Annotated in this window: 111 protein-coding genes and 1 pseudogene (2 of these 112 cut by a window edge); 41 read left to right on the forward strand and 71 right to left on the reverse strand. The window is 69.8% G+C overall.

The window, feature by feature from the left end; genetic code table 11:
• Together OIU81_RS40390 and OIU81_RS40395 are read right to left on the reverse strand one after the other, a co-directional pair.
• Positions 1-214, reverse strand: partial view of an MAB_1171c family putative transporter gene (locus OIU81_RS40390; RefSeq protein ID WP_329155861.1) — the 5' portion only. 1064 nt of this gene lie to the left of the window's left edge; the window shows 214 of its 1278 coding nt (coding positions 1-214); its start codon is at positions 212-214; its stop codon lies off the left edge, out of view.
• Complete coding sequence (locus OIU81_RS40395; protein ID WP_329155863.1) at positions 207-845, reverse strand: hypothetical protein; 639 nt, start codon at positions 843-845, stop codon at positions 207-209. Before OIU81_RS40395 ends, OIU81_RS40390 begins: the two co-directional genes overlap by 8 nt.
• Before the next feature lie 457 nt (positions 846-1302).
• Between OIU81_RS40395 and OIU81_RS40400 the strand changes: the two genes are divergently transcribed.
• Both OIU81_RS40400 and OIU81_RS40405 read left to right on the forward strand, forming a co-directional pair.
• Entirely contained in the window at positions 1303-2262 is a 960-nt protein-coding gene (locus OIU81_RS40400) for a quinone oxidoreductase family protein (RefSeq protein ID WP_329156300.1), read from the forward strand.
• Positions 2263-2363: 101 nt separating this feature from the next.
• On the forward strand, positions 2364-3203 hold the full coding sequence (locus OIU81_RS40405; RefSeq protein ID WP_329155864.1) for an IclR family transcriptional regulator domain-containing protein: 840 nt from the start codon (positions 2364-2366) through the stop codon (positions 3201-3203).
• A gap of 227 nt (positions 3204-3430) precedes the next feature.
• On the opposite strand, the gene OIU81_RS40410 is transcribed toward OIU81_RS40405, so the two are convergent.
• Positions 3431-4027 carry a hypothetical protein gene (locus OIU81_RS40410; protein WP_329155865.1) on the reverse strand — a complete coding sequence of 199 codons (597 nt, stop codon included), beginning with the start codon at positions 4025-4027 and terminating at the stop codon, positions 3431-3433.
• 667 nt (positions 4028-4694) lie between these two features.
• Here OIU81_RS40410 and OIU81_RS40415 point away from each other — a divergent pair.
• From OIU81_RS40415 to OIU81_RS40475, 13 genes are all read left to right on the forward strand, one after another.
• Positions 4695-6188 (forward strand): serine/threonine-protein kinase, encoded by a 1494-nt coding sequence (locus OIU81_RS40415; protein ID WP_329155866.1) that lies wholly within the window; start codon positions 4695-4697, stop codon positions 6186-6188.
• 3041 nt (positions 6189-9229) lie between these two features.
• On the forward strand, positions 9230-10141 hold the full coding sequence (locus OIU81_RS40420; RefSeq protein WP_329155867.1) for a ParA family protein: 912 nt from the start codon (positions 9230-9232) through the stop codon (positions 10139-10141).
• On the forward strand, positions 10138-10767 hold the full coding sequence (locus OIU81_RS40425; RefSeq protein WP_329155868.1) for a hypothetical protein: 630 nt from the start codon (positions 10138-10140) through the stop codon (positions 10765-10767). Before OIU81_RS40420 ends, OIU81_RS40425 begins: the two co-directional genes overlap by 4 nt.
• A gap of 811 nt (positions 10768-11578) precedes the next feature.
• On the forward strand, positions 11579-11767 hold the full coding sequence (locus OIU81_RS40430; protein WP_329332096.1) for an HTH domain-containing protein: 189 nt from the start codon (positions 11579-11581) through the stop codon (positions 11765-11767).
• A gap of 6 nt (positions 11768-11773) precedes the next feature.
• Positions 11774-12223: a hypothetical protein gene (locus OIU81_RS40435; protein WP_329332098.1), complete on the forward strand. Its 450-nt coding sequence runs from the start codon at positions 11774-11776 to the stop codon at positions 12221-12223.
• Between the two features lie 1076 nt (positions 12224-13299).
• A complete protein-coding gene (locus OIU81_RS40440) occupies positions 13300-14262 on the forward strand; it encodes a transcriptional regulator (RefSeq protein ID WP_329155872.1) in 963 nt (320 codons plus the stop codon).
• Positions 14263-14339: 77 nt separating this feature from the next.
• Positions 14340-15377 carry an XRE family transcriptional regulator gene (locus OIU81_RS40445; RefSeq protein WP_329155874.1) on the forward strand — a complete coding sequence of 346 codons (1038 nt, stop codon included), beginning with the start codon at positions 14340-14342 and terminating at the stop codon, positions 15375-15377.
• Entirely contained in the window at positions 15374-16180 is an 807-nt protein-coding gene (locus OIU81_RS40450) for an SGNH/GDSL hydrolase family protein (RefSeq protein ID WP_329155875.1), read from the forward strand. Before OIU81_RS40445 ends, OIU81_RS40450 begins: the two co-directional genes overlap by 4 nt.
• Positions 16177-17025: a phosphotransferase gene (locus tag OIU81_RS40455; protein WP_329155876.1), complete on the forward strand. Its 849-nt coding sequence runs from the start codon at positions 16177-16179 to the stop codon at positions 17023-17025. The genes OIU81_RS40450 and OIU81_RS40455 overlap by 4 nt, the downstream gene beginning before the upstream one ends.
• 129 nt (positions 17026-17154) lie before the next feature.
• A complete protein-coding gene (locus tag OIU81_RS40460) occupies positions 17155-17586 on the forward strand; it encodes a hypothetical protein (protein WP_329155877.1) in 432 nt (143 codons plus the stop codon).
• 549 nt (positions 17587-18135) lie between these two features.
• Positions 18136-18693, forward strand: coding sequence for a PH domain-containing protein (locus tag OIU81_RS40465; protein ID WP_329155878.1), 558 nt, complete (start codon positions 18136-18138; stop codon positions 18691-18693).
• On the forward strand, positions 18690-19949 hold the full coding sequence (locus OIU81_RS40470) for a PH domain-containing protein (RefSeq protein ID WP_329155879.1): 1260 nt from the start codon (positions 18690-18692) through the stop codon (positions 19947-19949). The genes OIU81_RS40465 and OIU81_RS40470 overlap by 4 nt, the downstream gene beginning before the upstream one ends.
• 218 nt (positions 19950-20167) lie before the next feature.
• Positions 20168-20737: a GNAT family N-acetyltransferase gene (locus tag OIU81_RS40475; protein ID WP_329155881.1), complete on the forward strand. Its 570-nt coding sequence runs from the start codon at positions 20168-20170 to the stop codon at positions 20735-20737.
• Between the two features lie 104 nt (positions 20738-20841).
• Here OIU81_RS40475 and OIU81_RS40480 read toward each other — a convergent pair whose 3' ends face one another.
• The 4 genes from OIU81_RS40480 to amcA all read right to left on the reverse strand — a co-directional run bounded on the left by OIU81_RS40480 (position 20842) and on the right by amcA (position 24806).
• Positions 20842-21705: a hypothetical protein gene (locus tag OIU81_RS40480; protein ID WP_329155883.1), complete on the reverse strand. Its 864-nt coding sequence runs from the start codon at positions 21703-21705 to the stop codon at positions 20842-20844.
• 95 nt (positions 21706-21800) lie between these two features.
• A complete protein-coding gene (locus OIU81_RS40485; RefSeq protein ID WP_329155885.1) occupies positions 21801-22964 on the reverse strand; it encodes an NUDIX hydrolase in 1164 nt (387 codons plus the stop codon).
• A 902-nt stretch (positions 22965-23866) separates the two neighbouring features.
• Positions 23867-24553, reverse strand: coding sequence for a pentapeptide repeat-containing protein (locus tag OIU81_RS40490; RefSeq protein ID WP_329155886.1), 687 nt, complete (start codon positions 24551-24553; stop codon positions 23867-23869).
• Positions 24554-24626: 73 nt separating this feature from the next.
• Positions 24627-24806: a multiple cyclophane-containing RiPP AmcA gene (amcA, locus tag OIU81_RS40495; RefSeq protein ID WP_329155887.1), complete on the reverse strand. Its 180-nt coding sequence runs from the start codon at positions 24804-24806 to the stop codon at positions 24627-24629.
• A gap of 100 nt (positions 24807-24906) precedes the next feature.
• Here amcA and OIU81_RS40500 point away from each other — a divergent pair, with 100 nt between their 5' ends.
• From OIU81_RS40500 to OIU81_RS40515, 4 genes and pseudogenes are all read left to right on the forward strand, one after another.
• Positions 24907-25536, forward strand: coding sequence for a 2'-5' RNA ligase family protein (locus OIU81_RS40500; protein ID WP_329155889.1), 630 nt, complete (start codon positions 24907-24909; stop codon positions 25534-25536).
• Between the two features lie 73 nt (positions 25537-25609).
• Positions 25610-25795: pseudogene (locus tag OIU81_RS40505) on the forward strand (hypothetical protein); the annotation flags it as partial.
• Between the two features lie 171 nt (positions 25796-25966).
• Positions 25967-27010 carry a serine hydrolase domain-containing protein gene (locus OIU81_RS40510; RefSeq protein WP_329155890.1) on the forward strand — a complete coding sequence of 348 codons (1044 nt, stop codon included), beginning with the start codon at positions 25967-25969 and terminating at the stop codon, positions 27008-27010.
• Between the two features lie 296 nt (positions 27011-27306).
• A complete protein-coding gene (locus OIU81_RS40515) occupies positions 27307-27804 on the forward strand; it encodes a hypothetical protein (protein WP_329155891.1) in 498 nt (165 codons plus the stop codon).
• A 19-nt stretch (positions 27805-27823) separates the two neighbouring features.
• On the opposite strand, the gene OIU81_RS40520 is transcribed toward OIU81_RS40515, so the two are convergent.
• From OIU81_RS40520 to OIU81_RS40535, 4 genes are all read right to left on the reverse strand, one after another.
• A complete protein-coding gene (locus tag OIU81_RS40520; protein ID WP_329155893.1) occupies positions 27824-28660 on the reverse strand; it encodes a hypothetical protein in 837 nt (278 codons plus the stop codon).
• A gap of 241 nt (positions 28661-28901) precedes the next feature.
• Entirely contained in the window at positions 28902-29231 is a 330-nt protein-coding gene (locus tag OIU81_RS40525) for a hypothetical protein (RefSeq protein WP_329155894.1), read from the reverse strand.
• A 101-nt stretch (positions 29232-29332) separates the two neighbouring features.
• A complete protein-coding gene (locus OIU81_RS40530) occupies positions 29333-30031 on the reverse strand; it encodes a restriction endonuclease (protein ID WP_329155895.1) in 699 nt (232 codons plus the stop codon).
• Between the two features lie 356 nt (positions 30032-30387).
• A complete protein-coding gene (locus OIU81_RS40535) occupies positions 30388-30792 on the reverse strand; it encodes a hypothetical protein (protein WP_329155897.1) in 405 nt (134 codons plus the stop codon).
• A gap of 263 nt (positions 30793-31055) precedes the next feature.
• On the opposite strand from OIU81_RS40535, the gene OIU81_RS40540 reads away from it, so the two are divergent.
• The 9 genes from OIU81_RS40540 to OIU81_RS40580 all read left to right on the forward strand — a co-directional run bounded on the left by OIU81_RS40540 (position 31056) and on the right by OIU81_RS40580 (position 38655).
• On the forward strand, positions 31056-32309 hold the full coding sequence (locus OIU81_RS40540; RefSeq protein ID WP_329155899.1) for a helix-turn-helix domain-containing protein: 1254 nt from the start codon (positions 31056-31058) through the stop codon (positions 32307-32309).
• Between the two features lie 39 nt (positions 32310-32348).
• The gene (locus tag OIU81_RS40545) at positions 32349-32660 is read left to right on the forward strand and encodes a hypothetical protein (RefSeq protein ID WP_329155901.1); all 312 of its coding nucleotides are present in this window, start codon (positions 32349-32351) and stop codon (positions 32658-32660) included.
• Positions 32657-32869: a hypothetical protein gene (locus OIU81_RS40550; RefSeq protein WP_329155902.1), complete on the forward strand. Its 213-nt coding sequence runs from the start codon at positions 32657-32659 to the stop codon at positions 32867-32869. The genes OIU81_RS40545 and OIU81_RS40550 overlap by 4 nt, the downstream gene beginning before the upstream one ends.
• Before the next feature lie 179 nt (positions 32870-33048).
• A complete protein-coding gene (locus OIU81_RS40555) occupies positions 33049-33273 on the forward strand; it encodes a hypothetical protein (RefSeq protein ID WP_329155904.1) in 225 nt (74 codons plus the stop codon).
• Complete coding sequence (locus tag OIU81_RS40560) at positions 33270-34439, forward strand: phosphotransferase (protein ID WP_329155906.1); 1170 nt, start codon at positions 33270-33272, stop codon at positions 34437-34439. Before OIU81_RS40555 ends, OIU81_RS40560 begins: the two co-directional genes overlap by 4 nt.
• Positions 34436-35338: a lactate/malate family dehydrogenase gene (locus OIU81_RS40565; protein WP_329155907.1), complete on the forward strand. Its 903-nt coding sequence runs from the start codon at positions 34436-34438 to the stop codon at positions 35336-35338. Before OIU81_RS40560 ends, OIU81_RS40565 begins: the two co-directional genes overlap by 4 nt.
• On the forward strand, positions 35332-36468 hold the full coding sequence (locus OIU81_RS40570) for a hypothetical protein (protein WP_329155909.1): 1137 nt from the start codon (positions 35332-35334) through the stop codon (positions 36466-36468). Before OIU81_RS40565 ends, OIU81_RS40570 begins: the two co-directional genes overlap by 7 nt.
• An 80-nt stretch (positions 36469-36548) precedes the next feature.
• On the forward strand, positions 36549-37442 hold the full coding sequence (locus OIU81_RS40575) for a radical SAM protein (RefSeq protein ID WP_329155911.1): 894 nt from the start codon (positions 36549-36551) through the stop codon (positions 37440-37442).
• A gap of 13 nt (positions 37443-37455) precedes the next feature.
• Positions 37456-38655 carry a methyltransferase domain-containing protein gene (locus OIU81_RS40580; protein ID WP_329155913.1) on the forward strand — a complete coding sequence of 400 codons (1200 nt, stop codon included), beginning with the start codon at positions 37456-37458 and terminating at the stop codon, positions 38653-38655.
• 69 nt (positions 38656-38724) lie between these two features.
• On the opposite strand, the gene OIU81_RS40585 is transcribed toward OIU81_RS40580, so the two are convergent.
• Positions 38725-39024 carry a hypothetical protein gene (locus tag OIU81_RS40585; protein WP_329155916.1) on the reverse strand — a complete coding sequence of 100 codons (300 nt, stop codon included), beginning with the start codon at positions 39022-39024 and terminating at the stop codon, positions 38725-38727.
• Positions 39025-39044: 20 nt separating this feature from the next.
• Here OIU81_RS40585 and OIU81_RS40590 point away from each other — a divergent pair, with 20 nt between their 5' ends.
• Both OIU81_RS40590 and OIU81_RS42640 read left to right on the forward strand, forming a co-directional pair.
• Positions 39045-39785 (forward strand): coenzyme F420-0:L-glutamate ligase, encoded by a 741-nt coding sequence (locus tag OIU81_RS40590; RefSeq protein ID WP_329155918.1) that lies wholly within the window; start codon positions 39045-39047, stop codon positions 39783-39785.
• On the forward strand, positions 39703-40206 hold the full coding sequence (locus OIU81_RS42640) for a hypothetical protein (RefSeq protein ID WP_443074189.1): 504 nt from the start codon (positions 39703-39705) through the stop codon (positions 40204-40206). The genes OIU81_RS40590 and OIU81_RS42640 overlap by 83 nt, the downstream gene beginning before the upstream one ends.
• On the opposite strand, the gene OIU81_RS40595 is transcribed toward OIU81_RS42640, so the two are convergent.
• From OIU81_RS40595 to OIU81_RS40605, 3 genes are read right to left on the reverse strand one after another with little or no spacing between them, the layout of a single operon-like run.
• Complete coding sequence (locus tag OIU81_RS40595) at positions 40140-41285, reverse strand: hypothetical protein (RefSeq protein ID WP_329155920.1); 1146 nt, start codon at positions 41283-41285, stop codon at positions 40140-40142. The two genes, OIU81_RS42640 and OIU81_RS40595, sit on opposite strands and share 67 nt — an antisense overlap.
• 35 nt (positions 41286-41320) lie before the next feature.
• On the reverse strand, positions 41321-42046 hold the full coding sequence (locus tag OIU81_RS40600) for a hypothetical protein (protein ID WP_329155922.1): 726 nt from the start codon (positions 42044-42046) through the stop codon (positions 41321-41323).
• Positions 42047-42062: 16 nt separating this feature from the next.
• Positions 42063-42971, reverse strand: a complete 909-nt coding sequence (locus tag OIU81_RS40605; RefSeq protein ID WP_329155923.1) for a PhzF family phenazine biosynthesis protein — start codon at positions 42969-42971, stop codon at positions 42063-42065.
• A gap of 391 nt (positions 42972-43362) precedes the next feature.
• On the opposite strand from OIU81_RS40605, the gene OIU81_RS40610 reads away from it, so the two are divergent.
• Together OIU81_RS40610 and OIU81_RS40615 are read left to right on the forward strand one after the other, a co-directional pair.
• Complete coding sequence (locus OIU81_RS40610; protein WP_329155925.1) at positions 43363-45069, forward strand: hypothetical protein; 1707 nt, start codon at positions 43363-43365, stop codon at positions 45067-45069.
• A gap of 95 nt (positions 45070-45164) precedes the next feature.
• Positions 45165-45452, forward strand: a complete 288-nt coding sequence (locus OIU81_RS40615; RefSeq protein ID WP_329156301.1) for a hypothetical protein — start codon at positions 45165-45167, stop codon at positions 45450-45452.
• 597 nt (positions 45453-46049) lie between these two features.
• Here OIU81_RS40615 and OIU81_RS40620 read toward each other — a convergent pair.
• Entirely contained in the window at positions 46050-46238 is a 189-nt protein-coding gene (locus OIU81_RS40620) for a hypothetical protein (RefSeq protein ID WP_329155927.1), read from the reverse strand.
• 60 nt (positions 46239-46298) lie between these two features.
• Here OIU81_RS40620 and OIU81_RS40625 point away from each other — a divergent pair, with 60 nt between their 5' ends.
• The gene (locus OIU81_RS40625) at positions 46299-47108 is read left to right on the forward strand and encodes a methyltransferase domain-containing protein (RefSeq protein WP_329155928.1); all 810 of its coding nucleotides are present in this window, start codon (positions 46299-46301) and stop codon (positions 47106-47108) included.
• Positions 47109-47544: 436 nt separating this feature from the next.
• Here OIU81_RS40625 and OIU81_RS40630 read toward each other — a convergent pair whose 3' ends face one another.
• The 35 genes from OIU81_RS40630 to OIU81_RS40800 all read right to left on the reverse strand — a co-directional run bounded on the left by OIU81_RS40630 (position 47545) and on the right by OIU81_RS40800 (position 86392).
• Positions 47545-48708, reverse strand: a complete 1164-nt coding sequence (locus OIU81_RS40630; RefSeq protein ID WP_329155930.1) for a glycosyltransferase family 4 protein — start codon at positions 48706-48708, stop codon at positions 47545-47547.
• Positions 48709-48800: 92 nt separating this feature from the next.
• The gene (locus tag OIU81_RS40635; protein WP_329155932.1) at positions 48801-49277 is read right to left on the reverse strand and encodes a hypothetical protein; all 477 of its coding nucleotides are present in this window, start codon (positions 49275-49277) and stop codon (positions 48801-48803) included.
• Between the two features lie 520 nt (positions 49278-49797).
• Positions 49798-50307 (reverse strand): NUDIX hydrolase, encoded by a 510-nt coding sequence (locus tag OIU81_RS40640; protein WP_329155934.1) that lies wholly within the window; start codon positions 50305-50307, stop codon positions 49798-49800.
• Positions 50304-50729, reverse strand: a complete 426-nt coding sequence (locus OIU81_RS40645) for a phosphotransferase family protein (RefSeq protein WP_329156302.1) — start codon at positions 50727-50729, stop codon at positions 50304-50306. The genes OIU81_RS40640 and OIU81_RS40645 overlap by 4 nt, the downstream gene beginning before the upstream one ends.
• Before the next feature lie 210 nt (positions 50730-50939).
• Entirely contained in the window at positions 50940-51686 is a 747-nt protein-coding gene (locus OIU81_RS40650) for a restriction endonuclease (protein ID WP_329155936.1), read from the reverse strand.
• A 41-nt stretch (positions 51687-51727) separates the two neighbouring features.
• Positions 51728-52405 (reverse strand): restriction endonuclease, encoded by a 678-nt coding sequence (locus OIU81_RS40655; RefSeq protein WP_329155938.1) that lies wholly within the window; start codon positions 52403-52405, stop codon positions 51728-51730.
• A gap of 1306 nt (positions 52406-53711) precedes the next feature.
• Entirely contained in the window at positions 53712-54731 is a 1020-nt protein-coding gene (locus OIU81_RS40660; RefSeq protein ID WP_329155940.1) for a hypothetical protein, read from the reverse strand.
• Positions 54728-55018: a helix-turn-helix domain-containing protein gene (locus OIU81_RS40665; protein WP_329155942.1), complete on the reverse strand. Its 291-nt coding sequence runs from the start codon at positions 55016-55018 to the stop codon at positions 54728-54730. Before OIU81_RS40665 ends, OIU81_RS40660 begins: the two co-directional genes overlap by 4 nt.
• 151 nt (positions 55019-55169) lie before the next feature.
• On the reverse strand, positions 55170-57176 hold the full coding sequence (locus tag OIU81_RS40670) for a protein kinase domain-containing protein (protein ID WP_329155944.1): 2007 nt from the start codon (positions 57174-57176) through the stop codon (positions 55170-55172).
• A 431-nt stretch (positions 57177-57607) separates the two neighbouring features.
• On the reverse strand, positions 57608-58468 hold the full coding sequence (locus tag OIU81_RS40675) for a hypothetical protein (RefSeq protein WP_329332107.1): 861 nt from the start codon (positions 58466-58468) through the stop codon (positions 57608-57610).
• Between the two features lie 52 nt (positions 58469-58520).
• Positions 58521-59135 carry a 2'-5' RNA ligase family protein gene (locus tag OIU81_RS40680; protein WP_329155946.1) on the reverse strand — a complete coding sequence of 205 codons (615 nt, stop codon included), beginning with the start codon at positions 59133-59135 and terminating at the stop codon, positions 58521-58523.
• Positions 59135-60091, reverse strand: coding sequence for an endonuclease/exonuclease/phosphatase family protein (locus OIU81_RS40685; RefSeq protein WP_329155948.1), 957 nt, complete (start codon positions 60089-60091; stop codon positions 59135-59137). Before OIU81_RS40685 ends, OIU81_RS40680 begins: the two co-directional genes overlap by 1 nt.
• A gap of 109 nt (positions 60092-60200) precedes the next feature.
• Positions 60201-61316 carry an NUDIX hydrolase gene (locus OIU81_RS40690; protein WP_329155950.1) on the reverse strand — a complete coding sequence of 372 codons (1116 nt, stop codon included), beginning with the start codon at positions 61314-61316 and terminating at the stop codon, positions 60201-60203.
• Positions 61317-61476: 160 nt separating this feature from the next.
• Positions 61477-61998 carry a GFA family protein gene (locus OIU81_RS40695; protein WP_329155952.1) on the reverse strand — a complete coding sequence of 174 codons (522 nt, stop codon included), beginning with the start codon at positions 61996-61998 and terminating at the stop codon, positions 61477-61479.
• Positions 61999-62037: 39 nt separating this feature from the next.
• Positions 62038-63132 (reverse strand): NUDIX hydrolase, encoded by a 1095-nt coding sequence (locus OIU81_RS40700; protein WP_329155953.1) that lies wholly within the window; start codon positions 63130-63132, stop codon positions 62038-62040.
• Between the two features lie 60 nt (positions 63133-63192).
• The gene (locus OIU81_RS40705; protein WP_329155956.1) at positions 63193-63999 is read right to left on the reverse strand and encodes a PIG-L deacetylase family protein; all 807 of its coding nucleotides are present in this window, start codon (positions 63997-63999) and stop codon (positions 63193-63195) included.
• Positions 63978-66302 (reverse strand): methyltransferase, FxLD system, encoded by a 2325-nt coding sequence (gene fxlM, locus OIU81_RS40710; protein ID WP_329155958.1) that lies wholly within the window; start codon positions 66300-66302, stop codon positions 63978-63980. The genes OIU81_RS40705 and fxlM overlap by 22 nt, the downstream gene beginning before the upstream one ends.
• A 38-nt stretch (positions 66303-66340) precedes the next feature.
• Positions 66341-66997: a M15 family metallopeptidase gene (locus OIU81_RS40715; RefSeq protein ID WP_329155960.1), complete on the reverse strand. Its 657-nt coding sequence runs from the start codon at positions 66995-66997 to the stop codon at positions 66341-66343.
• Positions 66994-68034 (reverse strand): GNAT family N-acetyltransferase, encoded by a 1041-nt coding sequence (locus OIU81_RS40720; RefSeq protein ID WP_329155961.1) that lies wholly within the window; start codon positions 68032-68034, stop codon positions 66994-66996. Before OIU81_RS40720 ends, OIU81_RS40715 begins: the two co-directional genes overlap by 4 nt.
• Positions 68031-69476, reverse strand: a complete 1446-nt coding sequence (locus OIU81_RS40725; protein ID WP_329155963.1) for a phosphotransferase — start codon at positions 69474-69476, stop codon at positions 68031-68033. The genes OIU81_RS40720 and OIU81_RS40725 overlap by 4 nt, the downstream gene beginning before the upstream one ends.
• Entirely contained in the window at positions 69473-70342 is an 870-nt protein-coding gene (locus OIU81_RS40730; RefSeq protein ID WP_329155965.1) for a class I SAM-dependent methyltransferase, read from the reverse strand. Before OIU81_RS40730 ends, OIU81_RS40725 begins: the two co-directional genes overlap by 4 nt.
• Complete coding sequence (locus OIU81_RS40735; protein ID WP_329155967.1) at positions 70339-71631, reverse strand: protein-L-isoaspartate O-methyltransferase family protein; 1293 nt, start codon at positions 71629-71631, stop codon at positions 70339-70341. Before OIU81_RS40735 ends, OIU81_RS40730 begins: the two co-directional genes overlap by 4 nt.
• On the reverse strand, positions 71628-73229 hold the full coding sequence (locus OIU81_RS40740; RefSeq protein WP_329155968.1) for an NUDIX domain-containing protein: 1602 nt from the start codon (positions 73227-73229) through the stop codon (positions 71628-71630). The genes OIU81_RS40735 and OIU81_RS40740 overlap by 4 nt, the downstream gene beginning before the upstream one ends.
• The gene (locus tag OIU81_RS40745; RefSeq protein WP_329155970.1) at positions 73226-74611 is read right to left on the reverse strand and encodes an MFS transporter; all 1386 of its coding nucleotides are present in this window, start codon (positions 74609-74611) and stop codon (positions 73226-73228) included. Before OIU81_RS40745 ends, OIU81_RS40740 begins: the two co-directional genes overlap by 4 nt.
• The gene (locus OIU81_RS40750; RefSeq protein ID WP_329155971.1) at positions 74598-75629 is read right to left on the reverse strand and encodes a phosphotransferase enzyme family protein; all 1032 of its coding nucleotides are present in this window, start codon (positions 75627-75629) and stop codon (positions 74598-74600) included. The genes OIU81_RS40745 and OIU81_RS40750 overlap by 14 nt, the downstream gene beginning before the upstream one ends.
• A complete protein-coding gene (locus tag OIU81_RS40755) occupies positions 75626-76162 on the reverse strand; it encodes an HIT family protein (protein ID WP_329155972.1) in 537 nt (178 codons plus the stop codon). The genes OIU81_RS40750 and OIU81_RS40755 overlap by 4 nt, the downstream gene beginning before the upstream one ends.
• Complete coding sequence (locus OIU81_RS40760; protein ID WP_329155974.1) at positions 76159-78168, reverse strand: ABC transporter ATP-binding protein; 2010 nt, start codon at positions 78166-78168, stop codon at positions 76159-76161. The genes OIU81_RS40755 and OIU81_RS40760 overlap by 4 nt, the downstream gene beginning before the upstream one ends.
• Before the next feature lie 577 nt (positions 78169-78745).
• Positions 78746-79726 carry a DNA-3-methyladenine glycosylase family protein gene (locus OIU81_RS40765; RefSeq protein WP_329155975.1) on the reverse strand — a complete coding sequence of 327 codons (981 nt, stop codon included), beginning with the start codon at positions 79724-79726 and terminating at the stop codon, positions 78746-78748.
• Between the two features lies 1 nt (position 79727).
• A complete protein-coding gene (locus OIU81_RS40770; RefSeq protein WP_329155976.1) occupies positions 79728-80753 on the reverse strand; it encodes a helix-turn-helix transcriptional regulator in 1026 nt (341 codons plus the stop codon).
• Positions 80753-81484 (reverse strand): SDR family oxidoreductase, encoded by a 732-nt coding sequence (locus OIU81_RS40775; protein WP_329155977.1) that lies wholly within the window; start codon positions 81482-81484, stop codon positions 80753-80755. The genes OIU81_RS40770 and OIU81_RS40775 overlap by 1 nt, the downstream gene beginning before the upstream one ends.
• The gene (locus OIU81_RS40780; RefSeq protein ID WP_329155979.1) at positions 81481-81891 is read right to left on the reverse strand and encodes a hypothetical protein; all 411 of its coding nucleotides are present in this window, start codon (positions 81889-81891) and stop codon (positions 81481-81483) included. Before OIU81_RS40780 ends, OIU81_RS40775 begins: the two co-directional genes overlap by 4 nt.
• Positions 81892-81910: 19 nt before the next feature.
• Positions 81911-82915, reverse strand: a complete 1005-nt coding sequence (locus OIU81_RS40785; RefSeq protein ID WP_329155981.1) for an amino acid--tRNA ligase-related protein — start codon at positions 82913-82915, stop codon at positions 81911-81913.
• The gene (locus OIU81_RS40790; RefSeq protein WP_329155983.1) at positions 82912-83868 is read right to left on the reverse strand and encodes a S66 peptidase family protein; all 957 of its coding nucleotides are present in this window, start codon (positions 83866-83868) and stop codon (positions 82912-82914) included. The genes OIU81_RS40785 and OIU81_RS40790 overlap by 4 nt, the downstream gene beginning before the upstream one ends.
• Positions 83869-83957: 89 nt before the next feature.
• Entirely contained in the window at positions 83958-85364 is a 1407-nt protein-coding gene (locus OIU81_RS40795; protein WP_329155985.1) for a B12-binding domain-containing radical SAM protein, read from the reverse strand.
• Entirely contained in the window at positions 85361-86392 is a 1032-nt protein-coding gene (locus OIU81_RS40800; RefSeq protein ID WP_329155987.1) for a radical SAM protein, read from the reverse strand. The genes OIU81_RS40795 and OIU81_RS40800 overlap by 4 nt, the downstream gene beginning before the upstream one ends.
• Positions 86393-86679: 287 nt before the next feature.
• On the opposite strand from OIU81_RS40800, the gene OIU81_RS40805 reads away from it, so the two are divergent.
• From OIU81_RS40805 to OIU81_RS40820, 4 genes are all read left to right on the forward strand, one after another.
• A complete protein-coding gene (locus OIU81_RS40805; RefSeq protein ID WP_329155988.1) occupies positions 86680-87408 on the forward strand; it encodes an SDR family oxidoreductase in 729 nt (242 codons plus the stop codon).
• A 132-nt stretch (positions 87409-87540) separates the two neighbouring features.
• The gene (locus tag OIU81_RS40810; protein ID WP_329155990.1) at positions 87541-88632 is read left to right on the forward strand and encodes a polyprenyl synthetase family protein; all 1092 of its coding nucleotides are present in this window, start codon (positions 87541-87543) and stop codon (positions 88630-88632) included.
• Positions 88629-89324 carry a polyprenyl diphosphate synthase gene (gene uppS / locus OIU81_RS40815; RefSeq protein WP_329155992.1) on the forward strand — a complete coding sequence of 232 codons (696 nt, stop codon included), beginning with the start codon at positions 88629-88631 and terminating at the stop codon, positions 89322-89324. The genes OIU81_RS40810 and uppS overlap by 4 nt, the downstream gene beginning before the upstream one ends.
• Entirely contained in the window at positions 89321-90169 is an 849-nt protein-coding gene (locus OIU81_RS40820) for a hypothetical protein (protein WP_329155994.1), read from the forward strand. Before uppS ends, OIU81_RS40820 begins: the two co-directional genes overlap by 4 nt.
• 2 nt (positions 90170-90171) lie before the next feature.
• On the opposite strand, the gene OIU81_RS40825 is transcribed toward OIU81_RS40820, so the two are convergent.
• Positions 90172-90948 (reverse strand): isoprenyl transferase, encoded by a 777-nt coding sequence (locus tag OIU81_RS40825; protein ID WP_329155996.1) that lies wholly within the window; start codon positions 90946-90948, stop codon positions 90172-90174.
• An 82-nt stretch (positions 90949-91030) separates the two neighbouring features.
• On the opposite strand from OIU81_RS40825, the gene OIU81_RS40830 reads away from it, so the two are divergent.
• The 4 genes from OIU81_RS40830 to OIU81_RS40845 all read left to right on the forward strand — a co-directional run bounded on the left by OIU81_RS40830 (position 91031) and on the right by OIU81_RS40845 (position 93653).
• Positions 91031-91720, forward strand: a complete 690-nt coding sequence (locus OIU81_RS40830; protein ID WP_329155998.1) for a hypothetical protein — start codon at positions 91031-91033, stop codon at positions 91718-91720.
• Entirely contained in the window at positions 91717-92325 is a 609-nt protein-coding gene (locus OIU81_RS40835) for a hypothetical protein (RefSeq protein ID WP_329156000.1), read from the forward strand. Before OIU81_RS40830 ends, OIU81_RS40835 begins: the two co-directional genes overlap by 4 nt.
• Positions 92322-92990 (forward strand): hypothetical protein, encoded by a 669-nt coding sequence (locus OIU81_RS40840; RefSeq protein WP_329156002.1) that lies wholly within the window; start codon positions 92322-92324, stop codon positions 92988-92990. The genes OIU81_RS40835 and OIU81_RS40840 overlap by 4 nt, the downstream gene beginning before the upstream one ends.
• Positions 92991-93098: 108 nt before the next feature.
• On the forward strand, positions 93099-93653 hold the full coding sequence (locus OIU81_RS40845; protein WP_329156004.1) for an NUDIX hydrolase: 555 nt from the start codon (positions 93099-93101) through the stop codon (positions 93651-93653).
• Here the strand turns inward: OIU81_RS40845 and OIU81_RS40850 are convergent.
• The 19 genes from OIU81_RS40850 to OIU81_RS40940 form a co-directional block, all read right to left on the reverse strand.
• Entirely contained in the window at positions 93637-94977 is a 1341-nt protein-coding gene (locus OIU81_RS40850; RefSeq protein ID WP_329156005.1) for a hypothetical protein, read from the reverse strand. The genes OIU81_RS40845 and OIU81_RS40850 overlap by 17 nt on opposite strands.
• Before the next feature lie 22 nt (positions 94978-94999).
• Positions 95000-95812 carry an inositol monophosphatase family protein gene (locus OIU81_RS40855; RefSeq protein ID WP_329156006.1) on the reverse strand — a complete coding sequence of 271 codons (813 nt, stop codon included), beginning with the start codon at positions 95810-95812 and terminating at the stop codon, positions 95000-95002.
• Positions 95809-96846 (reverse strand): N-acetylglucosamine kinase, encoded by a 1038-nt coding sequence (locus OIU81_RS40860; RefSeq protein ID WP_329156008.1) that lies wholly within the window; start codon positions 96844-96846, stop codon positions 95809-95811. The genes OIU81_RS40855 and OIU81_RS40860 overlap by 4 nt, the downstream gene beginning before the upstream one ends.
• Positions 96843-97988, reverse strand: coding sequence for a 3-dehydroquinate synthase family protein (locus tag OIU81_RS40865; protein ID WP_329156009.1), 1146 nt, complete (start codon positions 97986-97988; stop codon positions 96843-96845). The genes OIU81_RS40860 and OIU81_RS40865 overlap by 4 nt, the downstream gene beginning before the upstream one ends.
• The gene (locus OIU81_RS40870; RefSeq protein WP_329156010.1) at positions 97985-99880 is read right to left on the reverse strand and encodes a thiamine pyrophosphate-dependent enzyme; all 1896 of its coding nucleotides are present in this window, start codon (positions 99878-99880) and stop codon (positions 97985-97987) included. The genes OIU81_RS40865 and OIU81_RS40870 overlap by 4 nt, the downstream gene beginning before the upstream one ends.
• A gap of 40 nt (positions 99881-99920) precedes the next feature.
• Complete coding sequence (locus OIU81_RS40875) at positions 99921-101456, reverse strand: amino acid adenylation domain-containing protein (RefSeq protein WP_329156012.1); 1536 nt, start codon at positions 101454-101456, stop codon at positions 99921-99923.
• Positions 101453-102475 (reverse strand): NDP-sugar synthase, encoded by a 1023-nt coding sequence (locus OIU81_RS40880; protein WP_329156013.1) that lies wholly within the window; start codon positions 102473-102475, stop codon positions 101453-101455. The genes OIU81_RS40875 and OIU81_RS40880 overlap by 4 nt, the downstream gene beginning before the upstream one ends.
• Before the next feature lie 56 nt (positions 102476-102531).
• Positions 102532-104079 carry a condensation domain-containing protein gene (locus OIU81_RS40885; protein WP_329156015.1) on the reverse strand — a complete coding sequence of 516 codons (1548 nt, stop codon included), beginning with the start codon at positions 104077-104079 and terminating at the stop codon, positions 102532-102534.
• Between the two features lie 171 nt (positions 104080-104250).
• Entirely contained in the window at positions 104251-105504 is a 1254-nt protein-coding gene (locus OIU81_RS40890; RefSeq protein WP_329156017.1) for a hypothetical protein, read from the reverse strand.
• Positions 105505-105701: 197 nt separating this feature from the next.
• Positions 105702-106487: a hypothetical protein gene (locus OIU81_RS40895; protein WP_329156018.1), complete on the reverse strand. Its 786-nt coding sequence runs from the start codon at positions 106485-106487 to the stop codon at positions 105702-105704.
• 98 nt (positions 106488-106585) lie between these two features.
• Positions 106586-107494 (reverse strand): endonuclease/exonuclease/phosphatase family protein, encoded by a 909-nt coding sequence (locus OIU81_RS40900; protein ID WP_329156020.1) that lies wholly within the window; start codon positions 107492-107494, stop codon positions 106586-106588.
• Positions 107491-108510 carry an endonuclease/exonuclease/phosphatase family protein gene (locus OIU81_RS40905; protein ID WP_329156022.1) on the reverse strand — a complete coding sequence of 340 codons (1020 nt, stop codon included), beginning with the start codon at positions 108508-108510 and terminating at the stop codon, positions 107491-107493. Before OIU81_RS40905 ends, OIU81_RS40900 begins: the two co-directional genes overlap by 4 nt.
• A 48-nt stretch (positions 108511-108558) precedes the next feature.
• Complete coding sequence (locus tag OIU81_RS40910; protein ID WP_329156024.1) at positions 108559-109479, reverse strand: endonuclease/exonuclease/phosphatase family protein; 921 nt, start codon at positions 109477-109479, stop codon at positions 108559-108561.
• Positions 109476-110087: a DUF6624 domain-containing protein gene (locus OIU81_RS40915; protein WP_329156026.1), complete on the reverse strand. Its 612-nt coding sequence runs from the start codon at positions 110085-110087 to the stop codon at positions 109476-109478. Before OIU81_RS40915 ends, OIU81_RS40910 begins: the two co-directional genes overlap by 4 nt.
• Positions 110084-110344 (reverse strand): helix-turn-helix domain-containing protein, encoded by a 261-nt coding sequence (locus OIU81_RS40920; protein ID WP_329156028.1) that lies wholly within the window; start codon positions 110342-110344, stop codon positions 110084-110086. The genes OIU81_RS40915 and OIU81_RS40920 overlap by 4 nt, the downstream gene beginning before the upstream one ends.
• A 26-nt stretch (positions 110345-110370) precedes the next feature.
• Complete coding sequence (locus tag OIU81_RS40925; protein WP_329156030.1) at positions 110371-110778, reverse strand: hypothetical protein; 408 nt, start codon at positions 110776-110778, stop codon at positions 110371-110373.
• Positions 110779-110980: 202 nt separating this feature from the next.
• Positions 110981-112789: a glycoside hydrolase family 15 protein gene (locus OIU81_RS40930; protein WP_329156032.1), complete on the reverse strand. Its 1809-nt coding sequence runs from the start codon at positions 112787-112789 to the stop codon at positions 110981-110983.
• Between the two features lie 119 nt (positions 112790-112908).
• Positions 112909-113322: an STAS domain-containing protein gene (locus OIU81_RS40935; RefSeq protein ID WP_329156033.1), complete on the reverse strand. Its 414-nt coding sequence runs from the start codon at positions 113320-113322 to the stop codon at positions 112909-112911.
• On the reverse strand, positions 113315-113934 hold the 3' portion of the coding sequence (locus tag OIU81_RS40940; protein ID WP_329156035.1) for a hypothetical protein. Its footprint extends 94 nt past the window's final position; the window shows 620 of its 714 coding nt (coding positions 95-714); the start codon falls outside the window, past its right edge; it ends in the stop codon at positions 113315-113317. The genes OIU81_RS40935 and OIU81_RS40940 overlap by 8 nt, the downstream gene beginning before the upstream one ends.

Below are 113934 nucleotides of genomic sequence, written 5' to 3' on the forward strand. Positions count from 1 at the left end.
TGGCTGCCCAGGGCTGGTTGAAGACGTCGCCGATGAAGCGGTAGCCAGCTGGTGATGCCATGGCGTAGACGAGGCCGCCGAGGAAGAAGGCGGCGGTCATCAGGGCGAGGGTGAGGCTGGGCTCGCGCAGGAAGGCGAGCCCTTTCCAGCCAGCGATCACCAGGAACACCGTCGCCATGAGCAGGTAGACGGCCGTGATGACCAGGTCAGACACCTGCCCTCCGGTGCGCGAAGGTTGACCTGAGGAAGTCCCCGGTGGAACCGCGCAAACTCAGGTGGCTCTCGAGCATGACGGTCGCGAAGATCTCGACGCGGCGCTCCTGCTGGTCGGCGTAGTGGGAGCGCATGAAGAACGCCGTGACCGCATCCGGCTTCAACCCGGGGAACAGCTCGCGGACGAGCTCCTCGGGCATGCGCTCGTGTGCTTCCCCGGGGCTCTGGATCCTTCGTTCTGGGTCATCCCAGAGAAGATGGCCGAGTTCATGCATCGTGGCGTGGAGCTGCGTCAGCTTGCTGGAATGCTCGTCCACAACGATGAAATCGAAGTCGCGGCTGGAGCCGCAGGCCGCACTGATCTGCGGGGGAAGCGGCTTGCTGAAGACACTGATGGGCTTCTGGCGGCGCTCGGACACAACCCTGACCAGGCCGTCGATGTCGCGGACCCCGGACAGACCCATGTCCCGGCGAATGGCCCGGCCGGTGCGCCGCCGCTCACGCTGGATCGCGAACTGCTCGAGCGTTCCGCTCCACCGGCTTCTCGGCTGCTGTCGTTCGTCGTGTCTGCCGCGCCGCGCCTCGCAGCCAGCAGCACCGTCGAATCGCGGCCCATCGATCCGCCCGCCCACCAGGTCCTCCTCGCCCCTCCTGCGGGTCTCACCCACAGACCCCATACAAGCATGCGTCCCATTTTTCCGTTGAGATTTTTTTCGCACCGCTGCTCCCGCTCCCCCGCGGTCCGACCCTCGAGCAGCAGAGGGTCAACCTTGCGCAATTTCATGATCACCTAGCGCCACGGACGGACTCACTATCTCCCTCGCTTTCGCGAAATAGCAACCAGTGGTGTCGACCAATGCGAACGTTCATCATTCAACCTTCTCGCCCCACGAGAATGACTCGGAGAATTTCAGGTGACGAGACAGATGTGGCCTTGACCTGCCCCGGTTCCGCAAATTCGGCCGAGATGAGTGTGAGAAAGATCCAAGGTCATACCTGCAGATGAGGGGCTCCTGGAGCCTGGCATAGCCTGTCGAGGCATCTCCCACCCCTTTGCACATGAAAGAGGCTCCCGTGCGCGCCATTACCATGAAGACTTTCGGCAGTCCGGACGTTCTGGAACTTACGGAAGAACCGGATCCAAAAGTCACCCCCGCGCGAACGCTGGTAAATGTCACCAGAGCAGGCGTGAACTATGCAGACATTCACGTCAGAAACGACACCTACCTCGCTCCCGTAGCAATGCCTTACATTCCAGGCAACGAAGTCGTCGGCGTGACCGAGGACGGACGCCGCATCGCCGGGCTCGTACAGGGCGGCGGCTACGCGCAGAAGGCAGCTGTCCGCAACAACCAGTGCTGGGAGATCCCCGACAGCATCGATGACGACCAGGCGATCGCCGTCGCCCTCCAAGGGAACACGGCCTACCATCTGCTCTTCTCCCAGCTGCAGATCCGGGCGAACGAGACCGTCCTGATCCCGGCCGCGGCCGGCGGCGTCGGCTCCCTCGCCGTGCAACTCGCCGCCGCGAACGGCACCAAGGTCGTCGCGATGGCGAGCACTGAAGAGAAGCGGCAACTCGCACTCGACCTAGGTGCCAAGGCCGTCGTCGACTCCTCCACCGAGGAGGACCTGGCCCAGCGCATCACCGCCGCTGCGCAGGAAGCCAACGGGAACCGCCGGGATGGCATCAACGCGGCCCTGGAGATGACCGGCGGCAGCACGTTCGCCACCACTCTCGACGTCATCCAGCGCAACGGACGTGTGGCCACGTTCGGCTACGCAAGCGGGGTTTGGCCGAGCCTGAAGACCGAGGACCTGCTGCAGACGCTGCTGAAGAAGTCGGTCACGCTCAGCGGCTTCTGGCTGCCGAACGTGGACGCCACCCATCAGGCGTTCTCCACGAAGTCGCTCTTCACCATGATCACGCAGGGCCAGCTGCAGATCATCAACGGAGGGACCTACGCCCTGAGCGACGCTGCCCAGGCGCACCGCGACCTGGCCGGCCGCACGGTGACCGGCAAACTCTCCCTCGACCCGTCCCAGTAGGATTCGACGGATCTTCATGTGCCGCGGAGTCGCGGCTCCGCAGCACATGACGCGCAAGGTGCTCCGGCGGGAGGAGCACCCCCACACAGGGAGCATGGTCAATGGCTGAACAGAGCAGCGTGGTGCGCGGAGTGACTGCTTCCGAGCGGGTCTTTCAGGTCCAACTCGCGTTCAAAGATCTCGGCCCGGGCGACCACGGCACAGGCGAGATAGCCCGGGCCGCAGGACTCAACGACGCTACCGTCAGCCGCATCCTCGCGGCCGGCGTGTACGAAGGCATCTTCCGCCGGGCGCAGGGCACGACGCGCGGCCGCTGGCAACTGGGGCAGGGCAGCGCGGCCATCGGCTTCAATGCCATTGACGACGCCTACAGCGCCCAGATGCCGACGGACAAGGTCAAAGCCGTCCTGACGAACCTGCATGACAAGACCGACAGCGGGCTGACGTTCCTCTACACCCGCGCCACGGGAGAGGTGCCCGGCCGCCAGTGCGTCGAGATGGGCGTCGGGGACTCCGACCTCGAAGAGCTCAACATGACCACAGCTGCGGTCCTTTCCGTCACCCGCTCCCTGCGCACAGGCGCCTCCGGGCGCACCATCTTGGCCTACCTCGGCGACAGCCTCGTGCAGCGTGTCATCGCGCAGGAGATCCCCCCGCATGTAGGCCCTGGCGTGATCAGGGACGACGCCGAGCTCATCGCCTCCCTGCAGACGATCCGGGATCGCGGATACGCGCTGGGCTACCAGGAATGCATGGCCGAGTGGCACAGCTGCGCAGCCCCTGTCTTCTGGGACGACACCATCACCGCGTCCGTGCTCCTGCTCAAGAAGGCCGAGCTCGGTGAGATCCCCGAGGCCTATGTCACCGCCACGGTGCGCGCCGCAGCCCAACTCAGCGGCCTGCGCGGCGGATGGCCCGGAGCCCTGCGCGACGAAGCCTGACATTCACGCGCCGACAGGGCCGAACGGATCGCTTCCGCTCGGCCCTTCGCTCTGCCGTCGACGGCAGCGAGCCCGCCCCTGCTGTAGAGGCGTGGTGAACTGCCCACCGAGCCGCCCGGTGTACGGGACGACGCACCCTTCGGACGCAATCGGCGGCCTGACTGACAGGCACGCGTACGGGCCCATCACGAGCGCGTGCCGCTCTACGGGCCCCATAGACCCCGTCGCTAGGCCACTCTCACCACATCCGCGGATTTGATCAGCTCGGGGACCCATGCCTTGGCCGAACTCAGCCGCAAATTGTGCCCCGCCACCTCCAGGGCCCGAAAGGCGCCGCCCTCGTCTCCGGCGTCACTGTGCTGCAGAAGGCCCTTGACCAGTCCAACAGGGGTCGTGTCTCCCTTGGCCGCCACCTCGAAGTGACCTGCCACCGCGGCCGGCTTCGCGTTCAAGCGGGCGAGCGCACCGGTGAACTGTGCACGAGCGCCGTAGCAGTTGGTGAGAATCAGGGCGGACACCGACCAGGAACGGGCGGGGAGGCCGTCGAGAAGGACGAAGGCGCCGTCGCTGCTGGGCCCGAGCCACGCCCCGTCGGTGTCGACGGCACCGTGCAGGTCCGCGATGACCAGTTCATCCTCCCCCAGCGCGGACAGTGCTGACACGAGGTCGGATGCCGTAGCGACCGGGACGTCCAGGCGCTCCCCGATCAGTCCGGCATCCCGGTAGTGGGCGAGCATGCCGTGCATCGCCCCCAGGTAGGGGCGCAAGCCACGGTCGGCAGTGCTGTAGATGTGGCGCACCGTCCACGGCGATTCGTACGACAAGGCACTCCCCAGTTTGTTTCGCACCGGCACGCGCCGGCGGGTGCGCGGCTCACCGGTCTGGTTCTCCGGCATCTTCCCCCGTCGGGCCGGGAGGAAGGGGCGGGTCGAGGTCCGACGCACGGTTCACGGCAGGCTCGCACAGGCTCATGGATCTTCGCGCGGAACTTCGTGCTGGGCCTCAAACGAAGGGCTGGCGATGTTCTCCTCGCATCAGGTCCTCCACTGGTTCGGGTAGATGAACCTGGCTCCGCACGGGCAGATCACATCAAGGTTCTCGCCTGGCTCGCCTTCAAGGGGCAGCCCCAGGTCCATGGTGCATGTCGGGCAGGCGACGTGCCGCAACTCCCACTGGTCATCACCAGTGGGACCTCGCAAAAGATGCAGCCCACCCCGTGCAGCCCGCGGTACGACCCGCCCCCAACACGGCCCTGCGATCGCACTTCCGGCCTCCGGAACACGGTTTACGGCGACGGCGTTGCCAGGGCTATTTCTGGCGATCTGGAACACTGACGCAGCGGAGACAGTCCGGCGCCGCCCGGGCGCCCGGAAGCACGGGCGATGGGACGGTGGCCGGGAGCTACCGCCGCCGCGCAGGCACCCCTTGCGGCGGCTCGTGTCACCGCGCCGGCCAGGCCGCGGGGCCGCTGTCGCCGGGAAGGTGAAGTTGATGGTTGGGGGCGAACGGCTTGTCGGTCGCTACGAGTTGCGCGAGGTCCTCGGCGCCGGCGGGATGGGTGTGGTCCACCGGGCCTTCGACAGGCGGCTGGGCCGCGAGGTCGCGGTCAAGGTCGTCGACCTGTCCTCCGCGTCCGAGGCGGAGCGGGTCCGGTTCGAACGAGAGGCCCTGGCGGTGGGGCGGCTGCGCAGCGAGCACGTGGTCACCGTGCACGACGTCGGCGAAGACGTCGTCAACGGTGTCCGCGTCGGGTTCCTGGTGATGGAACTGCTCGAGGGCGCGCCACTGAACTCCGTGCTGACGGCCGGGCTGCCGTCGGTGGAAGACGTGATCTCCTGGGGCCGGCAGATGGGCCGAGCCCTGCGTGACGCACACACCGCCGGAGTCGTCCACCGTGACGTGAAGCCGTCGAACGTGATCATCTCGCCGCAGGGCGCGGCCACGCTCGTCGACTTCGGCATCGCGCGCCTGAACACCGTCAGCTGCGAGACGCTCACCATGCCTGGCACCGTGGTGGGCACCCCCGCCTACATGGCGCCCGAGCGGCTCCGGGGAGAGGCGTCCGACGAGCGGTGCGATCTGTACGGGCTGGGCTGCGTGCTCTACGAACTACTCACCGGGCAGCCGCCGTTCGGCCGGGGAACGGTACGCGCCGAGGGGGCCGATCCGGTGCCGGTGCGCCGGATGCGTCCGGGTGTCCCGGTCGCCCTGGAGGACCTCGTGCTGGACCTGCTGCGGGCGGATCCGGCGAACCGCCCGGACGCGGTGGAGGCAGAACGGCGCCTGGCCGCGGTTCGCGCATCCCGCACCGCGGTGGCCGTTCGCACGGCACCGGTGACGGCGGTGTGGGATGCGCCGACCCGGACAGCGACCCGAGGCGCGGGAGGCGCCGTCGAGCCTGCAATGTCCTCTCCGTCCGTCACTCCCCCGGTGCCCGGCGCGACGCCCGAGGCGCGCGAATCGGTCGCGGGCCGGGCGGCGCTCGTCGGGGCGGCCGCACTGTGGGGGCAGCTCGTGCTGTTCACCGCGCTGCCCGGCTGGTGGGCAGCCGCGGTGGCCGCAGTGCTGGGAGGGGCCCTAGCGGTGTGCTGCGCGCCGCCGGCGCAGCCGCAGCTGCGGTCGGGCACAGTCCCCTTGGCGGCGATGTGTACGACGGGCGCCGTAAGCGTCTACCTGGTGGGATGGTCCCCGGTCCCGTGGTGGGGGGTGCTGACCGTGACCGTGCTGCTCTCCCCTGTCCTGGTAGAGGTAGGTGAGCTGGTCGGTATGGTCACGGCCCGTGTGACTGGCGATGGCGGGCTCCCGGAGGACGCCGGATCAGCGGCAGGGCTGGTGAACGCCGTGGCCGTGGTGATCATGCTTCTGCACGGGAGGCACCCTGTGGTCGTAGTTCTGGTCGGAGGAGTCGGCATATGGCTGGTGACTTCGCTCGCATCGGCAGTACCGCTGCGATCGGTGAGCAGGTGCACTGGCCGGCACCGCTAGGCGGCACGGCCCTCGTTGCGGCGGACCGCGTCGACCTCGACCTGGCAGAACCTGTAGCCCGCTAGGTGCCCACAACCATGCAGCTGACGTTCAATGCTCAACAAGTTCTGTCAGACGGCACGAGAGCGAGGTGCCGAGTCACCGAGAACGGCCCTCCAGATGGCCTGCAGACGCCACCGTCAGCTCCGGGCGGCCTCGGCCTCTTCCGGTCTCTCTCCGGCATCCAGCACGGGGTGGGACCGCCATGCCTCCTCCTGACGCATCGGCGACCCGAGGTAGCAGAACGGAGACCAGGTGCCGGCCAAGACCACTCCTGCCCCACCAACAGGCATGTTCACAGGAGTCCTTGACGCATCCGCATTGCCATACGTAACCCTCCGACGCCCCACGACTCGGGGGCTTCCCGGCGCATCCAGAACAGTCCGGCTCGACTCCTTCCGCTGCCATCGGGCCCCGGGTGTCGATCTCCCGTGATCCCTGAGCACTCGAGTCCCGCCGCCTGAAGAGAAGCGGACAAGCAACGTGCCTCCTGTGCCTGCGGGAGACGACAGCGCCCCGCCCGTCGCCGCTGGAAGGTTGTGCTGATGCTGTTCACGCTGAACGCCCGAAGTGACTGCGACGATCGCCAGGGGGACATCAGGCGTCGAGCTAGGCGGGACTGCCTAAAGGATCATGCACCCTGAACTTTGCCACCCGGGGGCTCCTGGGCGCTATTGAGGATGACGCCGATCACTAGCACGTCGAGCTCGTGGCGTAGGAGGAAGAGCCGCTCAAGGCCACCTGACACACGGACGACCGGATGCTCTGTTGCGCTCCATCACTGCGGCGAGATTCAGGAACTTCACGCCCGGTTGAAGCGTCCGAGATGAAGTGGATTGGCCCTTCAACGTTCAGCCAACTGATCAGCCTTCCATGGAGGAGATGGCCCCAACAGGTGAAAGCATCCGACTTCATTGTCCGCCGTTGGAACCCGATCTAGTCGCTTTGCTGGTGCCTCAGCCCCTCTCAACCGAGCATTCATACTCCCCAGTTGACTGAGGTCAGATCCATCAAAGTCCACACATTCGATCACGACCTGGAAATACATCTGCGCCGCCTTGATGCCTCAACTTGGACAGGCTAGGTCGGTCGCACCCTCTGCAACTGGGTCGCTCGTTAGCCAGATAGTCGCTCTCATAGCAGCGGGGGAATCGAGCGGTCTCACGGATCCATCTGACCGAGAGTGTGGGCGATGCGCGCTGTCATCTCCAGCTTGAGTATTAATCAAGGCGCGGAAGTCAGAGGACTCCTCGTCGACTGGCGAAACACCACACTGCATGTCTCGTCGGCTACTCCATGAACCTGAGTTGAGACCAGCAGCACTCGTTGAGGTTCATGGAGTCATCTAAGTGTCAGCCTGGTACCTACCTGATCCCGGATCACGAACGCAGCCCACTCCCCCGGCTCAGGACATTCTTCGGTCGACCAGCCTTGGCTGCAATCCACCCCTCTCCGCCCCTTTGGCGCCTAGCGGATCCCCAACCACCCGGCACACAGAGAGATCGATCCCATTGCCCGGGTTGGCGAGCTCTGCCCTGCTAGACTGGAACAAGAAAAGAGGCGCTGACCTGCACAAACAAACATCGCTCCAAACATGCCAGCAAGTGTGTGCGCACACCTCGACGAGTGCTTGAACAGCAGCAGATGCAGAGGGGTTGGTCACCACCTGTGGCCTACCGAGGATCCAAAGTTTGAGTAAGACGAGGAGCAGGGTGTGTATCACTACCGATCTGCGCACCTTAAGCACCGTAGGCTTCCAGATCAGTTTGCAAGCACGATAGGGGACTCGTCTAGGCACCTGACAGGTAGTCCATATCGGCACCTGCCCGGCAACCTAACCCCAGACCCGATTGCCTGCCAGCATGATGGCAGCAGGACAAATACGAGGCACCACCCAAGCCAAAGCCTGAGACGTAGCCAAAGTGCACACCCAGCCGATTGCCTGCATGGCAACACAAGCCACTATGCACACGCAGGCCCGCAGCCACACACGCCTTCAGGTCAGTGGCGGTGCTGGACACTGGACGCGACGGAGCACTCAACGATTTATGCCAGTGCCGACAAGCCCGCCTGCCGAACACCAAGTAGGAGCACGCATCTACATGTTGGCTTGCGTGGAAACTCTCCCGACGGTAGATGCGGCAACCTAACTGGCCGTCTACTCCGACACTCGCAGCAGTGCGCGCTCCGCAATACGCCGTCTGGCCTAACTGCTAGGTCGGGCGCATATCTGAATGAGTACTTGACGGAGTGCCAGCCCTCACGTGAGGTGTCAAATCCAAGCATCGACTTAAGAGACTGCCTAGTTGAGGGCCCAGATGCTAACTAACTCAAGTGCTAGCCGCGCAACCAAACGGCGAGTTCCGTCAGCCGCCCACCCCCAAGCCTGAACTAACACATGACATCCACCTCGACGCACTGCATGCACGTAGGTCAATGAGATTGCTAGGCCCTGTGCCCGACAGGAAGTCAGCCTCAAGGCTTAGGCGGAACTTTGACGTGGGGCCGAACTGCGGACCAGCCTCCAAGCGGAACGATTGGTGCCCCTGCCGACAGGCCGTGCTGCCGGTACAACGGTTTGAAGTTCGGCGTGCCCTTGCACCTGACCGCCGGTCTCCCTGCTAACCTAAGCGCCGACCCTGCCCCTTGCGTGCACCCAGGTGGAACGAACCATGGTTCAAAATGCACTGACACACACCCTGGTGCACGCACAGACTGCCGCTTGGCTTCAAGTCGTCAGCAACGCGACTGGACAACTCCCTAGCCAAACCTGGACCCTTACACGCTGCCAAACCGGAACCACGCGTCTGACGTGCCCGAAGGCGCTCCGGAACAGCGTTTTTGACGTCTTCAGGCCCTCCCTGGGGCTGTCCCGGCCTACTTCAGAGCGGAGAATCGTTCTGAGCGAAGCCCGGGCCGCAAAATGTGTGCGAATCGGACACCTCCCGCCCCATCGGCGGGCTTGAGATAGAGCGAGAGGACCCATGACTAGCCCCTTTGCTATGCCTGGCATCCAGGCGCAGCTACCAGCGATCCCTTGGGCATCGCTGAGTCACATCTTCATGATGGGCAACGGCAAAGGTGGCGTCGGGAAGACGTCAACCACGGCCAACGCCGGCGGCAAGGCCGCACGGAGCGGGTTGAAGACCCTCATCATCGACCTCAACGCGCAAGGGAATATCGCGCGAGAGCTCGGCTACAAGAAGGCTGAGTGGAACGACGGTGGCGCGGCGCTAAGCCAGGCTCTCAAGGATGGGACGCCTCTCATCCCTCGCGAGAACGTCCGCCCGAATCTCGACGTAGTCATCGGGGGACCGGAACTGGGCGACAAGTTCCTCATCCACTTCCACACCCTCATCGCCACCGAGGGGCCGCAGGTCTACCTGCGTCTGCTCATGTGTCTGCTACCCATCGTGCACCAGTACCAGATCGTGATCATCGACACTCCGCCAGAGAACCCTTCTCTCCAGCGCCTTGGTCTGTGTGCGTCTCGCTGGCTGGTGATTCCTGTCAAGAGCGATGGGGGAGCGGAGGACGGTCTGGCGCAGATCGGCAGCGAGTTCGCCTACGTTCGGTGGACGTCGAGCCTCAACCCCCATGTTGAGCTCCTAGGCGTTCTCCTGTTCGACACTGGCCGGAATTTCACGGGCATTCACAAGGACGTACGCAAGCAGGTTCAGCTCGTCCTCGGCGAGGACGCGCACATGTTCGCGAACATCGTCGGGCACACCGAGAAGGTCGCGCGCATCGTCCGCCAGCGAGGCCTGCTGATCTCCGAATTGAACGAGCGACGACAGGCTGGCGACAAGTCGATCCCTGAGGCCGTCGAGAGCGTGTACACCGATTACGAAGAGTTCACCGAGGAAATGTTCGGTCGGGCTCTTGAGCTTAGGAAGGAAGCAGAGCCGGCATGACGCCACCCAAGGAGAAGGAGAAAGAGAAGATCACCGATGGTGACGAAGCCGGGATGTCCGACGTAGGTGTCGGAGGACTGTTCAAGGGCCCCCAACAGGGCGGCGGCACCCCAGGTGCCCTCGCGGGATGGGCCCAACCTCAAGCCGCGGCGGCGCCCGTTCAGCAGGCGCACACACCAGCACCGGTACCTGCTCAGCCCTACGCCGTCGCCCAGCAGAGTGCACCCGAAGAACAGCTTCCCGAACTCAGCGACGCTGAGACGGCGAAGCCGGTTGGCTTCTATGTCTCCGCCACGGTTGCGAGCCGTCTCCGCAAGTTCCGTACTCAGCAGAACTTCAACAACACGGAGATCGTGCTGCTCGCGGCGGAGGCCGCTGCCGAGAAGGGGATCGCTGCCACCGTCACTGACGCCCGGCGTACCCCCAAGATCCAGTCGAAGCTGTTTCCTGTGGCACTTGACGATTCCGACCTGCGTGGCCTTGGTCCGGTGCAGCTTCAGTACAAGCCGACTCGAGCTCAGCGTCGGATCATCGACCAGCTCGTCGCCGAGTCCGGCCTTCCGGATCATACGAAGTTCGTCGCGATTGCCCTCGACCAGTACCTGCCGGGCAAGCGGGACAGCTGAAGGTGGTGAGCAGACGGGCGAGGCCGGCGGCGGCCTCGCCCGTCTGCTCACCTGGTAGCGCCGCCCACCGGATCCTGGGCGGCCAGATGGGGGAGTCGAGCCGCTGCTTGCAGCTTCTTGCCGCCTGTCTTGGATCCGCCGTGGCCTCGTCAGCAACAAGCTGTGTTCTGCCAGCGACGCGCCAGCCGTGGCACAAAGGTATCGACCTCCGGATCGTTCGCGCGAGCCGAACTTGACCCACGGCCTCGTTCCACTCGGCCTCTTGTTCGGCGACCACGTCGGCCAGCACTCGGCCGAAACGGGCGAGCATGCCCATGAAGATGCGATACAGACGGGCAGTCGCACTCTGATGGGCAATCAGGCAGTGGGCCCGATGCGATGAAGCGGACATATGACACGCCGAGACGTACGAGAAAGTTCGACGGCTCTAACCTGCGACGGTCCGACCAGGGGCGACACGCTTCACCTCATGCACGGAAATTCACCACGTGCAGCATCGTTCAGGAGTGTAGGGTGATCGCAAAACACGAACGGCCCCCAATGCTGGCCGGCAGGGGACCGTTCGTTTCTGGTTACTGACTTCGAGAGTAACGCGGAACGCAGGTCGCCACCCCGTGAACCAGGTCACTCTCGAAGGGGATAGGAGCATGGCGAACGGTGACGCAACAAGAACAAAAGGACGAAATGGTGGTCGAGTTGGGGCGAACGACTGACCGCTCAGGAGTCAGGTTCGCCGCGATCCCCGAATGGGTCCTCCGAGCATGCCGCAGTGAAGCCTGGCTCTACGGCTACATGACGCTGCTCGCGGACGATGCACGACACGGTCCACATCCCGCTGAAGCAGCTGGCGGCGGAGACCAACGTCTCAACCAGGACGCTCCAGAAGCACCTCAGCGCCCTCGGCGAGGCTGGAGCGCTGGAGATCCAGCCGCGGCACGACGCCACGGGTAATCGCCTGCCGAACCTGTACGTCCTGAACTGCTGCCCCGCCAACGGGTGAGGCCAAGTGAGCGAGCACGCAAAGCCCAAACGAGCCCCGAGGGATTTTTCAGGGGACTCCAGCTTCGAGCGAGGCCGTCGGCGCCGGTACCCCTTCTCTCAGCTCCCCGACTGGGTTCTGTTTGCCGACATCTCTCCTGGTGCCAAGACTCTCTACTGGGCCCTGTACGTCCACGTGAACCAGGAGCGCAAGGACGACACCGGCGATATGCGCGTCTGGCCTGGCCAGGACAAGCTTCTCTACATCTCCGGCATCAAATCCAAGACCACACTGCGCAAGTACCTGAAGGAGTTGCGCAAGATCGGTGCGGCGGACTGGCGAACGGGGCGTAACCCGTACAACCCGCTGCGCACCCAGACGGTCTATCGCGTCCACGAAGAACCCGAAGACCACTACACGGGTCCTGCCTCAATCACTGACGTCTACGACGCGTACAAGTCAGACGAGCAGGACTGATTCCCTCGGCAAGACCTGACCCCCGCGGCCGCTCCGGTCGCGGGGGTCTTTGCGTTGGTCGTCGGCGAGGAGAAGCATTCATGCAGGTCAGGTCCGAGTGTCATTTTTTGATCCTCCGGGGTGGACCCACTCCGGAGTGCCAGATTTTGATCCTCCGGAGTGCCAGATTCTGACCTTTGGGAAGGTCAATCCTTGGTACTCGGAGGGGCCAAAATCTGGTCCTCGCGGATGCCAGATTTTGGCCCCGAACAAGACGAAGTTCCAACTACACGAATACTCAACTCATACGAAGCTCAACCACACGAAGGTTGAACGATAGGAACTCGGTCCGCTACGCGGGCTCATCAACTGCTGGGGGCTAACGCCGCCCCCAGCCACCCCGCGCCAGCGCCTTGGATGCGCTGGACCATCCCCCGGTCATGGTTCTGCGCTTCGCGCACCACTCCAGGCCCTGGGGGCCTTCCGTTGAACCAAGCCCCCTGGATACCTGTGGTTGCTCACCGTCGTGGCTAAGGACCTACCTGAGGTAGTAACAGCAACCACAGTACGCGCGCGCGCACGTGCACGCGCGCGCGAGGACTCGCGGCTCCGAGCGATCCCCTACGCAGGGCGACCTTCGAAATGAGGCCTCGCAAGGCGCTGAGCTGCGCATAAGGAGTCGACGTGGGTGCTGCCATTGCCCTGGTAGATCAACGGTGGTGCATGACCAGGTTGCGGCCGACGTCGGGGGAGGCCAGGCCGACGGTAGGAGCGAAGATCCTGACGTGGATCGCGATGCCACCCACGTGATGCTGTCCTGGGCGACTCCCCAGATCCGCGGGCAGGACGATGCGCTGCTCGGTCGGTGCGACCTGGCAGGTGATGACGCCCGTCCACAGAAAGACCAGATACTCCGCCTCAGCTGTAAGCCTTCTCGAGAGCGCCGAGCAGCTAGCAACCGATCTGGACTGATCAGCCCTTACGCCGAGACCCTGGTCATCCCTCCGGGTGCTCTTGAGGCCGTTCTCCGCGTAGTCCCGCTGCGGAGCACTAAAGTTGCGTCCGCCCCGCGCCCGGTCTCACCCGAGGAGGATCCGATGAAACGCCGGTCACTCCTCGCCGCCGGTCTCGCTGTGCCGCTCACCGCACTCGACCGCTTCGACGACGCCCTGGCTCTGCTGCCCGCGCCCGCTGACGCGCCGACCCCGGCCAGGCTGAGGGGCCAGTACCGGGCGGCGCGCACCCTCTTCAACCGTGGCGCCCTCCCCGACCTTCTGGCAACCGCCGAGGCCTGTGCCACCGACGGGGTTGCTGCTGGCTACGCCCGCCTCGCCGCCTGCTACGACCTGGCCACCGAGACCCTGGCGAAAGTCGGCCGCTACAGCGCGAGCCGGATCACCGCCGACCGCTCCAACACCTACGCTCGCCTCTCCGGTGACGCACTCGCCGGTGCTGCCTCTGCCCGAGTCTTCAGCATCGTCCTGCGCCACCAGGACAGGGCAGCCACGGCGCAGCGCGTCACTCTCCACGCCGCAGCCCAGGTCGAGGCCACCGGCCTGACCACCCCCGCCCAAGCCGCAACGTTCGCGCAGATGCTGTGCACCGTCGCGTACGCCGCCGCCGAAGCCGGGGACCGCGACCGTGCCCTGGAGATGATCCGTGACGCCGAACGCGCCGCCGCCCTCCTGCCCGAACCTGCCGCCGGCCCGCAGCCCTTCGACGTCACCCCCCCGTCCGTCACCCTCTACAGGGTCGGAGTGCTGTGGTCGCTCGGCGATGCCGGAGCCGCCGTCCACGCCGGCCGGAACCTGCGCGCCGCCCAGTTCCCCACCGCCGAACGCCGCGGACGCCTCCATTCCGACCTCGCCCGCGCGTACTGGCGATGGGGCAAGCCTGAGCAGACCGCGCAGGCCCTGCTCGCCGCCCACCGCGCCGCGCCCTCCGAGGTCCGCGACCGGCCCAGCATCCGCGCCATCGTCACCGACCTCGCCCAGCGTCACCCCCACACCAGCGGCGTCCGCGAACTCGTCGCCACCGCCCGACTGCGCCCGGTGTCATGACAGCGACGGGCGATACCGCTCAGGCTCCGGCATCCGGACAGCCCATCACCCCGAGCCCGGACGTGCGCCGTCATCCGATGAACCGCCGGACGCTGCTGGCGGGCATGGCCGCCACCGCGGTATCTCCGTTCACGGCAAGCGGCACGTCGCAGCAGCACGGGACACCTGTCGGGGAGCTCTTGGTCACCGGGATCAGGGACGCGATGCTGAGCGGGGATCCTGGTATCGCGATGGTCTCATCGCTGGTCGACGGGCTGGACGCCGCCACTGCGCGTACGTTCACCGACTTCGACAACGGCCGCTATGCCGGCCTCGCCGTGCGGCTGCCCCGCCTCATCCGGGCCGGGCACGCGGCGACAGCCAGGAACGGCGATTCAGCCGACTACAACCGTCTGGCAGAGGCGTACTTGCTGGCTACCCGCATGCTGATCAAGGTCGGGGAGCAGGAGCTCGGCTGGATGGCTGCCGACCGTGCCCGCCGTCTCGCCCAGGCCGGGGGCGATGAACTCGCGGCCGCGGAATCGGCCCGCCAGCTTGCTGTACTCGTCCGTCGGGCGGGCCTGTACGACCAGGCCCTGACCATCGCCGTGACCGCCGCTGACACCTTGGCGCTCGGCCGGTCAGGACCCTCGCAGACTGCTGTGCGCGGCCTGCTCGTCCAGTCGGCCGCCTACACCGCCGCCAAGGCCGGCGACACTGCGGCGATGCGTGAACTGACGAGCGATGCCGAGGCCTTGGCCGCCGGACTCGGCGGCACCGCCCTCCGCGATCACAGCGGCGGCTTCAGCACGGCCACCGTCCGGCTCCACCTCATCTCCGCGGAGAACTCAGCGGGTGACCCCGCGGCGGCCCTCGCCGCAGCCAGGACCATCACGCCGCACCAACTGCCCAGTCCGGAGCGTCGCGCCCGCTACTACACCGACGTGGCCGCCGCCCTCGGCACAGGGAGGCGCCGCGCCGAATGCGTTCGCGCCCTTCTGGCTGCGGAACACCACGCCGGCGAGGACACCTACAGCCGTCCCGCGGTCCGTTCCCTCATTGCCAGCCTCCTTGTTTCGGGGCGCACCGCTTCCGACCTCCGCGGCCTGGCGGTCCGCGCCGGCGTCGCCGCGTGAACGCCGCCAACGACAGCTCTGCGCGCGGCGGACAGGCCGCGGCGGGTGACGGTGAGCGGCCGCCGGGGCTCACGGTCTGCTGGCTCGGCACGTCGATCATGGAACACCGGCAGGCCCATAGCCCGCGGTTGACCGATCCGGCGAACCTGCCCGAGGTGGGGGAGCGGGTCGTCGTCGAGGAGCACCTGTCCCGTGGATACGTCCACCGCGTCCACCTGGCCCTCCAACTCGCCCACCCGCACACCGCCATCGCCTGCGACAACCACGGCCAGGGGGGCGCCACCTCCCGTGACCTGGCGGCCGCGGCCCGGGCCCTTCCCGCGGCGTACGACCTGGCGGTGTTCGGCTGCGGCATCAACGACGTCTGGCGCTCCCACCAGGGAAGAACGACCGAGGCTGTGCCCATCGAGGAGTACGCCAGGAACTACACCACCACCCTGACGGCCCTCACCGATCGGGCGCGCCACGTCGTATGCGTCTCGGAGACCCCCTTCGGGCCAGTCGCCGGGCCGGAAGCCGTCGCCGCGATGAACCACGATCTCCACCACTACAACCAGGCCGCCGCCCACCGCGCGGCCGACGCCGGCGTGTCCTTCATCGACGTCTGGACCCCGTTCACCGAGACCGCCCGCGCGTTCTCCCACCACACGGGCGGGCAGGCGCCGACGCTGTGGCGCGACGGCGTCCACCTCTCCGACCTCGGCGCCACCCTCCTCGCGCAGCAGGTCGGGGCACATCTGCGCGAGCACCGCGTCATCGAGCAACTCCTCCCGGACACAGCCCACGGAAGGACGCGCGCGTGACCGACGGGGAGCCGACGGCCATGTACGCGCCGCCCGTCGACGAGAACGACCTGCGACGCCTCCTCTGCGCGCGGGACGAAGCTGCCCGCGCGCTGGGCGTAGCCGTCGCCGGTCCGCTGCGGTGGGGCTACCAGGGCCGCACCCTCGGACAGGCCGCCGAGCACCCGCTCCACCGCCGATGCTGGCTACGTGTCCAGTCCGCCCCCGCGGGCCGGGCCGGCGGGAAGCACTGGCTGGGCGCCGAGCAGTCGGCCTCGGCGTTCCCGACGGTCCGTCGCCCCGCCCTCCTCGCACTCCACGACCACACCACCGGCTCTGTCGCCTTCCGCGCCGAGCTCACCGAGTTCGTCACCGCTCCCGTGTGCTCGCCCGAGCCGGTACTCCGCGCCGAGCTCCGGCTTCCCGACGCCTGGTGGGCGAACCTGCGAACCGAGCTCACCACCATCGCGGCCACGCCGACCGGCCGGATCGCCGTCCGCCAGGAGTGGATCGACCGTGCGGTGCCCCAGTACACCGGCCGCCCCGCCCCCGCGATCACCCGCTGGACCACGGCTCACGGCGACCTCCACGCCGCCAACATCACCGGGGAGGGCCCGTGGCTGCTCGACTTCGAAGGATTCGGCCGCGCGCCCGCCGGCTACGACCCGGCCATGCTCTACGCCTACTCGCTCCTCGCCCCCGCGACCGCCGCCCGCATCCGCACCGAGTTCCCCGTGCTGGACAGCCCGACCGGGCAAACCGCCCTCGTAGTCGTCGCCGCGGAACTCCTGCAGTCCGCCTCCCGCGGGGACCACCCGGAACTTGCCCCCGCGCTCCAGGCCCTGGTCGCCTCCCTCGTCCTGTAGCTCACGGCCGGGAGAAGCAGGCTGGACTGACACGTCGCCCACGATGGCCCTGGACGGCTCTCGGAATCTGATTTTTCACAGCAGCCGGAAACGCCACGAGCATCCCAACCCCACTCCTACGGTGCACTCGTGACCCATTGCGATCCGGCGACGACCGCCGCACTCGACCAGCTTTCCGCCGCCCACCGCACGGTCAAGGACCTCGCCGTCCGCGCCATGGGACCCGGACACAGCGGCCCCCTGGCGGACCTCCCGGCCTGGTTCCAGAAAGCCCTGCTGGACGCCTACACGACGCCGGGCTTCACAGCGGGGCCGTGCACACACCTGGCCGCAGGCCGCGGGCCCCAGCCGGTGATGGTGTGGGCCGAGACACCGACCCGGGCCCGCTGCGCACCGTGCAACGAACGTGACCAGCACCGCCGGACCTGCGCCGAATGCGAACGCTCCGGCTCCGACAACTTCCGCGACTGGACCTTGCGCGGGGCGGAGATCGGCATCGGGATCCTGTTCACAGCACTGCGCTGCCCCGACTGCGCCGAAGGACGAGGAAGCACTCGGTAGCCCGACAGAAGCCAGTCCTCGTCGATGCGCGAGCAGTTCCCCAGTCAGTGCCCGCACCGACGGCCAAGCGGCCTCTCCCTGAGGTGCCTCCGCGCCGAGAGCACCGCGGCGCACGCAGGGCCTGGGGACAGGCAGAGCCGCCGGGGACGGGGGAGGGGAGCGGTGGGCGGGGCTCGATCCCGTCCGCTATCCACACGGTGACGGAGCCCGGCCGACAAGGCACGAGCCAACTCGCAGGACTTGGCGCCGGGGCGGGCCCTGTCGCCCGTCGGCGATCTCCGCAACCCCGCAGCGGCGATCTCGGCTGACGGCTTCGCCCGGACGAGAGGTCCGTCCATGCTCAGCATGTTGCGTAATTGGTTTTATCTCCGTAGAGTTATAGGGCGCTGAAGGGCCACTCATACCGCCCTCCCTGAACGACGCGTTCCCCGAACGGGCGGAGGCAGCAGCGCTGCGAGCTATCCGTGCTCGGGAGCTGCCAGATCCTCTGGAACGGCAGGCCTCGGGTTACGGCGATCTCGCCGAATGGCATCAACAAGAGGTTTTGAAATGGCTCGAATGATCACGCCGGCGCCACCCTTCACTCTGCAGAGCGCTGAGTTGACCCGGCACCCGGCCCGCACCGTTTTCGTCAACCGCATCGGGTCCGCCGTCGCTCTGCTCACCAGCAGCCTCGTTCTCGGGGGACTGGCCGCCGCGGTCACCACCATCGTCTACATGGTCATCTCCAAGACCGACGACTGGCACGACCTGTTGAACTGGTGGGACCCGAGGATGGCACTCGTCTGCCTGATCCCCGCCGCGATCTTCGCCTGGCGCTGGAACCGCATCAAGGTGGCCTGGCACTTTCGCGGCTACCACCTTGGCGACGAAGAACTCTACGTTCGGACCGGACTGCTGAACCGCAGCCTCACCGTCCTCGCCTACGCCCGCATCCAGGAGGTTGCCGTCCACTCCGGCCCCATCCAGCGCCACTACGAACTCGCAACCCTCACCGTGAGCAGCGCCAGCGGCAGCGAGCTCATCGAGGACCTCGATCCCCTGGTCGCACACGAACTGCGTGACAAGCTGACCGAGCTCGCCCGTGTGCGGAGGCTGCCGGTATGAGCCAGCCCATCGAAGGCCGCCTCCACCCGGTCACCCCGCTCCGGCGCAGCTGGGCCGTCCTCCTCGGGCTCGGCACCCTCGTTCACCAGCAGCACGACCTCTTCAGCGTCGGCACCACCGGTACCAAGGACAAGATCGACCTACCGCTGTGGGCGGCATGCGCCGGTGCAATCGCGGCCGTCGCGGCCGTCGTCGGCTGGTTCGCCGCCGCCTGGTGGCAGAGCCACTACAGCCTCGACGGTGATGTACTCGGCTACCGCAGCGGACTGGTGTTCAAGATCCGCCGCCAATGCGAACTCCACCATGTGCAGAGCGTCGACATCGTGCGCCCGTTCCTCGGAAGGCTCATCGGCGTCTGCACCCTGCGCGTCGTCATGTCGGGCACGACCATGACCCTCACGTACCTCACCCTCAACCAGGCGAGGTCCCTCAAGGCACGGATCCTGGCAGAGGACACGGCCGACGAACTCCTCTACCGGGTCAGCACACAGGACCTGGCCATCTCCCTCCTGCTCGACCTCGGCACCAACATCCGCTCACTCGTCCTGGCGATGTTCGGGCTCCTCCCGTTCATCCTCTCCGGCCAGCTCCTCGCCCTGTCGACGCTGATCGCCTTCGCCCCGAAGGTCTGGAGGCTCACCGGCAAGCGGCTCTTCGTCTACAGCGGCTGGTCCGTCACCCGCACCGCCGAAGGCTGCTACCGCACCGACTACGGGATGTTCGACACCCAGCAGTACACCTACCGATCACCTCGTGTCGCAGCCATCGAACTCCACCAGCCGCTCCTGTGGCGGCGATTCGACTGGGTCAAGATCAAGGTCGCCGTCGCCGGTTCCTCGGCCCCCGGCATCCTCATCCCCGTCTGCCCCAGGACCGTCGCCGAGAAGCTGGTGCTCCACCTCCTCGGCCCGGACGCCGTGACCCACTTGCAGGACCCGATCCCGGCACCCCGCGAGGCGAAATGGGCCACCCCCTTCCACAGGGCCCTCGGCTACCGCCTCGAACAGGGCTTCTTCACAACCTGGGACGGGCTCTTCCTCCGCAACCTCACCACGGTGTGCCCCACCGCGCGGATCCAGACCGTCTCCGTCGAACAGGGCCCCTGGCAACGCCGGCTCGGCCTGAACAGCGTCCACGCCCACATGGCAGGCGGTGAGAATGTAATCGCAGCACACCGCACCAACAGCGAGTCGGCGTGTCTCGCGCCCGACCTGTACGCCGCCTCACAACGGCACACCCAGGCCGCCCACCCCTGACGGGGAAGCCCCGTTCCCTCAACGGCCGACGACCGGGCACGCCCACCCCCTCGCACCCGCCCGTGTGGACATCAAGTCCCGCGGGCGGGTGCAGCTGTACGACGGGCCGGGCGCTCGGTCGAAACGACTCAGAGCGGCATGCGCGTCGGGAGCGCGACACGAACGTGATCTTGACCGTCTCCCCAACCTGGCCGTCCCGCTCCTGCCACCATTGGCCAGTGAGCCTCGTGACCGCCACCCTCGCCGACCACTGGCCTACGACCCTGCGCACCGAGCGACTCGTCCTACGGCCGGTGGACCGTAGGGACTTCCCCGTCGTGGAGGAGTTGCTTACTTCTCCGGCGGTCAGGCGACACCTGGGCGGCCCAGTCCCTGCTGAGCGCATTGCCGCACGCCAGCAGGGCTACGCCGCGATGACCGGATGCTTCGCCATCGCGCCAGCCGCCGGGGGCCAGGCAGCCGGCCTGGTCAGCATCGAGGCGGACAGCCGGCAGACAGGGCGGGCCGAGAACAGCTATCAACTACGCCCATCCGACTGGGGCCGCGGCCTGGGCCGGGAGGCGGTCGCCGCGGTGATCAGATGGTGGACCAGCGTCGCCCCGCAGACGACCGAAGTGATCGCGGTGACCCATGAGTCCAACACGGCCTCCAGGAAGCTGCTGGAGGCCGTGGGGATGGTCTTGGCTGACACCTTGGTCGAGTACGGCGCCCGCCAGAGCCTGTACACACTCGCGCGGCCCGGAACGACGGTCAATCGGCGGCCGCAGGAGCACCGTTCCGGGTCGTGAACCCACCCGCCACCGCGAGCCCGCATCGAAAATGCCCAGCACACGCGGCCAGCTCCGCCGCCTTGTTCGGCCGGGCGCCAGGCGGCGACGCGGGTTCGCGTGCGCTATCGCTTGCGCTTCGGCTTCCGCTTGGGCTGGACCCGCGTGCCCACGGGGCGAACCGAGGGCTTCGCCGCCTTCACCTGCGTGGCCGCGGCAGCCTGAAGTACCGTGAGGAGCTTCTTCTTGAGGCCCTGGCGCTGTTCAGGGGTGGTCGCGTCCGCCGGCGTCTCCAGGAGGTGGGTCTTGAGGACGGCGAGCATGTCCCACTCCCACGGACCACGCTGACGCGGGCCGGGGATGAGACGGACGTAGTCCTCGTCGTACAGCTCAGCGAGCAGCGCCAGGGCGTCGGCGTCGCTGATCTTGTTGACCTGTTCGCGGTCCGGGGCGCCGGTAGCGATGCTCTCCGCCTGACGGGCCTGTTGCAGCAGCATCAGCCGGATGTTCTCCAGCGTCGCCATGCGTCCGCCGGCCCCGCCGCACAGCCACGCCGCTGCTGCCGCTGCGATGACGAAGTCCACGGGGCCGCCGTCCTCACCACCGGAGAGGTCCATCGGCTCCGTGCCCGGGGGGAATTCGGCCAGCTTGGCCAGTGCCTCCGCGCGGTACTCCTCGGGCGTGAGCCGTTCGACGATGCCACGAGCACCTTCCGCCACCGCTTCGTTGGGCAGGGGCCCTCGCTCGTCGATGGCGGTGAAGGCGTCGTTGACGATCCGCAGGACCTCCTTGATGGCGAACTGGTAGCGGGGCATCGGGTATGGGGTGCGACCGGGATCGTCGTCCCAGGTGCCGATCCGCTCCACCAGGGCCGCGAATGTGTCCGGCGCCTCGTCGATCAGCGCGATGATGGCACGCATGGCCATGCCGCTCATGCGGCCCATCCGCTCCGCGATCGGTCGCGGAAGCTGGCCCATCAGATCGTTCACGTTTTCCGTCCCCTGTCGGCCTCGGCTGGCACGGGCCGACGCTATCAGCGGCCGGCCCGCTGCATCCCATGGATGACGGGATCGGTGATCTTGGGCTACTGCATGGGTTGTACGGCCTGGAGGATGACAGCGAGCGTTGTCCAGTCCACAACGTGGGGGCCGTCGGGGCGCAGGATGTCGGCGAGGCGGGCGACTTCGACGTGGGTGTGCTCGGTCTCGTCGGCGTTGCCGTGGCTGGTCGTGTCGGCCCGCAGTTGCTCGAGTTCGTGGGTGCTGAGTTCGACGGCATACGCGGTCTGGGTGTGGGCGGACAGGGTGCCGGCCGCCTGGCGGGTGCCGGCGAGGTGCAGTCGGGCCGGGGAGAGGGGCAGGCCGGTCTCCTCGGTGAACTCTGCCGCGGCCGTGTGCCGGGGGTCGCCGGGCTTGGCGCTGGATCCTCCGGGGACTTCGCGGATGTAGGCGTCCGGGGTGCGGGCGGGAGAGCGGAACTCGCGGACGAGCACGATCTCGGTGTCCTGCCAGCGGGGCGCGGGCCGGTAGGCCACGACGCTGGTCAGGTCGGGCCTACCCAGGACGACCTCGTTGTCCTTCACGCGGTCCTCGGCCGCGATGTGGATGCGGGCGGCATACGCCCACAGCAGGACGTGGGACCGGTGGGGGCCGACCCGGAAGGTCCAGGAGATCCGGCCGCCGAGAAGCGTGTTGCCGGCGTCCTCCTGGGCGGCGAGCCAGGCCCGGAAGGAAGGGGTTCGCCACAGTAGGAGCGGTACGTCGTGCTGTCCGGCGGTGCGAGGGGCGCCGGGGCCGATGCGTTCCAGGGCCAGGGCGATGGCCTGGGGCAGGGTCTCGGCGATGGGGACCTTGAGATCCTCTGCGATCCGGCGCAGACGTCGGCCGGCGGGGTCTGTGCCGTCGGGGCAGCCGAGGACGGATCGGCCGTCGTCCAGGTCGCCTTCGGGCCAGCCTTCGGCGGCCGGGCCGGACTGGGGGTGCCAGTGGATGATCTCGTCGGCGCGGGCGCGCTGGGTGCGGTCCCATTCCAGTCGGCTCGCGGCGTCCAGGTGCGGGGCGCCGCCGCGGGCGTGGGGGAGGAGCACGACGAGGGTGCCGGGCTGGCGCCACTGGAGGGTCGCTTCGTGGAGGGCCAGTCGGGACGACTCCGGATTGAGTGGGGCGCCGGTCAGGTAGAGGCTCGCGGTGTAGAACTCGGGCGGCTCTTCCCCGGCGTAGACGGGCTGCACGTCGCTGGGCGCGGTCACGGGCTCTCGATACTTCCTTCCGGTGCTCAGCGCCGCTCGCGAGCGGGATCGGCGCGGCCGGCGGTGGATCTGGTGACAGTGTTCCAGGGTGACCTCGCCGGTTGACGGTAGAGCTAGATATCGGATTTCCGGCTCATCCGTGCCTGCCGAGTGTCGGCAGCCCACCCGAGACCGTTCGAACACTGCGTCCGCGCCGGGTTGACCGCTTGGTCATTAGCAGTTGACGGGCCATTGCGCTCCACTGCCCTGCCTCGTCTTGGTCCCCTGCGGCTCTCCGCTCCCGGCCGGCCGCGAGCATGGCCGCCCGGGTCTTCCCGTACAGCGGGTCCGCTATCGAGGGCACCGCTCCGCTGATCCGGACCCCGCCTTCCACGCCCCGCCGGCAGAGCACCAGACGTCTGTCCGCTCCCTCCGCCAGGCGCACGGCGTACAGACCCGCACGGCTGTTGCCGAGCGAGATCTTCCCGAGTTGTATGAGGAGTTCCGGGTCGCACGGCAGCAAGACTTGATCGGCTTGGGTGTCGCGAGCGGGAGCTAGTGACACAAGGTCGAGCAGCTCACCATCCCGTCGAACCCACATGCCGAGGGTGGGCCATGCAACGGCGGGGTCGAGAGCGGGGTGGGGTGCCGTCGCGTCCATACGCTGTTCTCCTGGGTCTTGGGGTCTCGTGGATGACCGGTCACGGCGCATTCGGCGGTCGGCCGAGCCAGAAGGCGGCGACGGAGGGCTGGTCAATGCCAGTGGTGGAGCCGTCGTGGGGCAGGAATTCGGTCGGGGCGACGTACCCGTCGTCTGGTTCGAGGCGGATGCGCAGGCAGCGCAGCGGGTGTCCTGCGGCGACGTATTGGCGTACGTCGTCGGTGTGGGGGTAGCGCTGCTCCGGCTTGGGGCAGGTGCGGGGCTACTTGTCGTCGAGGTCTTCGCCGAAAGCGACGTCCAGCTCGGCGGTGAGAGCTTCGGCCAGCTGGAGTGTCTGGGCCTGGTCGATGACGATCTGTTGGAGCGAGGCGAGGCCGCGGATCTGGGAGAGGTCGTTGCCCCGAAGGTCCAGGCCGCGGTACTTCCCGCCGTCGAATTCGGTCAGCCGCAGGTCGCAGTCTTCGATCAGGGCGGCGCCCAGGTCGGTGGCGGCGAAGGTGGTCTCGCGCAGAGAGCACTTGGAGAAGATCACGGGCCCGGTGGCCCGGACGCGGGTGAGGGTGCTGTAGTCGAGCTTGCAGTTCTCGAACAGGACGTTGTCGAGCGTGACGTCTTCGAGCGTGGCGCCCATCAACTTGCAGTCGCGGAAGACAGCCCGGGATACCTTGCTGTCGGTCCACTGTAAGGAGGCCAGGTCACAGCCGGAGAGCTCCACAGAGTCGACGCGGAGGTTCTCCAGCCGGGTGCGCTGGGCCTTGAGGCCGGTGATCCGCCCGTCCAGCAGGTGAGTGTCGGCCAGGTCGAGGTCCCTGAGATCGGCGTCGGCATAGTGGAACTCCGCCAGCCGGCCACGGCCGCCCTCCAGCGAGGTGACGTTGGAGAGGTAGAGGCCCGGCTCGTCCAGGGCGGGGAGAGTGACGCTCGTGCGGCGGATCGTGCGGGTGTCCATCAACAGCCTCTCAGCGCGGTGACTCGGTCGCCGGCGCTGCCAGCACCCCTGGAGGGTTCTGGCAGCGGGACGGCTACGTCTTCTTGTACCAGTTGTCCCAGGTCGGGCGGTTGTCGAAGGAGGCCGGGTACTTCGCCCAGTTGTCCCACGTGGGCCGGTTGTCCCACGCTGCTTCAACGATCGCCGGGGTCAGGACGTCGTGCTCGCCCGCTCTCGCCTCGAATGCTCTGAGCCCCGCACGCACACTCTTCATGATCCGCCTCTGCCCCCGACCGCCGATGACCCGGTCGGACCGTACCCAACGCGCCTACCAGGAAGGCGCGTTCGTGTCCGAGCCGCTACGGTGCATGCCCATGAAGCCCTTCGAGTTCCAGCATGCCCAGGACGTGTGGCCCAAGGGCGAGACCCTGCTCCACGTGTACGTCACCCCAGGTGATCAAAACCTTGAGCTGGCCGCGCTCGTAACCCGGGCGCAATCGGTCTTGCAGGACTTTCCGATCACCTGCGTCGAGAGCCGCTGGCTTCACATCACCGTCGAACAGATCACCGACGCTGTCGGAGCGGACATCTCCCCGGCCGCACGCGACGCCCTCGTGGAGGAGCTGGGGAAACGACTCGCTGACGTCGAGCCGTTCGACATCATGATCGGATCGCTGGAGTCGTACGCGACCGGAGTGATCGCCGACATCCATCCGGACGGGCCCCTCAACGTTCTCCACAGCACCGTTCGCGCCGCGATCCAGGCCGTGCGCGGGCCCGACGCGACGGGCTACCCCACCAAGGTCCCTCATCTCACCATCGGATACGCAGCCGACGAATGCGACTCCGACCAGGTTCAGCGCAAGCTGCGCAACGACGTACGCCCGGGCCATGCCCCGATGCGGGTGGACGCCGTTCACCTCGTGGACGTCACTGCGGACACCCAGGCCAAGACGATCACATGGGATCACGTCGCGACGATCCCGCTCGGCGCCAGCCGCTGAGGTCGTCGGGGGGTTCAGTCCGGCCGCTCGGGTTCGCCCACCGGGTGGCGGGACCGGTGAGATTGTGGGCGTGGCAGTGGCCCGCGACCTCGACCGGCTGCGGACCACCCCCAGCCTGCTGTCGACCCTGCGGCAGGCGGGGGACGCGAACGCCGCCCGACGCCCCCTCTCAGTGACTGCGCCGGACCTCGCCGAGCTCGGCGCCAGCTCACCTGAACCCGCCCTCACCAGCCCAGCGAAGATGCTGCTATACCGCTAAACGCCTGGTCACAGCGTTGGACCTAGCACCCGGGGCGGCTAGGTCTAGCACCCCCGCTAGCGGCCGTGCCGCGGCACGAACGCCGTCGTACGCCGCGCCACTACACGGACCGCACCTCCCCTGTCACTACGCTGACCGGCGGGAGCCCGACGGCGAACAGGTATGGAGACCATGACGTACGCGATCGACCGCATCGAAGCCCTGCTCGACGAAGGGGTCCGCAACAAGGTCTACCCCGGCGCCGTGTGGTCCGTCGGCGACAGTGCCGCCATCCGCGCCACCGGCACCACAGGCGTCCTCGACCCCGACGAGCCCGGCGTGAAGATGCGGCCGGACACCATCTTTGACGCCGCCAGCCTCACAAAGATCCTCGCGGTCTGGTCGTCCATCGGCGCGCTCTGGGAGGACAGCGTCCTCGACCTCGACCTCCCGCTCGGCACCCTCTGGTCCGAGGTGGCAGGCCGGCCGCTCGGCGCGGTGACCGCCCGCCAGTTGCTCACCCACACCGCCGGCGTCCCGCTGCGCGCCCAGCTGAAGAACCTCTACGGCACGAGCGAGGACGCCATCCGCCGCGGCGTCCTGCACGAAGACCTGCACCGCCCGCCCGGCGAGGCCGTGGAGTACACCGACCGGGCCGCCCTGATCCTCGGCTTCCTCGCCGAATTTCTCTCGGGCCAGCCCCTGGACCAGCTGGCCGGTGCCCGCACCTGGAATCCGCTGGGCATGAGCTCCCCCCAGTTCGGACCACTGTCGACCGACCTCGTGGCCCGATGCGCACCGACCGAGCTCGACCAGGACACCGACACCCACCTCAAGGGCATCGCCCACGACTTCTCCGCCCGTCTGCTCGGCGGGGTGTGCGGCATCGCCGGCGTCTTCACGATCCTCGCCGACCTCACCGCGTTCCTGCGCTACATGCTCGACCCCGCCACGGCCGTCACACCAGCTGGCTTCGGCGCCGAGTGGACCGCCCATTCGCTGACGATCCAGACCGGCGAACTCGAGCTGGAGCGCGGCCTGTTCTGGCACCCAGCTCCCGGCGCTACCGACGAGCAGGATGTGTGGGTGCACTACGGGTTCACCGGCACCGGCATGTGGATCAGCCCCGACCAGGGTCGGTGGGCGGTGCTGCTGACCAACAAGCTCTACTACACGCGCGACCGCCAACCCCTCACCGACGTCCGCAATGCCTTCCGCCAACTCGCTTTTTCGTAGCGGCGGTCAGGGGCATGGTCGGCTGGTTCATCCTCCACCGCTTCGATCGACCCCGGACGCCGGGGGTTTTCGTCATGTGCGGTCTTCACCGGGCCGGCCGCCCAGTTACAACACGGCTGCGACAACGGCCAGCGCACCCACGGCGGCCCAGATGATGTTCTTCCGCATGGCGTGGAAGTCTGCCAGGTCCGTCGCGGATACCCGGCCGGAAGAGGTCGGTCCCCTGGTACGACACCGGCCGGGGTGGCAGAGTGGCCGTGGCGATCAACGAGGCGGCGACGGGGAGGGGCCCGCGGATGCGGTGGATTGTGAAGCGGCGCGGGACGAGGATGTACGAGGAGCAGGTCTGCGCCGCCGCGTGGCGGGTTCAGCTGACGCTCGCCACCCGCACCCCCTCCAAGGCGGGCGCTGACAAGGACAGTGCGATCGGCGCGACCGTCGAGCACAGCGTCCACATCGAGAAGGTCCTCACCGCACTGCTGAACGTCCTCGGCCCGAACCATCGGCTGACCTTCCCGGCTTTCGAGGTGAGCCGCGCCTGCCTGGATGTGTCCCTGCTCCACGAGAGCTGGACGACCTACTGCGCCGAGCAGGCGCGGCCGGGCGCCGACGACACCGTCCTCGCCATGGACCGCGAGTTCCCCGATCCGGCCCGCGTTCGGGCCTGGGCTGGCTACGAGACGGCCCGGCAGCGCGCCGGTGTGCTGGCCGAGCGGCTCGCCGCTCTGGGTCCGCAGTTGGCGGCCGTCACCGGGCGGGACCTCTCCGATCGTCTTCTGCCCGCCACGGCCTGACCTCCATCACGCCGGAGCATCAGGAACGTTCGACACCGACCGCAGGGTGCTCGCTTTCGTGCAGCACCAGGCGACGCAGTTCCGCAGCGGCGAACTCAACGGCGAGCAGCTCCCAGTGCCCGCCGCTGCGTCCAGAATCGGTACGCCGGAGAAGGACGTCGAGGCTCACCGGGATCTCCTCTGACACCGACGGTTCGTCCTGATCCGGCTGTCCAACGTCCGTCCGCCGGCCGGCGCCCCGCGCTCGCTCGTGAACGACGCGAATCCGCGCGGTCCGCAGAAGGGTCTCCATCGCCTCGTAGGTGGCGGCCACGGCCTCGCGGCCGTCCTGGGCGTGGTGCAGGAGCAGCCGCAGGTCGAAGATCACCTGGCGGGTCACGTCGTTGACCGTAACGCTGGGGTCCTGGACGAACTCGGCAGACGGCGGCTCCCCTTCAGCGTCGCCGGCGTGATCGGCCCAGGCCACCAGCTGGTACCACCGCCAGTGCTTCTGCTCGCTGGGCTCCACGCCGTAGGGCGCAGGCAGGTTCGGAAAGCGCGGCCCGGCGTGGGGGTTGACCCAGCCGCACCCGCATCCGGCCGTCAGGGCGCCGGTGCTGTCCCACCACACCGCGTGGGAGGCGGCGTCACCGTCAAGGACTTCCACCGCGCCGTCGGCGGCGGTGCGGTGGACCCGCAGCTCGTGCCCTTCTACGCCGACGACAGCGGGTTCCCCGGCCGGCGCATCGGAGGGCGAGGGGTTGTTTCGGTTCTTGGCCTGGAGCAGGAGACCGTGCGCCTCGGTGACCCGGACGCCGCGTTCCTTGGCGATGCGGCGTGCTTTGGCCTTGCGGTCGTTGCTCCCGCGCTTGGTCATGACCGGCTCCCAGCGGGCGGGATGCCCCACGCCGTCCCGCCCTGAAGTCCGCGTCTGGTCAGAGCGAAGCATCATGGGCCCGCGCCGGACACCGGTCCGGGTGCCGGACCGTATCCGGCGAGCCTTCGACCCTGTGCCGGGCGGTGCGGCGTGGGCGCGGCGCACGGCGGTCTCGGCGCGTGCATGGCCTGCGCCGCGCCCAACGTAGCGCACAGCAGTACGGCCGGGATGCCGGTCGGGGTCACGCCCCGGTGGTGCACCGCGCGATCAGGCCGGGAAGGTCGTCCTCGCTGAGGGCGAGGTGGTGAGTGGGTTCGGCATTGTGGAGGCGCCGGGTGACGACGACCTCGTACACGTCGGCTCGCTGGTCGTCCGCGTAGTGCTCGGTCAGCTGATACCAGTGGTGCAGGACCCGCCAGGTGAACCGCTGCGGGTCGGGGCTGGCCTGCCAGTCCAGCTCGAGATGGTGATGGCTGTGGGCGCTGGCGACCGCGCGGCGCAGCTGTTCCGGCACGACCTCGGGATTGCTGGCCCGGTCGAGGAGCTCCCGTCCCCCGGCCGCGTTCGCCACCGAACGGATCGGCGCCCGTGAGGTTGTGTTCCGAAAGAAGGACCGTCCCGTGGCGGCCACGGTCGACCCGGCCGACTACGCCCGCCCGGTGCTGGTTCCGCCTACGCGGCCACGCGCCGTCTGTCCGCGGGGTGGCGCAGCGGCGGCGGGACATGCTCCAGTAGCTCCCACAGCGGACGGCCGGAGGCCCACTGGGCGAGGAGGTCCCGGCCGACCACGTGGACGCCGAGCATCCGGGCCTGGGGGACGGCCTTGCTGGTGAACTTCCCGTTGGTCACGATCAGGGCGAACGTGGCCTTGTGGACATCACCGGCCGTGCCCTTCAGTTCCCGGACCACGCGGACATCGACGGCGTCGCCGCGGATGCCGTCGCGGCGGTGCTTGCACTGCACCGCCCAGATCCGGCGGTCGAGGTCGACGGCACGGACATCGCACGCGTCGTCGTTGGCCCCGCCAACGCGCTCCGCTTCCAGGCCGTCGCGCCGCAACAGGTCCCGTACGGCGAACTCGAACTCCTCGTGGCCCAGTCCGTCGAGGTCGTCGAGCGACGTCTCCAGCCGACGAGGGCTGTCCCTACGGGCTCCGTTCCACTTGTCGCGGTCGACACGCTGCTGCATCCACACGGCGTACGTGAGGAGGACGGGTACGCCGGCGAGGTCGACCGCCACCGAGTACGGGGAGGGCCACCAGCCGGTCCACCGGCCGGCGAGCAGACCGAGCACACACACCGTCAGCGAGACCAGGCACCACCCCGAGCCGCGGTACACCGCCCGCCACACCACCATCCGGACGTGCCGCACGCGATCGACCGTCCCGCGCTGCTTCACCGGGCCATGGCGAACCATGCGGGCCCGGCGCATGGAGCAGGCGCGGAGATCGCTGAGCCAGTCGCGCGGGTGACGAAGGGACGGCCACCGCCGCCCAAGGCGTCCGCCTGTTCCCGGTACTCCTGTGCGGCGCGGTGCCCGTTCCCGGGCTCGGTTGCGGACGCGTTGCTCCATGGGTGATCCCCCTCCCGTCGCGGACGCGGCATCCGCACGAGGTATGACAGCATGCGGCACTGACAGGACGTCATGAACGGGCATCCCCGACGGTCTGATTCGGCCAGCCGCTGACGCTCAGGACGGTGACGGCCCGAGCGTTTCGCGGCGGCCGGTCAGGTTGCTGGACGGCTTCCGGCCGGTGTGGCGACGGCCTGCGTCCGGGTGCGGCAGCCGTCGCACAGGCAGCGCATCCATGTGAAGGCGCCCTCGCCGCGGAAGCGGATGCGGCCCGGAGCGCCGCAGTCCTCGCAGGTGTGTTCAGAACCGATCGTGGCGACGTCGGTGAGCGCGGCGGTTCGGTCGGCGAACTCGCCGTCGAACTCACCGTCCACGAAGCGATCGGCAACGGTGATGCGGAGGCCGCCGAGCTTCGTGGTGAACTCTTCGATCCTGTAGTCGGGGTCGAGATCGGTCAGATCGTGGTGGAGCTGGTCGAGCAGGGCGGCCCAGCCGGGCCCGACGGTGGAGGCCCAGGCGGGTATCTGCCGCTCTGCGGTGCGGTCGGGTTCCGTCGTCATGCCCGTCATGGTCGCCTACGGCACTGACAATCGGGCCTGGCAGCCGGGACAGTGAAGTGAGGCGATCCTTGGGGAGCAGCATCCTTCGTCGGAACCGGAGGCGTGGCGCCCAGCCCGCGGCGCGCGCGTCCTGGCACTGAAAGCCCGCTCGGGCTGGCCCTGTCTGCGTCACAGCGTCCTGCTCGGGCATTGCCCCTCGTGGCAGGCCACGGCGCGGGTACCGTTCCAGTAGAGGCTGCGTTCCAGGAGGGTTGAGGTCGAGGATGCCGTACGAGATCGAGGAGCAGGAGGCGATCGGCCGCAGGATCAAGCGGCAGAGGCTCAATCTCGGCATGACGCAGGCCGATCTTGCTGCCGCGGTCGGCAAGACCCAGGGCTGGGTCTCCAAGGTCGAGGCAGGCAAGATCGAACTCGACAGCGCCGGCCTGATCAACCAGATCGCGGCCGCGCTGCACTGTCACCCGAATGTGCTGCTGGAGCGGCCGTACGTCGGAACGATCGGCGAGAACCAGTGGCAGGCCGCGGCAGCGTCCATCGTGCGCGAGCTGCGCCGCTACGACCTCACCCCGATCTTCGACGGCGACCCGCGCTCGTCCGCAGAGCTGTGGCAGGACATGACCCGGCTGCACCGCCTGCGCGATGCCGCGGCGAACATCGCGATCCTCAAGGCCCTGCCCGACCTGTTCCGCGAGACACGGGCCCTGTCCGAGGTCTCCTCAGGGCACGAGCGCGAGGAAGCGTTCGCCGTGTACGCGGTCTGCTGCAAGTTCGCCCACACCGCCGCCCACGCCCTCGGACATCCCGAACTCATCGCCATGGCCTGCGAGCGCGCGGCGTGGTCCGCGCAGATGTCCGGCGACCCGCTCATGCCCGCCGTGGCCGACTGGATGCGGGTGTGGGACATGTGGGCGACTGCCGACTGGCAGGACTCGATCGCCCTGTCCGACAAGGCGCTGCGCAGTGTGCAGCGCGAGTACGACCGCGGCGACCCGCTGGCACTGCGCGTGTGGGGCACGCTCCAACTGCGGGCCGCGGTCTCCTGCGCCCGAGGCGGCAACACGAGCGAGGCCGAGGACCGCCTGGCGCATGCTCGAGCGGCCAGCGACCGGATGGACGCAGCGGCCGGCCCGCCCGCCTACGACCGGCACTCGCTGACCTTCTCCACCGGCAACGTCCAGATCCACCGGGTCAGCGTCGCGCTCGAAGCGGGCGACCAGGCGAAGGCACTTGACCTCAACCGGCGTGCCGACCCAGGCCACTTGGCGCCGCTGCCCAAGTCCCGCCGCGGCCACCACCACATGGACCTGGCGCGGGCGTGGCTCTGGGACGGCAACCGGGACCAGGCGATTGCCGAGCTGGAGGAGGCGGAGCGCATCGCCCCGCAGCTCGTACGCAACCACCCCATCGCCCGCGCCACTCTCCGCAAGATCGTCTACGCCGAACGCGTCGCCACGCGCGAGAAGCTCCGGGGCATGTCCAACCGTTTTCACCTCGATGACCAGGCGGTATTCCCCTGATTCATATTCGCCGGTAACCGCACCCCTACCGTCAGTTGTATGACGGGAAGTCGCACACCCCAACTCGCGCTCCCCACAGCGGAGTTACCCGACAGTCGGCCGACGTGGACTCCCCTGCGCGGGGACCTCGCCCACGACTCCTCAGCGAGCCGCACCGGCGTCGTGGTGGCCCTGCCCGAGGACATCGGCGCCAACGTGTACCACCTGTGCCCGGAGGGTGGCGGGGACCCGTGGCCGGCCTTGCGGGACAACCTCACGCCGTCCTCGGATGGCGCCGAGGACGGGCTCTTCCTCGACGAGGCAGCGAGGCCGCCCGGCGGGTTCGCCCCGGACGGGGGCGGTACACCGTGAGCAGGCGTCCTGATCTGCCCGGCATGGCCGCCCGTCTGCGAGTGAAGGACCTCGGCGGGGACAGCGTCCTCACGGCTGTGTGGGTCGCGCTGCACGTGCCTGCCGCGCTGCTGCTCGGCCAGGTCCTGACCGATCACGCGACAGTTACCGCTGTGGTCCCGTCGCCGGGGGCCGCCGTGATGGCCGACGACACCGCGCCACCCGAATGAGCTCCGGCCCTGCTGCCGGTGAGGCGTCCGCCTGGCATCCCCCGAGGCCGACGGGCACCGACCGTCCCGGCGTCAGGGCCGGCACCAAAGTCCATGCCGTCCAGTGGGCGGCCGGAGACCTCGCCCACCCGGACGGGCGCGCTCAGCCCGGCGCCCGTCCGGCGACGACGGAGGGCATAGTGCTCACGCACACCAAGCCCCAGCAGAAGGACATCACGTACGACCCCAAGAAGCAGGAGTTCGTCTGGCCGATCACCGTGCACCGGCTCGACGGCACCACCGAGGACACCAGCCTCGTCATCACCCCTGACCAGTTCGCGGTCCTGGCCGTGCAGATCGACCGGGCGGAGGACCGGCGACGGGAACACCTGAGCGGCCCGAGCACCTTCCGGGAGGGCCTGTGACCACCATCGTGGACGCTACTGCCCTGGCCGACTTCTGCTCCGGTCAGATACAGGACGCAGGGTCCTCGCTGTGGCCGGGCGAGGAGATGGTCCTTGGGGCGCACGTGCCGAGCGTCACCGGGTACGTCCAGCAGACAGAGGTCGGCGGCCGGCCCTTGTTCGCCAAGCACAGCCTGCTCGGTGTCTCGCTGATGCGCGGCTCCTACGGCAGCTGGGAGAAGGTGGCGGCGGAGCAGGCCGCGTACGCCGCCTCGCCCGCCTCGCTGCTCCAGCGTGAAGCCGCCCAGCTCGATGCCCTGGCCGTGGGCGGCCTGGCCGTCGCGCGTGCGGCCGGATGCGGCGGCGGGGTGCTGTTCACCGAGCCGGTCACCGGGCCGACGCTGGCTGACCTGGTCTTCAAGTCGCCCAAGCAGACCGGCGAGTTACTGGGCCGAACGCTGAGCGCGCTGGAGGTTCTCCAGCGTCCCGTTGTGGCCGAGCAGGTAGACCGGGCTGCGATCAATGAGCGCGGCATCGACGCGACGTTCCGCCGCAAGTTCAACGGGATCTCCGGCCGGGCCTACCTCGATCATCTCGGCCAAGCCCGGCTGGGGGAGCGGACCGGGCACTGCGTCGCAATCGTCCTGCGTCAGGTCATCGCGAGGCTTCTCCGGCTTCGCCTCGCCCCGGCGCTCGGGCCCGCCCAGGTCTTGTACGGCGACCTCAAGCCTGAGCACGTGTTCTTCCCCGACGGCCCCGATGAGCTGCCCGTGTTGATCGACCCTGGCCTGCAGCGCGGTCCCGCGCACGCGGATGCCGCCAAGCTCGTCTCCCGCACGGTCCTCTCCCTGATCGCAGCGCCCCCGCCGGACGGGACGACGGCGATCCTCGACGGCATCGCCGCCTTCGTCCAGGAGCAACTGCGGCCGATGCGCCGTGCGACAGGCGGGCTGTACCTGCGGAAGCTGCTGGTGACGTGGCTGATGGATACCACCAACATCACCACCACCTACCTGTCCGCTCCTACGGGGCTGCCGCTGCCCGAGCACGCCGGGGCCGTCGTCGAACGAATCGAGGCGGTCTGCACGCTGCTGGACCAGGTCAGCGCCCTGCTGATGGCGGACGCCGAGCCTGCGGCCTCATGGCGCCTGGCCCTGAGCCACGCGGCGAAGGCGGCCAACCGATGAGCGGGTTCACCGTCGGGTTGATCGGAGCCGGCGCGGTCGGGCAGAGCGTGGCCGCACTCCTGGTCCAGGAACGCTGGTGCACCTGCCTCCTGATCGCCGCCCGCACCCTGGAGTCCGCGACCGGACTCGTCACCGATCTTGAGGACATGCGGGAGATCACCCTGTCCTCCGTACGAGCGGAGCTCTCCCCGGTCGCCGCGATGCGCGCGGCCGGCGCCATCGTCGCGTTCCCGCGCGCCAAGTTCACGAACAGCGCCACCAGAGACGTCCGGATGGCGGGCCTGGCCGCGAACGCCCCGCTGATCAGCTCCTTGGCCGAGGAGCTGGCCGGCTACCCCGGACACGTCATCGTGGTCACCAACCCGGTCGACGTCCTGACCCGGGTCTTCGCGACCGCCGTCGGTCGGGCCGCTCGGGTGTACGGCATCGGGTCCAGTACCGACTCGGCCCGCTACCGACTCGCCCTCGCCCTCCACCACCGAGTCCCGGCCGCCGCCGTACGCGGCTGGGTGATCGGCGAGCACGGCGACGGCGCGGTCATCTGCGCCTCGACCACCACGGTCAACGGCCGTGCTGCCGACGTGCCGTTGGAGTATGTCCGGGCCCAGATGTCCGCATGGCCGCGTCGGATCAACGCAGGGATCGGCCGCACCCGCTGCGGCCCGGCCGGCGCGATCCTGAGCGCGCTGCGCAAGACGCTCGGCATCAGCAACGGCACCGAGGTGCTCTCCGTCAACCACGACGGCGTGTGGCTCGGAATCCCGTTGCAGTTCTCTGCCAGCCGCCCCACCGTGGCCCTGCCCGACCTCGATCCTGATGAACAGCGGCAGTTCACCGCCGCCCGCACCAAGCTCGACTTCGCCTACCAGCAGACCCTTCAGGGAGTGACCGCGTGCTGAGCGCCACCCGAATCCACGCCGACACGGCGGCCGTCACGGTCGTCAGCGACACCAAGGACATCACCGAGTGGGCCCTGCGCTACTTCGGCGGCTGGTGGAACGCCACGGCCGTGGATGCTCCGGTCGCGCCCGGCGGCAGCATCGCCGAAGGCGGCGCCCTGCTCCTGGCCGACGTCGACAGCAAGCGCCTGGCGGACATCGAGACCCTGGTCGGCGACCACGACTACAACGAGGTCGACTACGCGAACGCCCGAACCCTGGTCGCCCGGCACGAGGACGGCGCGATCTACGCCATCCAGCCCGCCGAACGCCTCGCCTACCACTACGACCCGGCCACCAGCCGGCTCGTCATCGTCGGCACCCACACGCAGTCGGTCGCCGTCGCCGCCTCCCGCCTCGCCCGCGAACTCATCCGTGGCCAGCTGCTGCGCGCCGGATTCCACATCCTGCACGCCTCCTGCGTCGTCCGCGACGGCCGCGCGCTCCTCACCTTCGGGCCCAAGGGCGCAGGCAAGACCACCACCGCCCTCCTGCTCGCCCGCGAAGGGTACGACCTCCTCGCCAACGACCGGGTGTTCGCTCGCACCGAGGACCAGGGCCTGCGGATCCTGCCCTGGCCGTCGGCCGCCGCGATCGGCTTCGGCCTGCTCGAATCCGCCAGCCTGTATGAGCCGCTGCGCGCCCACGTCCTGGAGGGCGAGCAGATGCACCCCACCCAGGACCAGCGCGTCACCGACGCCCTGCACGCCGGCAGCACGAAGCCGATCTGGAACGCCAAGGGCAAGGAACTGAAGCCCCAGTTCTTCCCCGACCAGCTCTCCTCGATCCTGGGCATGACGCTCGCCACCCAGGCCCACGCCACCGCGCTCCTCTTCCCCCAGATCGACAGGGACGCCGAACCGCACGTGATCGACATGCCCCGAGCCCTGGGCGAGGAGGACTTCTTCACAGGTAAGACCGAGGACCGCTACCCCGACATCTTCCACCTCGCCCCCACGAAGGCCGCCCCGGCAACCGACCTCGCCGACCGGCTCGCGCAGCTGCCGCGCCGCGCCCTCGTCCTCAACCACGACAGCCGTACGTCCGCCGAACTCCTGGCCAGGACCGCCGAGGAACTCCTCGCCGAGTAGAAGCGCCGCAGATCTGGCCGGACTCCGCACCCCAGGAGTCCGGCTGGCCCACCATGGAACACAACCGAAGGGAACAGCTCGTGACCATCGCACCCGAAGCCCCGACAACTCCTCTCGTCCCCAGCCTTCTTGAGCTGGAGATCACCCAGCGGTGCCAGCTCACGTGCGCGTCGCACTGCTACGCCGCGGCGGGCCCGACCCAGGGGCACGGCGTCATGACCGGCAAGGACTGGAAGCGGGTCATCAGCGAAGCCGCGGCACTCGGCGTCAAGAAGATCCAGCTGATCGGAGGCGAACCCACGCTCCACCCCGACTTCGCCGAACTCGTGGAACACGCCCTCGCAGAAGGGCTCGGAGTTCACGTCTACTCCAACCTGTACCGCGTCCGCGCCGAGCACTGGGCGCTTTTCACCCGCCCCGGCATCTCCCTGGCGACGTCCTACTACGCCGACACCGACGAGGGACACGACCAGGTGACGGGCCGCACGGGCTCCCACGCCGCGACCCGCGCGAACCTCATCGAGGCACACCGCCGCGGTATCCCCGTGCGGGTGGGAATCGTCGACGTCCTCGACGGGCAGCGCGTCGAGGAGGCCCGCACGGAACTGGAAGACCTCGGCATCACCGAGGTGCACATCGACCGAGTCCGAGGCGTCGGCAACGCGGCCAAGGGCCCCGGCCTGCCGTCCACGTCCGAGCTGTGCGGCCGGTGCGCCACCGGCATCGCCGCGATCCTGTCGGACGGCACCGTCACCCCCTGCGTACTCGGCCGGTTCCTCCCGGCCGGGCAGATCAAGGACACGCCGCTGGAGCGGATCTTCAGCTCGCCGCAGTGGCAGCAGGTCGCCGCGAGCATCCCGGCCAGCCGCCACGACCCGTGCGGTCCTGACTGCGGTCCCAACGACGACAGCCAGGGCGGCGGCGGAACCTGTGGCCCCGCCGACGACGGGGTCATCCCGAGCACCGCAGGCTGAAAGGATGTCCCCGATGGACTGGGAAGCAGCAGCGCGACGGCTGGCCGCCGGCACCGTGATCCGACCCGAGTCACGCTGGTATCAGCCGCTGGCCACCACACCGCGGCACGTGTTCGTGCCACGGTGGTGGACCAAGGCCGCGGCCAGCGACAGCGAGGAGGTGTGGGAGCTGCGCGACGGCGCGAGTGACACCGAGTCGTGGCTGCGGGACGTCTATGCCGATACCACGCTCGTCACCCGCGTCGGCCCCCTCCACGCCGACCACGCCGAGGTGGGCCAGACCCTCCCCCGGGGACGAGCAGCCCGTTCCACCTCGTCCTCCACGCTGCCCGCACTGATGCTGATGATGTACCGGGCCGCGTGGATCACCGACACCTCCCGCCTGCTGCTGACCTGCGGCAGCGGCTACGGCACCGCCCTGGCCTGCGCCCGCCTCGGCGAGGACCAGGTCACCACCGTGGACGTCGATCCGTACCTGGTACAGGCGGCACGGAAACGGCTGTCCGAGGCCGGCCACCATCCGCGCGTCGAAGTCTGCGACCTGACCGGCAACTTGCCCGAGGGCACCTACGACCGGATCATCTCCACCGTCTCCGTGCCCACCGTGCCTACCTCGTGGCTGGAGGCGCTCGCCCCCGGCGGACGGCTGGTGACCACCATCGCCGACACCGGGCTGGTCATCGTCGCGGACAAAACCTCCGACGGCGGCGCCGTCGGGCACGTCGCGCCGGAGGCGGCCGGGTTCATGTCCGCGCGGCACGGCGACGACTACGACGCCACCTTCCCGGAGAACCCGCCGCTGTGGCAGACCGCCCAGCACGCCGAGGGCGAGAGCATCAGCACCAGCCGCTACCCGCTGATGTACGTCCCGGACACCTGGGACGTACGCTCCACCCTCGAACTCCTGGCGCCTGGCATCGACCACCGCCAGAACACGGCGGACGACGGCACCCGCACCGTCTACCTGCTCCACGCCGACGGCTCCTGGGCCCGCGCCACAGCTACCGGGCGCAGGGACTCCCCGACCGTGCACCAGGGCGGCCCCCGGCGGCTGTGGGATGAGCTGGACCGCATCCGGACATGGCTCGCCGTGGACGGCGACCTCCCGATTCGCGGCGCCAAGGTGACGATCACCCCCGACGGAGCGGCCACCTTCTCTCGAAGGGGCTGGTCGTCCACCATCATCGGCGCGACCAGCATGCTCACCCAGTGATCAGAACCCCAGCTCGACAGAGGGATGAGCCATGACACACGTTGAGCCGCCGCCGGCCGAGACGTCACCTCAGACCGTGTGGAAGTCCTCCCTGGTCTGGTCCGAGAAGCGTGTTGCCGGCGTCTTCCCTGGCGGCGAGCCAGGCGCGGAGGAAGGGGCCCGCCAGAGCAGGAGCGGTACGTCGCGCTGTCCGGCAGCGCAAGGAGCGCCGGGGCCGATGCGTTCCAGCAGGGCGAAGGCCTGGGGCAGGGTCTCGGCGATGGGGAAGGTGAGATCCTCGGCGATCAGGCGCAGACGTCGGCTGGCGTCGTCTGTGCCGTCGGGGCAGCCGCCGCCCACACCCGGCTGCTCGGGGTCCTGACCGCCCACTCCACCCGGAGTTGCATCTCATGAGCACCACCACCGGCGCCTTCCGCGCGTTCGCTCTGGAACCATTCCCCACCATCACCCGCGGCGATGCTCTCTCTGGCGTGATCACGGATGTCCTGGCCGCCCAGGCAACAGAGTTGCAGGACGGCGACGTGATCGTTGTCGCCTCGAAGGTCGTCTCGATCGCCGAGGGGCGGTTTGTCGACCTCGCGGGTGTGACCCCCGGCCCGGCAGCCCTCGACCTGTCCGCGCGCACCGGCAAACCCGCCGAGATCGTGGAACTGATCCTCGGGGAATCCAGCGACCACTTCGTGGCCGGCAAGCGCGGGCCGATCATCGCCCGACACCACAACGGATATCAGCTGACGTCGGCCGGCATCGACCGCGCCGGGCCCGACGGCGCGTGGCTGCTACCCAAGGACCCCGACGCATCCGCCCGCGCGCTGCGCGACGCAATCACCGCATTCAGCGGCGCCACCGTCGCAGTGGTGATCGCCGACTCCGACGGACGCGCAGACCGACGCGGTGCCACCGTCATCAGCATCGGCGCCGCCGGCATCGCGCCGCTACGCGTCACCGAGCACACCGAGCCCGACGGGAAGACCAAACGGCAGGAGGAGACCCTCACCGACCTGGTGGCCGCAGCAGCTGGCCTGATCCTCGGACAGCGCGGACGCGGTGCCCCCGTCGCCGTGCTGCGGGGTATCGCCTACGAATACAGCGACGAAGGAGTGGCCGCGATCCTCCACCACGCGCCGTGACGCGGCTCGCCCTGCTCGGTTCCCCCGTCGACGTCGCGCTGTCGCCCGCCCTGCACCGGGCGGCCTATACAGCGATGGGGCTGCCTGGACCTACCACGCCATCGAATGCCGACCACAGGATCTGCCGCGCTTACTGGGCTCCCTCGACGGCAGTTGGCGCGGCTTCTCGCTGACCATGCCGCTCAAGCGGACCGTTGTCCCGCTCCTGGACGAGGCGTCGCAAACGATCACGCGGATCGGCGCGGCGAACACCATCGTCGTGACACCCAACAGCCCACTCCTCGGGGAAAACACCGACCTCTACGGCATGATGCAGGCCCTGCGCGAGGCGTACGGCCGGGATGCCGGTCGGGCTCACGCCCCGGTGGTGCACCGCGCGATCAGGCCGGGAAGGTCGTCCTCGCTGAGGGCGAGGTGGTGAGTGGGTTCGGCATTGTGGAGGCGCCGGGTGACGACGACCTCGTACACGTCGGCTCGCTGGTCGTCCGCGTAGTGCTCGGTCAGCTGATACCAGTGGTGCAGGACCCGCCAGGTGAACCGCTGCGGGTCGGGGCTGGCCTGCCAGTCCAGCTCGAGATGGTGATGGCTGTGGGCGCTGGCGACCGCGCGGCGCAGCTGTTCCGGCACGACCTCGGGAGTGCTGGCCCGGTCGAGGAGCTCCCGGAGGTCCTCCTCGCAGGTCTTGGCCGGCGGGAGCGGATCGTTCCACCCCGGGGGAGGGCCGTCCTTGAGGGTTCCTTGGGGGCGGTGCGGCCAGCTCAGATCGGCGCACCTCTCGACCTGATCTGCGTCGATGTCCTCGGCTCCTTCGACATCGTCGAGGTCGACCACGTACCCGGCCGGCCCGTCGACCGTCTCGGTCTTGTCGTCGAAGTACCAGCCGACGTCGCGTACGTACCCGCGGTGTCCGGCGAACGCCCCGGCGGTGACCTTGAGCCGGTCGTGGGTGTGGTGCCCTTGGCGATCGGTGATCATCTGCCGTTGGACGACGCCCGCCGCCCAGTGGGTGCAGACCTCCAGGGCGGGGTCGGGCAGGCCGTTGCCGATGCCCCGGCTCATGCCGCCCCACCGGGGTTCCGGTGCGTCCGGCACCCAGCCGTCCCGGGAACTGTGCGAGAGGACGGGCTGGACGAAGGCCGACTTCACGGGGGCGTTCGGGTCCCAGGTCCGAGTCAGCCACCGCCAGCACTCGGTCACCGGGTCGCCGGGCGCCGCAGTGCGGGCCAGGTCGTGTCCGGCGCGAGGCAGGACGGTGGTGACCAGCTCGGCGACCCGTACGTCGTCGCGCAGTTGCCACAGCACCGACGGCCAGCCGATCGCGTCGACCGGCTGGCGCTCGCGCAGGTGCAGGGCGTAGAGGACTGTGGCGACGAGGGAGCGCATCGCCACGTCGTCCCAGCACTGCTCGTCCATCCCGCAGGGCCGGCCGGCCGCGGTGGCGTCGGTGGCGCGCCGTACGGCCTCGTCCCACGGTTCGGGGGCCGGTGAGCGAGGGGGCATGGGCTGGCTCCTGCTGGTCGGGGCGGTGCGCGGGCCTAGAAGACGAACTCCCCGAACTTACCGGCTTTCTCCGCGAGTTCGAGGCGGGCTGCTGCCGGGTCGGCGATGATGTCCGGGCGCCCGTACAGCCAGGTGACCAGTGCCGCTGCCGCGTGCACGGTGGCCACGGGCTGGCCGGTCAGGTGCCCGGCGGTGACGTCGTTGATCTTGAGGCGGCTGGTGGAGAGCGCTTCGAGCTGGTCGAGCGCGGCCTCCCAGTGCTTCGGCGGGCACAGGATCCCGAGGAGGGGCCGGGCGCCGGCCTGCCACTGGTCGGGATCCGGGGTCGCGGTGTCCAGTTGCCGCAGGCCTTCGGCGGCGAGGTGGTCGACGACGCCGGGAACCAGGGAGCGCGGTACCCAGCTGGAGAGGACCTCGGCCACCTGTTCCGCCGGGCTGCCGGCCATGGCCTGGGTCTCCACCACAAGGCGATCCGTCTTGATCCGTGCCGCGTAGTCCTCGTCGCTCTCGTCCGGCGTCTGCGGGGCGAACAGGTTCTCGGGCAGGCCGTCCGCGCCGTCCAGCGCGCCCTCCAGATACGACAGGAGGATCATCCACGCGTACACCTGCTTGCTGATCTCCCGGCGGGTGTACGAGGACATCCGTCCGCCGCCCATGTCGTCCGTCGACACGGGCCGGGACGGCTCCGGGGCCAGCTCCCGTGTCCGCCGTGCGGACTGGTCCTTCACACGCTGCGCCCGCAGCCGCTTGCCCTTGCCCACGTCGTGCTCCCCCTTGTTACGCAGCTGCGGTGCGATCGGCCGGCCTGGCGGCGCTGCCACCGGGGCCGGGAAGACGCAGGCGACCGGAGCCGATGAGACAGACTCCGCCGCCGACGTCGATCGACTGGATGTCATCTTGGTCGGCCACCGCCTGCGCGTACAAGGTGGATGGCCGGTTTACGGCCTCGCCCTGGATGAGGGTGAGCTGGACGCCGGAGGCCAGGAGTCGGTGACGTACGAGGTGCGCGGCGAGGGGACCGGCCGCCGATCCGCACGCGGGATCCTCGGGGACGCGGTCGTAGGGGGAGAACATGCGGGTAACCGCGGTGGTGGGGCCGGTGAGGGCGAAGACGTTGATGCGGGCTCGGCTCTCACCGGCGGCGCGGCCCAGGGCGGGGAAGTCGGGGACGATGGCGCGCACGGCCTCGGGGGAGTCGGCCATCACGTACAAGTGCGGGATTCCGGCGTCGTACAGGGTGACAGGCAGCAGACTCTGTTCGAGGCCGAGTACGGCGATGAGTTGGGCGGCTTGTTCGTCCGGGACTGGTGAGATCTTCGGGAGGGGTTGGCGCATCCACGCGGTGTAGCGGTCCTCGCTGAGGCGGTGGGTGGTGACCGGCACGATGCCGACGTTCGTCTCGACGCGCAGCGTGGTCTCCTCGGCGACCAGGTGCTGGGCCAGGACCGCGGCCGTGCCGAGCAGCGGGTGGCCCGCGAAGTCCACCTCGCAGACCGTGGAGTACAGCTTTGCCCTGACGTCGCCGCCCGCCTCGGCGGGGCGCAGGAAGACGGTCTCGGACAGGTTCATCTCCAGGGCGATGGCCTGCATCACGGTGGCGTCCACCGCCGTGAGCTCGGTGAACACGGCGAGCTGGTTGCCCCCCAGCGGAGTATCGGTGAACACGTCGGCGAGGTCGTAGCGCACAAGAAGCCCCTGTTCAGGTCGAGGAGCGCGGGCCGTCGCGCTTCCGCCCCATGTGGACACGAGCCCGGGCCCAGTGGCGGCACCCGGAGGATGCGGAGGCTGTCGGCCCGGTAGAGCGAAGGCGGCAGGCGGCGGCACACCGCGCTGCCGCATACCGGCGAGCGATGAGACCACTTCCGTGCAGCGGACGATCGTGGTCCCGGATAATGAAGTCCCCTACGCTATCGGACTGTTCACCGAGGCGCCGGTGATCCCCATCATCGGTGAACGGCTGGCCAGGACCGTCCGGATCGTGGTGCCCGTGGACATTCCGGGTAGTGCGCGGCCGCAGGGCCGACCGCCGCCCCGGGACAGGTTCCGCGGGCGCGAAGGTGCCGTCTAGGGTTGCGGCATGCCTGCGCATCCCCTTGCTGACCTGGCCGCCGCCCTGCGGTCCAAGACCCTCGCCTTTCTTCGTGCCCCGGTGAGCCGCGAGTTCTGGGGCATGCTCGTCGACCAGGGGCACACATTCGTGATGCCGGCCGCGTGGTCGGCCCTGCCTCGCTCTCGTCAGATCGAGGGGCTGCTCGCCGCAGAGGGCAAGCGGGTCGCGGACGGCACGACGTTCGCGATGGACGCCGGCCTCGTGCGAGCGGCGCGTGAAGTAGGCCAAGACCAGTCGATTCCCCTGCCGTTCACCCCGGATGTGCTGCCCGCACCGTCGGGCATGCTTGCCTTCTCCTCCGACGAGCCGCTGACGCATCTCCCCTCGGGGGATCCGGTGGTCGCGGTCACCTGGGGGCCGCCCATGGACGGCTTCTCCCCGGGGGTGCATCTGACCTGGTGGGCGCCGATGCGAGAGGATGAACAGGAGCGGGACGCCGCCGCCCGGGGCCGTCTGATCCCGATCTTTCCGGACTTTGACCTCCACCTGTCCTTCCTCCCGCTCTTCGACACCCGCCTGCACCTGCAGCAACTGCCCTCCGGGCTGATCTACTCGGCGGTCCCGCTGCGCAGCGTGGTGGCCGCCTGGTACGCCCTCACCGCGGACAGCGCCACGCTCCGCGAGGAACGGCCGCAGGCCACCGTCACGCAGGCGCTGAAGGAGCAGAAGGCGAAGAAGCGCGGCGTCCAGGTCGCCACCGGCCGCGGAGCCGACACCGCACACCGCAGCATCACCGAGCGCGCCGCGCAGAAGATGAGCGAGTTGGGCGATAGCGACATCTTCGAACCTTCGCCGGAGCTCGCCGCCACCCCGAAGAGAGCCGATCACGGGGTCTTCGACGCGACGCTCGACCACCGGCTCGAAGCCGGCCACCGGCGGTTCGCTCATATCTACCGGGAAGCGGCCGACCACTGGCACCGCCTGGAGATGCAGGTCACCCAGCGGTACCCCGGAATCTTCGAAGGACTGGAAGAACTGCGCGCGCAGAACAGCTCGCAGTGGCAGCCATGGTGCTGGATGCCGAGCGGCCGCGTATCCGGGTGGCTCATAAAGATGTACGACGCGCCGGTCGACCAGGCCTCGTGGGACGGGCCCCGGATCGCCGCGCTCGGAGCCTGGCGCAGCGGAGGGCGCCACAGCGTCCTGACCACACTCCCGCTGCAGGAGACGGCCAGCGACCGCGTTCCCGCAGACCTGACCGAGACGATGCCTGCTCCCGGCCTGGGCCTGGTCATCGACGACAACGGCACCGTGCACCTGCTGCTGACCTACCTCGACGAAGTCGGCGAACGCGGCACCGCAGACGCCGAACTCGTGCTCATCTCCAACTACGGCGAGCCCACCCGCATGCTCGAGGACATCACCAAACTCACCGTGTTCCTCACCGGGAACGACCTCCTCGACGCGGTGAAGGTCACGCAGGCGTACTACGACTACGCCGCGGTCCAGAACGGCACGGAACCCCATCCCGCCGATGAGGCCCTGTACGCCGAACACGCCTACGCCCTAGGTTTCTTCACCGGGCTGCTCGCCGGTATCTGCGCGCCTGGTGCCGAGCTGAAGGATGCCGGAGCGCTGACCGGACGCAAACTGCCGGCTCCGTGGCCGCCGGAGCCGAACGTGCTCTCCGAAACGACGCTCTGGCTCCTGACCGGGACGCCGACGGCGACCTGAGGCGAAGGCCACACGGCAAGGCGGGACACAGCGCCGGTTGCGGCCCTGAAGCGTCGGGAACGGCGCAGGGAGAGGAAGTGCTCGTCGTGACGGAAATGCCTGAGCCTGAGAGGGCGGAACTGCGCATCCCGAAGGCTGCCTTGGAGGCGCTGGCCGCGGCCGTGGAGGTCCGCACCGTCGCCACCGTGAAGGACGCCGGCGGCCTCGACTGGTACTACCCGCTGGGAACGCGGGACGAGGACCACGTCGAGTTCGCTCTTATGCCCGGCGGTGAAGAGGTCTTCCTGTGCATGTCCTCGCACCGCGAGCAGACGCTCGTCGTGACGATCGAGCAGTGGTACGAACTGGTCGGCCACATCACCCTGCCAGGGACAGACGGCTGATTCGACGTCGAAAACGCCGGCGGCCAGATCCCCACGCCTGCCAGCGAGCGTGATTGGTAGACCGTGTCGCTACCGGATGTGATCGATGCTGACGGACAACGAGTGACCGGTGGGCAGCAGCGCCCGATACCGACGACCCGGCCGGTGCACGCGGGAGTCCGTGTCGGGTACCAAGCCCTCCAGCACGCCTTGCGCGGCGTGATCTGATCTACCGCCAACCGTTGCTCGGCCAGGGGCAGTTGATGGGGGGTGGCGATAATGACGTAGGGGCCCTCCTCTCGATCGCAGGCGAAGGTAACGGCCAGCGGCGGCAGCGACTCGACGTCGTCCAGGAGCTCCGCCACGTTCACAAGTTGTCGCTCAAGATCCCGCATAAGGACAGCATTCCGTAATCGTTGGGGCCTGTCGCACAGCGACGGCCGGGTACTTCGGTTCCACCACTACAAGGCGCCATCGCCTGGGTAGTCGACGTCCAGACGGCATGGAGATCACCGGCGGTAGGTGGCGAGTTCCGGCCCTGTCTTCTGGCAGTCGAGGGGGTCCGGGTGGATCGGCAACGGCCCCAAAGGCCCTGTGCTCCACGGGGCTGTGCCATGGTCAATGGCGCCATCGCTTGCCACAGGCCGTCCAGGGTGTCTCGTTCACAACATGTCGAGCACCTTCTTCCGCTCTGGGGAAGAGGCCGCCGAAGACGACACTGGTCTTCAGCAGGCCGACCGTCCAGCACAGCACGGCTGCGACGGTGACCGTGGTGGCGACGGCGGCCCAGGTGGTGATCTTCCGCATGGAGCGGAAGTCTGCCAGGGGAAAGGTTCACGGCTTGGTTGGCACGTCTAACGTGCTCCCATGAACGATCACGGTGTTGCTCACGGTTTCACGTCGGTGGACACGCAGCCCCGGCCCGCCGAGTGGGTTCACGTCCTGGACCGGTTGAGTGCGGAGCCGTTCTACGCTGCTTACAAGGAGCGCTTGCAAGAGTTCCTGCGTGCCCAGGCTGGCGGACTGTTCCTTGAGGTCGGAGCGGGTACCGGGGGCGCCGCCGTGGCCCTGCGCTCGCGTTGTGGGGCCGAGGTCGTCGCGGTCGACAGCTCCTTGACGATGATCGCGCAGGCACGGGACCGAGGACTGCCGTACGCCGCTGTCGCGGACGGGCACAGGCTGCCGTTCGCAGCGGGTCGGTTTGACGGCGCCTGGGCCGACCGGGTCCTGCAGCACGTCGCCGAACCGGCCCGGGTGTTGGACGAGTTGCTGCGGGTGGTCCGCCCCGGCGGCCGGGTCGTCTTGGCAGACCCGGACTACGACACCCAGGTACTAGACATCGACGACCAGGAGCTTGCCCGCCGGGTGCTGCGCTTCCGGGTCGATGCGGCGCTGCGCAACGGTTCGCTGGCCCACCAGCACGCCGGACTGCTCGCTGCCCGCGGCCTCCACGACATCACGGTGGAAGCCCGGACTCTGGTAGTGCGCGACCCGTCGGCGGCCGACAATGTCATGGGCCTGCGTACCTGGGCGCACACCGCCGCAGCCCGGGGCTACCTCGACCTCATGGACGCGGACCGGTTCGTGGCCCAGTTCGACGATGCCGTGCGCGCGGGTCGCTTTACATACGCCGTCACGTTCTTCCTGACTGCGGGCACGCTGCCCTTGCCAGGCTGATGGCCAGCGGGTGGCGCCATACGGGCCGGTCCAGTCCGTTCGACGACCGATCACCCCCGGATCGGTCCCGGATGTGGTCCCGTTGCGCCGCCGCGCTCAGCCCGGCGGGGCGAGCGCCGCGGCGCATAGTGCTAGCCGCGCCCCCGGCGGAGGCGGTGCTTGCGCTCGAAGGAGTACGTGTGTTGCGGTCGGGTTCCTGCCGCTCCCACACCAGCCACAGGGCCGATACGGTGGCCGAAGTGCGGATGCCCGGACGGATGCTCTTGCCGATCTCCGAGGCGAACTGGTCTGATCGTGCGGCCAGTTCGGGCGTATCACTGTCCTGAGCTAATGGTGCAGTCGGGTATCGGAACTCCCCGAATAGCCGGGGGCGCACCGCGTCTCGTTTGGTGAGGCTGAAACAAGAGACATGTGTGTGACGTGCAGCAGATCAACGTCAAGATCCGCTGCCTTTGTTGATGGCCACGTCGACCGGCGGCCACGGGTACGGTGCGGTGAAGACTGTCGGCCGGGGCCCGCGCCCGGAGATGTCTGCGGGCCGATCGGACAGGGCTCCCACCACGGTCATTGCCGTCGATCGCCAGGTAGGTAGGGTGGGCCGGCGCCTCTGGGCCCGAGCCTTCAGCCGGTCGCGTAGGTCAGCGTCACCGAGCCACTCGCGGAGAGCGCCAGCCCAGGCGGCGCTGTCCCCTGGAGGGAGGAGCCGGCCCGGGTAGCCGCCGGACGTCTTGCCTACGGCCTCGGGCACGCCTCCGACGGCCGAGGCATACACCGGCACTGCCCGCGCCAAGGATTCCGTGAGGACCATGCCGTACGTTTCCTCATGGCTGGGCAGGACCAGGAGGTCGGTCGTGCGGTACGCGGCGTCCAGCTCGGCGCCAACTAGGGTGCCGACCAGTGAGATCCGGTCGGCGATACCGGCCTCGTCAATCATGTGACGGAGGCGGGCGACATGAGTGGGGTCCTGCTCAAGGCTGCCGGCGAGCCGCAGGTGCCAGGTCAGGTCCGTAAGGCCCGACAGGGCCGTGATGATCGTCGGATGTCCCTTGCGCGGCGTGAGGGAGGCGACACACAGCAAGTCGCCGCCGTAGCCGAGGGCCGCCTCGGACTCCTCATGAACGCCAGGCACCGCAGCGTGCACCGTGTTCGCGGGCAGGTTGTGGTGGGAGGCGATCTTGGCGGCAGTGTGGGCGCTGGTGGCGATGACTGCGGACACGCACTGAAGGGACCGACGCTCGGCCGTATCCAGTTCCCGGGCCACCACTGGGTCCAGGCCCGTCTCGTCGGCGAGGGGTAGGTGCACGAGGATCACCAGACGAAGCCGCTTTGAAGCGGCTTCCATGATTTCGGGGACGCCGCACGCGACCAGGCCATCGAGCAGCACAGTTGAGCCGCTGGGCAGGATGTCCAGGGTGTCGGCCAGCCTGCGGCGGTCCTCGTCGCTCGGACGTGGCCAGGTGCCCTCCACGGGCAGCAGGCGAGATGTCCATCCGAGCTCCGACAGTGCCTGGTGCAGTTCGAGGTCGTAGACGTTTCCGCCGCTCGGGCGGCTCTCATCCCTGATGCCGACTGGCACGACGAATCGAACAGAAGTGATCATGCAGCGGTTCCCCTGATAGTCGGGAGCGCACCGCGCCCCGTTCGGTGAGGCTCAACCAGAGCGTGTTGTTTTCGGCTTCGAGCACAACGGCTTCAGAAGACCAGGGCCACGTGGTCGCCGAGGACGTACTGGATGGCGGTGAGGCCATATCCGTGACGGGCAAGGGAGTCGTCCCAGTTCCGTTCGTCGGGGTCGTGCTCGTAGCGCAGGCGCTGCCAGCGGACAGAGACTGGGTCGGACTTGTCCTCGATGTCATGCCCCAGGTTCTCCAGGTGAGCCTCCCACCGCCGGACGATGTCGAGATCGGTCTCCCCGGAACGCCGGCGAATCAGATCGTCGACCGCCTGCCGGGCCACAGCGGCAGGTTCGATGCGCTGCTCCCGGGCCGCGATGTATACGGCTGTTGCGAGCGCAGAGATCCCGTCCTCCTGCGAGGCGTCGCTGTCTCTGTCGCTGAAGCGGTTGGCACGGGTGTTGATCAGCTCGCGGGTACGTTCCCACGCCCGCGTCCACTCGGCGGGGCCGCCCTCGCCCTGCCATGTCCGCGACTGCTCGTTGATCGTCATCATGCGGCATCCTTCGAGATCGTGGTGAAGGCCAACTCCTATACGCCCGTGGCCGTCTGAGACAAGACGGCGGAGAGTCAGGGCTGGCGTGCGCCGTGGCCGTGTCACCTGATGAGGTGGTGCGTGAGTCAGCGCAGCGGGCGGACCATGGTGGCGTAGATGGTTAGCTGGCTGCTGCCTCAGCGTCGTTCGGTGCGATTCGCCCAACCCCCTTGACCCCCGCGCCCGGCCCGGTGAACGTTTGCGGATCAGGGAAGACCAGGGCAGGACTACCAATACCAAAGGACCGATATGTCTGAAATCCATCGACCGCTCCCGCCCGAACTCGGCATCGGCCACGTGCCAGCAGGTGTTGAAGCGTCCCTGGCTACGCAGCCAGGCGGTGTCGGCCGCGATGTTGGCCTGGGGCAGGGCCCTCATAACCGCGTCGGCGCCGAGCGGGTCGAGCGCGGCCGTGGTCGAGTCGAGGTCACGGGTGAGCGTCATAGGTCCTCTCCCAGCTCCCGGGGCCCCGGGAGCGCGGTCATTCGATGGGCAGGTCGTCCCGGTAGGACCACACGCGGCCGGCGCTGAGGTGGTCGAGGTAGTCCAGCAGGGGTTCGATCTCGGGCCGGGTCGCGGTGGAAGACGCCAGGACGGCCCTGGCCTGGTCCAGCGGCAGCAGGACCGCGCCGGTGACTTTGCCGTCCGGGTCGTGCACGGCGATCTCGCCGTCCCACTCGGCGCAGTCGAAGGTCAGCACGACGGTGGAGGGGTACCGGTCGGTCGTGGTGTTGACCAGGTAGGCCAGCGGGCCCACCGCCGTCAGGTTCAGACCCGTCTCTTCCTTGACCTCGCGGATAAGGGCCTCGGTGAGGAGTTCGCCGCGCTCGACGCCGCCGCCGGGGATGGACCACATCTCCTGGCCGTCGCGCTGTTCCTGGACCAGGACGATGTGCTCGCCGCGGCGCAGCAGTGCGGCGACGACCTGGACGCCGGGCCCGGTGACGGGTGCGGGAGCCGAGACGGCGGTGGCGGTTTCGTTGGTGGTCATGTTCGCTCCAGTTCGGTTCGCAGGGCCGCGGTGCACCCGGGGAGCTGGGTGGGGTCACGGCCGTGCCAGTACAGGAAGTACGACAGGGTGATGACCAGGCGGTGAAAGGCGAGGTGCTGCTCGAACAACGGGTCGGCCGGTTGTCCGCGTTGCTGCCAGTAGGCGTCCAGCATCCGTTGCCGGTCGTCGGCGGAGGGCAGGCACCAGCGGTCGGGTTTGACGAAGTCGCTGGCGTATTCCGCGGTGGTGGCGTGGTCGAAGTCGAGCAGGGCGATCTTGCCGCCGGGACGGATGAGGATGTTATCGGGGTGGATGTCCTGATGGGTATTCACGCACTGCAGTTCGCGGAGCTGTTCGGCCAGCAGCAAACCTCGTCGGCGGGCCGCCTCGGCGAGAGCGGTGGGAATCAGGCGGTGCCGGATGAGGGCGTCGAGGAAGTCGGAAAGCTGCCGGGGCGCGGACGACTACGTTGCGGTGTTCGACGCCGACGCGGTCCCCGATGCCCGCCTCGCCGCGGGCAGCATCGGCTGCTGGATCATCGCGCGGCCGGTCCCAGCAGTCCGGGTTCGGCCGACTCCCGTGCGCACATTGCCGCAAGCCCCCGCTCAGCACCGCTGCCCGAACTCGCAGCACTATGCGGGAGAGCGCTGCTCCTCGACGACTGTGTACAGATGTTCGCCGTGCGCCCAGCGCTTGAGCTCCGGCCGTCCGATGAGGACGATGCCGTGCCGCTGGGCAAAGTCAACTGCGGGCCTGGTGAAACCGTTGAGTGCCACGATGACGGCGATGTCCGCGTGGTGTTCGGGAACCGCGGTGCCGTTGAACTTCTGCAGCGCTCCCGATCCGACCGGGGCGCTGTATTGCTTGCACTGCACAACGACTTTGTGGTCGTCCGGGTCCCAGGCCAGGACGTCCGCACCCAAGTCTCCGGATCCGCCGACCCGGCGGGGGCGCACGAACCCGTCCCGGGCCAGCAGGTCGGCGCATGCCTGCTCGAAGCCGTTCGCGCTCATCGCGGCGAGCTGCTTCATCCGGAAGGTCAAGACCTTCGGCGCGGTACTCCCGGGCTCGCTATCGCTGCTCTCGTTCGCGCTGTCGTCGGGTGCGTCGCTGTAGGCGACGTAGCCGCCCCGGTCAGAGAAGACCACGAAGCACAGCAGCACGAGCGTGCCCAGGATGATCAGCGCGAACCACCAGGGGTGCCCCATGAGCCATCCCCACACGTCGTCCCTGAACCAGCCCCCGACGTCATCGCGAACCCAGGGCCACGCATCCTCCTTGAGCCACGTCCAGGCGACCTTGGCGATGGCTATGCCGAGGATCAGCCAGAGGATGCCCTTCAGTACAGGGTCCAGTGACCCGTCCTCGTCGAACACCATTCCCTCTTCCCTGCCCTGTCGGAGTCGCTCGGTGGCCCGCGCTATGCAGCTCGTCGAACCGTCGTCTTGCGTGGTCTGCGGGCGGGCAGGCGCAACAGGGTGTGCAGCGGGACTCCGTCCTCGGCCCACTGCCGCAGCCGCTCGCGGTCGACCCAGTGGATCTGGTGCCGCTCGCCCCATGCCTTGGCGTCGCGGGTGAAGCCGCCGTTGGTGACCACGACCGCGACATCGGCCTTGTGGACGGGCCTGGCAGTCCCCTTGACCTGGTACATCACCTTGGAGTCGACCTTCCCGCCGACGGTGGTGTGCTTGGCCTGCAGCACGATCCGCCCCCGCTGGGTATGCCGGCCGATGACGTCGGCGGCCTGATCGCCGGCCTGTCCGACCTGCTGCGCGGACCAGCCGTCACGGATGAGCAGATCCCGGAGTGCGAATTCGAAATCCGTATCGCTGAGAGCGTCGATCCGCACCAGAGGGAGGCGGAGAACCGCGAGGAGCGCGGCCTGGGCCCGCCGCTGACGAGTCCTCCTGATCTGCCATCCGACGGCAGCCAGCAAGGCCGCCACGGCCGCGGCGACCGCGAGTGGCCACTCGCGCACGATCGTGTGCCACAGCCCCGTGGCAGCCTGAACCAGCATGGTGGCCACCGCCAGCGCGACGATGCCCGCTGCCACCTGTTCGCGGCGACCGCGCGGCGCGCGCAGTCGGATGCCGCCCATCACCGGCTCGAGGAGGCGGACACCGACGGCGAGGGGGAGGCTGGCTTGTCTGTCTCGGCCCCGCTGCTGCTGGTGTCGAACCCGATGACCTGTCCCCACAGCCAGACGAAGGCAGCGATGCCCGCGATGGTCCAGAAACCCAGCTTCTTTCCGCGGGGTCGCGGATTCCTTCGGATGTGGCGGCGAACCTCGTGAAATCCGTCCGGCGGCATGCCCTTTTCCCCTCCTGTGACCTGGCAACTTGATGATGCTGCCCTTCCGGATATGGGTGTATCAGCGGGCACTGACAAAAACTGATGGATCATCACGACGGCTGGCCTGCATCGATGACAAACCAGCCAGGAGCCCTTCAACGCCCGCCGTGTGAGTCCGAGTTCATGGTGAGATCTGCCTCTGACCTGGCGTTTTCCTGCACTGTGTGACCGTGATACCTCGCAGGCGTGCCATCGCGTCCCGCCGATTCACCGTCGGACGGTGAGAGCTCACCAGCGTCGATGCCGGAAAATGCCCGTGGAAAGCGGCGCACAGTTGGCGAGTAAAGAGTGGTGCCGATCAACGTCCGACACCGGATCTGGCCACCGCTTTTCGGCCTCCGGAAATCGGGCTCAGCGCACCGGCAGAAGTACCACTGTTCCGCTCTCGGATGTTTCGTGAACGACCCGCGCGCCACGGCATGCGACCACTACCGTCCGGAGCGGAGCCCCACGAGACGACAGGAGCACGACGTTGGAGAACTTCTTCGTCCCCAAGAAGATCTGGCAGGGCGGAGGTCCCTACCCGCACGCTCTGGAAGGGCAGGCATTCCGGGGAGATGGGGGGCCGCGTTCGTGACGGCGACGACGACGGTATCCGCCCATTGTCCGCGGGCCGAGGCGCCGTAGCGGCCGGTCAGGATTTCACTGACCTTGGGCACCGCCTGCACCCGGGCCGCGATCTGATCTACCGCCAACCGTTGGTCGGCCAGGGGCAGTTGATGGGGGGTGGCGATAATGACGTAGGGGCCCTCCTCTCGATCGCAGGCGAAGGTAACGGCCAGCGGCGGCAGCGACTCGACGTCGTCCAGGAGCTCCGCCACGTTCACAAGTTGTCGCTCAAGATCCCGCATAAGGACAGCATTCCGTAATCGTTGGGGCCTGTCGCACAGCGACGACCGGGTACTTCGGCTCCACCACCACAAGGCGCCATCGACATAGTTGGCGAGTTCCGGCCCCGTCTTCTGGTAGTCGTGGGGGTCCGGGTGGATCGGCACCAGTCCCAAGGCCCTGGGCTCCACGGGGCTGTGCCACGGTCAGCGGCGCCATCGCTTTCAGGCTGGCACAGGCCGGCCATGGCCGCCGGTGGGGTCGGGGACCTGTGTTTCTTCGTGTCCGCCGTTACCCGGGTGGCAGTAGGGGCACCAGGGGTTGTACATCCGGTGGAAACGGTTGACGAACGTCTGCGCCACGATCAGCGCGTTGATGGTGATAGTGGTCGTCGTGGAGACCGGCGTACCGCTGAAGGACAGCTGAAGCGCGACGGCCACGAGTGCGGCGATCCAGTAGAATCGCCGGCCCTTGTGCTCCACGCTGAAGAGCCAGCTCTTCCCGGCCGCGTACTCGGGGGCGTCGACCCGGAACTCGGTGACGCACGGCTCGCACAGAGTGCCACTGTGTCGGCCGTCCGCGATGAAGGCCGCCAGGACCAGGAAGAACGCGAAGCTGGTGATACTGCTCCAGGGGCCGTGCTCCGGGACGAAGACGACCGCGCAGACCATGGCGACGATGGCGCCAACGACAAACCAGTGGCTGCGGTGGCAGATCAGGCGCAGTCGCTGTGCGAGGCGCAGCGAGCGTGCAGAGGGCTCCCGGGGCGGGAGGAATACGGCGTGGCGGGCCTTGAAGAGGTAGGCGGCCAGGAGGCTGAGACCGATCCACGTCACGCCCACGGTCCTGGCGGTGGCGCTGAGCGAGATCGCGTCGTTTGGCTGGTCTTCCCTGTACGGCATGAACACAGGGGTGGCGATGAAGCAGAGAACGAAAACTCCGACGACGAGGGGCCACAGGCGCGCGTAGGCGAGGACGAGCCTGTAGCGGCGCTTCTTCAGGACGTCGGCCGTCTTGGTTGCGCGCGGGCAGGTGGGCTCGATGCCGTGCCCCCCGATGTGGAAGACCAGGAGGATCACGCTCACTCCCAAGAGTCCCCACTGACCCACGCTGAACAACCAGTGCCGGTCGCTGAGTTGCGCCATGACGGCGGCTGCTGGCAGCAGTAATGCGATGAGGAGCAGCCCGCGGCATGCGAGCCACGCGACGAAGCGGTTGGTTGTTGCGAAGTAGATTCCGTTCACAGCGTCTTCTGATCCTTTTCAAGAGTGACGTTCAACTTGACGCCCATCGCGTTGGCGATGCGGAGCAGCGTGGTGAGGCTGGGGAGCTTGTTGGCGCTTTCGAGCCGGGAGATGTGCGGCTGCTTCATGCCTGTCCGGACTCCCAGTTCGCCTTGGGACCAGCCGAGTTCGTTCCGCCGGTCTGCAACGGCTTGGGCGACGAGATAGGCCAGGTCGCGTTCTGTGAGCGGCTCGAATTCAGGTTCGAGGCCGGGGGGTGCGGTCGCGTGATGGCGGATGTCGTCCATACCAAAAAAGTTATGCCATACCACTATTGGTATGTCAAAGGTGCTGGTCAGATGCACGGAAATCAGTGACCGCGCCGAGCAACTCGCCTGTGTAGTGCTGTGTGCCCGAGTGAGTCACTCGGGCAGGCGTGTCGACGGCCCGTGAAGCGGTCTACCCTCCTGAGACCGCAGACCTTGACCGGTACGTGGTGACCGCCTGGTTGAAGACCTCGGTGACGCGCTCATGCTGTGCGGCCGGGCCCTGGACGTAGATGACGTGGTAGCGGCCGTTGATGATGGCAGCCTGGTTGCAGGCGTAGAGCAGGGCGCCCGTGGCATCTGTGTACGTGTAGTGGCCCTCGGCGAGAGACTGGCCCGCTCCGATCTCGATGCGTCGCACGCCCTTGGCAGTGCCGTCGGGATCGGCCCGGTAGGTGGCGAGTTCCGGCTCGGTCTTCTGGTAGTCGAGCGGGTCCGGGTAGTCGTCAGCGCTGTCGCGGCCGGGTACGACGATCAGGGTGAGGCCGTCGCGGGTGAAGCGGACGCGGGACCGGGAAGGATCGGGGTGGCGTTTCCACCCGGCGCCGACGGTGACCTGGAAGCCAGCCCGGTCGTGAGGAGTCGCGCCGGCGGACGACTGGCCCGAGGGGATGGGGCGATCTGCGGGGTGTGCCGAGGCCGGCGTGGTCGTGGCCAGGGAGTCCGGGGTATCAGCTTGGCCTGGACGGGACAGGGTGTGCACTGCGTAGACCGTCGTGCCCAGGGCCAGGGGGAGTGCGGTGGCGATGAGGAGGGTGCGTCCGCGCAGGCGAGGGATCACCCGCGTACGACGGTGTCGCCCCTGCCGCACGGCTACTGGCCCGGCGGGTCGGATGCGGACCAGGTGGCCGCGGAAGCGCAGCACCGGCAGCCGCCCGGCCGGCGAATCGGCTGGCTCCCTCGGCGGCGCGGGCTCACGAGCGTCGCGCAGCAGGGAGACCAACCAGGCCTCGGCCTCGATGATGGACAGCCGCTGCGAGGGGTCCTGCCGCAGCAGCGACTCGATGACGGCGCGCATCTGCCCGCAGTCCTCGGCGAAGGCAGGCGGTTCCGCGCACACCATGGCGACGAGTTCCTCGACATCCTCCTCCGGGTAGGGCGGGTGGCCCTGGAGCGCGCGGAAGAGCAGGACGCCGAGTGCCCACAGGTCGACACCCGGCCCGACCGGCGGTGCGAGCTGCCACGTTTCAGTGACGGGCGCGGCCTGCTCGGGCGCCCACCGCTCGGTGACGGCGCCGATCCGCACGATCCGCGCGTCGCGCGCCCGGCGGGCCTCGAGCGCCGAGGTCGGACCGGGAAAGTCGTCCGCCTCGTCGCCGAGAGCAGTTGGCGGCCCGACGTGGTCCGGGCCGGACGTGGGCGGGTGACCGGCAGAGCGGGAGGGGAGGGCGGCTGTCTGACGCTGGGCGTCGGCGCGCAGGGCGGCCGACCCGCCACCGCCGCGCGCGTGCGTGAACCCTGCCGGCAGTCGCCCCGGCCAGGGCAACTGCGTCTGAGGACCGGGCTCGGGGGAGGTTTCCGGCCGGTTGAGGGACGAGCGGCGGGTGGTCTCTTCGCCGCGAGGGTGGGGGAGCGGCCGGGGTCGGTAACCGCACAGCGCCTCCTCGGCGATGCTCTGCGCGAGGCCGTCAATGAGAACGCTGCCGTCGTCGCCGATGAACACGGTGTCCGCCGTGATGTTGCGGTGGAGCCAGCCGCGCGCGTGCAGGTGCCGGAGCGCGCGCAGGATCTCCCGCGCGATCTCGGCGGACCGGAACGGCGTCAGCGGCGTACGGGTGAGTAGGGCCGACAGCGGGCGCGTGGCGACGCGCTCGCTGACGATCCACAGCGTCTCGTCCTCGATCAACACGTCGAAGACCTGGGCAAGATGAGGATGGTCGGGCAGACGCGTGAGGGTACGCACCGCCTCGCATGCGGTGCGCGTGGGTTCTTCCACCTGCGGGCCGTCTGGCGAAGCAGCAGGTGCGTACATCAGCCGGTCGGCGGTGAGCGTCTCGGGGAGGACGACGCGGGTCAGTTTCACCTCGTGCCCGGTGAGCGTGTCCACACCGTGCACAACGGGCGCATCGGCTATCTCCGGCTGGCTCTCTGCGGGCAGGCGGTACCGCCTGCCGAGCATCCGCGTCGCATCGTCGTTCATTGTCGTCCCTCTCGGCCCTCGGTTCTGCCTCGGCCACGCCCCCTGTCAGGCGTGGAAGAGGCAGAACCGGGTGCCTCCTTCATTGGCTGGTGCCGAGCTCCTGGTTGTCGCGCACCAGGGGCGCACGTCATATCCGGTCACAAGGTCCGCGGCGTGGAAGACCGTGGTGATCTGATAGGTCACTGCCCGGGCCACCGGGACCGGCCACGGATGCAGAACTGACTGCGCCCGACGGCATCACGCATCGAACAGCAGCAGGTAGACGTGCAGGACCGTCAGCCTGTCGGGCGAGGTGGCCCCCTGAACTACGGAGTGGACCTCTTCACGATCTGGTCTCCTTCCTCAGCGCCGTACCCACGGTGGCTTCACGGGAGCGGGCGCCCGGCCAGGTTCGCCGGGGCGTCCATGCGCCCAGACCAGCGTCGGGCTGCTCATGCCATCGGCCCGAAGCCGATGCACGCGAGGGCCTTGTCGTCGGACACCTTGTAGCGGGGGTGCTTGATACCGCTCGGGTCGTCGTGCTCGTAGGAGTGGATGGTCTCGACCACCTGCTGGGGTCCGATCGCGGTGCAGGCGTCGGCGAAGGCGTCCCAGGACCAGAGCCCGTAGGGCTCGACACCGGCCAGGGCGCCGTCCGTCATGACCCACATGCGCTTGATGTCCGAGACCGGCCAGGATCGCACGACGGCGTGGCGGGCGGCTGCCGGCGTGGCCTCGGCCACCCAGTACGCCAGCGGGTCACCGACCTGGTTGATGTGCTGTATCTGGTGATCTCGCAACTGCTGAACTACCCGGCGGTGTTCGGGAGCGGTGAACCCGCACCCGGCGCGGAGCTGCTCGAACATGACGTCCCGGGCGGGGGAGAGGCGGACGAGGGTCTCCAGGCGCTCGTCGCGCAGCACCTCGAAGCCGTCGCGCTGCTCGACGACCACGGGCGTGTCGCAGAGTACGAGCGCGTCGACCATGTGGTCGTGGGGGCGGTGGCGCACGATCGCCACGGTGGCCGCCGGCGAGGCCCCCGGGACCAGGCCGTGCTCGCCGGCCACCGTGGTCAGGGCCTCGTGGAGCGTGATGCGCAGGTCGAGGTGCTGTGCGCGGTCGTGAACAGAGATGACCTCCTCGCCGAGGGTCTGTGCGTACCAGCCGCCGCGGGGGGTGTCATCGGTGAGGGTGGAGACGCCGTCGAGGACGACCACCAGGGTGGAGTCGGCATTGACGAGGATGCGGTCCTCGGACGGGCGGCCACCGCCGGAGAGTTCCCCGGTCGCTATCTGCACAGGATTGCCTTTCATCGTCTTCGTACTGAGGTCGGGGCGTTGGCACGCATCGGTGCGGCCGCCGGGGCTACGTCTGAGCGCCGCCTTTGCCGAGCGGCACTTCGGCGATCACCGTCCACGTGTACTTGTCTCGCCAGGCCTGTTCCTGGTCGACGAGGACGGCTCGGGTCACCGTCATCCGGGGGCGCGGCGGGCGGAGCTTGACCAGGGCCCGGGTCAGTTCGTCGTGATCCCACTGGGCACTGCTGTAGGCCAGGCTCAGATGCGGCCAGAACCGCTCGGGGGCCTTGGGCATCGTGTCCGCGCCGACCACGCTTTCGGTTGCGCGCCGCAGCGCCCAGTACAGCTCCGAGATCCGATCCTCGGGGTAGATCGCCGGCACGATGCCGTTGTGGATCGCCTGTGCCGGTCCGATCTCGATCTCGAACGGCTCGATCCCGGCCAGTGCCGGCCGTGCGGCATCCGCTACCGCGGCCGCCGTCTCGGCCGTCAGCGGACCGACCGACTGGAGCGTGCCGTGCAGCCACTCCACCGGTACTGGGCTCAACTCAGCGTGCTGAGCCAGAAGGCCGACATGGGCCCGTGCGAAGTCGTGCACGGCGGGCTGGTCCTCGAACAGCAGATGCCAGTGCGCCCGCCGTTCCCCCTCGGGCCAGTGGTGGGTCTCCCAGAAGTCCCGCATCACGCCTCCCTGGAGACCTTGGACGGGTCGATCTCGCAGATCACCGGCAGGTGATCCGAGGCTTCCCTCGCGGCCGGGCTCGTGTGCGTGCTGTAGCTGACCAGGGCCGGCACGACGGGCCGGGTGGCGTACACCAGGTCGATACGGCGCGCACCCCACGGGTCGGGATCACCCTGCCCGTCCTCCCAGTGCCCGACGGTCGCCTGCCACGGCACCCCGAGATGGGCGGCGGCGTCGACCATGAACCCGCGCCGCAGGAGGACCTCGCTCTGGCGGCGGTCGGCCAGCTGCGTGGTGCCGATCGTCCCCTCCAACAGCTGGTACTCGAGGTCGTCGTGGTCATGGTCGAGGTAGGGCTCGGGATCGTAGTACTGCTCGCCCTCCGGCCCGTCGACGTTCGCGGCCGACAGGGCGTTGAAGTCCCCCAGCGCCAGGCCGGGCTTGGCGCCACCGGTGGTGCGGAAGGCGCTCTTGATGCGGAACGCCTCGTCCCGGCGCCAGTTCCCGCGGAACGGATCGCCGTGGTACGAGGCGACCGTGACCGGCTCGGCGGACCCGATGTCGAAGCGCACCGTGGTGAAGCCGTGCCAGAAGTCCGGGGCACCGTACGGGCGGAAGCCTCCTGCGACCGGCTTGACGGCGCTGGGGTTCCACAGGAGTGCCGTGTACCAGCCGCGCGCCAGGTTGTTGGCCATCGCGGTGGGGCCGGGCGTGCCATCGGCGCGCAGGGTGGTCGCGCTCAGCCCGGTCTCGGCGGCGAGCTGCTGGATGACCGTCGATGCCTCGGTCGCCCACTCTTCGGCCGGTCGGGTCTCGTCGACGATCACCTCCTGGAGGGCCAGGATGTCCGGGGCGATCTCGCCGATCGCGGTCACGCGCGCCTTCCACGACGCGGTGTCGATCGTGTCGCGGCCGAGCTTGTAGGCGTTGAGGTTGGCAAGACGTATGGTCCGCACGAAGTCCCCTCCTGCTATGCGTTGTTGGTTGTTACTGGTGTGCTGGATCTGGACGAGCTGGCGGCACGGGCGGGGCGGGGCGGGGCGCGTGCCGGGGCGAACGGTGCGCTCATACGTGCGTCGCGCGGAGTTCGGTAACCGGGCCCGCTGCCGCGCGGGGGATACCCCACCGTTCATGCGCCCAGCGGGCGGCGAGTTCGGCCTGCTGGTAGCCGCTCTCGCCCCAGCCCAGGAGCGCGGCCGCCTGGTCAGGGGTGGCAAGCAACCGAGCGAAGACGCGGCCGGTGGCCGGATCCACCCCGGCCGGCCCGACACCTGTGACGGGGGCCGCCAGGCGGAGGCGTGCGCACGGCCCGATGCCCCCGTAGACCTCCCCCGTCGCGTCATGGACCCAGCCGAGCCGGACGATGTCGTCGCCGATCGTCACCTGAGCCTCTTCGATCGCCTCGCGCCGCAGCGTCTCCTCGGGCGAGGCGTCCGTGGTCTCGACCGTTCCTCCCGGCAGCGCGGGGAGCCGGTTGCCGGGGTCCACGACGAGGATCACGCGGCCGTCCGGTACGAACAGCCACCCCCACGACTGCATCACCGATAACCCCGCCGGCACCGGTTCCGAATGCCAGGGCCACGTGCGACCGGCCCGGGGCCGGACATACACGTCGTGGCGGTCCAGCGGCGGGACCTCACCGACGTGCCGGCCGCTCTCCAAGTGCGCGGTCGTGCCGGACAGCCGGGCACGCAGCGCGGCGAGCATGATCTGCCCGTCGACCGGGATCATCCGTTCGCGGGCCTGCGTGGAGTCGACGAACTCGAATCCCAGCAACTCGTCGGCGGGCACGCGCAGCGCCGCCATCTCCTCCCTGGTGAGAGTGCCGCCGTCCAGGATGTACCGGACCTCACCGGGCACGGTCATGCCGGCATCGATGTCCGGATGATCCGGGGGCAGCCAGTGCACGGCCAGAAGCCGACCCGGCGTCCGCTCCACGCCGAGTTCCTCGCGGACCTCCCTCACCCACGCCTGCGCGGGGCTCTCCCCGGGCTCGGCGCCACCGCCGGGCAGCAGCCACTGCTCACGGTAGGTGGGCTTGACCAGCAGAACGCGGCCGAGCGGGTCGGTGAACAGGGCCGCAGCGCTCATCCAGACCGCGTTCCGGGAGCGGGCGTACTCAGCCTCCGGCATCTGCGGTTGCTCAGGGAGGGCGGGGGCGGTCTCGTGCTCCGTATTCATCAAGGACTCCTTGTCCGCGCGCGGGTCTGGGGGTTCGGGAGTGTCGGCCGGCCCGGGGCACCGCTGCAGTCGGCGATGCCCTCGTGCCGGGTGCGCGACGGAGGGCAGCCAGGTGACGGTCAACAGATGTCGGTGGTCGGGCTGTTGAGCGGAACAGGGCTCAGGGTGCGGCAGGCTGCGAGGCACACGGATCAGTGGCGAGGGTGATGTTCATCCACGGCACGGCTTCCTCGCGGAAGGAGTGCCCAACGGGATCGGTGCCGCTGCGGTCGTCGAGGCTGAAGCCGGTCACCATGACCATGTCCGAGCCGTTGGCGACGGAGACGAGATGAGTCCCGCAGCGCGGGCAGAAGCCCCGCTTCAGGGTGGGGTAGGTCGCGAACCAGGTGGGTTCACCGCCGGGACCGGTCCACTTCAGTCCGTTCTTGTGGAAGCCGACCCAGAGCACGGCGGGGCCGCCCGAGATGCGGGTTTCATGTTCACAGGAACACAGGTGCGGGTCGTCCGGCGTGCCGAGCACCTCGTATGCGATGTCACCGCACTGGCAGTGTCCCGTGCGGCGCTCCGGTTCCAGTCCTGCCGCCGCGGCACCCGGAACGGGCGCGGGCCGGACCGGAAGAGCTGCAGGTGGCAGAGCGGGGTCATCAGAGGCGGGCGTTGTCGTGCGGAGCGAGGGGTTCATGGATTCCTCGGGAAGGTGGGGGAGACGGAAGCGGACGGACTACCAGGTGATGGGGTCGGTGAGTTCGGTGACGGGCTGGCGGGTGGCTCGGGGGAGACCGAGTTGTCGGCGGGCCTGGTGGACCGCGGCGAGTTGGTGTGCGGTCGCCGGCCCCCAGTCGAAGAGTTCGGCGGCTTGTTCGGGAGTGGCCAGGATGCGGGTGTAGGTGTGGCCGGTGGCCGGGTCGGGCTGGGCGGGACCGATTTCGGTGAGTGCGGCGGCGTAGCGCAGGTATCCGCGCCGGGCGGAGGGGTCGGTGACGTGTCCCAGGAGCAGCGGGTTGATGATCCGGGCGGCTGCTTCTTCTTCGGTCTCGCGGCGCAGGGTGGCTACAGGGTCGTCGTGGTCCTGCTCCTCGGGTGTGCCGCCGGGCAGGATGGCGACTGCGGTGTCGGGTTCGAGGAGGACCAGGACGCGTCCGTCCGGCGCGAACAGCCAGCCCCACACCTGCGTGACGGTGAGGTCCTGCAGGGCCGGTCCGGGGTGCCAGGGGTAGCGGTAGGCCGGGCGGGCCGTCCGTAGAACGCCGAGGCGGTCTAGGACTGTGGGGGCGATGGGTTGGCCGTTCTCCAGGAGTGCCGTGCCGGCGGAGTTGATCCGGGCCCGCAGCGCGGACAGGGCGCGTCGGGTGTCGGCCGGGGAGAGCAGCTCGGGCAGCCGGGCGGGTTCGACGAATTCGACTGCGGTGATCTCGCTGGGCGGTAGACGGATTTCGCCGATCCGGTCGTCGTTCCAGACTCCGCCGTCGAGGACGTGGAGGAGCTCGCCGGGAAACCGCATGGCCGCTGGTGCGCTGGTGCTGCCGGCGGCGACCCAGTCGACGGCCAGGCCCTGGTTGAGGGCAGCGGTGATCCCGAGTTCCTGGCCCAGTTCACGGGCGGCGGCGTGAGCGGGGGACTCGCCCTGGTCGACGGCACCGCCTGGCAGGAGGCATGTGTCGAGATAGTCAACATGTTGGACCAGGACCTGCCCCAACTGGTTGGTGATCAGCACGGACGTCCCGACCCACAGGGCGGCCGAGGCGCGCAGAGCGCCGTACGCCTCGTCGGTCATGGCGCTGCCGGGCAGCTCGCCGGGAACGGATGTGGTCGTCATGACTCTCCAGGTCAGAAGGGGCTGGTCGAGCCCGGGGACGAGTGAGGCGGTTGGCCGCCGTCAGGCAGTGAGCCGATGGGGAGCGCCGGGGAGTGGCCCGGTCGCGAGCCGGGTGAAGTACTCGGTCGCGATGATGCCGCGCCGAATCTCATCGGGCAGGCGGGCGAGGATGCCGGGCAGCGGCCGTTCGCGGGCAACCTCCCCTCGGTGCGCGAGTACCGCTGCCCACTTCTGCTCCAGCCACGGGGTGACGTCGACGGTGGTGGTGGCGTACGGGTCCGGCACCGCGAGCACGGCTTTGCCGACGGCCTCCAGAAGCGGCCCGAGCTTGCCGACACCGGACTCGGGGTGCGTGGCGCAGTACACGGCGCGCGGTTGCCAGGGCTCACCTGCCTCGGGGTGAAGGTGTGCGAGCCCCGCGTCCTGAACGGCGAGGAGAGCGGCCTGGTGGGTGCGGCGGTGGTCCGGGTGACCGGTCAGCTGGCCCAGGGCGTCGTGCGTGACCACGATGTCGGGGCGAAACGAGCGGATCTGCTGGACCAGGGCGGCGACCACCTCGTCGAGCGGTGCGTCGACGAGCCGGGGACGGCCGGGAGCCGCCCGCTCGTTGCGGGCATCGCCGTATCCGAGCATGCGAGGGGGACCCGCGCCGAGCGCCCGCAAGGCGTCGGCGAGTTCAGGAGCCCTCGGGCTGTCGGGCGCCCACGTCATGGTGACGACAGCGGTGCGCGCGTGCGCGGCGGCGTGCTGGGCGAGGACACCGCCGGCGAGGAGGCTCTCGTCGTCAGGATGGGCGAACACGCCGAGCAGGGACGGCCAGGCGGAGGACGCCGCCTTCTCGGGGGTCAGCTCGTCGGAGTCAGACACGCTGTCCCCCCTGCGGTTGAGAGGCTCAGTGCGTCGGCGGGGGTCCGCCCCGGCCACTGGAGGACAAGCCGTGCGCTGGGCTTCTCGAGCACGTCGCCGGGCGGCAGCTGGTCGTCGGGCGTTGCGGCCGGGTGGACGGTCATCGGCGGGTAGCCGCTCTCGCGCACCTCGCGGTCCCAGACACGCACGCACTCCGCGAAGCGCTCAGCCACCTCTTCGGCTGCGGGGCCGTAGGCGTGGATGAAGAACTCCGTCATGCGGTCGGCCGGCTCCGGAGCATCCTTGACCTTCCGGTACGTCAAGTAGGCGAGCGAGCCATCCGCCAGGATCGCGGCCGCGTCCTGCTGCTCCACGAGCGTGGACCCTTCCGGCGCGGACAGGCGGCAGAACCCCGCCAGGGTGGTCGCGGCATAGACCTGCAACGTCTCGAAGTTGAAGATCCCCTGTACGACGAGGCCCGTGGAGCGCTCGTGCCGGGGCCCGCGCAGAGCCTCGTCGAGGCCGGCGGTGTCGCCGGGCGTCCCGTCCTCCCACCGCACCGTGACCTTGCCGTCGGCCAGAGGGACGGCCGGGGCGGTACGGGCGGCGGCGCCGCGGTCGCGTACGAACCCGCAGTACGTCCAGTGCTCGCAGTGCAGCACGTCGCCGCGCCGGACCAGGGTGAGGGAACGGGTGTAGCCGCCCATCTCCAGTGGCACGACCAGCCGGGCCCCTTCGGCGAGTTGCTCTCGCCATGCGGGTGCGATGTCGGACGCATTGTGCGTGATCATGATCCCGTCGAAGCCGTCGGCCGGGACGTGGACGGGCGCACCGAGTCCGCCGTCGCCGAGGACGGCGGTGACCCGGCCGCTGCCGGCCTCCGCACACAGCCGTTGTGTTCGCTGCACCACGTACCGGTCGACATCCACAGTCACCACCCGGCCGCGCTCTCCCAGGACGTGCGCCAGGAGCTCCGCGTTGTATCCGCCGGAGCCGACCTCGAGGACGGTCGCCCCGGCCTTCAGCTGGAGTTGCTCGGCCATGTCAGCCTGGAGCCAGGCGGCGCTGACCGAGCTGGTCGCCCGGCCGTTCTCGTCCCGGCGGGTAACGACGGCCAGGTCGTCGTCGTAAACGGTCTTGAGGTCCGTCTCCGGCGCGAACCGGTGCCTCGGCACCGTGCGCAGCGCCTTTTGGACAACGATGGAGGGCGCCCAGCCGCCTGCGATGACGGCATCTGCCATGCGGTGGCGCAGCCGGAGGGCTTCGGCCGGCTCCCCGGGGACTGGAGCCGGTTCGGTGGCGGTCGGATAGGAGTGGACTGACGGCAGGCCGGGGATGACGCCGGGCCAGACGGCGTTCAGCGCCTGGGCGCTCGGGGTGAACACCGGGCCGAGACATGCCAGACCGTGGAGGTCGTGCCATTCCCAGCGGGTGAACTTGTGCGGCTCCGCGGTGGTGAGGGTGCCGGTGAAGCCGGCGATCCGGATCACGGCGGTCAGCCGCGGGACACCTTGGGCGGCGTCGGTGAGGATGGTCACCACGGTGGCGCCGGTGGCGTGCAGGCCGGTCTCCTCGGCGAGCTCGCGCACCCCGGCTCCGTCCAGCGGCTCGGCGCCCTCGATCTTCCCGCCCGGAATTTCCCACATGCCGCGTTTTGACCAGCCGAGCAGAACGCGCCCGTGCTCGTCGGTGACGACGGCCAGCGCCCCGGCAACGGCGTAGCCGGTGGCCGGCACGGACCGTTCCATGGCGACCGTGTCCGCGCACGGCCCGCCCAGAACCAGTGCCGCCGTTTCGCCGACGGCGATGCGCTGAACGCTCGTCCATCCGCAGGTGAGGGCGCTGACCTCATCCTCGTCCAGTGCGATGTGCCGCTTCTCGGCGGAAGTGCTCGCGGCCAGCGGGGTGATGACCAGCATGGTGCCGCCCTCGCGCAGCCGGCGTCCGAGAGCATGCAGGACACGGGTGCGGTCGTTCACGAAGGCCACCGACATCCGGAAGACCACCAGGTCGTACCGGGTGTCGTCCAGTGGGGCTGGGTCGTCGCGTTCGATGTCCAGGCGTAGCCAGCGCACCTTCGCGTCGGGGTGGTCCGTGCGGGCCCGCGCGAGCGCGGCGTCAACCGCATCGAGGGCGTCCACCTCGTACCCGAGCGAGGCGAGGTAGACGGACATCTCGCCCGTTCCGCAGCCGACGTCGAGCGCGCGGCCGCCCTCGGGCGCCGGTGCGTGCTCGACGAGCAGGGTCTTCTCCTCGTTCCCGAGCCGCCGGAAGCCTCGCCCCTGGGTGTAGTGCTTGGACCAGTCGGTCCGGATGGTTCCCACAGATCGCTCCTTGTTCGTGAAGGGTGGGGTGGTCGGTGTCAGGGCAGTTCGACGGGACCGTAGAGGGCGGCGGGCTGCTGGGTCTGCAGCGCCCAGTACCGGTCGCCGAACGACCAGTGCCACCACTCGGTCCCGTAATTGATCAAGCCTGCGGTGGACAGCGCGCCGGCCAGGGTGGCCCGGTTCGTGCGGGCCCGGACACTGAGGCCGGGGGCGTCGGTGTAGCAGGCGCCGTCGGACTCCTCCGGGGAGGCGTTGACGCGTGTGCCCATGTCCAGCTCGCGGCCCTGGTGGTCGATCAGGGTCACGTCGACGGCCGCGCCGGCGGAGTGCGGCGCGATCTCCGGAGGCGACACGAAGCGGCTGGCTGCCTCCCGGAGTTCGGCAGCGTGCCAGTCCGGGTTGGCGCGCGCGAGCTCATCGGAGTACTCCTCGAAGTACCGGCGCTGCAGAGACGGGGGCCGGTAACCCTCAATGAACAGCAGCCGCACACCGCCGGGTAGCAGCGCTTGCGCCTGCTGGAGCCGCGTGAGCACACCCCGGCGGATGTGGGCCCAGGCGCCCGCAGCGTCCTGCTTGCGGTCGTCGACCATCAAGCCGTGCACCCGGGCGTCGAGGAGGGCCTCGCCGCGCTCTTGGACGGGGATCGCGGCGACCCGCGGGTCGGACATCAAGACGATGCTGCTGGTGGTCATGCGTTTCCCCAGGTGTCGACGTATGCGGCCACGCCGGTGCGGCGGGCCTCCTCCACGGCGCACAGCCGCGTGAAATCGCGGGTCGGCATCAAGGCCTCCCACTCGGCCAGGGGCAGGACGCGGGCCTCGTCGTGCTCGCGCGGGTTGAGGGTGATGCCCCGGATCCGTTCAGCGGTGAGGCGGCCGCCGTCGAAGATCAGCTGCAGCGTGCTGTACGGACGCTGCGCCCGGGGCTGCCCGTACACGGTGGCCAGCAGCCGGGGCAGACCTGCGGCGGTCATGCCGGTCTCTTCCCGGCACTCGCGCACCACCGCGTCCCAGGGCCGCTCGCCCAGGTCCATCGCGCCGCCGATCATGTGCCAGGGGTGGCCGGGGGAGTAGACGGAGTGCAGCTGGAGCGGCCGGTCGTCCTCGTCGGTGACGTAGAGGCACACGTACGCGGCCGCCCGGGGCAGTGCGTCGGCGTACTGCTGCGGCGGCACCCACGTCGATTCCGGCTGCGCACCGGGCACGGCACCGGCCAGATGGTGGTGGCGGGTCATCCGCATCAGTGCCGGGTTGCCGCTGAAGCCGAGCTCCCGGTACAGGGGCGCGGCCTCCGGGCTGGTGTGCAGCTCGAACAGCGTCACTTCCTCGACGTCGGCGAGGTGGTCCAGGAGTGCGGACACGACGGCCCGGGCGTAGCCGCGGCGGCGGAACTCGGGCTGGGTGGCGACGAGCTGTACGCGGGCGGCCCGGCCTCGGGGGTAGGCCGGGGCTGGGAGCACGGGGTGGATCAGGCCGAGGGCGCAGGCGGCCATCGTGCCGTCCGGGGCGTCGATGACGACGGCCCGGGCGTCTCCCCCCGGCGTGAGCCGTGGCGCCAGCTCGTCCGTGCACCGCCGGAGCCAGTCCTCGGTGAACGGTGCGGACAGGACATGTTCGGAGCGCATCCGGGTGATGGCCTCGGCGTCAGCGGCGGTTGCCGCGCGGACCGGCGGCCGTCCGGCGGCGTCGCGCGGCTCGGCCGCGGTAGTGGGTGCCGTGTCGGCGTTCACGTCTCATCTCCTGTCGGTGAGAGGGCTGCACGGTGCTCGGCGCGCAGCCGGGCCAGCGTCCGCCGGCCGCGTTCGACGAGCTCGGGGTCACCGTGGGCGGCGCCGTAGGCGATCCCACTCACGGAATCCAGAGCTGCGTCGATGACCAGCCGGGCCTCCTCGGCGGCGGTCAGGGTCCTGCCGTACCCGGCCAGAAACGCCTCGAACAGGTCGTCGCGGCCGGCCCAGGCGTCGGACAGACGGACCAGATCCCGCACGGCCGGGCCCGGCTCACTACGCTCGAAATCGATCACCGCCACGAAGACATCAAGGGCGTCCGACTCGGCACCGGCGTCAGAAGTGGCGAGGACGTTTCTGAGCTGGAAATCTCCATGGGTCTCCACCCACTCCAGCGGTGGCAGGTCCTCGGCCTGCCGCACGAGCTCGCGGACGAACTCCTCATCACCCGGGAGCAGATGAGACCGCGCCCCGGCCAGGTGCCGGTCGGCCTTGGTGACGGCCGGGCCGCTGCCGACCGGAGCGGGCCGTGGGGGAGAGGACTGGTGGATGCGGCGGGCCAGCGCGCCGATCCGCTGGAAGACCTCCCTCTCCCGCTCCGGGGCAAGGACAGCGCCGTGCAGCGGGAGGCCCGGCACCGCGGTGAGGACCACCGCCCGCAGTGTCTCGTCGGCGGCGACCAGCCGGGGCGCGGCCGCCCCCAGCTCCCGCGCCCACGTCCGTAGCCCCCGCACTTCCCGGCCGTGGAACCGCTCGTTCTGGTGCACCTTCACGTACCAGGTGCCGCCCTGGACGCCGCGGACCCGCCACACGCGGCTCTCCTCGCGCGCCCACGACGTATCCGTCCACTGCATGATCCGGCCGACCGCCTGCTCCGCGAACTTCACGACCGCGGCGTCGGGACGGGCGGTAGACGCCTGGCCGGTCACGTCCGGCACGAGGCGCAACCGGTCGGCGCCGGGGTCGAAGGCGATGCTGTCGCCAGGCAGTTGGAAGTGCACGGCCAGGCGCGCGCGAGCGGTGTAGGCGTCCAGGCCCGCACGGCAGTACGCCACCATCTGGGCAGGCAGGGCGTGAAGGGGTGCCCAGTCCATCGCGTCGCAGACGTCCGGCTCCGCGATCTCAGGCTCGCCCTTCCACCTCCGGACCTCGAAGAAGTGCCCGCTACGGGAGGCACCTCCGGGGCTGCGGTGGTGCACGGTCACGGCGGCCCGCACGTCGGCCGGGTCGATGACGACACCGGTCTCCTCCCGCGCCTCGCGGATCAGGGCGGTGACCACGTCCTCATGCGGACCGTCCAGATGACCCGACGGCAGGTGCCACAGGCCGGCGGCGTACACCTGCCCGGCCCGCCGCGACAGTAAGATCTGCGGGCCGTCGGCGGTCTCCCGGCGCAGGATCAGGTGGACGTCCACCGGCTCGGTGTGCCGCTGCCCGCCGCTCATCGCGCTCCCTCCGGACGCCGGGCGAGCAGAACCCTGAACGTCGCTTCCTCGACCAGAGCCCCGTCCACCGCGTGCGCGTGGAGAAGTGCGAGGGCCTCGTCCTCGAACGCCTGATGCCGCTCTGCGAAGAGCTCAGGCCCGGCGAAGGACGTGGTGCGCAGGAAGCCGAGTACCTCCCGCGGCGCCCAGGTTCGTGTCACCGGGAAGAGGTGTTCGGTGACGTCGTTGAACGCCGAGTCGGCGAGGTCCTCCTCGTACGAGCGGCGGGGCTCGGCGTAGGAACGGCTGGCGCCCGCCCGGCGCTCGTCGCCCAGGTAGAGCTGGATCAACTCGCGCAGCGCACGGGTCCAGTCGGCGACGTGGGTCCACAGGCTCCCGTCACCCATGATCGCCACTGCGGCACCCGGTGTGGCGACCCGGTCTGCCATCTCCAGGACCGCCGGCCCGTCCATCCAGTGGTAGGACCGGCAGCAGGTGATCAGGTCCGGGCCGGAATCCGGTTCGCCGGGCAGCGTCGCGAGCGGCTCGTAGGCGTCGGCCGCCGCGTGGACCAGGCTGAGGGTGCAGTTGCCGAGCACGGGGGCGAGGGCTTGCCCGGCCTGATGCAGCATCTGCGGACTGACGTCGACCGCTTCGATGTGCGTCAGGTCAGCGCCGGCGGACAGGAGCGCGAAGGGCACCTGCCCGGTTCCGGTGCCCAGGTCGAGCAGCACCGGGGAAGGGCGGCCCCGCAGCGTGTCGGCGAGCAGTCGCACCGCCGCGTCCGGCAGGCCGGGGCGGTGGCGGGCGTAGGTCAACGCCGCGCCCTCGAACATGGCCTCCTGCTCCGGTGCAAGGCCCGGAAGGGGCCCGTCAGGGTAGGTCACGAGGTGGCTCCCTCATCAAGCGGGCGGGCGATGGGCAGTTGCCAGGACAGGCGTCCGCACTCGGACGCGGCCCGCTGCCCGCCGTCCGCGTCGAAGTAGAGGCGGTAGCGGTCGGGGGAGCGTGCGGCCCGCCACCGGTCGGCGAGGTCCTGGATCTCTTTCCAGATGTCCCGCGGCCCTTGGACGGTCACGCTCCAGCGCCGGTGGCCCACCGGCTCCGCGCGCATCCAGGATCCGCAGATGGGTGCGCCGATCGCCAGGTGCTCAGAGCCGAAGTCCCGCACCAGACCTCCGAGGAGGTGGTCAGCCGCCAGCCAGAATCCGCGGTCGCTGTCCGCGGGCGGCGCCAGCTTGCTCCGCTGGGTCCAGGTGCCGGGCTCGGTGGCGATGCGCTGCCGGAACTCCTCGTTGAGCCAGAGCCGCGCCATGCCGTGCCCGGCACGGTGGGCGAACTCCACGGCCCGCAGCTCCGCCGTAACATGCCCGTCTGCGGTGCGCCGGACGACTGCGAGGCCGGGCCACGACGGGGACGCGCTGGTCACGTGCGCCAGCAGTTTGCCGCCTGGCGCGAGTCGCTCGACCAGGGCCGGCGGTACGCACTCCACCGTGTACGACACGAAGATCCGGTCGGACTCCCGGCCCGGCACGCCCTGTTCGCCCGATCCGCACACCACCTGCGGCCGGAAGCCGAGATCGGCCAGCCGGGCGGCGGCCGCGTCGGTGAGGTGCCGGTCCCGGTCCAGGGTCGTCACCCTCTGGTCGCCGCAGACTTGGCAGGCCACCGCGGCGGTCACCCCCGCGCCCGTCCCGACGTCCAGCACCCGCAGACCCGGGCGCAGATCCAGCTCCTCCAGCAGCTCGACGGTCAGGCCCATCACCGTCGACATCGACGTGATCGATGCTCCCGACCGCGTCCCGCGCGCCCGGCCCAGCAGCGGCTCCCCGTCATGCTGGACGAGCACACTGGCCCTGCCGTACAGCAGCCCGAGGAGCTCGGGGCGGTCCTGCGGCGCAGACCAGTCCAGCAAATCCCACCGAGGCAACTCCTCGCCCGGGCCGCTGCGCCGTACGTACGCCTGCGGCATCAGCACTTCGCGGGGCAGCACGAGGAGGGCGTCGCGGACCGGGCCCGGCCTCAGAGACCCTTCCTCCTCAAGCAGGGCGACCATCGCCGCCCGTGCGGCTGCCGGATCCGCTTCCGCACCCGCCGGCGTGGCTCCGTCGACCGGGCCCGCGGTGCGCTCCAACGCCTGGTCGCCGGTGGCGGGACAGGTGTCCAGGGTGCTCATCGTTCGCCCCAGCCCTGCTCGGAGTACCGGTGCCCCCGAAGAATCCCGTCGATCGCCTGCCGGGTGTACGGCACGACCTCGGCCGGAAGGTCCTGGGGTTTCCACCACCGCCACTCCACGCACCGGTCGGGCTCCAGGACCTCCGGGTCGCCGGTCCAGGAGCGAGCCTGGAAGACGAGCGCGATCCTCGGTCGCACGTTGGGGGAGTCGACGTGGTGCAAGGTGTGGACGAGGTCGACGTCCTCGGGAGCGATGGTGAGGCCTGCTTCCTCCTTCGCCTCTCGGACCAGGCAGTCGATCGCGGCTTCCCGCTCGCAGTGGCCGGCCAGGAAGTGCCAGGTGTCCGGTGCGAAGGCGGAGTCAGGGTGGCGCAGGCCGAGGAGGATCCGGCCGTGGTCGTCCTGGAGGTGGAGGTGGACGCCGACGATGTGCAGCTCGGTCCCCGGCGGGGCCTCGCCGGTCAGCGGACAGGCACCATCCGGCGGTCCCTCCGCAGGGTGCTCGGCCGCGTGGCGCCGGATCAGCTCGCCGAGTCCGGGGCTCAGTCGCAGCCGGTCGAGCGTGTCCGCGGTGCACCACTTCAGCAGGACACCTTCGCGGAGCTCCACCGCTTCGGCATCCCCACTCCAGCGCCCGGCGTAGACGATGATGGGGACCGCAAGGCCGTCGACGCTTGTCGCCTCCTCCACGGCGTACGGCACCAGTTCCGTGGGCTCCAGACCCGGCACTTCCTCGGCGAGCTCGCGCCGTAGCGTCGCTTCAAGGCAGGAATCGTCCCTCGTGCGGCCGCCACCGAGGAGGGCCAGCACCCAGGGCTCCCAGATGCCCTCCCGGTCATCTCGAAGATGAAGGAGGTACCGGCCGGCCCCGTCGTGGATCAAGGCGCTGGCGTTGACGGGTTCCGGCCGCCCGTCGAGGCCGTCCGCCTCGGCGTCCAGGAGCTTAGCCCGCAGGGTGGGGGACCGGACGTCAGCGAACGGCAGCCACTGAGCGCCGGTGACTTCCTCGTCCTGCAGGGCGAGCGGCGGCGGTTGCTCGGCTGTGAGGTAGAACGCGAAGCGGAAGTCGAAGTGCTGATGGGAGGGCTCGCCCTTGGTCGGATTGGCTTCGATGTCATGGACATCGACGTCGATCGGCTCGCCGAGGAACTGCGGGGTCAGACAGAGGTCGCCGGGGCGGATCCCGGCCTCTTCGCACACCTCCCGCACGGCCGCGGCCAGGAGCGTACGGTCACCCGTCTCAACATGGCCGCCGGGAGCGAGTACCAGCCCTGTCACCCTATGGCCGATGTGGAGCACTCGACGGTCGCGGTCGATGATCACGGCACTGCAGGTGACGTGACCGGGCAGCGTGGTGCGGCTGGACGGCTCGTCGGCGCCGTCGAGGACAACCAACAAGCCTTCCAGGGCTTCCCGTTCCTCGGCATGCCGGCCGAGATAGGCCTCGACAGTCGCGCGGATGTGGGAGCGGGAGGGCGGCACGTGATCACCTCGGGAGTTGTGGGGCAGGGCGTAGGTGCTGGGCGGGAGGGTCGTGTCCGGCGCCGGACACGGTGGTGACGGCTCCGGGGCAGCGGCTGTGTTCAGGTCCGTGCTCATGGGCCACCTCCCGCAGAGCGGTCCTGCCGTACATCCACGGCGGCCGCGGGATTGGGAACGGTCGGCTCCAACGGTGATGGCGTCGGTGGCGTGAGGGCATCTGCTGAAGGAGGAGCCGCAGTGGGCGAGCCGGGCATCTCCAGCAGGCTGCGCAGCGGGGACCGGTAGAGGACCACGAGAGGGACGGCGAGGAGGCAGGTGCCGACGATCAGCGTGGGGCGTACGCCGATCCAGGTGCCGAGTCCGCCGGCGAGGAGCGCGGCTACCGGCCGCGCACCGGAGGTGAGCCAGGTGCTCACGGCCTGCATGCGGGCTTGCATGCCGTCGGCGGTGACGACCTGGCGAATGGTGCGCTGGGTTGTCCCCGCGGCCGCGGCACAGACTAGTTGAAGGAAAAGCGCACCACCGATGGCGAACTGCCAGGCGAGGCCTGGAGAGGCGAGGAGCAGAGGGATCTGTGTGAGCGGGGTGATCGCGAGCGCGGCGAGCATCATCGGCCCGGGCCCGTACCGCGTCGCGAGTGAGGGGGCGGCGAGAGCGCCGGCCGCCGCGCCCAGGGCTCCGAGTCCCAGGACCACGCCGAAGGTGGTCGCGCTCATCGCGAGGGACCGGAGCAGGTACAGCGCCCACAGAGTGTTGAGGAGTGCCAGAGCGGCCGACGTCGTGGCGTTGACCAGGGTCAGTGTGCGCAGCCGGTGGTCGCCGGACACGTACCGCAGGCCCTCACCGATCTCGGCGTGCAGCCGACGGCCTTCCGCTGCTGGCCGGGGGCTCTCCGGGGCCTGGATGCGGGCGGTGCACCAGGCGCTGACGACGTAGGAGAGGACGTCCCCGAGAAGCGCCCGGGCCGGGCCGAGGAGGGCGGTCAGGGCGGCGCCGAGGTTGCTGCCCGCAGTGGCGGCGACGGCGAAGAGCCCGCCGATGCGGCTGTTGCTCCGCTGGAGCAGGGACCGGTCGACCAGGCCGGGCAGGAGACTGATCGCGGCGGCATCGTGCAACACGCCCGCCGCGCCCTGCACGGCCGCGACCACCATCAGCTGAGTCAGGGACAGCCGATCCAGCGCGGCCGCCACCGGCACGCTGGCCAGCGCGGCGGCGCTGACCAGGTCGCCGGTGATCATCTGCTTCCGCTTGGAATGGCGGTCGGCCAGGGCCCCGGCATGCAACGCCAGCAGTGCGGGAGGCAGTTGACCCAGAAACGTCAACCAGGCGACCTCGGCGGTGGTCGCGTCCAGTTCGAGCACCGCCAGCACGGGGATCACCATGCTGCTGATCGAGCTGCCGGTCACGCTGGCTGCCTGCCCAGTGAGGTAGCGGCGGAAGTCGCGGTGTCGCCACAGCGACGGCCGGGCGCCGGGGGAGGAGGGGTCAGAGGAGGTCATGGAGCACCTCCTCGGCTTCCGTCAGGCGCTCCCACAGCACACGCTGCGCCCGATGCCGGTCCCGCCCGTACGCCTCCAGCTGAGAGGTGACCGCGGACGGGTCGTCGAGCGGCTCGGACAGGGGATATGCCGAGCAGGCCAGATAGCCGGCCGCTACCCGTGGCACCGTCAGCAGGTCTTCCGTCGACATGGCCGGGTTGGCCTCCCGGTAGGCAGCGACGGCTGCGGCCAGGCCCGCGGGCCAGTTGGGGGCGGCGAGAACCGTGCGCGGGTCGAGCACGATGCGGCCCAGCTCCCACATCGGGCTGCGGTGCGACGGCGGCCGGAAGTCGATCACTGCGGCGACCTTCTCGCCTTTCAGCATCAAGTTCAGGGAGGAAAGGTCGCCGTGAACGATCTGCACGGCGAGGGTCGGCGGGAGCGCTTTGAGCATGGAAGCCGCGGCGGGTAGTCCCTCCAGCCGCTCCCGAGCGGCGTCCCTCGCCCATACCTCGAAGGGGCAGCTCGGGGGCTGCTTCGCATAGCGGGCGAGTAGCCGCTCCAAGCGCTGTCGGCCCCGCTTGACGTCGCAGACCTCGCGGGCGGGGGCGCGGCGCGGCGGCCCGTCCGGATGGCGGGCGAGTGTGCGGTGCAGCCGGCCCACGCTCTCGCCGACGGCGGCCCACCGCGTGCCGGACAGACCGCCTTCCGCTGTCTCGGCACCTTCAACGAACGCGGCGACGGACACCGACAACCCGCCGCCCGCCGCGATGAGATCACCGTCGAGGGTGCGGCGCATCACCGGCACCGGGACCCCGCCGCGCGCGGCGAACTCGGCCAGCTCGAGGGCACGCTGCTCGGCCCCCAGATCAGCGCTCGCCGGATAGGCCTTCACGAACCATCGCCGGCCGTCGGCGTCCTGGGCCACGTAGTTGCAGGTGGCGGTCCCTGACGGCCCCTCGGAGACGTCGGTCGGGATGATGCGGTAGTGCAGCGCCAGGACTCCCGCCACCACCATCACGGCGGCCTCCGCGCTCACCGTGACACCACCGAGGACCCAGTGCAGCCCAGCAGCTCGCGCAGGCCCCGGGCGTCGGACTGCAACTGCTCCTCGTCCTGACGGCCGTGATCGAGGACGTCGAAGGGGAGCGGCCCGCCGGGCGCCGGATCCTGGTCGGCGCAGCGCCGGGGAGTGATGTGGAAATGGGCATGTGGCACGGCGTTACCGAGGAGCTGGTAGTTGAGCTTCAGCGGGCGGTAGTACTGCTCCACCGCGCGACCGGCGGCCAGCGCCTCGTTCCAGAAACCCGCGGCCTCAGCGGAGGTCATCGCGGTCGGCTCGGCGACGTGCCGCGCGGTGAAGATCACCACCACATAGCCGCGGACCTGACCGCTGCGCCACAGATAGACGTTGGCGAACGGGCCCTTGTTGATCAGCAGGCCCCACTCGATGTCCTCGGCGGTGAAGTCGTTGGTGCAGATCGGGCAGCCGGTCCCGGCCAGGTGGTCCTCGAAGTGCTCCGGCCATTCAGTGCGTGGGGCGGGCGTGATCCGCCTGTCGGCGGCGCTCATCCGCCGTCCCCGTTCCTGCTCGGAGCCTCGGCCTGGTAGGCGGCGGCCTGGAGGGTGAACATCTGGTAGTACTCACCGCGTTGAGCCATCAGCGAAGTGTGATCACCGTTTTCGATGATCTGGCCGTCCTGGAACACGAAGATCCGATCGCACTCGATCACGCTGGCAAGCCGATGGGAGATCAGGATCGTGATGCGGTCCGCGCGACGGCGGCCGCGCAGCACAGCGGTGTAGGCGGCGTGCTCGGCACGCGGGTCCATGCTGGCGGTCGGCTCGTCGAGCAGGAGGACCGCGGCGTCCTTGTAGAGACCGCGGGCCACGGCGAACTTCGCCCAGTCCCCGCCGGAGAGCTCTTCGCCGTCCTTGAACCGCTTCGAGAGCGGGGTCGTCCACTGCTGGCGCAGCCCGGCGATGACCCGGTCGGCGCCGGACGCCGTCGCGGCCTCGCGCGCCCGCTCCGGATCGGCCTGCGTGATCGTCCCGGTGGAGATGGTGATGTTCGCGAGGGCCGAGAGCGGCCACTCCACCGGGTCCTGGAGGACCATGGCTACCTGGGCCTGCACGCTTTCGGCGTCCATCGTCAGCACGTCGGTGCCGTCCCAGGCGATACTGCCGGCCGTCGGCTCGTACAACCCGGCGATCAGCTTCGACATCGTGGACTTGCCCGAGCCGTTCGCCCCCACGAACGCGACGGTGGAGCCTGCGGCCAGTTCCAGGGACACGCCGTTGAGCGCGGGCTTCTTCCCGTCGGGGTAGGTGTAGGCGACGTTCTCGATGCTGATCGTCTTGACCTGGCCGGGTGCGGCGAGCCCGGTGCGGCGTGGCAGCAACGTGCGGCACTTCTCCAGGAAGGAGTACAGGTCCGACACCCACAGGGCGTGCTCGTACACGTAGTGCGTCGCGAGGACGATCCGGGTCAGGGTGCCCTGGCTGGCCCGGATTGCCAGAACGGCGCCGCCGCCGGAGGCCAGCGGCAGCCAGCCCACGATCGTCATCCAGGCGAGCGCGGCGTAGGTCAGGCCGGTGGCCACACCGCCGACTGCTCGGCCGAACAGGGCCGTGCGGGCCTCGGCCCGCCCCAGCCGGGTGTCCTCCTCCTCGATCCGCCGGGCGATGCGCTCGTGCTCGCCCAGCAGCGCCGGCTGCGCGGTCGAGGAGCGCAGCTCCGCGGCGGCGTCCCGGTCCAGCAGCAGCCAGGTGAACAGCCGCACGCGCCGCTGGAGGGTGCTGTAGCGGACCTGGCTGAGGAACCGCATGCGTGCGGAGCGCACCGAGGCGAGCCCCTGCGGAATCACCGAGGCGAGAAGCAGTGGCAGAAGAAGGGGGTGGAGCAGGGTCAAAACAGAGGCGGCACCGATGAGTCCCAGGAGCGCGGACGCGAGTTCCATGATCTGGGTGATGGACTGGCGCGCGTAGTAGAGCCCCCGGTCGTTGGCGCGGTTGGAGTCATCCGCCCAGTTCGCGTCGTCGACGGCCTCAAGCCGCACGTGGGCCGCCAGGCGAAGGAAATCCATCTCGACAATGCGGCGGATCTTCGGTGTCAGCCGGGCCTGATACAAGGCGACCCCGGCATCGAGCACGGCACGGAACATCAGCAGCCCGGCCACCAAGGCCAGGGACGGGAACGCGGCGCGGATCCGGTCTGGTGTGGCGCCCTGGGCGAAGAGGGCCTGCAGGACGCCGATCGAGGCCAGGAGCCCGAACGCCGCCATCGCCGCCGAACCCAGCTGCAGGACGATCACGGCCCAGGTGGCCCGTGCGTCGGCGCGCCACGCCATCCCCAGCACACGGCGGACGATCGCGGGGAGCGTGGCGAAGATCTTCCACATGCTGGTGCGGGAGGCCTCACCGTCCCAGGTCGCCCAGTAGGCATCCGTGAGTTCGTCGCCAAGCTCCGCGCCTTCGGGCGAGGGCGGGGCAGACGCCGGAGGGAGCGGCAGGGGCTCGGTACGGGCGTGCGGCACGGATCGGGCGCTCGGTGCGGCCGGGCGCAAAGGATCGGTCATGACCGGCTCCCGGTGACCGCGGTCCGCGCTGCCGGGACAGGCCGGCCGGCGGGCAGAATCCCGGAAGACGCCGCCCGGCAGCCACCGTCGTGGGTGGCGGGCAACAGCGACGAAGGGGCGTGGCGGCGCGCCTGCGTCCCGCGGCGGCTGGCCGCTGCATGGGTGGGCTCGCTCATGCTGTCCACCTCGTATCCGGTCGTGCTGAGCGGTGGGCGACGGCGTCAACCCGCTGTGCGTGGCAGGCGAGAGGAGTAGTCGAGGGCCGCCGCTGTTCGAATCCGAGAGGCCGATGCGCAAGGGCGAGTACGGGGTTCATGAAGTCCTCCATCTGGGCGCGTGAGGGGTACTGGTGCTCTAAGAACGCCCCCGTGGGGGGTCCGTAACGGCTTGGCCGGGGGCAGATCGTGGACGAATGTTCTATTGGTCGGTGGTGGGCGCCGGGGCCGCGCCCGGGGGTGGCGGAGATGCACTCGAACGCGGCGTGTCACCCGTTCGTGGACTTGTCCTCGCGGCCGTGAACGCATGGCTGTGACGGCAGCGTCGGCCGGGGCGCTGCCGGGTCGGTGGTGGGGTCAGGTCAGGGGACGGGGTGTTCCAGAGCCTCGTTCCAGGCGTCGATGCCGGCTGGGTCGAGGAGTGGCGCGACGGGGGCGTTGAGGTACTCGTGCTCGACGAAGTACAGGCCGGCGGTTCCGGCATGGCCGGGGAAGAGCTTGTTCAGGCGGCGGGTGACGGCTTCCGGTGCGGCGTCTTCGGCATCGAGGAGCCGACGGGCGAGGATCTTGCGGTTCCACACGTCCAGGCCGAAGGAGTCGGTGTTCCGGGACGCGTGGGAGGCCATGATCGCGGCGGTGTAGGGGCCGACGCCCTTGATCTGCTGAAAGGTCTGCACGAGGTCGCCGGCGCTCTGGAGTTCCTCGGTGGTGTGATCACGGAAGAAGGCGGCGAAGTCGGGCAGGGTCTTGGCACGGTAGCCGAGGCGGTCCTGCTCCTTGAAGGTCTCGGCGGAGACGTGCGCCAGTTCCTCGGGCGTGAACCAGGCCCTGAGCGTGATGCCGTCGAAGTGGACGAGCTGGCCGTGGTGGGTGAGGAGGTTGCGGGTCATCTGGGTGGTCCGGGCGATGGTGACGTTCTGCAGGAGCAGGGCGACCACCGCGATCTCGAAGTGGTCTTCGGGACAGCTCTGCCGCATGCCGGACAGCGAGCGGAGTGGCTCGCGGATCTGCGGTACAGCGGAGGCGAGTTCGGTGAACTGGCTGAGGTCCTCGTCCAGGCCGTAGGAGGAGGTCAGTCGGCGTGCCAGGTGCTCGCGGTGAGCGGGCTTGTAGTCGCCGTCGGTGTAGATGTCGGCGATGACGAGCCGGTCTTCGGCGTGCAGGCGTACGCCGGTGACGAGGTCGCCGGCCCGGAAGGTCCGCCAGGAGCGGGTGGCGGTGTGCGCCTCGAGCCCGGTGGTGTAATGGGACGGCTTCCAGAAGGTGTGGAGGAAGTCGAAGGGACCGTCTCCGGTGACGGGCAGTTCGAGGGTGTCGGCGTGGTCGAGGTGGCGGGGGGTCACGTCATGCTCCTGGGTGGCGGCCGTGGGTGGATCTCAGGCGGGAGTCGTCATCGGGCAGTCCGTCCGGCGGCGCCGGGCCCGGGGGCGCGGCGGTGTCGTAGACGGCCAGGGTGCGGCGCAGCTGGCCGGCTATCGCCGCGCGCAGCTCCTCCGGTTCGGTGACGATGACGTCCGGGCCGTAGCTGCTGACCAGGGGAATCAGCCACTCCCACCGGTCGACGAACAACACGATCGTCAGGGACCCGTCGTCGTGTTCATGGACCTGGGACGTGGACTTCAGGCTCAGGCGCAGCATCTCGTCGCGTGCCGCAGCCGTGACGTTCAGGGCGACGCGTACCTCGCCCTTGCCGTAGTCCTCCATGGCCTGCGCCCACCAGTCGCGGACGGAGAAGGACTCGGGGTAGGCGAAGGTCAGGTCGGTGGGCACCAGCCGGTCGACCAGGTTGAGGCGGTACCGGGCGGGGCCGCCGGTGGCGCGGGCGGCGACCATGTGCCACTCGCCGGCCTTCCACACCACGCCGTAGGGCTTGAGGAGAGCGGTCTCCTGGCTGCCGGTCTTCGTGCGCCAGGTGGCTTCGACGGCGGTCGCGGCGAGCATGGCGGTGCGCAGGATCGGAAGGTGCCCGGAGCCTTCATCGCGCCAGTACCAGTCGGCGGTGTCGAAGTGGATGCGCCGGGCCAGGCGCCGGATGACCTCTTGGACGGTGTCGCTGATGCCGACCGCGCGGGCGCGGTCTTCGGTGGCGGCGGCGTCGGGGTCGAGGAATCCCAGGACGTACAGCCGCAGGGCGTGGTCGGAGTCGATGGTCAGCGGGTCGAGGGCGGTGTCGGGGGAGAGCCGGTATCCGCCGACCTTCCCGGGCTGGGCCTGGATGGGGATGCCATGAGCGGTGAGGGTGGTGATGTCGCGGTAGATGGTGCGTTCGGTGACGCCGAAGCGGTCGGCCAGCTCGCTGGCGGGCACGTTGGTGCGGCTGCGGAGCATGTGCACGATGCCCAGCTGCCGGGCGCGGACGGCGTCGACCATCAGAGTGCCGCCCCCAGCGGATAGACCTGGCCGGTGGCGTACGACCACTGCTCAGCGGTGGCCAGGTCGATGCAGGTGGCGGCGACCTCGTCCAGGGACAGGGGGCGCCCCCAAGGCAGCTGTTTGTAGTAGGCGTCGGGGTCGGTGACGCCCTTGAGGGCCATGACGTGCTGGGCGAGGGGCGAGTCGATGAGCGACGGTGCGAGGAGATTGACCCGGACGCCGTGCTGCAGCTCCTCCTTGGCCAGGGTAATGACGAGGGAGGCGAGGGCGGCCTTCGCCGCGGTGTACGGGCCGTTGCCGGGACGGGCCGCCTGCCCGGCGTCGGAGCCGACCGCCAGAACGCGGGCACCGTCGCGCCGGGCCCGGTCGGCGAGGGCGTGCCAGGTGCGGACGAAGCTGACGACGTTGGCCTGGTGAACCGACTCGTACTCGCTGACGTCGGTGTCCGCGACGGTCCGCTTGGTGGAGGGGGCACCGATGCAGGCGAACACCGCGTGCAGCCGGCCAGGGCAGAAGTCGACAGCATGCCGTAAGGCGGCGGTCGCGGCGTCGTCGGAGGCGTCGAACCGTACCCAGGAGGAGTCCTCGTCCTGGGGCGGGCGGGTGCGGTAGGTGGCCACGACCTGCCAGCCCTCTGTGATCAGGCGGGTGCGGATCGCTGCGCCGAGAGTCCCACTGGCGCCGGTCACGACGGCCAGCGGAGCGACAGCGGACGGGGGAGCGGTCACCGGGCTTCGGCCTCCGGCTGGGCGGGGGCGTCGGGGTGGTCGGTGTCCCACATCTCGGCGAAGCGCATCTGGTCGTCGGGAATGCCGAACAGGGCGCCGACGGCCCGGGCATGGGCGATGGCGTCCTCATCGCCGCGGGGGATGTCGACGACGGTGCGCGGGAAGACCACGAGCATCCGCGTCTCATCGATCAGGTGGGCGTAGTACAGCCGGGACTTCAGCGCGGCAGACAGAGCCAGCGCCAGGGCGGCCGCCCGGTCGCCCGGCACGGCCAGCTCAATGATCTCGATAGGGGTGCGCTCGTCGAGCAGATGCGGGTAGCGGCGGTCCTCCATGCCGGAGAAGCCAGCGGGGAGTTCACCGCCGGTGAGGCTTTCCGTGATGACGACGGCGCGCATGCTGGTCACGCGGAACAGGTCCTCTCGGTCAGTGATAGGGGAAGGTCAGGGCCTCGAACACGGTGCGGCCAGTGCACAGCGCCAGCAGCCGTTCGACGCCCAGGCCGAACGTGAACACGTCGGCGGGGTCGCAGTCGATGTCGGTGAAGAAGTCGACCGGCCCCTGGTCCGCGGGAATGCCGTGGAGCTGTGTGCGCAGGGCGATGTTCGCCTCGACCATCGGCCGGTAGTCGGCGGCGGTGCGCAGTTTGACGCCGCCGTCGCAGATCTCGGTGCCGGCCGCTATCAGGGAGAACCGCTCCGCTCGGCCGGTCGCTTCGTTGATGCGGGAGTTGTGCCGCAGCTCCCAGGGGAATCCGTACAGCACGGTGGGCTGGGTGACGGGCTTCTCCACGGCGTGCTTGACGAAGTCCTCCATCACCGCCCAGTCGGTGCCGTCCGCCTCCAGGCCGCGCTCCTTGAGCCAGCCTCGGGCGGCGGCGACCAGTTCCGCACCGGTCGGGGCCTCGGTGACGCCGAGCGCTTCGGCGATCGCGTCGTCGACGGGGCGCGTGTGGATGGTGGTGAAGTCGACTGCGGGGGTGGCCAGGGTGGCGAACGTGGTCTGCACCGTGTGCTGCACCAGGCTGGTGACCAGGTTGATTCCGGTCTGGAGGTTGATGTCGCGGGCGGCGGTCTGCAGCATGGTGAACTCGATCGCGTGGCTGTCGTCGGCCTGCTCGGCGCGGATCGCCTTGGACAGGTCGAAGACGCGGTCGATGCTGACGACGACGCGGCGCAGGTGTTCCTCGGCGGAGTGCCGCAGGTGGAAGGACTGTCCGGTCAGCGGGTGGTGAGTGGCGAACTGCGGGATCGGGGCGCTCTCACGGTCCTGACACAGCACGGGGGTGGCGACCTCCGTGTAGCCGGTCTCGTGAAGCCAGCCGCGCATGGCGCGCACCATGTCTGCCTTGGCCAGCAGAAGGGTCCGCTCGGCGGGGTGCTGCTTGAGGAGAGTGCCGTACAGGCGCCGGTCGTCGGGGGCGATGGTCACCGGTCTCCTCCTTCGGACGGGGTGGTCCAGGGGGAGGTGATGGTGAGGGGGTGCTCGGCGGTGGAGTCGAGCAGGACCTCGGCGCCGATGGGCAGGGTGTGCTTGAGGGGGGTGTGCCCGAAGGGCAGGCCGATGGCGATGGGGAAGTCGTACTCGGCGCACAGGTCCGTGACCATCTGCTGGGCGCCCGTCCCGCGGGAGGGCTCACAGCCGAGGAGTTCGCCGACGACCATGCCGGAGATCTGGTCCAGGACGCCGCAGTCTCGGAAGTGGGTCAGGGTCTGGTCCAGCTGCTCGATCGGCTTGAACGCGTCCTCCCAGGCGAGGACCGCCCCCTGCCAGTGCGGTTCCCACACGGTGCCGAGCAGGCAGCGCAGCGAGGACAGGCATCCGGCGACCAGAGGCCCTTGCGCGGATCCGGTACGGGCCCACCCCAGCGGGGCGTCGATCCGGGCGGCGTGCGCCTCGCCGGCGAGCACGGCCGCGAAGTGATCGCCGGTCGCTGCCGGGGCGTCGGCGGAGCCGAAGTCCCACAGGACAGCGGGCCCGTGGAAGGTCGGCATGCCGGTGCGGGCGGTGATCGCGTTCAGCAACACCGTCGGGTCGCTCACCCCCACGATCGGCTTCGGATGGGCGCCGATCAGCGTGTAGTCCAGGCCGCGCAGCAGCCGGTTGGCGTTCTTGCCGCCCCCGGCGCACACCACGGCCGCGATGTCGGGGTCGGCGATGAAGGAGTGGAAGTCGTCCAGGAGAGCGGTCTCGCTGCCGGCCCGGTAGCCGTGGGTGTCCAGCGCGTGGGCGGCGATGACCGGCTCGAACCCGCGGCCGCGCAGAGCGTCAAGCCCGCGTTCGAACTGGTCGGGGTTCTGGGCCGGTTCGGGCGCGGACACGGTGACGATGCCGATGCGGTCGCCCTTGGTGAGCGGGGCGGGCAGAACACGTGCGGTACTCAAGCGAGGTCTCCTCTGGCTGGGGCTGGCCGCCGCGCACCGGATCACCCGAGGGGTGATGATTCCGGTGCACAGCGTGACGGTAAGGGGTGTCAGCGGGCGGGGGCCAGCCGCATCTGAGTCGCCTCCCGGGCCCGGGCCGCGGTGGCGTCGGTCGTCCAGGGGGTTAAGGACGTGTAGTAGTCGAAGCCCGACCACTCCTCCAGCGAGGCGGGCGGGACGAAGCCGGCTTCCAGGGCTTGCTCCCACAGCGGGGTGCCCGGGTACGGGGCGAACAGGTGCACCCGTGTCTCGGGCTGCGGGTCGAGCTGCCGCAGCTCCTCGATCAGGGAATAGGTGTCCTCCATCTCCGCGTCGCTCTCGCCGGGGAACCCGACGATGAACGTGTAGGAGCCGAGGATGCCGTGGGCGGCGATGTCCGCCGCGACGTCGAGAATGCTCGCGCGGGTGATCTCCTTGCGGACCACGTCGGCCAGCACGCGGTCGTTGCCCGACTCCACGCCCATCAGCAGCCGCGAGCAGCCGCTCTCCGCGATCCGCTCCAACAACGGGAGCTTGGCCCGGCGGGCCTTGAGGATGTCGTTGGGGTTGATGCTCGCCGCCCACCGGATGTCCACGCCGCGGTCGAGCAGCCCGTCGCAGAAGCCGAGGGACCTGCGCAGGTTCACGAACCAGTCCGCGTCGTAGAACTTCACCCCGTTGATGCCGTACGCGGCCTTGAGCGCGACCACGTCGTCCAGGAGGTCGTGAGCCGCCATCGCCGAGTACTTGCGCTGGTAGGTGAGTTCGAAGCAGAACTGGCACTTGTAGACGCAGCCCTGGCTGGAGACGTAGTTGAGCGTGCGGGTGGCCACCGTGGGGTCATCACGGATGTACTTCGCGACGTCCAGCAGGGCCCAGGGGTAGGCGCCCAGGTTCCCGGTCCGCGGCGGGTTCACTCTTCCGCACATCACGCACTCGCCGTTGTCGATCCGCAGGCCCGGTACCAGCCGGCGCGGCACGCGGCCGAGGAGCGACTTCACGTACTCGAGCATCGAGTTCTGCCCGGGGCCCTGAAGGACGGCGTCGACGAGTGGGTGCGCGGCGGTCTGCTCGGGCTGCACATTGACGTGAGGTCCGCCGAAGACGACCGGTGGGCAGAAGGGGTGCTTCTTCGCGGCCCGCACCATCTCCAGGGCGTGCCCGATCTGCCCGCCGCCGGTCATGATGCTGACCCCGATGCACACCGTCTGCCCGAGGTGCTCGTCCAGCAGCCGCTCCCACGCCGCGGCGTCCTTCTGATTGCCGTCGAACAGGACCACGTTCACCAGGCCGCTCTCCATGAGCGGCTTGGCGATGGTCAGCAGCGAGAACGGCATCCAGAAGTAGACGTAGTCCTTCTCGTGGTCGATCTTCGGATAGACCAGGATGACCGTCGGCAGACCCTCCCGCGCTTCGGAGGCCGGGGTCGACGGAGCGGTCGTCAGCCCGGAGGGGAGTCCCATGAACACGCCGCTCACCGGTGCGCCTCCAGCAGTTCCTGAGGAGTGGCGTCGCCGGGCCGGAAGTAGGCGGCGGCGTACATCTCGAACGCGGCTTCCACCTGGGCGGCCAGCGCCTCCTGGTCGTCCTTCTCCAGCAGCGGGGCGAGGTCGACGGTGACGTCCTCGCGCAGGAGGCAGAACTGCAGCCGGGCGTCGGCGGTCAGGCGCAGCGCCATCAGCGCGTCGTGGCACGGGAAGAGCGGGCAGCCGCGGCACACCGATCCGTACCAGGCGCCGGCGGTGGAGTCCTTGAGGACCACCTTGGTGCCCGAGGGCATGGTGAACACCGTCATGGGGTGGCCGAGGCCGCCCTGCTGCACCGTCTCCTCGTCGATGGCCCGCACGCGCAGGTCGCCCGCGAGCTCCTCCATGGAGACGTAGAGGTCGGGAAGGTTCCGGCTGCGCTTGATCTCCAGGCGCCGGGCGAAGCTCTCGCTGCCCTCGCCGAGGTCCTTGATGATGTCGAGGAGCTTCACACTCTCGACCCCGGCCTCTTCGCACCACGCGATCAGCGGGTCGATCTCCGCGGCGTTGATTCCGTCCATGACCACGACGTTGACCTTCACGGGTACGCCGGTGGCCACGCACGCCTCGATCGCGGCCAGCACCTCGGCGTGGTCGTTCACGCCGCAGATCTCGTGATGCAGTCCCGCGTCCAGGGTGTCCAGGGAGACGTTGAACAGGGTCACCCCGGCCTCGGCGAGCGCAGGCGCGAGCTCGCCGATCCTCGGGTGCCGCGAGATCACCTCGACCTCGCTCATGCCGGCCTCTTGGCGCAGGCGGCGCACGACCTCCACGAGCGGTCCGTACAGAGCCGGGTCCCCGCCGGTCAGCTTGATGCTCTCCACACCCTGAGCCCGGACGGCCTTCGCGACGGCGATCAGCTGTTCGGGCGCCAGGTCGGTGCCGGACTCGGTGGCCACGGCCTCACCCGACGGCCGGCAGTAGTAGCAGCTCCGCTTGCAGCGGGAGTTCACCGTTACCCGGACTTGCGGTTTCCGCATGTCACCCCTCCCTCGCACATCGCTGACATTCACGCTCACAGCCTCGTGGTCCCTTCCCCTGGCCAGCAACAACGTTGGACAGAGTTGATGTCAGGGTTTGCTGTCCACCCAACTCCGAACCCTGACAACGCTCTTGGTCGAGAAGTCAGTGCACCCGTCCGGGGTGTGGCGCCGCCAGAGGGCGACTGTGGCGATGCCCGCGCCACAGCGCGGCGGCCGGGCAGCGCCCCTACGGTCAATCGCCTGGCGAACAGCCGCCAGGTGCAGGTGAAGGAACGAGGTTGTCGATGCAGGCTGAACTGACGGGCACCGCGGCGCTGGTCACCGGCGCGTCAAGCGGGATCGGGCGGGCAACGGCACACCGGCTGGCGCGCCTGGGGGCGACGGTGGCGCTCCTCGCCCGCCGGGCCGAGGCTCTGGAACAGGTGTGCTGTGAGATCCGCAGCGCTGGCGGTGAGGCCTTCGCCGTCTGTGCGGATCTCGCCGACGCCGCCGGGGCCGAACAGGCCGTCGCCCAGGTCGTCGACACGGCGGGCAGGCTGGACATTCTGATCAACTGCGCAGGAGCCGCGCACCTCAGCTCTTTCGCCGACGCCGTGCCGAGCCGGTGGCAGTCCATGATCGACATCAACCTGAGCGGAACGCTCAACATTGCCCACGCCGCGCTTTCGCACCTGGTGGACGCCGCCGCGTCGTCCGATCGCAGGACGGCAGACCTCGTGACCGTCGGGTCGACAGCCGGGCGACAGGGCAGTCCGGGCACCAGCGTGTACGCGGCGACGAAGCAGGCCGTGGCCGCGTGGAGCGAGGGGCTGCGCCGTGAGCTCGCCCCCTCCGGGGTACGGGTGGGCCTCATCCAGCCCGGCCTCGTCGACACGCCTCTCGCCCGGAGCCTTGGGGGCAGCCCGGGGCAGGGCCTGAACGCCGAAGACGTCGCGGACGCGGTCGCTTACGTCGTCACTCGGCCGGCCGGCGTGGCCGTGGCCGAACTGGTTGTACGCGCCGCCGGCAGGTAGAGCCGCGACCGCTGTGGCGGGCGCATCGCGACACCCGCCCGTCTGGTGGCGCTACACCCGGGGACGGTCGACTGGCGCCCGGGCGCTCTGCGGTGCCCCTCTTTTTTCAACCAGAAGGGCATTGACGGGCGCATGAGCGACGACGAAGTCACCCGGCAGATGGGCAGCCGGATCACACAGCACCGCGACCGCTTCCAGGACCTCTTCCAGAAGTACTTCGCACAGCTGCACGCGGCATCCGACGTGCCCGAACTCAGCCGCTTCGCCCCTGAGTGCCTGCGCATGGTCGAGGAGCTGGCGCTGCGGGGCGGCAAGCGACAGCGGGTCGCGTTCGCCTACGAAGCCGCGAACCTGGTGCCCGGCGGCGCGACGACGGTAAAGGCGGTGGACGCCGCCGCCCTGAGTATCGAGCTGCTGCAGGCCCATCTGCTCATCCACGACGACATCATCGACAACGCGGCCACCCGCCGCGGCGGCCCCTCCACCTACTACGCCTACCGCGACAAGTTCCCCGACCATCCCCAGCACGCCCTGGGCCTGGCCGTCCTGGCCGGTGACCTCGCCCTCGTCCTCTCCCAGCAGGTGATCACGGAAGCCGGACTGGACCCGTGGCTGGCCCAGTCGATGACCGCAGTCCAGAACACGGCCGCCCTGAGCACGTTCATCGGCCAGGTCTTCGACCTCGAACGGGACTTCCTCGGCGTGCCGGAAGAGGAACTGCTGCACTCCGTGTGCGACTTCAAGGCCGCCCGGTCCTCGGCGCTCGCCCCGCTGCAGCTCGGCCTGCTGGCCGCCGAGCAGGACCCGAAGGAGCACGAGCCGACTCTGCGGCGGTACTCCACCTCCTTCGGCATCTCGGGGCAGATGCGGGATGACTACTTGTCGCTCTTCGGGAACGAGGAGGTCACCGGCAAGCCCGCCACGGCCGACGTCGCCGACGGCCGGGTGACCTACCTGATCCGCCGTACGCTGCTTGCCGCCTCGGAGTCCGAGCAGAAGATCCTCTCCTCGGTGCTGGGCCATGCCGGCGCGACGCAGACGGACGTGGACAAGGTCCGCGAGATCGTGACCGCCCACCGTGTCGACCGGAGCCTCCTCGCCGACATGCGCCGCTTCGCCGAGCTGGCCAGCACCGAGGCCGAGCAGTGGGCTTCCTGGGCGGAAGCGGACGCGGTCGCCTTCTTCCGGGACGTGCCCGTGTGGGGCGTCCAGCGGCTGCTGTGAACGCCGGCGGGCCGCGGCATGTCGGCATCGTCCTGGACGGCAACCGGCGCTGGGCGAAGGAGCGCGGCCTGTCCCCCTCCGATGGGCACCGGATCGGCTTCGGCCGGATTCCGCAGGTCCTGTCGTGGTGCGAGGAGAGCGGCATACCCCTGGTCACCCTGTGGATGCTCTCCACCGAGAACCTGCGCCGCGACCCGGCCGAAGTCGAAGCGCTGATGGAGATCATCACCGGTGCGGTCCTGCAGTTGTCGTGGGCCGGCCGGTGGCGCATCCGTCATCTGGGTGAAGGCGACGCCCTTCCGCCCCGTGTGGCGCAAGCGGTCCGCCACGCTGAGCAGGCCAGTGCCGACGCGCCGGACACGCTGACGGTGAATCTGGCCATCGCCTACGGAGGACGCCGTGAGATCGCCAGCGCCGTCCGCCGTCTCCTGGGGGGCTGGGCCCGCGAGGGCGTTCCCGCCGACGAGGCCGCCAAGCTGCTCACCGTCGAGGACCTGAGCCGCGCGATCAGCGGCGGCCAGCCCGACCCGGACCTCCTCATCCGCACCTCCGGGGAACGCCGCAGCTCCGGCTTCCTGCTCTGGGGCGGCGTCGGCGCCGAGCTGTGGTTCACCCCCACCTACTGGCCCGACTTCACCCGCCAGCACCTCACCCAGGCCCTGACCCACTACCGGGAGGCACACCGCCGATGACCCGCTCCGGCTCCGCGATCACTTTCCTCGGCCCGGACGGGGCGGGCAAGAGCACCATCGCCCGCGCCGTCCGCCAACGCCTGGCCGACGAGGGCAAACCCGTCCGCATCCTCTCCCGGCGGGACTACCTCCGGGCCCAGCCCACGGGGCACGTCGCGGACACCAACCGGGCGCTGTACGACGCAGGACTGCGCTCCCTCTACAGCCTCGCCGAAGCCGCCGACGGCACCGCCCTGGGCACCCTGCTGCCTGCCCCGCCGGCCGACCTGCGGGACCGTTCCCTGGAGAGCCGGCTGGACGCGGCTCCGATCGCGGCGAACGACCCGCAGGCCATCACCGCGGCAGCGCTGTGCGAGATCGCCGGCAGCCTCGTCTACTACACCAGCGTCGTCCACCGGGAACTGGAGAGCGGCACCGTCGTCATCGAAGAGACCCACCCGCTGAAGATGGTCAGCAAGCTGTGCCTGCTCGCGCAGCGCACGGCACGCCACGACAGCCACGCCCGTGCCGCCGCCACCGTGCTGCGCTCGGCCGCCATGGTGCTGCGCCCCGACGAGACCCGCACGGTTCCCGTCCTGGTGCGCTGCTCCCCGCACCGCGCGTACGACCGGCTGATCGCCCAGCGCGGCACCCTGGGAGGACTGGAGCACCACGGCGCGGCGGGAAGCGGCCGGGGCAAGGACGCCTACCTCGATCTGCAGACCCGGCTGATGGAAGCCCTGGAGGAGGTCGCCGCGCCCTGGAGGTGCGTGGTCGTCTCCAGCGACGAAGAGGACCAGGACAGCTCAGTCAAGCAGGCCGTGGACGCGATCCTCGCCGACCCGCGGATGGCGCACCTGGCATGACGTCACCGGCCATAGCGGCGCTCCCGCGCCGCGTACGAGCGCAGCGCCCGCAGCAGGTCGATCTGCCTGAACGCCGGCCACAGGACCTCAACAAAATGGACCTCGGCGTAGGCGGACTGCCACAGCAGAAACCCGGAAAGCCGCTGCTCGCCGGAGGTGCGGATGATGAAGTCGGTGTCACGACCGGCCGGGGAGTACAGGTTGTCGGAGATGTGCTCGAGGTCGAAATTCTCCGCGAGCTCCTGCGGATCCCCGCCCGCGGCGGTGTGCTTCTCAAAGGCGGTCTTGACGGCGTCGACGATCTCGCGGCGGCCGCCGTACCCGACGGCGACGTCGACCTTGAGTCCGGCGCGGCCGGAGGTGCGGTCGGCCGCGTCCTTCAGGACGCTCGCGCTTTCACCCGGCAGCAGATCCAGCGAGCCGATGATCTCGATGCGCCACTGCTCGTCGGCCGCGCAGATGCTCTGGACAGTCTCTTCGATGATCTCGATCAGCGGGCCGAGCTCGTTCGCGGGCCGGTGCAGGTTGTCGTCGGAGAGCATCCACAGCGTGACGTGCTCGATCTTGGCGGCGTCACACCAGCGCAGGAAGTCGCCGACCTTGGCCCCGCCAACGCGGTAGCCCTCACGCGGATCGTCGTGCCCGGCTCCGCGGGCCCAGCGGCGGTTGCCGTCCAGCATGATCGCGACGTGCCGAGGGCGGGGAAGGCCCTCCACCTTGCGGGCCAGGCGCCTGACGTACACCGCTTCCAACGCCGCGCGAAGCGCCCTGAGTGCCACGCCGTGTCCCTTCGATCAACAACCACGGGTTTCCGGACGCAACCGTATCGCCACGGAGGCCCACGGAAAGGACGTTCACCCCATGCCCCCAACGGATCTCGCCACCGCCCTGGACCTGATCAACTGGGACAACCCGCGCCAATGCGCGGCCGACACGAGCACGGCCCTGCGCGTCCTGGCCGACGACCGGGAACTGCTGACCGGTCTGGTCACCTCGATCGGCGCCGATTCCGAGCGCCTGGCCCGCTGCGAGACCAACCCTCTCGTCAACCGCCTGGTCCTCGCCGAGGACACCTCCGGCGCCGACCGGTGGCAGCTGCGGCTGCACATCTTCCAGGACGGCCGGCTGGAGCTCATCCCGCACGACCACAAGTACCCCTTTGCCGTCCACGTCCTGACCGGCGGATACGCCCAGGTGTGGAACCGGCGCATCGCCGCCGCCGGACAGACAGGCCCCTTCACCTCCGCCGACCTGGCGCCCGGACTGGTCACCGTCGAGCGCCCCGGAACCGCCTACCTGTTCTCCGACTCCCTGGTGCACCAGACCGCCGTCTTCCCCGGCACCGCCACGCTGTTCCTGCGCGGCCCGGTACGCCAGCGGCGCTGGAACTCCGCTACCGACCTGCACGACACCCGCATCGACGGCGACGACGGCTCTCCCACGGACCAGCGCTACCGCCTGTCCGGCCCCATGTCCTTGTCCGAATATCGCGCCTTCGTCGCCGACCTCGAGCGGCTGGGCGTCCTCACCTCCGGAAGGATCACGCGTTGACCTCTCACGCGCTCGCACACCTGGCCCCGATCGCTGCCCTGCTCAACCAAGGCAGCGCACCCGCCGACGTCCCCGACAACCCGGACATCCTCCAGGGCGGCTGGCGGCCCAGCGCGGTCCGCCAGGCCCTCGACCTGATCACTCGCGCTGACCCCCAGTTCGCCGGACGCTCGTTCACCGCCGCCGGCCACACGCATCTGCTGCTCGCCGAGGACATCGAGCACGACTGCCTGCTCTACCTGCGCCTGTACGCCGAGGGCAGTCCGGGACCGGAAGAGGCGACCGAGAAGACCGTCACCCTGACCCTCACCGGCACCAGCCACGTCGAGTGCTACCGGCACCAGGGGGACGTCGACGACGACCACCCGTGGCTGGTGCGCACCTTCGCGGAGGAGTCGATCTACGCCTGCCACCCCGGGACCCTGCGCACCATCGAGACCAGCGACGACGGCTGCCAGCTCGTCCTGGCGCGCACCGCCCTGGCCCCGACCGTGGGCGCCGCGCCGCTGACGGCCTACAGCTACCGCGAGGCGCTCGACACCGCGCAGCGGATCCTGACCGCCGCGCTGCCGGGCGACGAGACCGCCGCCGAGGTGACCGCGTGACGACGGCGACGAACTGGCTGGAGGAACTGCCCGCCCTCGACGACAGCGACCTGCGCCTGGCCCACCGGCGCAGCCGCGACATCCTGCTCCGGCTCGGCGCCGACCGCCGTCTTCTGACGCAACTCGTCGGCGAGATCGAACACGACCCGCAGCGGATGACCGAGAGCGAGGTCCACCCCCTGATCAACCGGCTCGTGATCTACCAGGATGACGCCCGCGGCTTCCAGATCCGCCTGCACATGTCGCCCGGAGCGCGCGAACTGGTCCCGCACGACCACAAGTACACCTTCACCACCCTGGTCCTGGCCGGTGCCTACATCCACGTCTGGCGGCGGCGGACCGACACCGGGGAAGGCGAGTTCGCTTCCGGAGACCTCCAGCCGGGCCTCATCACCGTCGAGCGCCCCGGCTCGTGCTACACCCTGGGCCATCCGTTGGTGCACCAGACGGTGATGCTGCCCGGCACGGTCACCCTGTTCATGCGCGGCCCGCGGGCCAAGCCCCGCTCGCACGCCGCGCTGGACATGCTGCCCGCCGCCGACGAGTGGCCCGAGGCCTCACAGGCCGGCAAGCCCAAGCACGCGCGCGGGCAGCGGCCGGTCACGGTGGAGGAGTACCGAACCATGAGGAGGCAGCTCGTGGCCCAGGGCATCATCCACATCTGACCAGCGGGGCCGCCGCGTGTACGCGGCGCCCCCTTCCGCCGCTCGCCTCCACTGCGGGCGCCACCACCCCATCATTTGTCACACTGCGAGTTGGATAAGGTGCGAAGCGTGACTGAAGAACGCGACCCGTTGGCGTGGACGCTGAAGAACGAGCGCCCCGAGCCCGCCGGCTACCTGAAGGTGCGCTGCCGCACCTACACCCAGCCCAACGGCAAGGACTCCGACTGGGACATCCTGCAAGGCCCCCGGACCGTCGCCCTGGTGGCGTTCACCGAAGACGACCAGGGCATCCTCGTCCGCCAGTACCGCCCCGGCCCGGGCAAGGTCTTGGCCGAGCTCCCCGGCGGCCTCGTCGGGCCCGACGAGGACGTGGTGGCCGCCGCCGTTCGTGAACTGCTCGAGGAGACCGGCTTCCAGGCGGGGACGGCCGAGGTCGTCATGCAGACCTTCTTGGCGTCCTACGCCACCCACGTCCGGTACGCGGTGCTGGCCCGGGACTGCCGCAAGGTCGCCGAGCCGACCCCGGACGCGGAGGAGTTCGTCGAGCCGGTGACCCTGCCGCAGGACGAGTACGTGGCCCATCTCCTCGGCGGTCAGTACACCGACGCGGACATGGGCCTGGCCGGACTCGTGGCGGCGGGCCTGCTCAAGCAGACAGGTTGAACCCCGGGCCCCCCAGGGCCCGGGTGAGGTGTTCGACGACCGGGACCGGCGCCTCGATGTAAAGACGGGTGGCGGGTTCGGTTCCCGAGGCGCGTACGGCGATCCGGCCGTGCGCGCCGTCGTCGTAGACGACCGGATCGCCGGAGTGGTCGGCCCGCCAGCCCGGCAGCAGCTTCGGCAGTTGGTGCAGCACGTCGGTCAGCGGCTCGGGCACGGTGTGCACGAGCTGGGTGTGCGGGTGCGCGCGCCGTACGTCGGCGACCGCGTCGTCCAGGGCCTCCAGGGTCGGGAACGCGTGGAGGACGGCGGTCAGCGCAGCGAGGCTGTCGCGCTCGAAGTAGCTGCGGCTGCCGCTGACATGGACGAGGGCGCCGTTCGGTTCCAGGCCGAGAGTCGGCTTGGGGTTGTTCTGCCAGGCGGTGACGATGTGCTTGAACCCGACGGGCGTCTCGGTGACCCGTAGCCCGGGCCGGGCGCGCTTGGCCGCCCGTACCGCCATGCGCGGGGCGACCGCCGTGGTGATCAGCCGGTCGACCGGCAGGCCCGCGTACAGCAAAGCTGCGGCCTGCTCGGGGCTGCCGATGTAGCCCGAGCGGCGGCTGAACAGCACGAGCCGGTCGCCGTCACCGTCGGTCATCGCCAGCAGCGCCGACCGGGCCTGATGTTCCAGGAGTTCGCGAGCGGTCTGCTCGGCCTGGGGGCGGGGGACGGGGTCGGGGGTGCGGCCGGCGAAGAAGGGCAGCGGGCGGGCCCGCAGGATCCGGACCGCTTCGAGATGGCCGGCCAGGGCTCCGACAGCGCCGTGGGCGGCGTCCAGGAGCACGTCGGCGTCGAAGTGGGTGGCGGCTTCGTCGAGGGCGGCGCCGGTGGCTGCGGCGTACGGGGCGAGGACGTCGATGGCGGGGTGGTTGCGCTGGGGCAGGCGGCCCGGGTCGAGGACGGCGCCGGGTGGCGGCTGGGGCCACACGATGCCGTGACCGGCGGCGTTGCGGAGCTTCATGCCGATGTAGCCGGGCGGGTTGTGGCTGGCGGTGATGATGACGGCCGCGCTCAGGTCGGCGGCCTGGTGGACGAGCCAGCCGCAGGCGGGGGTGGGGGCCGGTGTGGTGGCCAGGTGCGCGGTGATGCCGTGCTCGGCCAGGAGGTCGGCGGCGAGCCGGGCGAGTTCGGGGGCGCCGGCGCGGCCGTCGTAGCCGACCAGGACGTTCTCGCCGAGCACGTCGCGCTCGGCGCAATGGTCGAGGGCGGCCAGCAGGTGCGGCTCTGCGAAGCCGGGCCCGGGCAGGCCGCGCCAGCCGTCGGTGGTGGTGGGAGCGGAGGACATGCGGTGGATCTCCTGAAGGGTGTCAACGGGCGGGGCGCATCAGAGGCTTGAGGTCGCCGGCCGGGCGCGGGGCGTGGGAGGTGGCCAGCCACCCGTCGAGGCGCGCGGGCCGGGTGCGGGCGAGGTCGCGGCCCGCCGGGTCGCGGACTTCTCCGCCGGCGGCGTGGACTGCCAGCGCGGCGGCGGCGTAGTCCCAGGGCGCCGCGCTGCCGCGAGCGGCGGGAAGGTATGCGGCGGCCCGGGCACGTCCGAGCGCCACGAGGATCATCTTGACGCTGGCCGTGGGCACGGCGGCCACGGGCCGACTGGGGAGCAGCCGGGCGGCCAGTTCGGTGTGGCGGGGGCTGGTCACCACGATGTCCGGGGCGAACGTGGGGAGACGGTCGACGTCTCCCGTGACGGTCAGCGCGGAACCGGAGACGCTCACCCGCAGCTGGTAGGCGGGCAGGTCGACGATCGCCTGGACTGGCCGTCCCGAGCGGACCAGGCAGACGGCGATCGCGAAGTCCGGGCTACCCTCCAGGAAGGGGGCGGTGCCGTCGAGCGGGTCGACCAGGGCGCAGTCGTCGGGGATGGGCCCGATGCTCTCGCGTCCCTCCTCGGCGATGACCGGCAGACCGGGCCATGCCTGCTCGAGCGCGGCCGTAATCAAGTCCTGTAGGCGCAGGTCAAGTTCGGTGACGGGCTCCATGCCGCCGTGGACGCTGCGCTTGAACCGGACGAGCTCCGGGCCGCTCCGGAAGGCATCGATCTCGGATGTCGCCTTGTCCAGTACCGGGTCGAGCACGGCGCCAAGCAGTGGGCCTTGGAGCGGTAGGGGATCGGCGGTGGTCACGAGCGAGTTCCTCCGGCTGCTGGAGGAGCGGGGTCGGCATGGGTCGGCAGCGCTGCTGCCAGCGGCGTCAGTGCGTCCGGTGTCAGCCACAGATCCCGTAGGTGCAGCAGGTCCTCCGGCCGTCCCTTGGGGGTGTGCTGGAGGAGGGCGGCGGGCGGAAGGTTTTCGTGGGCCCAGGACATGAAGTGCCCGCGCAGGAGGGTTGCTTCTGTCAGCAGGGAGCCGGACAGCAACAAGGTGTAGTCCGTGCCGGTGGTGATTCCGGTGGTCCGGCACACCGCGGCCGCCCCGACAGTCAGTTCGGCGGCGGCTCTCTCGACGAGCTGGCCGGCCACGGTGTCGCCGTCCTCGGCTGCCTCCAGGACGTGCTGGGCGAAGGAGGCGACGAGCGGCTTGGTGCCCTCCGCGCGGTAGACGTGGAAGAAAAGACCCTCTCCGAGGCCTCCTCCAGCATGGGCCCCGTCGGCACACCACTGGCGGGCCAGGCCGGTGAGCGTGGTGTCCGGGCCCCGTCCGTCCAGGGAGCGGACAGCGGCGCGCAGCCCCGCGGTGCCCAGGTCGTGGCCTCCGCCTTCGTCGGACAGCAGCCACTCCAGACCCGAAGAGCGCGCCCAGCGGGCGCCGTTGCGTGCGGCGAACCCGGTACCGGTGCCGCAGTTGACCACGCACACCGGGCCCTTTGCGGACAGAAGAAGAGGGGTGAGGTCGTTGGTGACCAGCACCGGCGCGGCCATCGGACCGACACTGGACAGAGCGCGGCGTACCAGGGCGGCGAAGTCCCCGGCCGCCGCGCGAGTGGAGGCAGCGCCGTGCGCGGCGACGACGCCCATCGGGGCCGTGCCTGGATCGTCCCAGACCCGATCGATGAGGTCGACGAGCCTGTGCACGGCACGCTTCTCACCGACCGACCGCGGGTTGGTGGATGGCCCCTCGGTGGTGGCGAGGATCGTGTCGCCGTTGGCAGTGGCTGCCCAGGTGTGGCTGCCGCCTCCTTCGAGCAGCAGCCAGGGCAGGGCGTGTGGTGGGCGGGTCATGGGCGGGCCGCCAGGTCGTTGAGGGCCTTGTCGAAGGCGGGACGGTCGATGTCGTCGGTGATGGAGCAGTGGCCGGGCCGGTGCGGGAGAACGAGGTGAAGGGGCCCGTTGCGGACCCGGCGCACCCTGGCGATGCCGTCCCACACGGCGTCCCGCATCTCGTCGGGGATGGTGACGGGCAGCTGGTAGGCGGCCAGCAGGTTCAGGACGCGGTCGCGGTCCTCAAGCTCGCTCTCCCCGGTGAGGTAGGCGTGCGCGGCCGCGACCGCGGTACCGGCGGCGACGGCTTCGCCGTGCAGGATCCGGTAGCCGGTGGCTGCCTCGTAGGGGTGCCCGACGCAGTGCCCGAGGTTCAGCAGTCTCCGCAGGTCCTTCTGCTCGAAAGGGTCCGGGGCGAGCAGCATCAGCTTCGCCCCGATCGCGTCGCGCACGATTGCGGTCAGCGCCTGGCCGTCCGGCAGAGGGTTCGCGGACTTCTCCAGACGCGCGAAGAGCCGGGGGTCGGTGATCAGCGCAACCTTGATCACTTCGGCGAGCCCGGCCCGGATGTGCCGGTCGGGGAGGGTGGAGGTCAGCGATGGGTCGATGTAGACCCCGGCGGGATGGTGGAAGGCGCCGAGCAGGTTCTTGACCGCGTCGTAGTCGATGCCTCCCTTGCCGCCGATCGCAGCGTCGACCTGGGCCAGGACCGTGGTGGGCACCAGCGCGTACGGCACGCCCCGCATGTAGAGCGCCGCGGCGGCCGTGACCAGGTCGCACACCACGCCGCCCCCCACGCCCAGGAGCAGCGTGCGGCGGGTCGCTCCGTGGTGGTGCAGGGCGCGGATCAGGTTGTTCAGGCCTTCGGGGGACTTGCTGTGCTCCCCGGCCGGGACCGGCACGGTGCAGAACCGCAGCCCGGTGCGCACCACGGCGGCGGTGATGGCGCCCAGGTGGTGCTCGGCCGCGCCCGTATCGATCACGATGACGATCTCTGGCGCCTCCAACTGGGTGGCGAGCGAACCGAGATGGTTGCTGAGCCCGTCGGTGGTGAGCCCTTGAGCCAGGTGGATGCGGTACGTGTCGGCCCGGTGGGCGGTGACGGTGAAGATGTCGTCGGCGGCGTCGACGGCCAGCCGGGACGAGGAGGCCGGGGCGCTCACGTGTACTCCTTGCGGATGCGGTCGACGATGGCGTCGGTGGTCAGGCCGGCGGCCTCGTACAGGGCGCCCTGGGGCCATCCGGCGATGCCGTAGGTGTCCACGCCGATGCGGGTCTCGCCGATCCCGCCGCGGGCGTGGGGCAGCAGGTTGCCGAGCACGGAGGACGGCGCGTTGTGGATGCTGACCGCGGAGGCGTGGGCGGGGATCAGCTCCAGCAGGCGGCCGGGGGTAAGTGCGGCGAAACGGGTAGTGCTGATGATCTCCAGGACCCGGACGCGCCGCTTGTCCCGGCCGGACAGGATTTGACTGGCCTCGACGGCGTGCTCACGGAGGGCGCCGGCGGTCAGGATGACGAGATCGGGGTCGGGGTCGTCGACGAGCGTGAACACGCCCTCGTGCAGCGGACGGCCGGCGAGCTCTTCCAGGCTGTTCCGTACGGGGACCGCCTCATGGGGCAGCCGCAGGTAGGCGGGCCGGCCCGAGGACAGGGCCTCCAGGGCGAGGAGCTTGGCGGTGTTGATGTCGGCGGCCTCGAAGACTTCCAGGTCGCCGATGGCCAGGAGAGCGGCGAGGCAGCCGTCGGACTGGACCATCGGTCCGAGCGGGTCGCCGAGGCCGCCAGAGGTGCCGACCAGCAAGACCGGCACCTTGGGGAAGGCGATCGACTCGCGGATCTGGTCGAGCATCCGCCAGTAGAACCCCTCCATGGAGAACAGCACCGGCCACAGACCGGCGCTCGCGGCGCCGGCCGCGAGGGAGGCGGCGTCCTGCTCGGCGATCGCGCACTGCAGGACGTCCGCGTCCGGGGTGTGCCAGTCCCACGAGCCGACCTCGTCCATCCGGGGGAGGAGGCCGGAGTTGCGGATGGCGTCGGGGGCCATCCACAGCATCGGCAGGCCGGCCAGTTCGACGGCCAGTTCGCCGCCGAGCGCCTTCTTCGCCACCACGGCCGTACCGGGCTCGTAGCCCGTCACCCTCGACAGCAGCTCCGCCCGGCTGGGGCGAGTGGGCGGCACGGTCGCTGGGGCGGCTTGCCCGCGCCGGCGATGCGCCGCGTCGGGGAAGTACCGGTCGATGGCCTCCAGCGCCGCGTCGATCAGCCCGGCGGTGTCCCAGTCGGGCAGGTGCTTGGCAGCCACGTCCGCGCTGAGGGTGTTGGACCCCTCGACCTCGGCGGCCAGGCCGTAACCCTTGATCGTGTTCAGGATGATCGCCGTCGGCCGGTCACTGTCCTCGCGCAGCGCCGCGGTGATGGCACCGAGGTCGTGGCCGTCGACCGCGATCGTGCGCCAGCCGAAGCCCTCCCAGCGCGCCGCCCACTGCTCGCGCGGCAACTTGATGACGCTGCCGGAGCCGTTGGCGTCCACGAGCGCGACTAGGTTGCGCAGTCCCAGCCGGTCGGCGGTCATCGCCGCCTCCCACACCTGGCCCTCGGTGCACTCCCCGTCGCCCAGGAGCACGAAGGTCCGTGTGGCGCGGCCCGCGCGATGGTCGGCCAGCGCCAGACCCACGCCGTAGGACAGTCCTTGGCCCAGCGCCCCGGTGCTCATTTCCATGCCCGGGACCGCGCCGCGTACCGGCATCCGTGGCACGGGGTGCCCGACCTGCCCGAAGCCGGCCGCCTGCTGCCAGGTCGTTCCGGGCATCGCACCGAGCGCCCACAGCGCCCCGTACCAGGGCGCGGCCGCGTGTCCCTTGGAGTAGATCAGGCGGTCCTTATCCGGGCCGGCGTCGGCGAGGGCCGTGGTGCCGGAGAAGAACAGCGAGGTGATGGCCTCGGTGGCGGAGGAGGCGCCGCCGGGGTGCTTGTTCGCGGCGAAGACGAAGGCCCGCAGGCCCATTGCGATGGTGCTCAGCTCCGTGGTGGTCGGCGTGTTGCTGGGGGGATTCATGGCAGGTCAGTCCTCTTCTACGTACGCAACAGGGGTCCGGTCAGCTGCCGGACGGGGACGGGTTGGTCAGTCGGGAGCGGTCGAGCTTGCCGCTGGAGTTCGTGCGGGGCAGTGCGTCGACCGTGAGGAAGCGGGCCGGTACGGCGGCCGCCGGGAGGTCCTGGAGGAGGGCGGCGCGCAGCCCTCCGGGGATCGCGTCGCATCCGGGCGCGAGAACCAGATGGGCGGTCAGACGTGGCGCGCCGCCGTCGGCGTCCGCCTGGGCGGTCACGGCCGCCTGGTGGATGCCGGGCTGCGCTTCGAGGACGGCTTCGACGGCGTGCAGGTGGACTCGCACGCCGTAGATCTTGACCTGGTCGTCCCGACGGCCGTGGAAGTGCAGGGTGCCGTCCGCGTCCATGTGCCCGAGGTCGCCGGTGCGGTAGATGACCTCGCCGTCGGGTCCGAAGGTGAACCGGGCATCTTCTTCTTCGCTGGCGCGGAGGTAGCCGCTGGTGCCGTACATGGTGCGCAGCACGATCTCGCCGGGTGCACCGGGAGGGACCCGTGTGCCTGGGGGGTCCTCCGCCCAGGCCTCGCTGCCGGGGATCGGGCGGCCCAGCGGCTGGATGCCCGGTACCGGGTCTTCGACACGGTGCCAGCACCGGATGAGGGTGGTCTCGGTCGGCCCGTACTGGTTGATGATCTCGCCCCGGTAGTCCAGGTGCGTCCGCCAGCGGGCGACCAGGGTGTCGGTGAGCGGCTCCCCGCTGAATAGCACCGCCCTCAGCAGCGGTAGCTGGAGGCGTCCGTCGGTTGCATGGAGCCAGGCGCGGGCGACGGTGGGGACCGCGTGCAGCAGCGTGATCCGGTTGTCGGCGAGCCACGCCAGGGCCTGGCCGGGTGGCAGGGGCGCGGGCGGGGGAAGGCAGAGGGTGGCGCCCGCGGAAAGCGGAAGCAGGACTTCGCGCAGGGTGACGTCGAATCCCACGCCGGCCAGGTGCCCGATCCGGTCGCCGGGCTGCACGTGGAGAGCGGTGCGGAGCCACGTGAGGAAGTGCGCGAGGCTGCGATGGCGTCCCAGGATGGCCTTGGGCTGACCGGTGCTGCCGGAGGTGAAGAACACGTAGCCCGGTTCCTCGGGCTGCGGTGGCTCCCCCTGGGGAAGCCCCCCGCCGGGGCCGAGTTGACCACTGTCCAGCAGCAGGACGGTCGCACCCTCCGCTGTAGGGACGCGGGCGCCGTCGAGCGCGAGGACAAGATCGGCGCCGGCCAGGCTTACCATCCTCGCGCTCTGCGCGGACGCCAGCCCGGGGTCGACAGGCAGGAGCACACTCCGCGTCGCCAGCACCGCCACCCAGGCCGCGACGGTCGCGAAGCCGCGGGGCCCCGTCACAGCGACCACTCGGCCGGGGCCGGGCAACTGCGCCTGCAGGGCGGTGGCGATGGCTCCGGCGGCGGCTTCGAGTTCGCCGTAGGTCCACGTCCGGCCGCCTTGGACGACGGCGGGTGCCAGTGGGGCCGTGGCGCACCAGCGGGCTATCTGCTCGGCGACGCCCGGCCACGGCCGCCCGGCCAGACGTGCCCGGGCGTTCACCGTGTGCCTCCGAAGGGGGCGTAGTCCAGCAGCGCCTGGAGGGCTTGCTCGCCCGTCCCGACGACCTCCGCCTCGATGCGGGACCCGGCCGAGACGCGCCCGCCGGGGAGGATGACGGATGCCGTCACGACCGCTCCGGGGCCGATCTCGGCATTCGCCCCGATGACGGAGGGGCCGACGACGCTCGTGCCGGCGCCGATCCGGGCCCCCGGCCCGATTGCTACCTGGTCATCGACCTTGGCGCCGTCACCTATGAGCGGAGCCGGGCCGGACAGCGGGCGCGGTGCGGCGGGCGTGAGCCCGCGTACGGCTTCCTGGTTGCCGGTCAGCAGCTTCGCCGGGGTGCCGATGTCTCGCAGGTACACCCCGGCGCCGGCGTCGAACAGGCCGAGAGGCATCCCAAGGCCGGTCAGTCGGGGGAGGACTTCGCTGGAGAAGTCGCAGAACCGGCCCTTGGGTATGTGAGGGAAGACCGCCGGGTCGACGAGCCACGCCCCGGTGGACCCCAGCCGCGTCCCGGAGCCGGGCTGCGGTTTGAACGCGTACGCGGCAGCACGGTCTGGCTCGTCGGGATCCGGGACCAGGACATCGCCCTGCCACACCTCTCCGTCCCGGGGCACCGCCGCCACCGTCACCGCCGCGCCCGTCCGGGCGTGATGGGCGATCAGGACGCGCAGGTCGACGCTGGAGATGATGTCCGCGGGCACGATCACGGCCGGTGCCCCGGCGAAGAACGCTGCCTGATCGCGCAGGCAGCCACCCGTGCCCAGCGGCATGTGCTCGGGAAGCCAGGTCACCGGCGTGCCCGCGACGGTGCGCGTGCCGAAGGCCTGCTCGTACAGGGCCAGGGAGTTGCCGGGCACGATGACGCCGATCTCCTCGACATCTGCGGTGTCCAGGTGCTCCAGCACCCAGGCGAGCACCGGGCGGTTGGCCACCGGAGCAAAGGGTTTGGGCAGAGCGGGCGTCCACCGGCCGAGCCGGCTGCCTTGGCCGGCGGCCAGTACCAGCGCCTTCATCCTGATGTCCTTCTCTACAGATCAGGGCCGCGCGATGGAGGGCGCGGCTCGGGGAGCTAGCGGGTGATCCGGGCGGTCGCTGGCGCGTGGGCGGCGGAGGAGCACAGCGTCGAGAACTCCTGCGCCAGCGCCCGGACCTGTGCCGGGACGAGGAGGTCCGTGCGGTATGTCAGTGCTCCGGACAGGCCGCCTCCGGCATCCGGTGCTAGGCCGACGCTGATGTGCCGTCGGGCACTGCGGGCCCCCGGCACGGACACCAAGCGCAGCCGCTCTCCGGCCAGCGTCAGGCCGGTCAGCGTCGGGATCGCGTTCACGGAGAACTTGATGTTCGCCATGTCCGGGCGGCCGAGGTCGAACAGGACCTTCTCCAGGTGCAGTTCGCGGTGACGGTCTCCCGCGCGCCAGCGGTCTCGGACGTGACCGATCAGGTCCCCGAAGGTCCGCAGGTCCTCCAGAGCGGTGCGGGTGAAGCGGCCGTTGACGAAGAACCCGGCGATGTTCTCGCTCCCGGGGCGTGTCCTGCTGGCCGTGGCGCTGGCCACGAGGATGTCCGAGGTGCCAGCCCACCGGCCGAGCGCGAGGTGGAACAGGCTCAGGAGTACCTCGAAGAGGGAGGCGCCCATCATCTGGCCGGCGGTGTGCAGCGCCTGGGCGTGCTCGGCGGGGACAGCGAGGGGGAGGCGCGCGGCCGGTCCGGCGGCAGGGACTTCGCCTCGCGGTCCGGGCAGCGGCACTCCGCCGGAGGGATACGCCTCCGCCGTCCGGCGCCAGTGGCCGAGGTGCTGCTCGTACGCGGCGTCCGACAAATGTCGGCGTTGCCAGCGCGCGTAGTCGGAGTAGGCCAGGGCGGGGCCGCCCCCGGCATCCGGATCGTCGTACAGGACGGCCAGGTCGCGTAGGAGCAGGCCCCACGACCAGGGGTCCATGACCATCTGATGGGCGACCAGCGCCAGGACACGCTGCGATCCGGAGCCGATCACGGCGAACCGGGCGAGCGGATCGTCCAGATTGATCACGGACGCCGCCGCCCACAGCTTCGTGGCGGCCACTGCATCGTCCGGGCACATAGCGCGCAACGGCTCCAGCTCCAGCTCACCGGCGCCGGTGACCTCCTGCCGGGCGAGCTCGCCGGCGCCGGTGATCTGAGTTGTCAGGGCAGGGTGTCGGCTCGCGAGACGGGTGATGGCTGCGACGAGCCGTCCTTCGTCGACACTGTCCGGGAGTTCCAAGGCGTAGGCGACCTGGTAACGGTGGTCCGCACCTATGTGGTCCATCACCTGCAGCAGCCCCTCCTGCTGGAAGGACAGCGGGTGTGCTCCCGCCCGCTCCTGCGGATCGATCGGGGCCAGACCGCCTTCGGCGGCGGCGGCCAGCGCCCGTACGGCGTCTTCGAGGCGGGGGTTCTCGTAGAGCCACAGCGCGGGTATGTCGAGACCGGTCGCCGTGGCCACTTCGCTTGCCGCCGCCAGAGCGGTGAGGGAATCCCCGCCGCAGGCGAAGAAGTCGTCATCGTCGCTGAAGGAGCCGCCGTCCAGGCTGTGCGCCCACGCCCGCAGGACGACAGCGGCGAACTCATTCGGTGCGGCAGAGCTGTCGTCCGCCATCGTCCACCCCTCGGTCCTAGGTTCTGGAACGGCGCTCGGATCGACCAAGGCCGCTGACGTGTGTGAGGCGCCGCGCTCCGGGGCGCCGGCGTCGCGAGCAGTTGACCCCAGCGGGCTGTAGCGCCACCAGCGGGCCAGCTGTCGCGATCCCCGCGCCACGCGCTGCGCCACTCATGCGGAACGGGGCGTGGGCGTGTCACGCGACAGCTGGTCGTGGAGTTCTTCGCTGAAGTCGCGCACGGCGCGCAACTCGGGGTAGCGCAGCCGCAGTCGGTGTTCCAGGTGCTCGCTGCGCCGCCGCACGGAGTCGACGATGCGGTTGCTGGCGAGTGCCTGGCGAGCAGCGGCCACGGCTTGGTCTGGATCGCCGAGGGCTGTGTGGGCCAGCGCCAGGTCGAGGTGGGCGATGGCCAGCCGGGTCGGTGCCAGCTGAGGGCGTGGCATTGCTCGGTAGTACTCGATGGCTGTCTGCGCTGCGGTGATCGCTTCCTCATGGTCGCCGAGCCAAATGCGTGAGGAGGCCTCGTAGGAGGCGAGAACGGCTGCGTCGAGACCGAACAGGCCGCTGCGATGAAGGGGCAACTGCTCACTGTGAGGGCGGACTCGGGCCATCACGTCGGTGAAGGCCGAGCGGTTGTTCAGCCGCGCGTTGACGCGCGCCAGTTGAGCGGTGAGGCGTAGCGCGACGCGGGCCCCCGGCGGTGCTACAGACAGTCCGCGTGCCGCGGCGGCGAAGGCATCGTAGGGGCGGCCAGCGTACAGAGCGTGAGTGCACCGTACGTCCTCGGACCAGGCGCACACGTCGAGCGCGTCGGCCTCCATCCCCTGGGCCCAGGCGTCGTCGCAGTAGGCCTGCACCAGGTTGTCCTCCCCGAGGTCGTGCGCGATCCAGGCGAGGATGATCGACAGCATCCCGGCGTGCCGGGTCAGATCACGGCCTTCCCGCAGCGTGTGCCGGCAGTGCGTGAGGAGGCTGTGGGCCCGCTTCCGGCATCGGTCTACCTCCACCCATAGTTCTGCCAGGGGCTTGGCCGAGTAGCTGGCGGCGAGCTGGTGTACGGACAGTTCGAGGTCCTCGAGATCCCCGGGCTTCAAATCGGTGATGGTTGCCGTCTGCGCGTAGGCACGCGCCTCCTCGGGCGTGGCCCCCAACGCCGCGAGGACCGGCGTCGGGAAGGCGGGCTCAGTGGCTGCCGGCGCCGCCTCACCGACGGCGTCCTTGAAACCGAGGTCCGCGGGGGTCAAAGGCCGGGTGAGGCCCAGGGCTTTGGTGAAGATCGCTGCCAGGTACCGAGGGACGGGGTCCTGCGGCTGGCCTCCGTCGTTGATCCAGTGCCCCACCCGGGTCCGGTCGGTTGCCACATGGTGCTGTCCTTCGGCCGCCGCCATCTCCCGGACCGCTGCTGCCACCTCGTTGTACGACATGCCCGAACGCTGGACGGCGTCCTCCAGCAAGCGATTGGGCAGCTTGATCCTCTGGCGCGCGGGCGCCTTCGGTGTGCCGCTGCCCGCTGTGTACGCGGGCTTGGCTCTGCGAGAGGAGAGGGTTGGCGGCTGCTCGAATGAGGGACCGACCATGACGGGCTCCGACGGGATCTAGTGGCGTGGCGGCACGAGAGAGATCAGGCGCGCGGCGCGGGCCTGGACGTGTGGGGCGGGGAAGGGGCGTTCCAGGCGATGTAGACGCCGAAGACCCGCACGATGTTGATGGACTGCGCAGCGTCGGAGACCGCGGTCAGCGGGGTGACACCGTCGGCCATCCGCCGCACCGCCTCGGTCTGCCATCCCTCCGGAAGACGGGAAAGGCGGCTCACGAGGTCTTGTCCTCGCTCACCGGCCAGCAGCCATCGGTCGTCGCCCGGCACCGGTGGCGTGCCGTTGGAGGCGGCGGCCTCAGCGTGGCGCAGGGCCTCGTCGAGCGAGGGGAGCGCTGGAGCAGGATCGGCTCGCCAGCTGTATCTCCGGTCCGGCGACAGCCTTTCGAGGACCTCGTCCTGCCAGGCGGAGGGAAGCGCGCGGAGCCGCTGCCACTGGTGCACTGCCTCGATCGCTTTCCGAGATCTGTCGCTGATGAGGCTGGTGCCGCCCAGGAGGGCGGTGGAGTACGCGGCCTCGGCACGGAATTCGTCCACGCGGGACTGCCAGAAGTCGGGCCCCAGGCGGCTGCGCGGCTCGGAGTGCACCCGGTGTCCGACGGACAGGGCGTGGAGGACCGCGGCCTGGTCGTGCGCCGCGAGGAGCTCGAACGCGCCGGACCAGTTCCAGTCGTTCCACAGAAGGTGCGCGGCGCGGCCGGCAGCTTCGGCCACGTCTGCCCAGCTCATGGCGCGCCAGCCGTCCAGCACGCCCAGCGCCGTGGCGACCCCGGCCGAGGGGCGTCCCTCGGGGGTTGCGGTCTTGTCCAGCAAGGTCACTCCTGTGGTGGTGATGCGAGGTGCCCACGGCCACGCATCCGGCCCGGAGGGGCTGCTCACGTGAGCCGGATGCGTGGCCTGGCGTGGGCGTTCTACGCTGCTGCGCGGTTGAGGATCTCTGCGAGGCGTCCGGCGTTCATCCGGATCCGCAGGATGTGGTGGTCGGACAGGTCGGCGTCGACCTCGATCACGTCGACCTCGTCCACCGCGGGCAGCAGTTCGGGGGTGGCGTAGGCGCGATCGATGCGGCTGTCGGGCCCGTGGGTGTCGCAGGCGTCCACGGTGCGGGAAACTGCGGCCGCGGTGCCGTTCTGGGTGGCTGCCCAGTAGCGAGCCACGTCCTCGAGTCCCGCCGTGTACAGAGCGGCATCGGGGCGGGTGTCCGGCACGCGGGCGCCGTCCGGGCCGGGATACGAGCGGTGGAGGCGGTGCGGAGCGTTCTTGATGGCGAGCAGTTCCGGGAGCGCCGGGTCCCCGTCTGCCCCGGGGGCCGGGAACGAGTTGTTATCCCCGGCGAAGACCGCGGGCAGGGTGACGCGCGTGCCGTCGGGTGTGGTCCACCCTTTGTCGGCCCAGGTGGTCAGCCACTCGGCTTCCAGCAGGCGCTGGGCGGGGCTGGCGTAGTTGAGGTGGTAGGACACCGCGATGAAGGGGAGTGCGTCGGGGCCGGCTTCCTCGTAGCGGAGGGTGAGGGCGGTGGGGGGCAGTACGAACTGGGGGCCCCGGCTCTGCGTCCAGTCCCGCACGACGGAGAACCGCTTGGGGTTGATGAACACGGCGGTGCAGGAGCCGTCGCCGAGTTCGCCGTGCATGCCGAGCGCGCGGGCCTGCGCGTTGAAGACCGTGCGGCCGTTTTCGTCGGCGTCCCAGAGCTCCTGGCGGAAGACGAGGTCGGGGTTGAGCGATTTCAGCAGCTCGTCACCGGCCTGCCGTCGGGCCGGGTCCTTCTTGCCGTTGTTCTCGAAATTCCAGCTGAGCAGGGTCAGCGGTGCGGTGCTCATGCGTGAGCCATCCCTTCCGGGCTGGTGGTTGACGGGGCGCCCGCGTCCGCGGAGTGGGTAAGAGCCGAGCTGGGAGGGAGCGAGGCGAACTCACGCCGAAGGGCCTCAGCCAACTTGCGGCGCGACAGAACGACTTCGACCGCGTGATGGTCCGAAAGCCCCGTGGTGTCCAGAACGCGAGCCGCGAGGACCGCCTGCACCATCCAGGGGTCGAGGTAGATCCGGTCGATGCGTCGCCCGCCGCCCTGGCCTTCGGCTGCGTGTCCGGCGGTGGGATCCAGCGCGTCGGCCATCCCCAGCTCGTGGGCGGCGTATCGGGCTGGATCGTGCAGACCGCATCCCAGCAGGGTGTCGTCGAGGTACGTGCAGCTGACGCGGGTCCCGCCGGGCCCGGCGTTGGTGCGGTGCCGGATGTGGGCCCGGTCCGTGACGTCTGGGCTCGCCCAGTCGATGTGCGCGACCGTCTCGCCATGGGCAAGGGGATACTCGTTGCAGTCCCCGCCGCCGACGAACGCTGTCCCCTTCTTCATCTTGTCGGCGAGGGCCGTGAGTTCCTCGGCTTCGCGTTCCCGTCCGCGGGGCGAGTTGAAGGCGGCGTGCCACGAGGTGACGACCACGTCGACTTCCGGAACCTCGGCGAGCTGGGTGACGACGATGGTGGGCGGCGTCCGCCAGTACCGCAGTTGCTCCAGGCGCTGGGCCTGCGGGAAAGTCTCGGGGCGCAGGAAGAGGGCGGTGGGGTTGCGGCCCGACCCGTTCGGGCTGAGGAAGCCCCTCATCCCGAGGATGCCCTCTGCCGCGCGGAGGCGGCGCTGGTCGTGGAGGTGGCTGTAGGTGGCTTCCTGGCGGAGGATCACGTCGGGGCGCCGGGGCGCGAGGAGCTCCTCGTGGGCAGCCCGCCACCTGTGCGGGTGCTCGCCGTTCTCGTGGTCTTCTCCGCCGTCCTTCTCCAGGTTGAGGGTGATGATTCGCACGACCGGCTCGTCGTACTCGTCGAGCGCCGCAGGTGTGGGCAAGGGTCCTCCTTGTGGTCCGTTGTGGAGCAGGGGGTGGGGCGTTGGCGGTCAGGCCGTCGCGCTGGCGGTGGGCTCGGGTACGGGGGCGCGCCGGTTGTCGTGCGGCTGATATGTCGCGGCGGGCCGGTGCAGGATCGTGCGCAGTTCCGCGACGTCGAACTCGGCTCGCAGGGGCAGATGGTCGGACAGCCGACGCAGGTCGGGGGTGTCGCAGACGGTGAAGCGGGTCAGGGCGGGGGAGAGTTCCGCGCTGAGGTATCCGCGGTCGATGCAGTACCTCCGGCCTGGCGGCCGGCCGGGGTGGTCGCGGTAGCCGGAGGACGCGTTCAGCGCGTCGGTTTGGTCAAGGCGTTGCGCCGCGTGGCGGGCCATCTCGACATATCCGGCCGCGAGCAGCTCGCGGTCCGGCCGGTCGTCGGTGTGGCGGCGGCCGGCCTCGTGGTAGGTGCGGTTCGCCACGAAGGCGTGATCCGTGTAGCCGTCCCAGGGGCCGCCTTCCCCGGTGCGGTAGCTGTTCCAGTCCCAGAAGTGGACGGCGAGCCAACCGGGCTTGGCCAGGGTTGAGCACCACTTCGCCTCGGTCAGCCGGTGCTCGGGGGACCAGTAGCAGGCGTGCCCGCTGACGCAGCTGATCTGCCGGGGGCTGAGCGTGCCGTCGTCGTCGCGCAGTTTCACCGCGATGTTGGCCGGGGCGTGCCATGGTGCCCAGCTCTGCTCGTACTCCTCCACGAAGGCGAGCGGACCACCGCGCTTGAGGAAGATGCCGTTGTCGTTGTTGCTGCCGGGCCGGTGGACGGCGATGTACCCGTCCATGACCAGGCGCTCGGCCTGGGCGTCGAGCTGTCCGGGCTGGACCTCCTGCTGGAAGAGGATGTCCGGGGCCTGCTGCTGGACCCAGGCAGCGGCCTCCTCCCAGTTGATGCCCTTCTCCACATTCCAGTTCAGCGCGGTGATGGTGCTTGCGTTCATGCCGCGTGCCTTTCGGACAGGGGGATGGGCTCCGCAGTTGCGGAGATCGATAAGGAGCCGAGCGGCCCGTGGCGCTCGCGCAGGTGGCGGGCTTGCTCGGCGTACGGCGGCAGGCCGAAACTGGCCCTGCGGGTATCGAGCTGCGCAGGGTCGGCGATCCGATGCGGTTCGAGCTCGCCGTCGTCGCGGTACCAGTGCTGGGTGCCGTACACCTGGGGTTGCCCGGCGTTGACGAGACAGCGGTCGTGCAGGTGAGCGAGCTGGGCACTCGTGGCTTCACCGGATTGCACGGCCGTCTGGAGTAGGCGCAGAAGCCTCTGCTGGAAGGCCGGGTCGTGGTCGCAGTGCACCGCGAGAGTCACGGCCGCCTGGCAGGCCTTCTCACCCACGATGCTGCGGCCCGGCCACCGTCCCAAGCGCTCCACGATCCGGTGCAGCCCGGCGGAGTTGTCGCGCTCGGTCTGATGGACGGCCACGAGGGCCTCCGGCGTCATGCGGACCCGTTCGGCTCCGGGCGTGCGCCACTGCTCTCTGGTGGCTTCTGCCCGGCTCAGCAGCTCGCCGGCGAACGCGACGTGATTCGGGTCGGGCTGGTGCGGCCCGCTCACTGTGCCACCGGTCCGGAGGCAACTGTCGGCCTACGGCCGCGTTTCGTGGCCCCGGCGTTGCTCAGCGGGGAGTGGATGGCGCCGTAGGAACGGGTCGTCGTCTCGCAGATTTCACGGATCGTGACTTTGCGATCCGGGGTGCGATAGGCGGCCACGAGCGTCTTCGCGGGGGCCCCGGTGAGTTTCTTGCTCGTGTCGATGGAGGGGAGATCCAGGGGGCTGGAGGGTGGGTTCGGCTTCGGGGTCTGCGTCGTCATCGCTGCTCCATGCGTTCTCGGTGATGTCACAGGAGGGTTTCCTCGCAGGCGAGGGCGAGCCCGGCGTGCAGGGTTCGCAGTTGGTGGAGCATCGCCTCGTACTCCTGGTCGTCGTCGCTGATGTCGACTCGGGAGGCGGCGACGATGCCGTGGATCTCTCGTTGCCGAAGTGCAGTGAGCAGTCGGGCCAGTTGGGGGCGCATAGCCGGGTCGGTGGGCCCCGTGTGGTCGATGGCGCGGGTTGCCACGGTCCACTGCCGCCTGGTGGCCAGGGCCTGCACGACAGCGAGGCGGGGAGCGGGATCCTGCTCGGAGTTGACGAGGACGTAGAGGCCGAACCGCTTCTCCCCCTGGACGTTCCGAAGGGCCGTGTCGAGCTGGACTCGTCGTAGCGAGCTCAGTTGCCGGTTGGCGGCGGACGACGGCTGAGTCATGGCCCTCACGCCGTGCCCCCGACCGGCCGGAGCCCTCGGGCCCAGCGACCGTGCTGGGCCTCGTGGCGTGCGGGGGTGCTGAAGGTGGCGAACGGGCCGGCATCGCCGAAGCCCGGAAGCGGCGCCCGCCAGGTGAGCAGAAGACGCGCCAACGCCACGGATATGCGTAACCAGTGGTCGCCGCTCAGCGGAGGGAGAACCTTCACGCCGCCACCCCCACCGCGGCGAACGTACGCGCGAGGGTGAGGGCCGTGTCCAGCAGTCCGACGTGGGAGAACGCCTGCGGAAAGTTGCCGACCTGGCGCTTGCGCTTGGAGTCATACTCCTCGGCGAGCAGTCCCAGGTCGTTGCGCAGCCCGAGGAGCCGTTCGAAGAGTTCACGGGCTTCGTCGGGACGTCCGATCATGGCGAGGTCGTCGGCGAGCCAGAAGCTGCAGGCGAGGAAGGCGCCCTCGTCGCCGCTCAGGCCGTCGGTCCCTACCTCGTCACCTGCGGTGGCGTAGCGCAGGATGAAGCCGTCGGGGGTCGTCAGGTCGCGCTGGATGGCTTCGATCGTGCCGATGACCCGAGGGTCGTCCGGGGGCAGGAAGCCCATCTGCGGGATGAGCAGGGTCGCGGCGTCGAGTTCCTTGGAGCCGTAGGACTGGGTGAAGGTGTTGCGTTCCGCGTCGAAACCGCGCTCGCAGACGTCGCGGTGGATCGTCTCGCGCAGGGTCCTCCATCGCTCCAGCGGGCCGTCCACGGCTCCGGACTCGATCAGCTGCACCGTGCGGTCCACGGCCACCCAGGCCATGACCTTGGAGTGCACATGGTGGCGGCGCGGGCCACGGCCTTCCCAGATCCCGTCGTCCGGCTCCATCCAGTGCTGCTCCAGGAAGTGGATCAGCTTGATCTGGAGGTGGTCGGCGGGGCCGGCGGGCAGTCCGGCCTGGCGGGCGCGGTGGAGGGTTTCAGCGACTTCGCCGTACACGTCCAGTTGGAGTTGGCCCGCGGCTTCGTTGCCGATGCGCACCGGGCGCGAGTCCTCGTATCCGCCCAGCCACTCCAGTTCGCTCTCCGGGAGCTGGCGTTCACCGGCGATCCCGTACATGATCTGGAGCTTCTCCGGGTCGCCGGCCACTGCCCGGACGAGCCACCCCGCCCAGTCACGGGCCTCGGCCCGGTAGCCGGTGCGCAGCAGCGAGGAGAGGGCGATGGCGGCGTCGCGCAGCCAGCAGAACCGGTAGTCCCAGTTGCGGCTGCCGCCCAGGTCCTCGGGCAGGGAGGTGGTCGGGGCGGCGACGATGCCGCCGGTCGGGGCGTAGGTCAGCGCCTTCAGCGTGATCAGTGAGCGGACCACGGCCTCGCGGTACGGGCCCTCGTAGATGCACTGGCCCACCCAGTCCGTCCAGAACTCCTCCGTCACCTGCAACGCCTCCTCGGCGTCCGGTGCAGGAGGCGGGCTCAGATGGGAGGGGTGCCAGGTGAGGGTGAAGGTGACGCGTTCTCCCTCGGTGACGGTGAAGTCGGAGCAGGTCGTCAGGTCCTCGCCGTACGTGGGAGCCGTGGTGTCCAGCCACACAGCGTTCGGTCCGGCGACGGCCTGGGTGCGATCGCCCCAAGTCTCCACCCAGGGGACGACGGAGCCGTAGTCCATCCGCAACCGGAGCCGCGAGGCCATGGGCACTCGGCCGCTCATCCCCTCGACGATGCGGACGAGTTGCGGTGCGCCGTCCTCCCGGGGCGGCATGAAGTCGATGACCTTCACGATGCCGGAGCCGGTGACCCACCGGGTCTCGAGGACGAGGGTGTCCTCGCGGTAGCGGCGGTCGGTGGACACCGGGCTCGTCTCTCCGGCCGGGCCGATGCGCCAGAAGCCGTTGTCCTCGTCGCCGAGCAGGTTCGCGAAGATCGCGGGGGAGTCGAAGCGGGGCAAGCAGGCCCATTCGACCGTCCCGTCGCTGCCGATCAGGGCGGCGGTCTGCATGTCGCTGACGAGTCCGAAGTCCTCGATACGCCGGGTGGCCAACATAGAAGTTCCGTTCGGTGCGGGTGCACGCAGGCCACGGGGGACGGGCCTGGCGTGCTGGGGTGTGATGTCGGGTGGGTGGTGCTGAGCCCCGGTGCGCGGGCTCGGACGGCGGGCCGTGGTCAGACCGGCGCGGCGCGGGCCGCGGCCGCCGTGGTGCCGGCCGCCTGGTGGGCGTCGGCGACCGTCGCGTGGAGGTCGATCACGTTCGCCAGGCCGGTCAGACGCAGGATCTTGGCCATCACGCCGGAGCCGACGATGCGGAGGGCTCGCTGGGGAGACTGTTCCAGTTGCTGCATCGACCTGATCAGCGCGCCGATGCAGGTCGAGTCGAAGTACGTGACGTCCCGCGTTACGAGGATCAGGTCCCCGTCGTCTTCGCCGATCACCTGTGCCAGATGCGTGCGCAGGCTCGGCGCCTCGTAGACGAAGAACTCGCCTCCGAGCGTGAGCACGGTGTGCGGACGGCGCTGTGTGTAGGTCAGCCAGGCGTGCCCGAGGCGGACCGTCTGCGGTTCTTGGTCCGGCTCAGCCATGGCGCCTGCCGACCAGTGCGTCGTGAGGCTGAAGGCGGTCGTGCCCCTCCCCGTCGCCAGCCGGGAGGGGGGTCGTGTCCTGTTCGGCGTCGTAGAGCTTGAGGATCACCTGACGAGCGACGACCCGGTCCATGCGGCTGTCGTCGAACAGGACGAGCTGGTCCTCCTGGGGAGGCGCCGACGGGGAGTAGACGGTGCCTTTGACGCCGATCGGCTCGGCCACCCGGGCGCGAACGGCGATGAACCCCTCGCGCAGGACGCGGCAGAAGCGCAGAGCTCGGTGCGCATCCGGCACGCACATCGGAGGGGTGGCCGTGATGATGTCGCGTGGAAAGGTCAGTTGCTCGGTGCCGGCGTTGGCGTTCAGCAGCCAGAGCATCCCGCGTTCGTTCAGGTCCGCCCCGCCGGAGCAGCCGCCGCATCTGGGCGGCTGTCTCATGACGTGCCGCTGCCGTTCGGGGTGGTGCTCGGACCAGCGCTGTCCGCCGGTCTGTGTTCCCTCCCACCGTTCCCACAGGTATCCGTCGACGCACCGGTCGCTGGGACGCTCGTCGGCGTAGCGGACTCGGCCGTGTGCGTCGAAGAGGACCTTGACGTCGCTGATGGATTCGT

It is taken from the genome of Streptomyces sp. NBC_01454, from assembly GCF_036227565.1.
In the GTDB taxonomy this organism is placed as follows: Bacteria; Actinomycetota; Actinomycetes; order Streptomycetales; family Streptomycetaceae; genus Streptomyces.

Bases quoted from the DNA above. Each gene is read 5' to 3' on its own strand.
- OIU81_RS40400 (WP_329156300.1), top strand. From the start codon at position 1,303: ATGAAGACTTTCGGCAGTCCGGACGTTCTGGAACTTACGGAAGAACCG.
- OIU81_RS40405 (WP_329155864.1), top strand. From the start codon at position 2,364: ATGGCTGAACAGAGCAGCGTGGTGCGCGGAGTGACTGCTTCCGAGCGG.
- OIU81_RS40415 (WP_329155866.1), top strand. From the start codon at position 4,695: ATGGTTGGGGGCGAACGGCTTGTCGGTCGCTACGAGTTGCGCGAGGTC.
- OIU81_RS40420 (WP_329155867.1), top strand. From the start codon at position 9,230: ATGCCTGGCATCCAGGCGCAGCTACCAGCGATCCCTTGGGCATCGCTG.
- OIU81_RS40425 (WP_329155868.1), top strand. From the start codon at position 10,138: ATGACGCCACCCAAGGAGAAGGAGAAAGAGAAGATCACCGATGGTGAC.
- OIU81_RS40430 (WP_329332096.1), top strand. From the start codon at position 11,579: ATGCACGACACGGTCCACATCCCGCTGAAGCAGCTGGCGGCGGAGACC.
- OIU81_RS40440 (WP_329155872.1), top strand. From the start codon at position 13,300: ATGAAACGCCGGTCACTCCTCGCCGCCGGTCTCGCTGTGCCGCTCACC.
- OIU81_RS40445 (WP_329155874.1), top strand. From the start codon at position 14,340: ATGAACCGCCGGACGCTGCTGGCGGGCATGGCCGCCACCGCGGTATCT.
- OIU81_RS40465 (WP_329155878.1), top strand. From the start codon at position 18,136: ATGGCTCGAATGATCACGCCGGCGCCACCCTTCACTCTGCAGAGCGCT.
- OIU81_RS40470 (WP_329155879.1), top strand. From the start codon at position 18,690: ATGAGCCAGCCCATCGAAGGCCGCCTCCACCCGGTCACCCCGCTCCGG.
- OIU81_RS40490 (WP_329155886.1), bottom strand. From the start codon at position 24,553: ATGGACACCCGCACGATCCGCCGCACGAGCGTCACTCTCCCCGCCCTG.
- amcA (WP_329155887.1), bottom strand. From the start codon at position 24,806: ATGAAGAGTGTGCGTGCGGGGCTCAGAGCATTCGAGGCGAGAGCGGGC.
- OIU81_RS40500 (WP_329155889.1), top strand. From the start codon at position 24,907: ATGAAGCCCTTCGAGTTCCAGCATGCCCAGGACGTGTGGCCCAAGGGC.
- OIU81_RS40510 (WP_329155890.1), top strand. From the start codon at position 25,967: ATGACGTACGCGATCGACCGCATCGAAGCCCTGCTCGACGAAGGGGTC.
- OIU81_RS40515 (WP_329155891.1), top strand. From the start codon at position 27,307: ATGCGGTGGATTGTGAAGCGGCGCGGGACGAGGATGTACGAGGAGCAG.
- OIU81_RS40520 (WP_329155893.1), bottom strand. From the start codon at position 28,660: ATGACCAAGCGCGGGAGCAACGACCGCAAGGCCAAAGCACGCCGCATC.
- OIU81_RS40535 (WP_329155897.1), bottom strand. From the start codon at position 30,792: ATGACGACGGAACCCGACCGCACCGCAGAGCGGCAGATACCCGCCTGG.
- OIU81_RS40540 (WP_329155899.1), top strand. From the start codon at position 31,056: ATGCCGTACGAGATCGAGGAGCAGGAGGCGATCGGCCGCAGGATCAAG.
- OIU81_RS40545 (WP_329155901.1), top strand. From the start codon at position 32,349: ATGACGGGAAGTCGCACACCCCAACTCGCGCTCCCCACAGCGGAGTTA.
- OIU81_RS40565 (WP_329155907.1), top strand. From the start codon at position 34,436: ATGAGCGGGTTCACCGTCGGGTTGATCGGAGCCGGCGCGGTCGGGCAG.
- OIU81_RS40580 (WP_329155913.1), top strand. From the start codon at position 37,456: ATGGACTGGGAAGCAGCAGCGCGACGGCTGGCCGCCGGCACCGTGATC.
- OIU81_RS40590 (WP_329155918.1), top strand. From the start codon at position 39,045: ATGAGCACCACCACCGGCGCCTTCCGCGCGTTCGCTCTGGAACCATTC.
- OIU81_RS40595 (WP_329155920.1), bottom strand. From the start codon at position 41,285: ATGCCCCCTCGCTCACCGGCCCCCGAACCGTGGGACGAGGCCGTACGG.
- OIU81_RS40610 (WP_329155925.1), top strand. From the start codon at position 43,363: ATGCCTGCGCATCCCCTTGCTGACCTGGCCGCCGCCCTGCGGTCCAAG.
- OIU81_RS40615 (WP_329156301.1), top strand. From the start codon at position 45,165: ATGCCTGAGCCTGAGAGGGCGGAACTGCGCATCCCGAAGGCTGCCTTG.
- OIU81_RS40620 (WP_329155927.1), bottom strand. From the start codon at position 46,238: ATGCGGAAGATCACCACCTGGGCCGCCGTCGCCACCACGGTCACCGTC.
- OIU81_RS40625 (WP_329155928.1), top strand. From the start codon at position 46,299: ATGAACGATCACGGTGTTGCTCACGGTTTCACGTCGGTGGACACGCAG.
- OIU81_RS40630 (WP_329155930.1), bottom strand. From the start codon at position 48,708: ATGATCACTTCTGTTCGATTCGTCGTGCCAGTCGGCATCAGGGATGAG.
- OIU81_RS40635 (WP_329155932.1), bottom strand. From the start codon at position 49,277: ATGATGACGATCAACGAGCAGTCGCGGACATGGCAGGGCGAGGGCGGC.
- OIU81_RS40640 (WP_329155934.1), bottom strand. From the start codon at position 50,307: ATGACCACCAACGAAACCGCCACCGCCGTCTCGGCTCCCGCACCCGTC.
- OIU81_RS40650 (WP_329155936.1), bottom strand. From the start codon at position 51,686: ATGGTGTTCGACGAGGACGGGTCACTGGACCCTGTACTGAAGGGCATC.
- OIU81_RS40655 (WP_329155938.1), bottom strand. From the start codon at position 52,405: ATGGGCGGCATCCGACTGCGCGCGCCGCGCGGTCGCCGCGAACAGGTG.
- OIU81_RS40665 (WP_329155942.1), bottom strand. From the start codon at position 55,018: ATGGACGACATCCGCCATCACGCGACCGCACCCCCCGGCCTCGAACCT.
- OIU81_RS40670 (WP_329155944.1), bottom strand. From the start codon at position 57,176: ATGAACGACGATGCGACGCGGATGCTCGGCAGGCGGTACCGCCTGCCC.
- OIU81_RS40675 (WP_329332107.1), bottom strand. From the start codon at position 58,468: ATGAAAGGCAATCCTGTGCAGATAGCGACCGGGGAACTCTCCGGCGGT.
- OIU81_RS40680 (WP_329155946.1), bottom strand. From the start codon at position 59,135: ATGCGGGACTTCTGGGAGACCCACCACTGGCCCGAGGGGGAACGGCGG.
- OIU81_RS40690 (WP_329155950.1), bottom strand. From the start codon at position 61,316: ATGAATACGGAGCACGAGACCGCCCCCGCCCTCCCTGAGCAACCGCAG.
- OIU81_RS40695 (WP_329155952.1), bottom strand. From the start codon at position 61,998: ATGAACCCCTCGCTCCGCACGACAACGCCCGCCTCTGATGACCCCGCT.
- OIU81_RS40700 (WP_329155953.1), bottom strand. From the start codon at position 63,132: ATGACGACCACATCCGTTCCCGGCGAGCTGCCCGGCAGCGCCATGACC.
- OIU81_RS40715 (WP_329155960.1), bottom strand. From the start codon at position 66,997: ATGACCACCAGCAGCATCGTCTTGATGTCCGACCCGCGGGTCGCCGCG.
- OIU81_RS40725 (WP_329155963.1), bottom strand. From the start codon at position 69,476: ATGAGCGGCGGGCAGCGGCACACCGAGCCGGTGGACGTCCACCTGATC.
- OIU81_RS40735 (WP_329155967.1), bottom strand. From the start codon at position 71,631: ATGAGCACCCTGGACACCTGTCCCGCCACCGGCGACCAGGCGTTGGAG.
- OIU81_RS40740 (WP_329155968.1), bottom strand. From the start codon at position 73,229: ATGAGCACGGACCTGAACACAGCCGCTGCCCCGGAGCCGTCACCACCG.
- OIU81_RS40745 (WP_329155970.1), bottom strand. From the start codon at position 74,611: ATGACCTCCTCTGACCCCTCCTCCCCCGGCGCCCGGCCGTCGCTGTGG.
- OIU81_RS40755 (WP_329155972.1), bottom strand. From the start codon at position 76,162: ATGAGCGCCGCCGACAGGCGGATCACGCCCGCCCCACGCACTGAATGG.
- OIU81_RS40760 (WP_329155974.1), bottom strand. From the start codon at position 78,168: ATGACCGATCCTTTGCGCCCGGCCGCACCGAGCGCCCGATCCGTGCCG.
- OIU81_RS40770 (WP_329155976.1), bottom strand. From the start codon at position 80,753: ATGGTCGACGCCGTCCGCGCCCGGCAGCTGGGCATCGTGCACATGCTC.
- OIU81_RS40800 (WP_329155987.1), bottom strand. From the start codon at position 86,392: ATGCGGAAACCGCAAGTCCGGGTAACGGTGAACTCCCGCTGCAAGCGG.
- OIU81_RS40805 (WP_329155988.1), top strand. From the start codon at position 86,680: ATGCAGGCTGAACTGACGGGCACCGCGGCGCTGGTCACCGGCGCGTCA.
- OIU81_RS40810 (WP_329155990.1), top strand. From the start codon at position 87,541: ATGAGCGACGACGAAGTCACCCGGCAGATGGGCAGCCGGATCACACAG.
- OIU81_RS40820 (WP_329155994.1), top strand. From the start codon at position 89,321: ATGACCCGCTCCGGCTCCGCGATCACTTTCCTCGGCCCGGACGGGGCG.
- OIU81_RS40830 (WP_329155998.1), top strand. From the start codon at position 91,031: ATGCCCCCAACGGATCTCGCCACCGCCCTGGACCTGATCAACTGGGAC.
- OIU81_RS40850 (WP_329156005.1), bottom strand. From the start codon at position 94,977: ATGTCCTCCGCTCCCACCACCACCGACGGCTGGCGCGGCCTGCCCGGG.
- OIU81_RS40860 (WP_329156008.1), bottom strand. From the start codon at position 96,846: ATGACCCGCCCACCACACGCCCTGCCCTGGCTGCTGCTCGAAGGAGGC.
- OIU81_RS40870 (WP_329156010.1), bottom strand. From the start codon at position 99,880: ATGAATCCCCCCAGCAACACGCCGACCACCACGGAGCTGAGCACCATC.
- OIU81_RS40880 (WP_329156013.1), bottom strand. From the start codon at position 102,475: ATGAAGGCGCTGGTACTGGCCGCCGGCCAAGGCAGCCGGCTCGGCCGG.
- OIU81_RS40885 (WP_329156015.1), bottom strand. From the start codon at position 104,079: ATGGCGGACGACAGCTCTGCCGCACCGAATGAGTTCGCCGCTGTCGTC.
- OIU81_RS40890 (WP_329156017.1), bottom strand. From the start codon at position 105,504: ATGTCGTACAACGAGGTGGCAGCAGCGGTCCGGGAGATGGCGGCGGCC.
- OIU81_RS40900 (WP_329156020.1), bottom strand. From the start codon at position 107,494: ATGAGCACCGCACCGCTGACCCTGCTCAGCTGGAATTTCGAGAACAAC.
- OIU81_RS40910 (WP_329156024.1), bottom strand. From the start codon at position 109,479: ATGAACGCAAGCACCATCACCGCGCTGAACTGGAATGTGGAGAAGGGC.
- OIU81_RS40920 (WP_329156028.1), bottom strand. From the start codon at position 110,344: ATGACGACGCAGACCCCGAAGCCGAACCCACCCTCCAGCCCCCTGGAT.
- OIU81_RS40925 (WP_329156030.1), bottom strand. From the start codon at position 110,778: ATGACTCAGCCGTCGTCCGCCGCCAACCGGCAACTGAGCTCGCTACGA.
- OIU81_RS40930 (WP_329156032.1), bottom strand. From the start codon at position 112,789: ATGTTGGCCACCCGGCGTATCGAGGACTTCGGACTCGTCAGCGACATG.
- OIU81_RS40935 (WP_329156033.1), bottom strand. From the start codon at position 113,322: ATGGCTGAGCCGGACCAAGAACCGCAGACGGTCCGCCTCGGGCACGCC.